This window comes from Ktedonobacter racemifer DSM 44963 (assembly GCF_000178855.1).
Lineage (GTDB): Bacteria > Chloroflexota > Ktedonobacteria > Ktedonobacterales > Ktedonobacteraceae > Ktedonobacter > Ktedonobacter racemifer.
In genome coordinates this window covers 2,678,247-2,766,182 of sequence record NZ_ADVG01000003.1, presented here as the reverse complement: position 1 = coordinate 2,766,182, position 87,936 = coordinate 2,678,247, and the positions used below count along the sequence as shown (strand labels likewise).

The window sequence follows — 87,936 nt, the reverse complement described above, 5'->3', positions numbered from 1 at the left end:
AGGGCGCTACCGCCTGGTTCCTCATCCAGAGGAGAGAGCGGAAGCCCTCGCTCTCCTCCAGGTCGCCATCTCCACCTCTCTCGTTCATCCCCAGACCATTCTCCACACCCTCTCACCTGCCAATGCCTGACGATCTCCCTCACCGGTATCGGAAGAAACGCAACCATTCCCCAAAAATGCACCAAAACAGGGGTGTAACACCCCCTTTTCGTGCTCAAAAAACGCAATTTTGTGCAATCGTAATTTGGCACGACGTTGGAGGAAAAACACGGGAGCAGCACACGTGGAGGGCAGGCGCTGCGTAGAACAAACATGGGAAAAACATGGGAAAAAGAAAACCACCATCCATCGTCCTGGCGCCTCCCAGGCCAACACACGCTCCTTCATGCTGGCAGCGGCAGGGACAAGCCTCGAGAACGATCCTCATTGATGCCAGTGCAGAGAGCATTGCTGGGCGCGCCGGTAGCAACGGCGAACGTGTGGGATCGTTTGGAGCACAAGACCGGCGCGCCCGTGTCTGGCCCTGGGCCAGGCTCGGCCGCGGCCACACACGATCCAAGAGGGAAGACACCTGGAGCCACCATCAGGACCTGGGCAAGAGAACAAACCAGACCTCGCTTCTTCCAGATAGACCTGGCTCATGAAAAAGGAGCTGGTGGAAGAAGCACAAAATTGCGATTGCAAGAATATGCGCATTTTCACGCTCACTCTGGGGGTGCCACTGCTCTCTTTTCCCTGTCACCCCTTCATTCTTCTCACCTCTCACTCCCCTCCTCCCCATCTCCACCCACCCCTCTCTTCTGCACTCCCACACTCTCACCAGGCACCCGGCATAGACCACATCCAAAGCGCCCGCCATCTCCACCTTGCCATTTCTGAGGAGCGGTACACGGATCGGCTGCCCACCACAGGCAAGTATCATAGGGCTGCAGATCGCCCCCGCATACCGTTCCTCTCTCGGCCCTTGGCTCAAACTCCCCAACGCACTCAGCTGCTGCTACGGCTGCTCTTCCATACGCTCTTCCTTTTCCCACAACAGACGCGCTCTCGCTTTCCCGCCTGCTCCCCAACCCACAAAAAAAGAGCAAGTCACAAGGACTCACTCTTCTTGCGGCAAGACAGTGCGTTACAGCTTCCATCTCATTTGGGGAACCTCAGCACATGAACTTTGCTACACTACTCTCAACACATATATACATCCTTCTTCCTGGCCTCGCCGGAGAAGAAGCTACAGATACCCAATCATTTCGGGAGGATAAATGACATCATGGGAATGTACCCGTTCATCGCCGTACTTCTCGCACTTCCCGGTGCAATCGTCGCCATGCTCACGCTCATAGAGCGCTATACCAAGTGGAGGGCAAGCCATGCCAAAAAAGAACGTTGATCCACAAGCAGGAATCACAAAAACTAGGCTCCTCGCCATCCTGGAGCAGTCCGGACGCCCTAACTTCACCAAACGTAGGCTCACACAACTTATCAGCGAAAAAATGCTTTCCTCGCCCAGGCGCACCTCTCAGCCTGGCTCAAAAAGCCCTGTCTACGTCTGGGGACCAGAGATTATCGAGCACGCAATGTTCCTGTATGATGTGATTGAGCGCGGAAATGGACGCCACCGGCGTTTTCTCGCGCTTTGGCTTGGTGGCTATGAGGTTCCCTTTGAATCGCAGGATTCCCGCGCTGAACAATGGTGAACAGATCGGCACGCCGGTAGATCGTCGCCACCGATACTCCTGCTTCTTTCGCTACAACCGGAACGGTGATTTCCTGTGGTTTCATCCCACGTCGAAGCATGGCCTGGACTGTGACGCGCACTTGTTGGTAATGCTGCTCGGCCACCTGTTTGCGCGATTGGACCAGTCCATCAGGGTGCTGGTTCTGTGGGCGGTAACTGTTTTTGGAACGCATGGCCCCCTCCTGGTGCAAACATCTCAACGAGCTGGTCAATGGTCCCCAGGTGCTCCCACCAGGGCCGGAGTTTTTCCGCCAGATCGTCAAGAAAACGACGCTGCTCAAGAATATCCGTTTCCATTAAGCGCTGGCCCAGAGCGCTTTTGAAGGAGTCGGCGACGTGATGCAGATGAAACTGAACGAGGTCCTCAATCTTGTGCCGGTCGAGAAATGGAGGGACTTCCGCGTGCCATTTCCTTTTCGTGATCTGCTCAAAAGCGATTTCGGAGATGGCCAGGCCGAGGGCCTCGTACCAGTATTGAGCGACAGTGTGCTCATACGTATCCTCTGGAATCACAATTTCGTCCTCGACAGAAAGAGGAGAGGCAATCCCTCGTTGGGCCAGAGCGCCCGCCCAAAAACCACCCCAGATCCCGTAGGTCCGGCGTTTGAGTGCTCGTTGCAGCGTGATCCCCAGGTAATGCTCTAATGAAACCGTGTAAGCGATCCCACCTTCAACAATCTTCCCACCGGTCGATCCCAGGATTTGACGCACATCTCGCAGACGCTTCTCTGCAAAGATCTGCCGAACTTCATTGGTGGTATCTTCAAGGAGCAGATGAAGATAGCGCAGATGCATCGGCAAGGTCTGATGTCCATGGAGCCTCATGTTCTGCGCCACAGAGACCCCTGCCCGATGAGCTCGGCTCACGCTGTTGTGACGGAAAATATGTGTTGTAATTGGCACGAAGTCTGCGAGGGGGCTATCGCACTTTGGGCAAAAGAGTTCCCCAGGCTGCGCGACTCCATCACAGACAAAATCGGCTTCCAGTGTGTGGCGACAGCGTGTGCCAAGATACCCAGAAAGCGTTGAACGGCAACGGGGGCAGGCAGTAATCCCCTCTTGCGCCGCAAAGTAGAGGCATCGTTGTCCTTTCTGTCGCCGATGAGAACAGGCTGGCTGATACGTTTCGGGTTGAAACAAGCCGCTGGGGTCACGTTTTGCTGCAATCAATATCGCCTCCTGGAGCGTCTGAGCCACACGAGTCGTCGAGAGGCGCCCTCGGTGCTTGATGTTCTGTAGGCTGGGAACGCGATCAAACAGGTACTGCCAATCCCTGGCTCGCTCCGGGTCATCTTCTAGGTACCGGAAATTCGTTTGCCCCAGCGTACGCGAGGTGCCATCTGGGGCCAGGCGGAGTTTGATGACCTCATCCATGTATTCGAGAAGCCGCCCCATTCCCAATTCGATGATCGGGAAGGGTCGTTCCTGCTTGGCTTTGCCCCGTGGAATCAACAGGTAGGCATGACCATCTTGATCTTCCAGAACGCAAAAAAGATGAAGGTCCAGAGTCTCCGTCGCCCGCGTTCCACAGTAGTAGTGAATCGTTAATGCGAGACGAGCAAATGGATCATACGCCAGGTGGCGAACCCCATCTTGAAACACACGATCCAGGATGGCTTCATGTGGGATACCATCCCGAATGTTGTGTATCGACGAGGTGTGAAAGGAGTTCTCTTCGGACTGTTTATTCATGAGGGAAAAGCGTTCTTTTCCTTGTCTTTATTTGATTGAACGGTCAGGCTCGAAACTTCCATTTCGGCTAAATAAATGGTCACATGCACGGAAGGCACTTTCTACCTCATCAATAGGGTTGTTCCTACGTACAAGTTGACACTACCCTCTTGCAGACATAAAACTGGCCTATTCAGATCGAAAAACATGCAATTGAGAGAAAGTAAGCAACCTTGGGGTAAAATAGTAGTGCATTTTATCTTCCATAAAAAAGGAATTGAATTTACCTATGAATTCGCCCTTGTCGCAAATGCAAACAGCACGGCCCACAACGGCATCACATTCGTTGCAGAATGTCTGGCTCTGGATTGTTACCTATGTCATCGCCAATATCAGCATGGGGACAGCAAGCATGGCGATTATAACGTTTCTTCTGCCGCTGCACATCACAAAAATTGCTCCGCAACAGCAAACGTTTTTATTTTCTCTCGTCGTCACCTGCGGCGCGCTGGCAAATGTCCTCGCGAACCCTCTTACTGGCATGCTGATTGATCGCTCTTCATGGGGCACACGAAACTATCGTCTCTGGATGCTCATTGGCTCCGTATTTCTCTCGGTTGGCCTCTTGCTCGCAAGTCAGGCTCATACCATTGGCTTACTTACCACCGGAATTGTTGTATCTCAATTTGGTGTCGGGGTTATCATGGCTGCGCTTAGTGCCTTCCTACCTGGGGTCCCTATTCGCAGGCGTGCCATCACGTCTGGATTGGCTGGCATGGCCCCTATGGTGGGAAATGTATTCGGGCAAGCATTGGGGGCGCACACAAATCTATCCTCCGCCTATCTATTGCTCCTGGAAGCCTCGATCATGTTTCTTATCGTCTTTCTGTTCTCTTGTCAGGAAAAGGCATTCCATCAAGACCATGCACAACTCGCTCCCGATCATGTTCAGCAACAACGTACGAGCAAACGCTTGCGCCTCACCCGTGACTTCGTACTAACGTGGATATCCCGGCTCTTCTTGTTCCTGTCATTCACAACAACCTTAAATTACTTAGCATTTTTCTTACTCGATATCAAGTATCCGCAAACAAGTGGCCAACCACTGAGCACAGGTTTACAGATATTCTTTCTCTTGTTTACCGCGAGCTTGCTCATTGGCTCGTTTGCGGCTGGATGGCTTTCAGATCACCTACAAAAACGCAAAATTTTTGTCATTGCCGGTTCGCTCTCCGTCATGGTCACTCTGCTTCTCTTTATGCTTACAAGGAACTGGTCAGGTATCCCTCTGCTTGCAATTCTGTTTGGTTTGAGCATGGCAATATTCTTGAGTAGCGATCTGGCACTCGTGACGCAAATTCTTCCAGCGCAAGAGGATGCTGCACGGGATCTGGGGTGGATGAATACATGCATCTTTTTACCCATGGTCCTGGGTCCCCTGGTAGCGGGGCTCATTTTAGAACAAACGCACAACAGTTATGTTGTTTTGTTTGCAGTCCTCGCATGTTTCGCTGCCCTTGCCGCTGCCACCATGTTCTTCGTGAAGGCACATGAATGACCCGCTTTGTGAAGGGAATGAATGATACTTTCCTTTATGTATGGAATCCGTTGGTACCAACGGATTCCATACCCAAGCAACCATCCGCGCGACTGTGACATGGCCAACAGTCACAGTTCGCACTAAGTTCAACAAATGACGCAAAATACACGTCACGATGCTTCAGCACTGGCGTATTGATAAAGAGCAGCTCTTAGGACAACCTTCATTGATGGCCGATCTTCGCAATCTGGTCCTCCCGCTTCAGCAAGAACCACCATCCCAACAGGATGAGGCGATGCGAGATGCCTTCCGCCAGGCGGCCCACCCCAGGCAACAGTCTTAGCCCTACTGCTCACCATCACAGGCCGTCCTCTCTCTACGCCTGGCTCACACCGCCCACCACACTCCGCTGCTGCTGCTCTCCCACCTGCTCCTTTCCTTTTCCCACGAAACACGCCTGGAACATGCTCGTCGGCGCCGCGACCTACGAAAAAAAGAGCGGGTCGCCAGGACTCGCTCTTTCACGCTCTACCATGGATGAAACTCTTTGCTCGCGGGGGGAATAGCAGGAGTATAAAACAACGCTTCTGCCCTGGTCTAGCTCACTAGGACCAATCACGCTCCTCCTGCTCCTCTCTCCCAAAACAACGGCACAATATTCTCGGCAGGAAGCTCCGCTGCGCCACCCATCGTGTGGTTTGCCAGCCAGTTTGTCCCAGCCGGACAAGATATCGGTCAATGATAAGTCAGACGGTTTATCGGTCAAAGCCGTGTTGTAGTTCATCTGCCAGAAAAGCCTGTGTATGCGGCTGAGCAAAGAGGTACTTTTCCAGCAGAAGCACTTCGCTATGAATAAAACAGATGATATGAGTCGTAATCAAGAGATGATACGTACAGTTCCCGAGATAATTTGCCAGCGCTCATCCTGAAACAGCCATACACGCAGATAGCGGCAGAATGCCTCAAGAGGTTTTCCCTGTAATCGCACCTTTACATGAGCTTTTACTGCAACAATTGCACTTTCTCCATATAATTGCATAACTGGTTCTTCGACAAACTCCACGGCAGTCTGAACAACAGCACCAGATGCATGACTTTCGATATCATCGCGTTTTCCCTGTACATTTCCCTCGACATCAATAAACACCAGATCATCATGTATTAAGCGTGCCAGGGCTTGTACATCATTGTTCACCATTGCCTGTTGAAACTGCTTCTCAGCATGCACAATTTCCTCAAGGGAGTGGTTCACTTCTCTCTCCTTTCATTCGGGCTAACAACAATTGTCTGTATGTCCACTTCCTCAAGCATAGATACTCAAAGTAAAGAAATAAAGAAAGAAGAAACCCATGCTCATAGCATACTTTTCAACCAGAAGATGTCCCGTTTGACGCATATCTGAGAACACGAGTCCGAAAAAAAGAGCGAGTCCTTGCGACCCGCTCTTTCACGCTCTACCATGGATAAAAATCGTTGCTCATGGGGGGAATAGCAGGAGTAGATATCACACCAACGCGCTTGTACAGCACTCCAGGACTAATCAAGCTTTCTTGCATAGGATGCTAAAGATATAATAAGCATATCTTTAGGGTAATAAGCAGGCGTCAAGCACAGCGGTGGCCCTACGAACGTCAGCAGAAGAAAGTCACTACGATGTGATTCTGCCGGAGTTCTGAGCCTCGCGCACATCATAAGAGCTAACCTCGAATTATATACAACACATCGAGTTTGCCGACATGTGGAGGCCGCTGGCGATTTCAGTGAGGGTAAACTCACGAGTGCTATCCACCCGACTGGCATCATAGAGGAAAAGCATAATTTTTAGATCGCGCAGGCGTCTTTGAATAAACCAGTTTCTCAGGCCGTAGAATTTATCCTGAAAAGTGGGTGGGGAGGTGATGGGCAGCGCATCGTCCTTGAGTTCATCCGGGGTTAACCCGAAGTGCTCATCATGCGTGATTTCGTCCTCTGTGATTCCATCATCCAGGATGGTTACATCCAGATCAGCCAGCTCCAGGTCGTCCTCCAGGTTGTCTCGTTCTGGATCTAGCTCTTTTTTCAGAAATGGCAGCATGCGCAGGAGAAAGCGAGTGATGGCTTTGATTGCGACCCTCCTCTCACGGTCGGAGTACCGAGTGAAGCGATGGAATCATGGGCGCCAATAGATAGTAGGGATGTAACTGCTCAGCCTGGTAGGTGGCTTGGCTGCCTGTCGGGCAGCAGTTGGGACCACCCCGCTTGGGACAAATGTGATGGGAGTGGCATGAACGGCCGCAGGGGAAACGGTGGCTGCCGCTGTGTGGTTGCCACTGACCCAGAAGTTCAAGCCGCCAAGCAGGATAGCCCCACAGAGGGCAAGCGTCACAAGCTTTTTCATGGGTATCCTCTCTTTCACTCAAGGAAACAGGTTATGCATGATGCACTGATCAAAGTATAGTGAGTGTCTATGAAAGGGAAGGGGATTTTTGTGGTGCAGATTGAGCAATGATCATTGCTCAACTGTGCAAGGAGCGGAGGGGAGAAATCGAGAGCGTCCCGATGGCAACGTATAGCAAAGACAGGTGGTGGTGAGACCTGATGGATGGTTTGTGGATATCAAGTGTGTGTCAGCACAGAATGCTGGGACGGTTAATTTTTCTTGAGTCCCTAACTCTCGCTCCATGTTATCCCTGTTGGAATCTCTTCACCTATTGTATGAACTACTATTTTCTGCGATAATTTGAGCGTAGATACAGTAGATAAAAGTAACTCACATATTGTTTTCAATTGCCACTACCATGTGGTGTGGTGCCCCAAATATCGACACAAAGTGCTTGTGTCTCCTCTCGATGAGCGATTAAAGGTGCTTATTCAAGAGGGCGCCGAGAAGTGAGGGCAAGAATCCCCTACCCTTTTAGGCATGGGGAGATGTCAATAGAGGAGGGACCCATGACGCGTCATCAAGGAAGCCAGGAGCCGGATAGCTCCTTTGCGCGAACCAACAGCTTGTCACGAAGGCAGTTCCTGGCTGGGGCAGCAGCCCTTGGTGCGGTCGGCTGGACTCCAGTCTTCGGCGTCACATCCGCCGCCGCCTCCCAGACCCCGCCCAACTTCCCGGCTTCAATCGCACTGTATAAACAAGCGTTCCAAAACTGGTCCGGCGAGATCATGGTCGACGACGTCTGGACCTGCGTTCCCCAGACGTCCGACGATGTAGTGACTGTTGCCAACTGGGCTCTGGCCAACGGCTATCGCATTCGACCACGGGGCATGGGCCACACCTGGACACCGCTGACCGTCCCGGCCGGATCGAGCTCCGCCAATGTCGTCCTTGTTGACACCACTCAGCACCTCACGACCGTGACCATTAACGGCCCGGGGTCGCCTGCCACGGTCGTGGCCCAGGCCGGAGTCACAATGGACGTGCTGCTCGCCACACTGGAGCAAGCCGGGTACGGCCTGACAGCCACACCGGCTCCAGGGGACCTGACGATCGGCGGTGTGTTGGCGATCGACGGGCACGGTACTGCCATTCCCGCACAAGGCGAGACACCGGTTCCAGGGCACACGTATGGGTCCGTCAGCAACCTCATTGTGTCGCTTACAGCCGTAGTGTGGGACCCGAGCAGCGGACAGTACATTCTGCGAACCTTCGCTCGCTCGGATCCCGCCACCAGGGCGCTGCTGGTCCACATCGGCCGGACTTTCGTCACTGAGGTGACGTTGCAGGTGGGCATCAATACTCGCCTCCGGTGCCAGAGCCGGGTTGACATCTCTGCGGCGACGCTCTTCGCGGCACCGGGTTCCGGTGGATCACAGACCTTCGCCAGCTTTGTTGAGAGCGCCGGCCGGGTCGAGACCATCTGGTTCCCCTTCACGAGCAATCCCTGGCTGAAGGTATGGACGGTCTCGCCCACCAAGCCGCTCTCGGCGAGGGAGGTCGATAGCCCGTACAACTATGTATTCTCTGACACTATCCCCAAGGTCGCCTCCAATCTCATCTCAGAGATCGAGGCTGGTAATGGAGCCGTGACGCCCACCTTCGGGCAGACCCAGTATTCCATCGTGAGTGCAGGTCTTGTCAGTACCGACACGATGGACATCTGGGGGTGGTCAAAGAACCTGCTGCTATACATACGGCCCACGACGCTGCGCGTGACGGCGAATGGCTATGCGGTCTTGACGAACCGCGGCAACATCCAGCGTGTTGTCAGTGAATTCGCTGCCTACTATCAGTCGCGACTCGCTGCCTACCAGGCACAGGGCAGCTATCCTGTAAATGGGGCGATGGAGATCCGCGTGACCGGGTTGGACGTTCCAGGTGATGTCGAGGTCCCATCGGCTGGCTCGCCACAACTCTCGGCGCTGCGCCCACGCCCTGATCACCCGGAGTGGAATGTGGCGGTGTGGCTCGATGTCCTCACAATCCCAGGCACTCCACAGGCTGACCAGTTCTACTGCGACCTCGAGACGTGGATCTTCGGGAACTACACCGGTTCGTATGCCGCAGTCCGACCCGAGTGGTCAAAAGGCTGGGCGTACACTAACAGCGCCACCTGGGCCGACCCCACGGTGTTGACCAGCACAATTCCCAACGCCTACCGGGTGGGACAGATGGTGGGTGACGATTGGGATGCGGCGATCGGGGCGCTGGATGCCTACGACCCCCACCACATCTTCGCTAATGCCTTTCTGGATACCCTGCTGCCCTGAGCGGAGTAGCGGCCGCCCTCCTCAAAACGCTACACTGCGGCCGCTCTCACACCGTGCAACTCAAGAGATACTGTGACGACTCCCCACGCCTGATTCTCATGGGATTTCAACGATGAAGTGAAAGCTGAACAATATTATCAAACGGCGCAACTCGCATACAATATACGACTCCAGTTACTTCTCTGATAGCGCGACTGGGGAGTGTATTGTCGAGCGCCCAACAGTGAATGGGAGCTATAGCGCGCTGGCCAATTTTGGGACGCAACAACTCAGCGGTTGTACTGTCGGAGACCAGACCAACACAATGCAAGGCATTCAGAACTGGCCACATCATTATGGTATTATGGTGGGCGACAAGAGCAGCAACACGTTAGCGACTGTCGGACCGATTTCAAATACCACTAATTTCCCCGTTTACTGGCATGCAGCGTCTTGAACAGTTTCTAAATCATTGGTCATCATAGGGTGGAAATGGATCGCTCTGCGGCTGACACCCACTTTCGAGCCTGGTGGCGAAGAAAATCGCTGGTATTGCCGATCTTGTTTCCTCCCAAAAATTGAGCCACATATGGGCTTTCAGTGTCTTTTGCGGGTTATCTCGCTCTCCCCCTGGCGGGTCCGTGAGGTGCGCGGCCAGGTGCAGGGGAAAGGGCAGCGGGTGCATGTCTTCCGTGAGTGGGTGGAGGTGGGAGCGCTGGATGTGGAGCTGGACTTGTTGGGGGTGAGAGATCCGGGGTATGCTGCGGCAGATGACGGTGAGGAAGAGGATGGGCTGAGGTGGGTTATTCCGACGGGGCCAGGAGAATATCGGCTCTCGGAGCGAACAGAGCGCATTGGTGAAATGCGGGAGGTCTCTGCTGGCGAGGATGAGGGTAAAAAGAAAGGGCCACGTGGGTGTGGTCCTGTACAAACGATAGATCTAGTATACCTGATGTTGGGGGAAAAGTCAAGCGTCCGGTGATTGCGGGGTGTGACTCAAGTTTTTGCAAAAGGGATAGACAGGAACAAGGAAAGCAGGTAAGATCGTGGCATCACCAAGAGGAAGCAGGAAGATGGAGCCATGCAGTGCGAAGAATGGCTGAGCAAGAGCGAAAAGATCCTTACAGATGTCAAAGAATGGCGCAAAGCCCACCCCAAAGCAACGTTTGTGGAAATCGAAGATGAGGTGCATCGACGCATGATGCAGTTAGAAGCACAACTGCTCCAGGACGCAGCCCAGGAGAGCAGCAGCCGAGCATGGGGAAAGGACATGGGGGAAGAAGCCCCAAGATGCTCCAGGTGTCAGGCACCACTGCAAGCACGAGGCCAACATGCACGGACCGTACAAGGCAATGGGGGAGAGAGCGTGACCCTGCTGCGTACCTATGGAACGTGCCCCCACTGTGGGGAGAGCTTTTTTCCCCCTCGATGAGGAATTGGCCTTACTTCCTGGTACCTTGGCCCCTCGTCAACAAAGCCATCTCTTCCAGTTAGGCAGTTGGATGCCGTTTCGGCACGCGAGTCGCATGCTCCGAGAGCTTCTCGCAGTACATGTCAGTCCCGAAACGGCTCGACGGCTCTGCGAAGACGTTGGTCACCAGGTTGAGGAACAACAAACCGCCGAAGCACACCAGCCGTGGAAAGAAGAAGACGATGGGCGAGAGAACGACTCTTGCCTGGTGATCAGTGCAGATGGAGCAATGGTCCCTTTGACCGGGGGCGAATGGGCAGAAGTTCGCACCTTGGCCATTGGGGAGGTTCCCACTGGCCCCACCTCTCCTGAGAAAGTCCACGTCGGTGAGCTCTCATATTTCTCTCGCCTGACGGATGCAGCCCACTTTACCGAGTTGGCAGAAGTCGAAACGCGCCGCCGGCACGTGATCCAGGCCAAAGCGGTGGGTGCGGTGATGGATGGAGCGGAGTGGCTGCAAACCCTGGTCGATATTCATCGAGGGGACGCAGTGCGGATCCTGGATTTTCCCCATGCGGCTGAGCACCTGAGCCAATTGGTAGAAGGGCTTGGGGCGGGCGGGCGAACCTTTCCGGAGCACATGCTTGAACGGTGTCTGCATGTGCTCAAACATCGCGGCCCCTCGCCCTTGTTGCGCATGGCCGAGCGCTTGCCTAAGGACGAAGCGCAACAGGGCACCGTTCGTGAGCATCTGGAATATTTGCGCAAGCGGCAGGCCTTGATGCAGTATCCAACCTTTCAGCAGGCTGGCTGGCCCATTGGCTCAGGGATGGTGGAGAGCGCGAACAAGGTGGTGGTCGAAGCACGCCTCAAGGGCACAGGGATGCGCTGGAAGCGAGCCAATGTGAATCCCATGCTCGCTTTACGCAATGGCGTGTGCAATCAGCGCTGGTTGGAAACGTGGCAGACGGCAAGTCAGCAGCGTCGACGTCGGCTTTCTCAACACCGTCAACGCACGACGCAACGACAAGAGGTGGCTTCAGTGCTTCCCAACCCAACTCGGCTCACGCCAGCGCCCGTGCCCCCATATGTTCCTCTCCTTCCTCCCGAGCCTCCTGCCATGATTGCTGGAACCTCGCGTCCTTCATCCCATCATCCCTGGAAGCGTTCTCCGGCTTGCCGTCCAAAGCCTTTTGCAAAAACTTGAGTCACACCCGAAATTGGAGGAGTTTGCGGTAGAGGAGAGAGAGGCGGATAGGGTAGGCTTCTTCTAAGAAGATCGTGGTCGTGTCGATGCTGTGATCAGATTGTTTTGTAGAAGGAGCCTTGATATATCGAAGCGAAAGCGTATTGACCGGTATGTCCTGGGGTTGTTGCAGGCAGTGGCGGCCCAGGTGGTGGTAATAATCGTGCGGCACTGGCTCGGGTGAGAGGTTTCTGGCGCTGTTTCAGAGAGTGAGCTTTTGTGGGTGAAGCCCTTGGGACCCGGAGAGCTTCGGCTTTCCGAGTTCCAAGAGGATGAGAACTAACATCCACAAGATGTATGGAGACTGCATCAGTTTGGCCATTTTTAATCCGTTAATCGGGGAAATTTCCTGATGCATTGCCAATAGTATAAGGAGTAGAGATGTTCGGATATACGATCATCATGTCCATGCCATGATTGGCATGATACAGATTATGACAATGCAACATCCATAACCCAGGATTATCCGCGTAAAAAGCCACATCATAGCTCTCATGTGGTCGCACACTAATGGTATCGAGGTGTACAGGACTGCCGGTCAGCCCCCGACCATTCTTTGTTAGTATCGTAAAGGTATGTCCATGTAGATGCATTGGATGAATACCGCTATCTGCATCATTCTCAAAATGGAGTCGAATGAGTTGCCCCAGCTTGACCACAATTTCAGGACTATCAGGGAAGGATTTGCCATTCAACGTAAAGACCGGCCCAGGCCGAGCATTGGAAAAGCCAAGCGTGAAGCCAAGCGAGATCGAATACGTCGCATCAAAGTGGCTCTGGAGGGTAATGGGGTCTGTTCGCGGCTGCCCGTAGGTCGCAAAGTTAAACTCGTTCTGGTTGAGAGAGGGAAGAGCACTGGAAACAAATTGCCCCTGCCCAACAAGCACCGCAGGTGTCTTTGCATACTCTCGGTCACCATCTTTGGCAATGAGCAGCGCGACTGGACCACTCTCAGGCATACGGAAGCGCAGGTCATAGCGCTGCCCTCCATCAATTGAGAGGGGAACCGCTGTCAACGGCGTTGGCTCGTTGAGATCGTGCCCATCGAGCGCAGCAACCAGGAAAGGCGTTCCAACCAGCGTCAAGTGATAGGGATAATTATCGGCATTGACAAGGCGCAGGCGAACCCACTGACCAGGCTGCGCCGAGACATGCACCGTTCCCATGGCCCCATTGAGCGTCGGAATGCTATTCCAGGTATGGAGAGCAAGTGCTGTGTCTACATTATCATGTGCTATCGGCATGGCTGGGTCAACAATGACCATACCATAAAGGCCATGGCCTGTTTGCTCGAAGCTTTCCTGATGCGAGTGATACCAGTACGTCCCGGCATCTTTCGCCAGAAACCGATAGGTATAGGTCTGTCCTGGTTTGACTGCGTCTTGGGTGACGCCTGCGACCCCATCTGCACTGTTGGGAACGGTAATGCCATGCCAATGGATGGTGACACCAAAGGAGAGGCGGTTGACAAGATGTACAATCACCAGGTCTCCCCGTCGCACATGGAGTGTGGGTCCGGGCGAGGTGCCATTGAAGGTCCAGGCGTCGCTGGCATTGCCCAAACCAAAGGAAAGGTGAGCAGGTTGAGCCGTCAGAGTGAATGTATCGATATGAGCGGCCGTCTGTGGTGCTTGTAGCGTGTCTATGGGTGTACCGGAACCAGAGTTCCCAGCCTGACACATGCTTCCCATATCGCTCATATTCATCTCTTTCATATTACAGGCGGTCCCCATATTGATCCTATCGGGGTAGCGAGAAGACCACATGCCCCATCCAATACTGCCACCAGCTACGAGCAGAAAACAAAGTACACCCAGAAGAATGCGCTTCACTATTTTCTTTCGCGTCTGCTTTTTCGCTACTGGCTCCCCTTCCTGGGGCGCTATGACGCTTTCCTGTTGTTCTGTTTCTCGCTGTTTCTTCATACTATCTTATTTCTCAACTCTCGGGTTTCTTCTACTGTTCCATCAGATCGGTAATCTTCGTATCAAGCCAGGCTAACGTAGCATCACACGAGTGAATGTGGTAGTCGGCCAACTGCAGGATGAAAGATCGCTCCTGGTCATGAATTCCAGGGTTGGACACCACCATACTGCTTCCACGCGCGTAATGTTCGCGCAAAACGTGGAGGTACTCGCGATACTGCTGTAACACAGCAAGTTGTAGGGAAGAGTCCACCAGGCTGAACTTGGAGAGCTTGACCGCAAACAGGTCTGGATAGTCCGGACTATATTCGCCCGGGTCACGCATGAGGGCAAAGAAACGGTCCCGACCAGCATCAGTGAGATGATAGAGGTTGCGTGTCTGCCTATGCCCCTCGTGAGAAGCTGCAGTATCGTCTTGTTCACTCTCGGACGCAATCAGACCTTGTTGTTCAAGTCGACGAATAAGGGGATAGAGTGTCCCCCAGCTAAGTCGATGAAATGGACCCAAAATGCGCTGTATAATCGCGTGGAGTTTATAGCCATGTTGAGGTCCATTCATGAGTTCGCCCACCACAAACAATTCATAAGCGGGGTGAGGACTACGCCCACCACTGACTCGTCCAACATCCCTTTTCTCTGGTAGATTCTGCTTCTCTGCCAATGCTCTGCCTGCTTTTCTATATCGATTCGATACTACTGCCATCAGTATAACGAATCGATATAGAAAAAGCAAGTGAGGAACAAAGGCAATTCTTTCTCGATACTGACCCGGGAATAGATGATGCCCTGGCTCTCTTGCTCTTCCTTAGGTTGGCAGGCATGAAATGGACAGATATGAAGCGCAGAGAGCCCCAATGGTGCTGCAGTTCGTTATATGCAAGATGCAAAAAAGGAATGCCAGCGCCATTCACTACTGCTACCTGCAAGGTGGAGGTGAGCGCCTGGTGGGCAGGTCTCCAGAGGAAGAGCCCACACGCAGAACGATGGGGAGCAAGGATGGCTCCCCGCTCTGTTTCCATCCAGATGGGCAATTCTGGGAGGTTGGGAATCAGGGCCTGCTCCCCTGTTTGAGGTTGCAAGTAACTGATCATGGCGAGCGCACTCGTGGTTAATTGGTATTTGTCGGCATATTGATATGCTTGCTCGTACAACGCATGGGAGAGCTGGACTGCATGGCGTAAGGAGGTGACCTCCGCGTCGAGGACAAAGCGCGCATGGGCTATATATCCCTGGCGAGCAAGTTGCCACCTTCGTGATGAACAGCAGCAGCTGCAGCCATTCCCCTGGTGTGGCGAGGTTAGCAGCCATGCACGTGAGATCCTCGCCATATTCCATAGCGGTGCTCGATGGCCCACGCCGAGCTTGCGATAGATGCTGCCGTTGCCCATGACGGCGAGCGAGATTCGGGCAGCGGTGGAGGCATTCAAGCGAAAATGTGGGGAGTACCATGTGTATTGCCGAGATGATGTCACCATCGAGACGGAGGAGCTGTGCGAGATCCAGTGGTGGGCACCTGTTGGGTATCCTGGGGACGAATTGGATCTCTTGGGGTTGGGAGCAGTATACGCGAGAGGAGGAGGCGCAGACCTGGGTGTGTCCCACGTCGGCCTCCAGGGTGTTCTTATCGACGCACGCGCTCTGAGGGGAGAGACACGTGTTGCTGTTCAGGCAACCTGGGTCCATGAGCGGCGAGCGGCGGCGATGGTGACACAGAGCAGGCCGACGACGAGGGGGAACAGGGCTGGCAGGAGATCCCCACCCAGGATGGTAAGGGTGGTGGCCCCGATCATGATGATCAGCAAGCCGCAGGCGGCAAGGGGTGTCAGCGCACGCTTGATGCGCAGAAGTCCAGGCAGGATCAAGCCAAGAGCGCCAGCACATTCGGCGATGCCGGTAAAATAGACGAACCAGTTGGGCAGTGGGATGGTCATTTGCGCCTTCATGACCTCGATGGGGGTGAGCAGTTTCATGCTGCCAGCAAAGACAAAGAGCAAGGCGAGTAAGATTTGTAGGGTCCAGAGGGCTGAGGATCGGATGACATGGCGAGGGGTGAGAGGGTTGCTGTTGGTCTGGGAGATGATGGCATTCATACGGTTCTCCTTCTTCTGTGGTGAAGTCCTATTACTTGCAAATAACAAGTGGTTCTACAGAGTTATTCTCAGAGGCAGAGACAAAAGCGGAAATCGTTCGTCGTGAGTTGGGCGAAAGCGGTTGCCATCGTGTGCGCGAAGCGAGTATGCATCCAGGGAAGAAGCGCAGGTGGAGTGGGTTGAAGGGGGGTGATGAAGGAGGGGTGACAGGTGAGTGTGGGACGCGAAGATATTCTTGAAAACGGGGAAAGACCATGCTATGAGCAGAGGCGAGGAAACGGGAAAGTATTTTCCTCTGCTCTTACACTCTTCTGCAATCACTCCCTGCAAGCATAGAGGGACATTGTGTTGTGAGCAGAGAGAAACGGACCGAGAGTGTTCATGAAGGAAAACGGGGAGGAAATATGGAGGTGGGTGTCAGGAGAAAAAAGCCCCAGTAATTACTAGATTTATCCCAACGAACATGGTAGATGGGAAGCCTGTTCATGCCCAATGGGATTGGATGCGAAAATCTTATCCGGTTTTGCTGTGTGAAGGAGAGGAAATGCGAAAGAGTACAAGAGAGAAGGGAACCTTTTTTGACTGACAAGCCATGGAGGGGATGAATGTTCCTCTCTATAATATATATCATATCGTATATATTTTCAAGGATGAAGACGGGCCTCGAGTGGGAGGAGCGTCTGCTGTGTATGGAAGATTGAGTCACAACTTGTGTAAGGCGCAACTTGCGTTTTTATACAAAAAAGCAAGTAAGCATGTTATACTACCTTTAATCCATGAAAGCATACGTACGTGCTTTGTTACCCTGATGCTTGTCTCTCTCCTGTTTTCACATGGAGATGAGCGCGAACAATGATGTCGCGTGCTATGGTCATACGATGTCGCAAGGAGGTCAATGTATGACGTGGACTCAATCCTACACGCCTATCCTGGGTAATCTCTTCCTCTCCGCGCTTATCGCGGCCCTGCCTGTTATTGTACTGCTTGGTCTGCTGGGTTTCTTTCATGTGCGAGCGCATTGGGCAGCCCTGGCTGGCCTGGCTACGGCCTTGCTTACCGCGCTCTTCGTCTTTGGTATGCCCGCGCAAAAAGCCTTTGCCGCCACGCTTAATGGCGCGGCCTATGGTCTCTTCCCCATTGGTTGGATTATCATTGGCGCTATCTTTGTCTACGATATCACGGTGCGCACAGGCAATTTTGAGATCGTCAAGCAGACAGTGGCGAACCTGGCGGATGATCGCCGTCTGCAACTGCTCTTGATCGCCTTTAGCTTCGGAGCCTTTGTCGAGGGCGCGGCTGGCTTTGGTACGCCGGTCGCGGTGACGGCTGCGATGCTCATTGGTCTGGGCTTTCGTCCTCTACCTGCGGCGGGCCTGGCTTTGATTGGGAATACTGCGCCTGTGGCCTTTGGCGCCCTGGGCGCACCCATCACGGGCTTGTCGACGGTAACAGGTATCCCGGTAGATGTGCTGAGCGAGATGATCGGGCGCCAGCTTCCCTTCTTCTCGCTTATTGTCCCCTTCTGGCTCATCTTCGCCATGTCGGGCTGGAAAAGTATGCTCGAGGTCTGGCCCGCCTGCCTGGTTACAGGCCTGAGCTTCGCTGTAACGCAATTTGTGGTCAGCAACTACTTCACCTTTACCCTGGTAGATATCATTGGCGCCCTGGTCTCGATCCTCTGCCTGGTTGTCTTCCTGCGTATCTGGAAGCCTAAGACAACCTGGCGTTTCCCCGAGGAGCGCGCAGCGCTCGCGACCTCTGCGGATGTGGCAGAGGAGACCTCGACGACTGGGGGTGGTGTGATCGCTGGAGAGCGGCCTATTCCAGCCTCAGCGAGTGTTGTCTCGCTGGACGAGAGCGATGTTGAGTCTGCGCGTGCCACGACTAGTTCCTCTGGTGCTAGCGCGATTAGCCTTGCTTCCGACGCGGGGGAAATTCCCTTCCAACGCGCCTTTATGGCCTGGCTACCCTGGATCATTCTCGCTGTGATTCTCTTCATATGGGGCCTGACAGGCGTCAAGGCCTGGTTTAATGCACTCTCCGATCCCAAGATTCCCGTACCTTTCCTGCACAACCTCGTTTTGCGCGCTCCACCCGTTGTCGCTAAACCGACGAAGGAGGCCGCAATCTTCGATTTCAACTGGCTCTCAGCCACGGGCACAGCCCTGCTGATTACAGGCGTCATCTCGGGTTTTATCCTGGGCCTCAGTCCCCTGGAGCTCCTGAAAACTTTCTGGGGCACACTGATGCGCCTGCGCTTCTCGCTCCTGACTATCGCGGCGATGCTGGCGCTGGGCTACACAACGCGCTACGCGGGCCTTGATGCAACCATGGGCCTGGCCTTTGCCAGCACGGGCCTGCTCTTCCCCTTCTTCTCGCCCGTTCTGGGTTGGCTTGGCGTGGCGCTGACAGGCAGTGATACCTCGTCCAACGTGCTCTTTGGTAGCTTACAGACCATCACGGCCAGGAAACTGGGCATTTCGCCTGTGCTGGCCGCGGCCTCCAACTCCAGTGGTGGTGTGATGGGTAAGATGCTCGACGCGCAGAGCATCGTCGTCGCGGGCGTCGCCACAGGCCAGAAGGGCGGCGAGGGCGATATCCTGCGCTATGTCTTCGTGCATAGCGTGATTCTTGTCTCTCTCGTGGGTATCCTCGTCCTGCTCCAGGCGTACGTCTTCCCAGGTATGATCCCCTAGCGCATATCCACAAAGCAATTGTTGTTAAACAGAGGAATGCGTAACAAGATGGGATCAGCGGATCTAAACCCAATGCTAAGGTTTAGATCCGCTGATCCTCTGTGTGAGAAAGTTAATTTTTGCGAGAGGCAAGCTACCAGGCGGGTGCCCAGATACCAAATTCGTTGTTATCGGGGTCGCTGAACTGGGCCCATTTGCCCCAGGGTTCGGTGGTGAGCTCCTGGGTGATCGTAACCCCGCGAGCTATGAGGATTGCGCAGGTCTCTTCTATATTGTCGGTATGCAGGACGAAACCAGTCATGCCGGTTTGGTTGCCGCCACTCTGCCCGCGCAGGCCGAGCATGATATGGGTCTGTGTGCCGGGAATAGCAACTTCAAGCCAGCGCTCGGTTTCACTCATAGGCTGATCATCTACCTTTTCAAAGCCGAGCTTGTTCACTAAAAATCGAGGGCTTTGTCCTGATCGCTGACGCCTATCGTGATGGTACCGATTTTCGTAAACATGTTTCTTCTACAGTTGCTAAAATCTGTAATTCTCCAAAGCAAGAGACATCTATCCATACAATCGCAGGAAAACAGCCCTGGGCTGTGACGATTGGAGATAGGCTGTCGCAGGCCAGCCAGGATCATAACAGATGTTTCCCCGCACGCAGCGGGCAGGCCGTGAGCCTGTCAGTGGCAACAGCAACACCGCACCTGTCCCCGTATAGGAAACAGGCTTGACCCTTGGGTCAGAGATGGAGCAAGACCTCGCCTTGCTCATGTGTTTCATTTGGGCCAGATACGCCACACCCAGTCTCGCAATATTGACTGACACGCAATAATCCCGATCACCATTATACGCACAGGCATCACAAGCCATCCACCACCCCCATTTCACGGCTTTACCACGATCACTGAGGGAGCGGTACGTTTTCGCTGCGCCCCCCCGCAGTGTGGGCAGGTATGACTGGTTCATCCTGGTCGCTCGGTGTGAAACCGCAAGCCGAGAAGGTGGCACTTGTATCGCAGGAGCTTCCAGATTTCCCCGCGTACGGTCGAGTTGTTGCGATAGTTGCGCCATCGTCCCCGGACGCCTTTGCCGCGCCCGGTGGATTTGAGGGTTTTCAACGATTCCATCAAGAGCAACGAGCACCCATGGATCTGACACAACAGCAACAAGGCGTTGCTTGCCAGGTGGGCCACCGCAGGCAATACGGGTATTATTTGATGGTGAAGGGATTTCTGCCTTTCTCGCATCAGTCAGGCGAACCGACAATACTGAAAAAAGAGAGGAGAGTGCATCGTTCCCATGTTTAGAGCGATGCACTCGCTTCTATGGAGCAACAGAGAAGCATCGACTTCCCTCTCAGCTATTAAGCTGAGGTCGCCCCTATGGCAAAGGCGAAAAGGATAATCAGGAGGACCAGAGCGGCTATAGCGCCAAAGCGGTAGTCTCTTTTCTGCAGAAAAGCGATCAACATCGTAATGACCCGCAGGACAGGCAGCAGGATAATGACGGCAATACCCACAGTGACTAACTGCAAGCCACCGTTGCTATGTGGAATAGGCACAACAGGGCTTTGACCGAACAAAGGCAACACAAGCGACGCAGCTATTATAGCTGAAGCTATCCCTGTCCCAGAACTCAGTATCCATGCCAGCGTAAGGTCAAGTCGAGCTGGTTTTCTCTTCTTGTTATTCATCATTATGCTCCTTGCCCCAAATGGATGCCGAAGGCGCTGAGAATCATTTGCACCGCAAGAGCTACAAGAACCACGACAAAGAGCAAACGGATTTTCTCATTTGAAATGGCCAGGAGGATGCGCGCGCCAAGAATTGCGCCGACGACCGAACCCAACGCAATGGGGCCAGCAATCGGACCAACAATATCCCCACGCACAAAATAAGCTCCCGCACTGGCAGCTGCCGTCACGCCGATCATGAAATTCGAGGTTGCCGTTGAAACTTTGATTGGCAAGCGCAGTGCAGTATCCATAGCAGGAATCTTGAGGACACCACTGCCAATACCCAAGAGCGCCGAGAGAAGACCCGCCCCATACATCAATATCAGACCCATTGGCAGGCGTTGCACCCGGTAGGGGATATCTCGTCCAAGCGCGCGATCGGGATAACTGGAATCAAGCCTTCGCACCCATTGTTTTGAGGCGGTCTCTAGAGGTGTAATCTCGGGCTCTCGGCGTCGGGTCAGCATTTGTTTGGCAGAGACCAACAAGACGACGCCAAAAATGAAAAAGAGGAACGGGGCCGGGAGAAGCCCTGAGAGAAAAACCCCAGTCAATGCACCAAGCGTTGTAGCCGTTTCCAGAACGATAGCAAGGCGAACATTGGTCAGGCTGCCTTTGAGAAAAGGTGCAGCACTGCCACACGAACAGGCAATGACAGAAACAAGACTTGCCCCAATGGCCAGGCGTATATCGATATGGGCAAACATCGTCAGAATTGGCACGATAAAAATGCCACCTGCCATGCCCAACATGCCGCCTAGCGCACTGGCACCCACTGAAACGGCAAACAGCCATAGGACGCTTCCTGTTGTCATCTCAAACATCGCTCACCTGCGGCTTCTTTGCTGTTCGACGCGCCAATTGGGTTACGAAACGGATTTGATCGCCTCTATAGTGCAATTTTTCGTAGTCAACTGGCCGATTTCCCTCGGTGTAGGACGTACGCTCAATGAGAAAAATGGGACTGCCAACTTCAACCCCAAGCGTGGCAGCCACAACTGTATCGGCTGCTATCGCTTCCAGTTGATATTTCGCTTCTACTAATGGGGTGTTATATTTTTGCTCAAGCAAGGAAAAAATGGGTTCTGTCGTAAGGTTCTCGGCCATGATCTTCTCGCCCAATTCTTGCGGAAGGTAGGTCTCGTCAAACGAAATGGGAATAGCGTCAGCCAAACGGATGCGATGAATCTGCACAACAGGTGTTCCTTCCGGTAAGACAAGTTGACGCGCCACAACATCGTTTGCCGCGACAATTTGCCGACTAAGAACCCTCGCTGTCGCCTGCCGGCCTAGCACCTGCATGTCCTCGACAAAGCCAGTCAGTTCGGTCAGTTCTTGAGTGATCTTGGGATGTGCGACAAAGGTGCCTTTACCGCGCCGAATCTCGACAAGACCTTGCTGAATTAAACTCTGAATGGTTTTTCGAATAGTTGTCCGGCTAACTTCAAACTCTTCAATCAAATCATCTTCTGTAGGTAACTGGCTCCCAAGAGGCAATACGCCACTGGCAATACGCGAGATGAGGATGTCCTCGACTTGAGCATACAATGGTATGCGGCTGTTTTTGTTCGTAAACATAATGATATAGTAACATAATGACGTCGTTCTGTCTATCAATTGATGACGGTTCTTGAGTATGGTGAAATAGGCGGCAAGCGCGTTATCCTCACGGATACGTTTCCTACCGCCCTTTCCCGAACCGGTATTGTCAACTTAGCCAAAATTGAAGAGCTTACATGCGAAAAACGGCCCCAAAGTGGGGAGAGCTCCCTATCTCTGACCTGATATTCAGGAGAATCTTGGCGAAAATAGCGCCGGAGTGGTAAAAGCTCATCAACAAAAATTTTAAGTTGATAATACCCCCACGACAAAGCACGCGTAGTCAAGGCCGCGCTGGCCCGCTTGCCCGTAGCGCGACGGCTGTAGAGGGGCATACCTCCGTGGGCTGTGTGATGCTGTGGTTACGTTCTTTGCTCCGCCTCCGGCTCCTCATGTGATGCGGCTGCCAGGATCACACGGAGCTATCGCTCGTCGTCGCGCTCTGGGCGGTTCGGCTTATATGGCGGGTACAATGAGAGCACGGTAGGCGCCGGTCCTGGCCTCCGCTCATGCACCCATTTGTCAAGCTCACCCTCCAGTCGCAAACCCGATCATGACCGCCTCGGCTTTCTCCCACGACATGCCCTGCGCGGCCTGTAGCCAGACGCCCGATGCCTGCCTCCACGCTTCAGCCGCCTTGCTAAATTGGGCAATATCATTGCGTTGCAGGGCTTCGTCCATCTGGTGTGCCGCCTTTTTGATGATGTCCTCTAACTTCCTGACGAATTCATCCCAGTCCATATCGCCTTGGTTCATCCCCCTATGCCTCACTTTCGTTACGCTCTGCGAGAAGTCCCCTACCAGTGTACGTCTCATCTCCAATCACAGGCGGTCCCTTTCCCCTCCGCCTTAAAAAGCAGATACTCCCAACAGGGGAGCGCTGCGGCTGTGCGTGACGCGATGGGCTTTAGCCCGCCGCAAGCCATGCCATTTGAATGGCAGTGGTGAGGCGTCTGTGGCTTGAGTCCTTGCCCTAGACAAACAAGTGTTCTTCTGTTAGAAGAAGCAAATGCAGCAACGCGCGGCACGGCTATGGTACGGCTTTAGGAAGTGTTGTTTGTCGTAATTCTTTTCGCCGTTTGACCCATAACCGTTCGTGTATCTCGATAGTCGAGAAGCAGGAAAGGCGCATTTCCGGTGCAATCTGACGCAATTCTATTCCAAACAGCAGTGCAACCATTTTTCGCAGGCGAGGCCCACGCAAAAGACCTTTTTTGCCAGAATCACGAAAAGTTTTGTGGCAGAAATGACGCCGCTCCAGAAGCTCTCTCAGAGAGCCTTGCGAAAAGAATTGCGTCAGAAGCCGATGCATTTCTCCGTTACCGGGTCTGCCTCCGGTTGAGAAAAATGGCACGATTTTGCCTGGAAAAGTTTTGTGTCAGGGCCATTTCGCTGCTATGCGGCTTTATCTGGCTCCACTGGCTCCTCTCTGACAAGCGAGCGAAAAATTTATTCGGGCTCTTGGACATATTCGGTGTGCCTTCTGACTTGGCTTTGTGGTAGAATAGCATCAGTTCCAATCATTTGAGTTATCTGGAGGCATTCCCATCGATCTCTCCCCTGTTTTTGCATTTCCTTCAACGGTGCGTCTTGAGACCATCGAGATCCAGAATCAGACCATCATTATCCAACTTCACGCCACCTCGTCAAGTGCTCTTTGCCCACGATGTGGGACGCCGGGCTCTCGGGTCCATAGCCGCTATGTGCGCACCATTGCCGATGTTGCCTTTGGCGGGCGATGCCTTGTGCTCAAGTTACGGGTGCGCAAGTGGATCTGCCGCGAGACATCCTGTCCCCAACACATCTTTGCTGAGCGCTTTCCAGAGTTGGTCCAGCGCTATGCACGAATGACGGATCGGCTCGTCAAGGCTCTTCAGGCACTAGGAGTGACCACCAATGGAGCCGATGCAGCGCGGATCGCCTCGTCCCTTGGCATGCCCACCACAGCCAAAACCATCATTCGTCGCGTCTTGCAGCTTCTCTTACCCAGCGAAGGCAAGGTAGTAAAGGTGGGAATAGACGAGTGGGCGTGGAAGAAAGGCCAACGCTATGGAACCATTCTCGTTGACCTGGAAAAGCGACGGATTGTGCAGTTGTTAGCAGAGCGTTCGGAAGAAACAAGTGCAGCCTGGTTGCGTACACACCCTGAAATTGACCTGGTCTCACGAGATCGTGGCAAAATCTTTCGCGAAGCTGCTACGAACGGCGCTCCACAGGCCAACCAGGTCGTCGATCGTTTTCACTTACAGAAGAACTTTGCTGAAGCGCTGGAGAAGTTCTTTCGCAAGCAAGAACGTGCGCTCAAAAAGGCAACACAAGGGAGCACAGGCAAAACGCGTCCAGCTGCGAGGACGGCAGTCCCTGAAAAAGTCGCACAAGAGCGGCAGGCGCGTCATCGCCAACGAGTCAAACTTCATAAGCGGATCTGGAAACTGTATCGGCAAGGCTACCACAAAGGGCAGATTGCCCAGCTCGTCGGCGTCAGTTCGAGCAAAGTCTACCGTGTCCTCGAACAGGAGACACCTCCGCCTCCGCGACGACGATCTCGTTCTTCTTCCATCGTTGATCCCTACCTTTCCTACCTCACTTTGCGATGGAACCAGGGGTGCCACAACGTGGCCAAGCTGTACGAGGAAATTGTCACTCAAGGATATACTGGGACGCAGCGCACGCTTCAGATGCGGCTTCGTCCTTTTCGCCAGAACGTCGCCCGCCCTGTCTCCAAGCAGACGGTCATCTGGGATAAGCCTCCTTCGTCCAGAGGTGTTGCGCTCATGATGGTGAGGTCAACACAAAACCGTACGAGAGAGCAAGCAGCCTATCTGGATCAGCTCGTCCAGAGCGACGAGACCATTGCAGTCGTATTCAAGCTTGCGCAGGACTTTGGCTGTCTCCTACGAAAACACGAGGGACGGATACATCTGGAGCAATGGAAAGCTGCCGTCCAAGCGAGTGGGATTGCGGAACTGATCACGTTTGTCAATGGACTTGACGATGATGCGGAGGCGGTTGCCAATGGATGCAGTCTGACCTGGAGCAACGGAGTGGTAGAAGGTTTTGTCAATAAAGTAAAATGGATCAAGCGTAGTTCCTATGGACAAGCTGGATTTGCGCTCCTGCAACGCCGTGTTCTGCTCCATCCAGCAGCAGGTGATACCTTGCCCAAAGAGCAGAGCAGACGGGCTTTCCAAAATTCGGCATCCGCTCACGAGCCTGGTGCAGGTGGTTCCAGGTCCACTTTCGTGACCTTTGCAGAAGGAAGAAGCGCTTGATGAAGGGAGGCATGAGCTCAAGAGAAACACTCATGCGCTCGTAGTGAGAGAAAAAGGAGACAGGTATGCCGAAGAGGAGCTCATCGTTGCAGGTCCCGAAAGAGATGCAAGCACGCTTCCAGGAAATTACCCACCTCACTGATACGTTCAGTCAGCAGTCCTTACATGAGGAGTACGCCCAACTCTGCCGTGAGTTGACAGCGACCCTGTGCCGGAAGCGTCCTTCACCATTGGCACGAGGCAAGGCCCCCACGTGGGCCTGTGGGATCATTCATGCGTTGGGCATGGTCAACTTTCTCTTTGATGCCTCCCAGACTCCCCACATTGCAGCAAGCCAGATCTGGGAGTATTTCGATCTCAGTTCGAGCACGATGCAGGCGAAATCCAAACAGATTCGTGATCTGCTGGGCATGTATCCCATGGACCCGGATTGGTCGATCCCCTCGATGATTGACAAGAACCCTTTGATCTGGATGCTTGAGGTAAATGGGCTCATCATCGATGTGCGCCAGGCACCCAGGGAGATCCAGGAGGCCGCATTCCGTCAAGGGTTGATTCCCTACATCCCCGATCCTGATCAGTAGCTCGCCAAAGTCAGGTAGGCACACCGAATATGTCCAAGAGCCATTTATTCGTCAGGAAAGCGAAGTGATATTCGACAGACAACAGGAAGTGTTGCGAGCACGAAGAACATGCAGAAGAAAAGCCTCCCCCTGCTGGTCACAGCAGTTCTTGAAAGAGAAAGGTGTTCACCCTCTCCAAGCTGTCGAAAGCTTCGCAGGGCTACACAACGGCAACGCAAGGCATGAGCGCGTGAACGGGCAGGGCACCGCCCTTCAAGATATCTGGTGTATAGACCAGCACTTGAGCGTATTCCTCACCCACTACGGTGTTGAACGAGTCGTAGCCACGCTCCATCTACTCACAATACCAACGACGTAGGAGTGCAAGAAGAAGCCGCACGGTTGCGCAACCGTCGGCGGAGTGTCACGCGAGCTCGGGTATCACGTTGTGCGCCTGGCCGGGAATTCGTGATGCGGCTGCCCTCGTCACGCTTTCGGCTCGGATCGCCGGGGCCTGCCGCTGCCGGGTGCGTGATAAGGAGCTGGGTGTCACAGACCGGGCGCCAGGTCGCGGGTGTGATAGCTGCCGGTGCGTCACACGCTAGAGGAGAGGCGCGTCTAAATGAGGGATGACTAAGATCCTGACAATTTTGTGCAGGAAGCCCGCACTACGCTCAAACTGCGAACTGAAATACAGTTCACTTCAGCGTTTGATCCATTGGCAGAGCGCCAGCGAACTGAGCTAACAAGCTCGAATGAACCGATAACAGCGAGAAACTGTGAACTGAAAAGATCCGGCCAGCTAACAGCTTTTAGAACAGAAGTGCGCTAATGCACAAAATTGCAAGGATCTTAGTCATGGCTCTCGTATGATAAAAGTACAACAAAAAGTCTCTGGTTGCTTTCGCAGCTTTGCCGGAACACAAGCCTTTTGTCGTATTCGAGGCTATCTTTCGACCTTGCGCAAGCAAAAGCTTCACCTGCTCTCTGTCCTGGAAGCGACTTTACAGGGCCATCTTGTTCTTCCTGCTTTCTAGCCCTCCTGAACAGTGACTTTTATGGTATTGTCAACTTAACCAGAAAAATGAAGAATATTGCTGAGGTATAGCGAAGAAGGATGCTGATGGGTCATGGAAGATGTGGGGGATACCTATGGTTATGCGACTCGCTTTGCTCCAGTCAGTTCATTCCAAGTCTGAAATCGGTCCTGTAAAAGAGCGCGGTATTTTCCGGCCCTCAGACGGTGTCGTCGCGGTTGAAAATGTCCAGCGATGGGGCCAAAGGCAGAGAGGAAGCGTTGAGCCTGTTTCGTTGATTTGAACCGCCGCATCTTCTTTTCACGCAGGCGCGTCGGTTGGTGAGAATTTTCCGCCCGGTTGTTGAGCCCTTTGTGCTGCCGGTGCTCTACGCCAGGCAGAATCTCGCGTTTGGCCGCGCCATAGCTCCTCAGCTTATCGGTAATGATTACACGAGGAACGTATTGCAACCCTTTGAGCAGTTTGCGGAAAAAGCGTTTCGCCGCGTGTGTGTTCCGCCGGCTCTGCACCAGGATATCCAGCACGTTGCCGTCCTGATCGACGGCTCGCCACAGATACGACCTTTTCCCATTGATGGTGAGAAAGACCTCATCCAGGTGCCACTTGTCCCCACACCAAGGGCGACGGCGGCGGAGTTCGTTCGCGTACGTCTGCCCAAACTTCAAGCACCACTGGCGCACGGTTTCGTAGGTCACGACGATTCCGCGCTGGGAATACCAGCCGAAGCCATGAATTCTTTGGCAAACGCCTTGCTGCCTTCGAGCGCGGCCCCGGCTGAATCGGGACCGAAGACCTTCAGGCCGCGCTGGCGAAAAATATCGACAATCCCTTCGATCAAGGGAATCTCCGGTCCAACCACCGTTAGATCGATGCCGTTTTTTTCAGCGAACGTGGCTAGATCGTCAAACTGAGACATCGCCAGCGGCACACACTCGGCGCACTCGGCCATGCCCGGATTGCCGGGAGCCGCGTAGAGCTTCGTGACCTGGGGACTCTGGGCCATTTTCCAGACCAGCGCGTGTTCGCGTGCCCCCGAACCAATAACCATTACTCGCATAAAGTGAAGAAAAACTGCCTTTCCAAAATTGCACCTTACGACGTTGTAGGCCCTCACTATTATATTTCATAAAGAGACAGCTTTTTTAGTTGAGGGCCATCCATTCCTCGCTACGCTAGAGTTGCGCATTCCTGAACTTGTACCAGAGCTGGTGGGCGATGCGCTTCCCATCGTAGCTCAGGCCATAGCGCGCAACATATTGGCAGACATTCTCAATATCGCGTGTCAGCAGGGTAAAAGCATGGGAATTAAAACGCGGATCGACGGTTCTGTCAGAATTCAGAGAAAGGCTTGTCTTGGACACCGCTTGCAGGTATGCGAAGAGCACAATTTCTCTGATCTGGAGCGCCTCATGAACTGTCCACATTGTGCCTCGACCAGCACCAGCGAACAAGCCCAGAAGACCACACTTGGCTATCGAACGTTTCGCTGCTCAGCTTGCAAACGCCGCTTCAACGAGCGTACAGGAACATCTTTCAATTTCCTGGAATATCCCACTGATGTGGTTCTGCTGGTTGTTCTATGGAGGCTTCGCTACAAGTTGAGCCTGCGGGATCTGGCTGAAATGTTTCTGGCACGGGGCATTGTATTCACCCATGAAACCGTTCGGGACTGGGAAGCACAGTTTGCACCTTTGGTGGCAGAGCAACTACGGAGAAAACGACGAGGACAGGCCGGAAGATCCTGGTATGTGGATGAGACATATCTGAAAGTTCACGGAAAGTGGTGCTCCCTCTATCGCGCCATCGATGCGGATGGCAACCTGGTTGATTCACGACTGAGCGAGAAACGGGATATGGAAGCAGCCCAGCGGTTTTTCAAGCAAGCGCTCTCTGTCGTTGGCCACGCTCCAGAACAGGTAACAACCGACGGTCATGCTTCCTATCCACGAGCAATTCGTGAGATTCTTGGGAGCGATGTACAACATCGAACAAATACATATCTCAACAATCGATTGGAGCAAGATCATCGAGGAGTGAAACAACGATACTACCCGATGCGTGGCTTTGGGAATTTCGCATCAGCGGCGCGTTTTTGCCATGCTTTTGATGAATTGCGCAACTCTTTTCGCCCACGCCACACCATGGGCGAAACACGGTCTCTTATGGAGCAACGACAGTTGTTCTGTGAAAAACTTGCTACCTTGCAACTTCTGATGCGGATGGCTTCCTAACTCAACGGATTATGAGTTGAGGAACTTCCACTCTTGGCTTTCATGCCCTCAGTTCTGACAGAACCGGTTGCATACACTTCCTCCTAATCCATGGTCAGGCTCGATCCTTTTTCTTGCGCTAACCACTCCCAGCAGTTCTGTCGAAACACTGGTGCGCGACTCACAGGTGTCTATCGCTTCCAGAAAGGATTGCAGGATAGTTCGTGTGGCGGCATTGGGCGTGTAAACCATGATCCTGATATCAGGGTTGGTGAGTACTTGCAAGGTGACATGCTCAAACTCCAGCGATCCGAGTGTTGGATGCCTGATGACTTTGTGACCATCCAGCGTGCTGCGCACGTCGTGGTGAGGCCACCACTGGCAAAATTCCGGGCTCACCTGCTTCAACTCCTCGATCAACTCCTCGAACCAGGGATCGCCGGGATAGCGAGCACTGGCCGTGCGAAACTCCGCGAGCGTTGCCCGTGCAAGCATTTCCCAGTTGGGGCGCTCCCGCATCATCGAGCTGGTGAAGAGTCGCCAAACCATGTTCCGTGCATAGGGAGACGAGGTATCCGAAAGGGTATCCGAAACGGCGAAGAGCGCATCGGCAGCTTGGTTCCAGGCCAGATAGTCATAGCGTCGCCCCAGCACATACACCGGACTCGGGTTGAGGTCATCCAGCATTTGTTGGAGCGCCGGGCCGATACTCTCCTCTGCGGGAGAAGTGGGTGCAGGAAGCGCTTGCCCGGCAAGCAGAAACAGGTGCCGACGTTCATTGGGGGTCAGCCTGAGCGCCTGCACCAGACTTTCCAGCACCTGTGCCGAGGGATGCACATCCCGTCCTTGCTCCAGCCAGACGTACCAGGAGGTGCCAATGTTGGCCAGCTGCGCGACCTCTTCCCGGCGCAGTCCTGGCGTTCGCCGTCGCAGTCCTGGCGGCAGTCCCACCTCACTGGGAGACAGGCTCGCCCGTCGCTTGCGTAAAAAATCGGCGAGGGCCTCTCGCCGTTCGTTAGTTTGCATCTCTCGTTGCTCCTTATCCTGGTGGTCAGAGACCTATGATCACCACACACTGGTCCTGGGATCACGAAGAGAGCATACTCAAGGAGAGCACCGACGTCAAGAGGCGCAGGCACTATGGCGTGAGGATGCTCCCATCGGGAGGAAGAACGTTCCTCCTTTGTTCGCAGAATTGAGAGAGGTATGTATGTCTTTACAATTTGGGGTGTCCCTGCCACAAGGCTGGAACAGGGAACTGGTAGGCATCAAGGACCCCATGGAAGCCTACGAGGTGCTGACGCGCGTGGCCCAGACTGCCGACGAAGTCGGTTTCGCGTCCGCTTGGCTGGTTGATCATTTTCATACGGCCCCACGGCCCTCGCAAGAAGTCACCTTTGAGTGCTGGACGACCACCGCTGCCCTGGCGCGCGATACCAAGCGTATCCACATTGGTCAAACGGTCACCTGTGCTGGCTATCGCAATCCCGCCTTGCTCGCCAAAATGGCCAGCACGGTCGATGTGCTCTCACACGGGCGACTCTCCTTTGGCATCGGGGCAGGTTGGCACGAGCACGAATATCACGGTTATGGCTACGACTTTCCCGAGACTGCTGAGCGCCTGGGTCGACTCGGCGAGGCGGTACAGGTGATCCTGGCCATGTGGACGCAGGAAGAGGCAGCCTTCGAGGGGAAATACTACCAGGTGCGCGGCGCGATCAACCAACCCAAGGGAGTCCAGCAACCGCATATCCCCATCCTGATAGGAGGCGGTGGCGAAAAGGTCACACTCAAACTGGTCGCGCAGTACGGCGATGCCTGTAACGTGTTTGGCGATGTGGAAACGATCAAGCACAAGTTCGCCGTGCTCAAAGCGCACTGTGAGGCCGTCGGGCGCGATTACGAGAGTATCCGTCGAACGGCAGGGGCTCTCTGCTGTCTCGGTGAGACCGAGGAGCAGGCCCGCGCCAAGTTCCCCGCCGCGCTCCTGGGCCGCCCTGTAGCTGCAGGCGCATTGATTGGCACTCCGGAAACGATCCGCCAACGACTGGCTGAGTTGGAGGAGATTGGCGTTCAGGAAATGATTCTCGGGTTTCCTGATATCTTGCACCTGGAGACCTTGCGCTTCTTTGCACACGAGTTCATTGTATAAGCTTAAATACACGTTTTGTGATCTCTTGCGTACATGTGTGAGAATGTAATGTACGCAAGAGATCACAAAACGTGTCCGCGTTTCCGAGGCAGTGAGCGTGATGGAAATCAGGCACTCTCTATGGACATGAGCCGCATCGATCTTTCGATGATATGCGTCAATCGGTTGAACAAACCCAGGCCCGTGATGCTCAGCGCGAGGCCATTCGCTGGGGCATCACGCTCAAGGGTGAAGGCCAGGTAATCGGGGCGTGCAGTTTCCATCACTTCGACCCTGACTTTCATCGTGCCGAAACCGGCTATGAACTCAACCGCGCTTTTTGGGGACGGGGCGTCATGACTGAAGCAATGTCTGCCATTCTGACCTATGGATTTGCAGAACTGGGACTCCACCGTGTTGAGACCATCATCGATAGCGTCAATGAGCGATCGAAAAGCCTGTTACTGAAGCTCGGCTTTACCTATGAGGGAAACTTGCGCCAACGCTACTCCTTCCAAGGCCGTTTCGAAGATGAACACTACTTTGGGTTGCTCAAGGATGAATGACACGGATCAGTGTAAATCTTTCTAGCAGTATCTCTCTAAAAGTTCAGATTACTTGACCGGTTCTCTAGGGAGAAGCAATGGTGGGCAAGGGCGTTGCCTTTGTCTCAGCGAAATTTAACCTCTATTTAACACTCACATAACAATTGAGCGTTATTCTTTTAATTGTTATATTTCTATTTACAAACCTATCCCTTAAGCAAGGAATTTTGTTCCATATGCTCGTCAAAGATAGTCAAACTGGTTCACTGGCCAACGAACCCTCTCATACCACACCACACGCGCATGATGTGCTGTCACAACTCGATAATAGTGGCCTCTCACGCTTTCACTGGAAGGCTATGATCACTTCAGGTATGGGTTTCTTTACCGATGCCTATGACCTGTTTATTATTGGGGCCGCGCTGACCATTCTGATCCCTCTCTAGCACCTGAACGCTTTAGAGACCTCACTCGTAGGTAGCACCTCACTCATCGCCGCAGCCCTGGGCTCGTACGTCTTTGGGCGCCTGGCTGATCGTATTGGACGCCACGCCATCTATGGTCTGACCCTGATCGTGCTGGCGGCAGGGGCGATCATTTCAGCCCTCTCCCCTAACATCTACTTTCTGCTCGTCTTCCGCTTCATCATGGGCCTGGGCATCGGCGGCGATTATCCGCTGAGCGCTACGCTGATGAGCGAATACGCTAACCGCAAGGACCGGGGCAAGCTGATCACGATGGTCTTCTCCATGCAGGGCCTGGGCCTGATTCTTGGTCCCCTGGTCGCGCTGGTACTACTTGTCTCAGGGCTGCATCCAGACCTGACCTGGCGCATTATGCTCGCGCTTGGCGCGGTTCCCGCCCTGGCGACCTTCTACCTGCGCCGCCAGATTGAGGAAACTCCCCGCTATGCCCTGATAATGCATGGCAACGCCGAGGCCGCGCAGCAGACCATCAGCAACGTGACCGGCAATGGTACCGCAAAAAAGAACGTCAAAGTTCAGAAGCAACAGGCTCAGCAGCCAAAGAAATCCTGGCTCTACCTGCTCTTTACCCCACGCTTCCTGAAATGGATCATTGGCACCGCAGGCACCTGGTTCCTGCTCGATATCGCCTACTACGGCACGACCATCTCTAGTCCCCTGGTCCTGAAGTCGCTCAACTCGCATGCCAATGCCGTTACGAACATGATGTATACCCTGGTCATCTTTGTGGTCGCGGCCATGCCTGGCTATATTGTAGCGGCCCTGACCATCGACCGCCTGGGACGCAAGAAGATCCAGTGCATTGGCTTTGCGATGATGACGCTCTCCTATGGCCTGCTTGCGCTGTTGCCGGGGCTGACACAGAGCACACTGCCCTTCCTTTCGCTCTATTCGCTGGGCTACTTTTTTACAGAATTTGGACCCAACGTTACCACGTTTGTCTATCCCGCCGAGATCTTCCCGACCATGATTCGCAGCTCGGCGCACGGTATCGCCGCCGCCCTGGGCAAGGTGGGGGCCTTCATCGGCGCCTTCGCCTTCCCCTACCTGCTCACCAGTGTCAAACTGCCGGGCGCCATGGGGGTCGTGGCGGTCGTCTCCCTGCTGGGTCTGCTCCTGACCATCTTCACCCTACCCGAGCCAAATCAGCGCTCGCTGGAGGAGATCGCGGGCGACCACGAGCTGCTGGCCGAGATGAAGAAAGAACAGGTCCCGGCCTAAATCTCGCGATGCAGTACTTCCTAAGCACCGGCTAGCCACTGGAACAAAAATAGAAGAAGCACTCACGACACATGACATGTGTCGTGAGTGCTTCTTCTGCCGTAGGGTATGTGAGGATGATGAGCTTACTTTGTTGCGCTCTCCCAATGTTTGTGCTCAGGCTTCTGACTTCTCGTGGGCTATTGCAGACCTTATCACCAAGAGTGATACTGCTGGCGAACCCCTCTCGACCGCATCAGAGTGGCATTGTAAAGGGCGCGTCTGGATCCCAAGCATGCTGAAAGCTCCTCAATCTTCGGTGAAATGCGGAATATATGAGCAATTCCTCCTTTTGTCAGTCTTCTGTTTGGCTCAAGGGTGTTCGCAGACCCGGCCCCCTTCACGTTACGCCTGTTCCCTGGCTACCTCATCGCTCTCTCCAAGGTTCGCCAGCGGTATCAAGAGTGAGCCAGAGCCCACGGGTTGCGCAACGAGTTTCAACTCACCAGTAATCTGGCTTGAAAGCATCTTTCCTGACGCTCCTGCTTCCATAAGGCAGAGGTATTTCTGATTCCTTGCCAGTAAAAAGCGCGAGCGTTGAATGGGCCTTCGAAGCTCCTTTAGCCGAAAGTACATCTCGTTGCGCAACCCGTGGGCAGAGCCACTCTTCGCGCTTATTACCACCGCAGGCTGGAACGATTTGGCACAAACAGCTGGGCTCTTTTCCTGATCTTTAGTGCAAGAGGTACTCTTTATGCAAAGGGATCGCAACATCTACGATCAGTCGATTTTCGTTCACCACGAGACGAATATAGCGACCAGCCAGCGCCTTACTGACAAAGTAGGGGCGTCCTTCATAGGAAATATGCCCGCTGCGAGCGACCTTACGTGAATAGATACTGGCACTTTGAGGCAAAGGAAAATGCTCAATCGCAAACAGGTCTTCCCTTTGCTCCTCTCCTCCATTGTTCATAAGTGGCTCTCCTCGAGTAATTCATCGATCAGTTCACGTCAAATGGTCAGACGTTTTTCTTCTTCTTTCATCTTCGCGCATCCACTACCTTTCATGTGACCACATACCCAAAGTATTTTACACCCTCGAACCAACATCCAAGCAATATGATCGATCCCTATAGTCCTACGTCCAAACTATGCTGTGCTTCCATAAGTGCGATTGAATGAGAGACGCTTTCTGAATTCTCTAAGGTATCCTGGAAGAAACACTTTCCTATAAAAATTGGACTATTTGAGGCATATTTGCCAGGCGCAGTGAAAATATGCTCGGCGTTGGCAGAGTCCCAACATTCTTTGACTGATTTGAGGTGATCGTGATAATAATCTGGCGACTCCTCTTTCCATTCCTACGGATCGTAGCCACACAACGTTCATCAAACTCTCGAACTGTTGGAGACAGTTTCTCTAAGTCCTCTAGCGTAGGGTTTTTGGGCGTTTCTCCCGGAAGCTGAATCTGTAAGCTCCTCGTAGAAAGAACCTGATTCATATCATACACAAAAATAACTTCTTCCATTGGAAATGACTTCAGGGTATCATCAATGGCAAAACGTAGGGTGAAACGTGGTCCTAATGCCTCTTCAAGCCGTGCCTTAAGCGCTCCCATAGGAACTGGAGGCTCCCAGAAAAAAGCAAGCACCTCTTTGATGTTCTTCATGGATTCCCTTCCTCCCACGGGACGCGCAACGAGATTGCATAACTGAGCAAGAGAGACTGGCGGAAACATGAAAAGTCTCAGAGACTTTTACCGGAAGTAGAACATCATGAGATCTTCATCCAAATACTGCTCACCAAATTTGATCACTCGTGGTGCTGTTCCATAGACCTCAAAGCCGAAGGACTGATACAACCGGCGGGCGGCGAGATTCGTGGTTAAAACACTGAGGTGGAGTTGTTCCAATCCATCCAATTGCTTCGCCTGAGCGATGAGTTCCTGCATCAATGCTCTGCCTATCCCGCGCCCACGTTTTTCCGGCAGGACGTACACACTGGCGACCGACCCTTGATGCCGGAGTTTGAGACCTTCTTCTCGACTAAACCGGACCATCCCAACTAATCCCTCTTTAAAAGCTCCGAGGTAAAACATCCTGTTCCCTTGACGAAGGCGTTGCAGGATGGGCTCTTTGCCCTGAGCAAGCGTTTCTTCATAGGTTAAACTAAATACCTCTGGATGATCCTTCACCGATTGTAAGCGAAGGGTCCAGACGGCTTCCAGATCGTTTTCCGTCAGTTTTCGTACCAACATAGGGTGTTCCTGTTTCGTGCTTCCATACGATGTGTATCTATCCTCAGCGTACAAGGACAGGCGGCATCAAGGAAATCTTTCCTGATGTGCTTTTAATATACCATATCTCATATCTTGCGAATGGTCTATGCCTGTGGCTGGGTACCTTTGTTCTGCTGGGGAAGATTTTGCACGTAGGAATCGCCCTCGACAATAAAGAGCAAGCGTTCACATACATTGGAGCAGTGGTCCCCAACGCGCTCCAACTTATGAGCTATCCAGAGGAGATAGGTGGTACGCTGCAGGATCAAGGAGTCGTTGCGCAGGGCTGGAATCGCGTGCGCGCCTGCCATCATGGTCATCAAGTCATGGCGCACCGTGTGGTAACGCACATCGACGACATCATCTTCTTCCCAGATGTAGCGTGCAGCCTTCACATCACGATCCTTGAAGGCGTTCATGGTGCCCTGCAAGACGCGGCGTGCCTCTTCCCCCAGGGCAAGCATGTCTTTCATGATCGAAGCTTCCGTAATGGTGTGCCCACTGTCCGCATCCTTCATGCCCGCTATCTCCATTTTGACATGGGGCATCGCATCTCCGCGCAACGGCGCCATACGCAGGATGTTCTGAGCAATGCCCGCTGCTCCATCGCCAGCGCGCTCCAGGTCACCCACGATTGAGAGTACCGAGGCCAGGTAGCGCAGGTCGCACCCACCCAATGGTTGCTGTAGGGTTAAGAGACGGATGGCACGTTCCTCAACTGCGGTTCTCAGGCTATCGATACGCGCATCATTTTCGATGACCATCCCAGCTTTTGCCAGGTCACCAGCCGCCAAGGCCTCCAATGCTCTCTCCAGGGCCTCATCCACCATTGTTCCAAGGCAGAGAATGTGCACATCCAGTTCTTGCAATTCTTTCTCGAGAATCGAACGTGACATGTTTGCCGCTTCCTCCTTTCTTCCAATTGCCTGATTGCCTCCGAGAGGATCATCATAGCAAGTCTCGTCGCACACTGATGTGTTTCTTTGGGGTCTTTCACCTCACCCTCCATAGGGTAGCATATTTAGAAGAGGAAACATAGAGGATACAAGCACTTCTCCTCCTTGGGCGTAAAGAAATGAAGGACAGTGAACAGTTTGACAGGGTTTCAGCCAAAGGGCGAGGAGGACGCATGTTGAATAACCCACGGGATGCGCAATGAGATTGGGGAATGGATTAAGACTTCCCGTGCTACACGGCGGGGAGCAAGTTCCTAGGGGTACATATGAATGAGCCGAAAGGTGCCTAACGGGGAGTTGAAGCAAGCACTAAGTCACGAGTTAATTCTGCTTGTCCCAAATGTTCAGCCGCGTGTCTTGCGACCACAATAAGAATATCAAGCCCGGTGATGGAGCCACGACGGGGATGGAGATGCTCCTGTTCTAAGTCGCCCGAGGAAAGGCTCAGGAGGGTCTTCTGCAACCGTTCACGTAAGGCTTGCCACTGGGCGATCAATGCATCTGCTGACTGGCCTTTCATCACAAATTCCTGCTCGCGATTGCGCGAACTCGGTTGGTCAAACAGCGTCAAGAGGAGATTTTCTTCTGCATTCCCTAGCGTGTGAACGACTAAGGTGTAAAGGCTGTTGGCATGTGGAGCAGGGGGTTGCCAGTTGAGCTGGTTTTCGTCAAGTCCATCAAGGCATTGCACCAGACGATCGAGCGAACTCAAAATATAACGACAGAAGAGGATCGCCTCGCGAGATGGGTTCTTTGGCATGATCGTGCTTCTTTCTCTCTCGTTCTCCGCCCATTATAGCACAAATCCTTCTCCCTCGTCGAAATGGGCACGATGTCCACCTATCCCACATTTCGCAGTTTACAGAGAGAAAAAATAGCATTGTGGGTGGAGTGGTTCACATGAGAATGGTAGCCCTCTCATGATTGTAGAGATGTGGAGTCAGCGAATAGGTAGAACCTATTGGCGCTCAAGAAATAGACGAGATCCTGGCACTCATGTGCGTAAACTGGAGCGAGATCAGCCGATTCGCCGAGAGCCATTGCTCGAAAACGTTCAAACGGGACAAATTTGACCTCAGATACTTCTGAACGATCAAATTGTATACTCTCAGGTTGAATATCTGCACGAGTGACATAGACATCATGAAACTGCCGATCAATATACGTTTCATTCAAGATGGCCTCCTGAAAAAACGAAAACAGAAAATCAAACTGCAACTGAGAACTCTTGATGCCTAGCTCCTCTTCTACCTCTCGCCTGACGCAATCGGAGCTACACTCCCCTGCCCTCACATGCCCGGTGACAGAGATACCAAAAAATCCTGGAAAGTGATCAACGGTAAGAGCACGCCTCTGAAGCAAAACTTCTTTATTGGAGTTCAAGAGGTAAAGATGCACAGCTCGATGGTACTTCCCTAGGCGATGGATCTCCGCTCGCGGGAGAATTTCGCCAGTTCTGAGACCTGAAGCAGAGAGAACATCAATCAAATCAGACATCGTGCATGTTCCTTCATCTATAAATATGCGCATGAGATTCCACATAGCGCAGTTTACGGAGAAAACAGATAGCATTGGGAATAGGCAGGGCCAAGCAGAGCAAGCACCTGCCGATGGAGAGCTTGTAGCCCCAAAATCTGGGTTTGGAAGCGTGAACCCATGCGGATGTATAAGAGATCAATGCCCTCAAAACACTGAAACATCCAGCGCATGGTTGGGCGATTGGTTGGCTTATTGAGCTGGTTAGGAAAGGTTTGTTCGGCCTGCACCAGTTGGTGGCGCAGGAGTTGTTCAGCTAAGCGATAGACCAACAGACAAAGCACCATGATGAAGCTCAAAGCCATAATGCGCTCCGGTTTCTTGACGAAGATAGAGGAAGCCAGAAACAGTGGGTCTTTGAGAAAGCGGAAGCCCCGTTCCACACCTCCTTGCTCCTTGTAGGTATGAAAGATCTGCTCATGGGAGAGGTCTTGTTCCTCGATCACGTTGGTTGCGACAAGAAAGCGAGCCTGCTGTTTGATCTGTGCTTCCACTTCTCCCTGATCTACCAGCAAAGTAGGGGTCAGATACCAGACGGTAGTTTCAGGCGAAGCGTCCTTTTTTGGGCGTCCTTTGTGCTGATACCGTCCCTCTTCTCGCAACGTAAAAGTTGCCACCAAGTAGGACGGTTTGCCTTTCAGTGTCTGTTGCCATACATGTTGGGCATCCTTCTCACAGGCAAAATTCTGCGTGGACAGGTGCCAGAGTCGTTTTTCCCACTGCTCCTGGGAGTTCCTTACCTTCTTTTCCATCTGGACTCTTGCTGCCTGTTCTCCGGCATCCGTGTGGATAATGACCCATCGCTCTTTCCCTTGTGGCAGATCCATGATGCGTGCGCTATACTTCCCTGATCCATCTGCGAACAGGTGCCACACTCCCGGTTCTTCTTGCACAGCCTCTTTGGCCTCCGTGAAGGTTCCTGGCACGCGACTGATCCATCTGATGTTGGCCTCATTGTAGCGTTTCATGTTGGCTTCACTGTACCCTCCACTCTCTGCCCCCTGACAGATAACGTTGCGCAACCTTTCCTTAGCGTGGTTTCCCGTATTGTAAATGTGATTACTTGATGGCGGCAAAATGGTTCTTTCTCACTTTCCGTGAAAAGGGATGAGTGATAGAATAAGATCCAGCAAAAGTTTTGTTCCACTTGTTCCCCACGAAGAAAGATACTCACATTCCATGATCTCTCCGTTCGTCTTTCCTTCTTCCAATGACCTCTTGCTAGAAGTGGTCTCCTGGGAGAAGGATACTTTGCTTTTGCACGTACGATCTTCTCAGGCAGAAGGTACTTGCCCTGGGTGTCATCAGATCTCTAGACGTGTTCACAGCCGATATATGCGTACGCTTGCTGACTTACCTTGCCAGGCGCAGGTGGTTCGTCTGCATCTGCAGGTTCGCCGCTTTTTCTGTGATGAGGCCACCTGCCCGCGCAAGACGTTTGCAGAGCAATTTCCCACGTTTGCGCTCCCATATGCTCGTCGCACCTCGCGACAGGCCAATGTGTTACGCGAGGTAGCATTTGCCCTGGGAGGAAAGCCAGGAGCTCATCTGGCGGAAAAGCTTCGGATGCCTGCAAGTTTGCAGACCCTGTTGCGTCTCATTCGCCGCTCTGCAGTTCCTGATCCAGTGCCGCCACGGGTTGTTGGGATGGACGAGTGGGCATGGCGCAAAGGACGTCGGTATGGCACAATTCTTTGCGATCTGGAACGGCATATTCCTATTGATCTCCTCCCTGACCGGGAGGCCGACTCGGTCATCACCTGGCTGAAGGCGCATCCCAGTGTGGAGATTGTCAGTCGAGATCGCAGTACTGAGTATGCCGATGCAGCCCGACAGGGAGCTCCTCAAGCCATTCAGGTGGCAGACCGTTTTCACGCGGGTCAAGAATTTGGGAGATGCACTTGAACCCATTCTTGACCGAAACAAAGGGTGTCTTCGCTTCACGGAAGAGCCTAGGCCAGATGCCCAAAGGGAGGGGCAAGCATCCCCCCCACAGCCTCCAGTTCTCAGTGAGATCCGTCCTGCACCCAGCAAAAAGGCTGAGGGGATCCGTTTAGCACAGCGCCAAGAGCGTCAGGAACGCTATGAGCAGGCTATCGCCCTGCGTAAACAAGGCTTCAAAATTGCAGAAATTGCCTCTCGCATTGGTGTCCATCGCAGAACCATTGAACGCTTTCTTGCCGCACCGTGCTTTCCAGAGAAAAAGCGCCGCCGTGCCGAGCGAACCAAACTGGAGGCGTATCACTCCTACCTCTGGGAGCGATGGCAGGCAGGGGTACACAATGCCTCTCATCTGTTTCGGGAACTCACAACTCTTGGCTACAAGGGAAGCTATGCTTCAGTCAATAAGTATCTCGTGTGTCTGCGCACCGGGGCCCGTTTGCCTGCTACTCCGATACCTCCTGCTGTTCGAACGCTGACCGTCAAGCAAGTGCGTTTCCTGTTTTTACGCTCTCCTACCGACTTACAACGAGAAGAACAGCAAGATCTGCAGAAAATCTTAGACCGCAGTGCTGACCTGGCTTTGATCTACCAACTCGTCCAGCAGTTTCGGGAGATGCTCCACCACCGTCGTGCTGATCAACTTGACGACTGGTCACAACAAGCTCTTCAAAGCTCGTGTCCCGAACTACATAGTTTTGTCGCTGGGCTTCGCAAGGACTGGAAGGCTGTCGTAGCAGCCTTCACTTTGGAATGGAACAACGGAATGGTTGAAGGACATGTGAATCGCCTGAAATTGATCAAACGACAAATGTACGGACGGGCTGAATTTGACCTACTCCGCCAGCGAGTCCTTCATTGTGCTTGACCTTTTCACGGAAAGTGAGAAAGAACCTTGCCGCCATCAAGTAATCACATTTACATAGACTCCGTTCATATACACTCTTGATTTGCTGATTTTTAATTTTTTGCAACACTACCTATGCACATGAGTGATCTCTCGGACAATCGGCGCGCCAGCGCATTCTGTGATGCTTCAAAGATCTACACGACGCTTGGCGACATGGACCAGGCGGAGCAGTATGCCATGCAGGCCGTTGACAAGGCAGTGGAGACACGACAGCTCCAGGTGCTACCACGTTTATCGAAGTTGGCCTCGGCCATCCAGGCAACGAAGCCTGGTAATGCGCAAGGGCGTGCGATTCAGGAATATGTGCATGATGCACAACAGCGATTCAGCAATTAAGGAGGATGACGATGATCACGCACGTTGTACTACTGAAACTCAAGCCAAGAACGACAGAAGAGCAGGCCAGTGCAGCCTTGAAGCGCATCGAAGATCTTCGCAATGTGATCCCAGAGATCTCCGATGTGACGCTGGGCGCGAATCTTAACACTAGTCAGGCCTATTGTGGCTACACCCATGGCTTCGTGATGCACTTTGAGAACGAGTCAGCGCTCAAGGTGTACGCAGAGAACCCAACGCACCAGGAAGCCGGTGCGGGATTGGTAGCGATCAGCGAGAGCATTATCGACTTCGATCTTCAATCATAGACATTGAACAAAAGTAGGTAGTGTTGCAAAAAATTTTGAGCTGAAAAAATAGAGTGAGTAATTACAGCACAAGAAACATTGTCGCAGAGAAAAAGGTGAATGTTCTGCATCTTTTCCTCATGGCCTATGCTCATATAGACCCTCGATTTGCTGAGCTTTAATTTTTTGCAACACTACCGGCGCTTCTTTGTATCTATGCCACAACCAGGTCTACATGTACGGCTTTCCCGCTCCGTACATACAGGAAGAACACTCATCTCTATAGACGAACATATGTCCCAAAATGAACGCAGAGAGACCGCTGCGCCTAATGCCAGGCGCAGCGGTCTCTCTGCATACAAACACAATACACTTAACCTATAAGACGTATGAGGCCACCAAAAAGTAAAACAGGACGGCCGCTGCGCGTGGTGCCCTCGCAGCGACTGTCCTGCAACCAAAGTCAAATACATCTATATAAACGCATAAGAGCGTAAAAAGTAATTAGATCCTTACGGGCGTTGGTGGCACCCGCTGGTGCACGAGCTGTTCGCCAAGATAGGGGAGTACGCCGTCAATGCATTGGCCCTTTGGGATGCACAATGCGCCCGATAACGTAGCCCCCACCATGGTCAGGTGCAAGTGGGCGATTCTTAGTACAGCCGATCACAAATTCATTCCGAGATTGACGACAGCAAAAAAGTGAGGTAGATTGGGCTTGGGAGGAGGAAACCATGAGAGGTCCCAAACCAAGCCATCCGATTGCATTGAGCAATGAAGAGCAAGAAAACCTGCGCCGGCTGGTTCGAGCTCACACCACCGGGCAAAGCCTGGCAACCCGCGCCCGAATTGTCTTGTTGGCCCATGAGCGTCCAGAGTGGAGTAACCAGCAGATCGCCCAGGCCGCCCAGACCAGCGATCGATTGGTGCGCAAGTGGCGGCAACGGTGGAACACCACTCACTCACTCGACGATGCGCCCCGTCCAGGAGCGCCGAGGCGTTTTCCCCCCGGAAACGCGCGCGCAAGCGACCGCCGTGGCATGTAGCTTGCCGCAGCAGCATCAGGTTCCGCTGGCTCGCTGGAGTCGAAGCGCATTGGCGCGCCTAGTGGCGACTTCGCCTCAGTTGCCCGCCGTTTCGGCCAGCACCATCGCTCGCTGGCTCTCTGCCGAACGTATCCGTCCCTGGCGCTATCATGCCTGGCAACACATCCAGAACCCAGAGACGTTCCTGGAACGCGCTCGTCCGGTGTTGCAATGGTATGCGCAAGCACCCAGCTTGCTGCGAGAAGGAACCTGGCTGGTGTGCGTGGATGAGAAAACCTCCATTCAAGCCCGCCAAGGAGAGCAGCCTCCTCGTCCTGCTTGTGCCGACAAGCCCGTGCTGCACGAAGCTCGCTACCATCGTCGTGGAGCACGACACTTGTTCGCTGGCCTCTCGGTGGCCGATGGACACGTCTATGGAAAATGCCTGACTCGCAAGCGCTTTGTAGACTTTCGGTCCTTCCTGGAGGAAGCGATCATTCTCGAAGCGCAGCGGAGAAAGGTTCAACGCGTGATCTTGATTTTGGACAATGGGCCCACTCACGCGCCCAAGCAATTGGCTCGCTGGTTGGAAGAGCAAGAGAGAGCCTTGAACGGTCAGCTCAGCATTCAGGTTGCTTGGTTGCCTGTCAATGCCTCCTGGCTCGATCAGATTGAGATTTGGTTTAGCATTTTGCAACGCACACTCTTGCAACCCAAGCATTTTCTCAGCACTGGCGCCTTGGAGCAGGCCACCTCGGACTTTATTGCCTACTATAACCAGACGGCCAGGCCGATCAAATAGTCTTATACCATTGAGAAACTCGAACACAAACTCGGAACACACTCATAATAGTCTGTACTTAGCGTTCATATTTCTGGATGGCGTCTGTGCTGGTTGGGGTGAAAAAATTGATCAGGTTGCCGTCGGGGTCGCGAAACAGCAAGGAGCGATTCCCCCATGGCATGGTCGTCGGCTCTTTCACAAATTCGCTGATGATGGTCTTCAGCTTTTCATATTCTTGGTCCACATCATTCACCCGAAACTCGATGATCACGGTATGGTTATCGGCTGGGTGAGCGGCATTTGCCCCGAACAGCTCCATCGTTCGCGTGCTCGCGATCGCCAGAATACTCGAAGGCGAAACCAGTTCGGCAAAATCGTCCGTGGACCATTTTGCTGACAGACCCGTCACCTGTTCATAGAAGTGAACCAGGCGTTTCACGTCGTCGGTAATGACTCGGATCGAGACGAAGTTCATAAGAGAGTTCCTTTCGTGATTGCATTTTTGAGTGGGTTGTGCTACGCTACTGTAGCGCTACGCTACTGTAGCGTAGCATATGAGCAAAGAGAATGTCAAGACGTGGTGAAGAGAGACGTCGTTCGTTCAGAGGAGGAAAGGAAACCAATGAACAGTAGCACTCATTCCCCCATCGATGATCGTGTTCAGCGCTCAAAGGAGCGTGTCCTGAGGACGACTTCTGAGCTTTTGACCGAAAGCGGGTTGGGTGGCGTCAGCATCGAAGAAGTTTCTCGCCGCTCCGGGGTTGCGAAGACCACCATCTATCGTCACTGGGCAACACGAGCAGATCTGGTGATAGATGCCTGTTCCCAGATAAGCACCAAACAGGACGTGCCCGATACTGGCAGTTTCGAAGGTGATATAACGGTTTTCCTCACGAGCATGGCCACACTTTTGCGTACAGCAAGATGGTCTTCGATCGTGCCATCGATCATCGATGCTGCCGAGCGCGACCCTGACATGGCCCAGATTCACAGCATCATTCAAAGGGGACATGCTGCGCCATTACAAGAGATTATCACCCGCGCCGCGCGCAATGGCGAAATACCGATAAGCACCGATCCGTCAACCATGATCGCAGCCCTTCTCGGCCCTCTCTTCTATCGTCGTTGGTTCTCTCGCGAGCCTCTTGACGATACATTCGTGAAAGCCGTTGTCCAAAATGTAATCAGTCAGCTATGAAAGACCAGGTTGGCGACCAAAACCTACCTCTACTACACTGTAAGAGACGCTAGAAACGACAGCGCAGGTCATAGACGCGCTGACATACCATGCAGGAGAATGTTGAATAGCCGAGTGTCGTTTTCTTCGTCTGTTCCTTGGTAGTAGGTGAAGCGCAGTGTGGGCAGTTCATGGATCACTCCTCATCAGATGGGTGTTTCCTATAAGCATACCCTACCAGCGATCTCAATGCCAGGCCCTCTTCTTTTCTGAGTTCTGACGCTTCCATTGCCTTGGCCTTTCTCCATAAAAGTTGCATGACCCTCTTATTCATGGTATCCTACCTCCAAAGAACCGGGTAGATAGGGAAATCTCCTGCAAGGTTATTCCCGCCTAGAGAGGATAGAATGAGCGATCAACCTGTTATCGACCCTACACTACCAAATATGGAACGGGTTGTTTTCACAACCTCGCGCAAACGATGGGTGATACCTGGGCTCTTCGTGGGCGGCATGCTTGCCTTACTAGCCATATCTATCTTCCTTGGCTTACTGGGCAAACCCATCGGTATCTTATTTCTCCTGGGCCAACCTTTCACTCTCCCAAACCTCATCTTAATTCTCTTCGCTCTTGTGTGCTGGGTGGGGGTAGCGGTATTGATTCTATGCATCGTTGTATCCTTCGTAATAAAGATGAAGAAGTTCATGAAGCCTCTGCGACTTCAGATCGACGCTTCAGGGCTGACGGCGTCACTAGGGCGAGAACATCAATACCAGATCCAGTGGCCGCAGATAGAAGAGATACGTATCATTCGCCCACCTTCGCCATTTGCCCCGGACGAACTATGGCTGGCGGTATGGACACGACCTGGGGTAGCAGACCCCAAAAAAGAAATGTTTCCATCCGAATGGAGACCCGAATGGAGAATGGATATCGGCGGCGTGAAGGTCTGTGAAGTCAACCACTTCTCCAGACCAGCCGTCGAGATTGGCAATGCTGTGGCACGGTTCGCGGGGAAACTTTGGTGTGAGTCTCAGGAGCCACGGTAGAGGGTGGGACCTACTCGATTCGATCCTGCCAACTCATTCAAAGGCCTCCTGTAGATGTGGTTGTCCTGGCAGTGCGGTCAAGACAACCACATCTCATTGGGCGGAGTCAAGATGCGCTGAAGATAATCGGTGCTCCGAGCTGCTTTGAGCCGTTTGGCTTTGACGCCAATGCGCGTGGATGCCTCTTGCCTCAACAGATTGAGGGCAATATGACGCAGTACAACCAGATTCTCGGTCGCATGTCCGAGACGAACACGCAACTCATCTTCGCGAAAAGCGACATCGAGGACCCAATGCACGCTGTTCTCAATTCCCCAGTGGCCTCTTACTGCGTGAGCAAAGGTCTTGGCATCTGAGAAGCTGAGCAGATAGTACCTCGTTTCCTGGGTCATCTGCTTCCCCAAGCGGCGTTCTGCCTGCACCATCCCGATGCTTTGGAACCCTTTCCACCGCCCTTTGGGATCAAGGTAGGCGAGATATTCTGGGTCAGAAATAGTCCAATATCGTCGGATCTCCAGACGGCCATGTCCCTTGTTCACCGTATGGTAGAACTGATGCTGCACGTGGGCAAATTCCTCTGCCTGGGTCAGAGCAAACGTCTCTTTGACGTCTTCATACAGCGTGCCTTGATTTTTCTTGAATGCCAGCACATAGTTACCTTCTTGCTCGATGATCTGCCTGGCAATTTTGGTCTGCGTTCCCATCGCATTAATGGTCACCACTCAACCCGACAACGCGAGTTGCTGTAGCAACACCGGAATGACCGTCATTTCATTCGATTTCTCTGAAGTAGCCAACTGGGCCAAGACCAGGCGTTGCTCTGTTGCCCAGGCACTCAGCATATGCAGCGCCTTTTTTCCGGCAGCTTGATCATGAGAGCGGCGCAGCATCTTTCCATCGATGGCGATCACTCCGCTGAGTGTTTCGCTCAGGCCTTGCACCCACTGGAAAAAACACGCTTCAAATTGCTTGGGATCGATTCTGGCAAACACTCGCCCAAAGGTATCATGAGAAGGAATCCCGTGAGGTAAGTCCAACAGCTCTTTGAGCCATGCTTCCTTCGCTTTGCCAAATTCTTCGATTTCTACCCATCCTTCAGCTCCACAGATAACTCCACAGATGGCGATGATGAGGTTCTGTCAGAACTGAGAACACAAGAGTGAAGAAAGTGCGCAGGCCCTGCTCTTCCGCATGTTTTTCTCACTACACCACCAGAGCGAACGTATTCAACATGCCCAATCGCTGGCGGAAAGCCTCGCGTTGTTGAGCCAAGGAAACCTTTTGCTTCACAGTGGTCCGAACGCGGAAGAACTGACGAATCTCATCAAATGCACGACAAAAGTGAGCTACTGACGCAACGTTTCCAAAGCCACGCATGGGGTAATAGCGCTGCTTGATAGAGCGGTGATCTTGCTCTAACCGGTTATTGAGATATTTGTTCGTTCGATGCTGGACGTGATTCCCTATTGTCTCGCGTATAGCTCGCGGATAAGAACGATGCCCATCGGTCGTGACTTGATCGGGAGCATGGCCGACCACAGCAACTGCCTGCGTGAAAAATCGCTGGGCTGCCTCCATATTCCTCTTCTCGCTCAACATGGAATCCACCAGATTGCCATCGTGGTCGATAGCTCGATAGAGGTAGCACCATTTCCCATGCACTTTGAGGTACGTTTCATCAACATACCAGGATTTTCCTGCTTGGCCGAAGCGCTTTGTCCGCAATTGGTCCACGATCAAGGGAGCAAAACGCTCTTCCCAGTCTCGAACCGTCTCATGCGTGAAGACAACCCCCCGTTCTAAAAACATCTCAGCCACATCCCGCAGGCTCAATTTATAGCGCAGTCGCCACAAAACTGCGAGTAGGACGATGTCAGTGGGGACTTCAAGATAGTTGAAGAGGGTACCAGTTCGTTCATTAAACGTTGATCGGCACTGAGGGCAGAAAAAGGTTGCATATCCAAGTTTGGTTTTCTTGGCGCGCTTTTTGGTGGTAGCGGCCGCACAATGGGGACAGTTCATTCATCACTATTCCTCGTTCCATATTCTTGATAGGATCAGCATATCAGAAATCTGGCCTTTCTGCCAAGATGGAGTTTGAGTTCTGACAGAACCCCTGGGTGAGCAAGCAACGCCCGGATCTCTTCGTACTGGGCAATCCGTGCGCCAGCGTCAAGGATCTGCCCTTGCCCGCGCTCATCCCCCATACGCTCTCGGAGGCCCAGGTCATCTCGCTCAAGTAGGTCCTCGAACGCCTGCCGGCGCTCATGCGTCGCAAAGGGCGGCGGCATGGCCAGCGCCAGCGCAAGCAGCAAGCCGAACCCCTGCTGCATAAGCACAGTCGTCCCTACCGCGATCGGGCCATCATCGAGGTCTTTCTGGCCTGTGGGGTCCGGCGCGAGGAGTCTCTCTCCCTGACACATTTTAAAAACGTAGCGAAAAGCGCCATCCAGAAGCATGTTTGCGGAAAGGGAGGCAGTGAACCAGGTCAGCTGGGTTGCTTGTTCGACGCAGAATATCCAACAGCCAGAGGCGTCCGAGACGAAAGATGCCTTTGTCACGCCGATCAGTACGATCAAAACGATCTCGTTTGCCATGATGCATGCACGAGGCAGCCAAATGACTGACCCACCACATCGCCAGAAAAAGCGCCAGCAGCAAACGATTGAGGCGAGCTTCTTCCTTGACCAAACTGGCTTCCAATGTCCAGCCGCGACGTTTGCTGTCCTGAAAGGTTGACTCAACACGCATGCGTAATGCATACTCGTTCACACGCCGTTTGCCGGCTTTCAGGTCGGAAATCAGGATCCAGCCTTCCTCGCAATCGGGCATCCAACAGGCACTCACGTAGGTTTCGATCGTGTCCTCTTTCCAGACTTTTGCCCATCCATACCATTGCTGTCCCCTTTTGTGCACAAATGCATCAAAACGGGACCAGGAACTCCAAGCGTCGCCCATCTTGCGCTGACAGGTATGTTCTTTCGAGACACGTAACAGATAGTGCCACTTGCGATCGCGACAGAGCTTGACCAATGGGAAACCTGCCAAGCCTCGATCCGCGAGCAAGGTGCAATCCGTCCCGGTCAGATGCAGGATGGTGCGATCCAGCAGCCGTGCCACAATGCTCCATTGTTTCTCTTCCCATTTCTCTTGAGCTGGCATCACTGCCCATGCGACGGGCAAGACCCGTGAATGCACGAGCAGCCCCAGATAGACGATGGTTGCATCGTCGCGAAATGGCGTGCAATCCAGCACGAACCGCAGCGACTTCCCGCGCCAGAATACCAATACCTGCGATAAAAAATCGTCCCAGACGTTCGTGACCACGACCCGATCATTGGCGAGAAAACGGGCAAGCCTCCGTTCGATGCTGGTCATCTTCGCTGGATCGATACCATGCAAACTGATACCTTCGGCCACTCGTTGCAGCACAGCATTTCCTGTGAACACGATGCCGATGACAAACAAGGCAAGCGTTTTCTTTTGATGCCCATGGATCTTTGGAAACAACTCCTTGACTTGAGCGCTCCATCGTTCCCATAATACAGCGGATGCATCCATTGAGGCCGTTCCTCCGAGAATGATTTTTGCTTTCTTCTCTTTGGACGGTCTCTTTTTCTGCTCGCTTCCTCTCTAGCTAAAATGTGTCAGGGAGAGAGGCGCGAGGAGTTGGTCAATCTGAACCTGGACCAGGTGGTGATCGGGGCGGCCGATCCGACGAGGGGAGATCGCGCCCCGGTCACGCCAGCCGCGCTGCGCAAAGCGCGCAAGGTCCAGCTCATCAATGTCCGGGGCAAGAACCAGACCCTGCGCAACCTCTTTCTCTCCGCGGATGCGCGCGCGGCCCTGGCGGACTACCCGGAGATGGAGCGCAGCGCTGATGCCGAAGGCCTGGACCAGCCGCGGGCGCTCTTCTTGCGCGCGGGCAGCATCCAGTATGCCAAGAAGGACGACCATGTGGGGAGCGCCGTTGATGAAGGCGATGCCAACGGGCGCCTCACGGTACGCTCAATCAACAAACTCGTCACGAAGATCGGCGAACTGCACGACGCCGAGCAAGAGGGAGAGAGCAACATCGGAGGGCTGCATCCCCATATGTTACGCCACACCTTCGGCTTCCGCCTGGCCGAAGAAACGGGCAAGGATAAGTTTGAGTTGCAGCGTCGGCTGGGCCACCAGTCGGAGGCCTACATTCGAGTCTATACGATCCCCACCGAGGAGATCGCCTCGGGGTATGTCGAAAAATTCTAAAGCGTTCCTTATATGAAAGCGTTCCTTATCAGGGTTTCACGCCACAATCCATCCTGCGCATCTAGACAAAGAAATTACGAAATGGTACCTTTGAGGCAAAATCAAACGATAGAGAGATTGGCTTTCTGACTCATTGAGGAAAGCTTTTTCTCTTAAAAGAGAGAGCGACAAAGAAGCTAAGATGGAATCTTACTCATTAGAAAAACGAATCTGGACTCAAGACGATTTTGAGCACATGGGTTGGCATGATAGTACCATACATGCGATGGCCTTTGTTTTGAATGAATGGGATATCGGTTTTGATATTGACTATCTTCTTCAATGGATTAATCCCACTCCTCCCGAAACCCATTTTTCGTTTTGGGTTGCTCCCGCTACGCTCATTTTTCATAATGTGTCTGACGTCAAATGTGATTATGACTGGTCGCATGCGACACAACTTACCTTGCAAGGCATCAAGCGTTCAGATAAACGGCAAACACCGAATGGAATGTCAGAATGGCTCTGGACCCTCGATGGGAATGAGGGAACCATTCAATTTTTTGCAACTGGGTACACTCAATACTTTCGCAGATCACCTTTGCTTCAAGAATCACAGACATTGTCCCTTGAGAAAAGGGGAGGTATCTCCTTTGAACACACTTCCGAGAATGCGTAATCAGGGTTTGACGCTAAGCGATTGCCTGCGCCTCAAGAATGAGAACCGTGAGCAGGTGTATTGTTCTGATTCTCATTTGAGATGCGCAGATTCTCTCATGGGCAGACTCCTTGCTTATATAAAAGCGTTCCTTATATATAGGAAGGAATATACCAACGTTTAGCCTTGCCAGGAAAGGATGTCATTGACATGGAAGGTCAGCAGCAATTAGATGTACAACGGATTGAGGCCCTGTTGCAAGAGTTAGGAGACGAATTAGCCCGGCGCGGTTTTACCGAGCCGGTACGCGTGTTGCTCGTGGGAGGCGTCTATATGGTCACGCAGGTTGGAAACAGACGCGCCACCCAGGATGTTGATGTTGTACTTATGGACATGGCTGATACGACCGATACGGCAGCGGCAACGAGAGAAACAAAGCTGCTTCAAATGGCAGTGCGAGCCGTTGCACGCAAAATGAAGATCAAGCAGCACTGGTTCAATGATGATGCCGCGCTCTTTGTGCGTGGTTTCGCGCCCGATCCACAGGCGCGGCACTGGAAGACGTTTAACATGCTCTCCACCTACTTGCCCTCAAAAGCCTGTGTTCTCGCCTTGAAAATTATGTCCTATCGACGTAAGGATCTGGCAGACGTTGAGGCACTTTGCGCCCAACTTGGCATAAAAACGCGTGAGGAGGCCCAGGCTATTCTTGACCAATTTGTTCCCCAAGAGTGGCAGAAGGAGTACCCGCCCGACGCCAGCCTTGATGAAATTTTCGAGCAGTAGGCAATACCTGCCTCATTCGCAATGATTCCTTGAGGAGCCGGACCAGAACCGGCCCTCTTTTTTCTGCTGTGTGGTCATGGTATACTTGTAAGTGGTAGACACATATCGTAACAACATAACGAAAGTATCCAGGTTATGAGAGTTTGGGGAGAGGCCGCACTGCAAACTATGCAGGAGGCATACAAGCGAATAAGTGAGGAGCACGAAGACCCGTGGGTTGCGCTGGGAGATTTCAGCAATGATTTTTTCGACCAGCCAGAGCGCCGCGCCGACCTCGTGTGTGATCCGGTACAGGAGCCTGCCAGCTCGACGGGAGAGCAACACCGTTGGGCCGTCTTTTGCGCGGCATCGGTCGAATATCTCTGTCAAAAATATGACATAGCTTGCCCTGACTGGACGAGCAACCCCGCATATGCACTGTTACCCGAACCCTGGTTTGATACTACCTCAACAAAGCCCCAGGTATTAGAGCGTCTGCGCGAGACAACCCCCGATGCATTCCGACGCCGCAACATCTACTGTGGCGACCGCATATACATCAATAAGCGTGAAGCAGCCGCCGAATTCAGGCGGAAACTTGAGCTTCGACTGAAACGCACAGCATAACACCCACTGGTATTGTCAACTTGCTGAAAAGCTGGCATACTGAATTTCATGAATACATCAATACCTGCTCCACCTGCTTCCCTTTACAAAGGTTTTCGCTTTCCACCTGAAATTATCAGTCATGGCGTCTGGCTCTATTTTGCTTTTCGCTCAGTTTTCGTGATGTGGAAGAGCTTCTGGCGCAACGTGGGATTGTCGTCACCAATGAAACCGTGCGACAATGGTGCCTCAAATTTGGTCAAACGTATGCCAACGAGTTGCGTCGTCGTCGCCCCCGTTGTGGCGACAAGTGGTATATGGATGAGATGCTTCTCACCATTCGTGGCAAGAAGCACTCCCTCTGCCGAGCAGTGGATCAGGACGGCAATGTGCTCGATATTCTTGTCCAAAGCCGACGCAACAAAAAAGCGGCGAAACGCTTCTTTCGTAAACTGCTGAAAGGACTCCAATACGTCCCTTGTGTCATTATCACTGATAAGCTCAGAAGTTACGGGGCGGCGAAACGCGAGATCCTGCCTGGTGTGGAGCATCGTCAGCACAAACGCTTGAACAATCGAGCAGAAAACTCACACCAACCCACCCGACTGCGCGAAAGGAAGATGAGGCGCTTCAAATCAACCAGACAGGCCCAACGCTTTCTCTCCGCTGATCGCGCCCCATTGCTGGGCATTTTCAACCGCGACGGCACCGTTTGCGTGCCGGAGAATACCGTACCATTTTCCAGGACCGCTTCCAGCAATGGAATGAGGTGGCTGGAGTCAAGCAGATTGCATAACGATCTATCTTCCCCAGTATTTCACTGCCTTGCCGTCTTTTTCTCCTTTATAGCTCAATAATACACTGCATTCCTACAAGCAAGTTGACAATACCCTCAGATTGTCTGTTATGAGAAAAATGTCACCAGTGGGATTGTCCGTTTCGATCATTTTCAGCAACTCAATGTAATTGGTGGAGTTGCGCGAGGCAGCACAGCGGGTCAGTTCTTTGCCATCGCGGACCCGTAACGCTCCATAAATCCACACCTTGTCATTCCCACGACTGTACTCTAACGGCGCTTTGATGCGATGGCCATCCACTGACCAGCCAGGTGCTGGTGCGAAGGTGCGCGGGATCACCGGTCTCAGTTCGTCGGTGCAGATGGTCGTCGATCCCGATGGCGGCTCCGTGTAGTGGGTGACGACCGCGGTTCTTTTGGGATAAAGTCCGGATCATCACTCTCTCCCCAACTGTGGGTGTGTCGCCATCGCTTGCCTTCTCGCAGGTAGATGCGCCGGATCCGGCTGCGTTCCACCTGGATGCCTGCGGCATGGGCAGCTTCGGTGAGCGCATCCGACGCCGTCGCTAGTCTTGAATTCCTTTCGGTGTTTGAGGATTGCTACTTTCTGACCTTGGGTTTAAAAGACCTGAAAACGTCAGTAACACTATCCAGATCTCGGTAATCAAAGGTTGACTTTCCATGCTGTCCAAGTTTGTCATCTATGATTGATAAGCTAATACCTTTACCTTCGTTATAGGTGTATTGAATCAAATCAGTGAAGCCAGCTACCTCGATTTCAAAGAGATCAGCCATATCTTGTAAAATACTTATGTCAAATTTGGACTGTTTTTGGGCAGCATGACACGCGTAGCAAACTATCTTTGCGTTCTCTGTAAAGCATTGCAGACAATCTTGGATGTCTACTTGAACTCCTTTTTCGGTAGCACCGAATGTAGTAATGGTCTGAGGATCTTCCTCAGTCTCTTTTTTCTTAAGCAACTTCTCGATATCGTGAAGTGAATTTTTACTAAAGAACTTTAAGTCAAGAATTTGATCAGGAATGCCAATATTGAACCATACATCCGCTAGCCCTAAATCCGTTTTCGCAGGTTCTATTGTGCCAGCAAGTGCAACCCCATCTACACTTCCATGTGAAATAAGATCAACTCGTGAAACACTTCGCTTAGGTCTTCGTTTGTTCTTATTCTTAGGTGATTGTCCAAAAGCAAGGCTATCCAGAAACGCACGAAGATTCCTCACAGTCACCAGTTCTGACCCTTTAGCTGTTGCACTCTGCCCTGCAACTTTTTCGAAATCATCAGTATCAGGAGCCCAGTGCCCGTCAGTGCGAGAAAGCATAGCAGCATGCTTTTTTTTAACATCTCTCCCATAAGGATTTGGAAAATCAGCTATTATGCTGAGGGTTACTAATTCTGACACGTTAATGCTCCTTCATTTCCCACCTCCATCTGCCTGAAAGCAAGGGATGGTTTTGGACCAACATTCAATCGACGTTCTGTCTTATTTACCAGATCTGGAACGCTCTCTCTGCTTTCTGCGTTTATGCTGGCTGAGGTGTTGTTGGCAGCGCAGTATTGATGGAGACATCCAGGGCACTTGTCGGTGTATACTCATACCACCTTCCAACCACTGACCCCTCTGCCCAGCTTGTGATGTCGGAGTCCAGCTCGGTTCCCCCAGGCTGACCGTTGGCACCGTAGGACACGAGATCGTAATCGTTGTGAAGACCCGGCGAGCAGTAGTCGTACGAGTTGCCCCATGGGTCGGTCAGCGGCACCGTCGGATTGCCGGGTAGTAACTGCAAGGCCTGAAGACTTTCCGCTGTTGTTGGGTACCGGCCCTGCGCTGCCTTGTACTGCTTAAGCAACTGCATGAGTGCCTGCATGTCAGCCCATGCCTGGCGTTGTTCGGGATACAGCAGCTCGCGCACGTTGTGGTCCGGGTTGGCGGGCGGGATGTTCTCATAGTTGGTCATCGCGAAATTCCTGGTCTCCTCCGCTACGGTCACGTACGGGGTAGGCTGCGGCGGAGGCTTTGTGGCATCGTAGGTCTCAAGGAGATAGGCGAATGCAAGCTCGAACCCAGGACGAACGGTGAGGACCACGCGGGCGCAGCCAGAGCGGAGGAACTCTCGATGGACAGGATCCGGATGCACCAGGAATCGTTTGAAAGGCCAGTTCTGCGCGTGATCCCAGAAGTACGGATACACGAAGAACAGCACATTCTCCCATTCGATTGCGTTGTGCAGGAACTTGACGAGCTCATCCCTGCCTTGCACTACCTCGGCCCACTCGGCAAGGGTCATCTCATGAACATCCTTGTAGGCTTTCTCCTTAGGGTCCTTTGCATCGGGATAGCCGACGAACAGGTTTTTGATCTCCTCCGGCATCAACTCGAACGTTGGTCCGATCAGCCAGCGCAGAACGAAGCGCATGATCTCCTCGCGCTCCATCTTGCGTAGTGTCAGCGCGTCGAACTGACCGATTTTCGCGGCAAGTGCCTCTCGCTGCTCTTTGAGTATCTGTCGGTTTTGCTCGTAGGCTTGCAAATACGCTTGGCTCATAGTCTCCCAGGCCTTAAACTGCCATGCCTGCAAGACGGTGTCTTTCACCTTCAGCGAAAGTGTTACAGAGATAGAGGCACGATTGATTCCCTGGTAGCGGTAGACAACAGCGAAATTGCCGGAGAGACCGTGTAAGAATGGCAGGTCAACGGGGCTCTGCCCAAGAGTATTATGACCAATTCCAAGGATCACAAAATTGTGTTGATCCTTCGTCCACAGATTAGCATCCATCGTCAACTGTGCCTGATCTACATAATAATTTTCGTCCACCTCAAAATCGATGAAATCATAGTTGTAGTCAGCTGCATCTGCCTCGCTCTTATCGATCTCTTTGTGACTGGATATCGTTCTCGTCAGTTCCGGCGGTGGATCCACGCTGGCATTATACTGGGTTGCGTAAGTAATCCAGGTGTCAGGCCCGACATTGGTAATTGCTACAGGGAAGTTCGGTGGTGCATTGATTATGGCATCTAGGTTGCTCAGGTCTTGTAATTGACTGATGAGGTCGAGGCCAGGGTTGGGGACGACAATATCATATGTCATGCGGAGCCCATAGCGGATCAAGTCCACGCGCCACTTACGCAGGAGCTGGAAGTAGTCCACTCGCATGGGTTCAGTGTCGCTGGGGTTCGTAATCACCCGGACAGCCAAGTCCTCAGCCCCCGCTACAGATGAAACGCGGAAGCTCATCTTGTGTTCCTTTCTAGTGCGTGAGGAGGCCTGTTTGGTGATCGCCACTGTGTGTGCAACACTATCCTTTCGCGACTGTGAATCGTCTGCCTGCTGCTTGTAGTCGACGGCGGCGCTTGCCGTCACGGAGTAGGCCGCTCCGTTGTATGTTGCGCTCATGGCACCATTGACGTCCAGTGCCGAAGAGTGCTTGGACTCCGTATCGGTGGCCTGAGTGAGATCTGTCTTCTCGGTGACCCCGGTCTCGCTGAAGCCCTCTAGAGAGTCCTGGATCAAGTTCTCGAACGTCTGGGTAGTGACTGTCCACTCTCGGTGCGTGATGTTGACGGTCTCCTTGGGCGTGAGCGGGACAGAGTGCACAAGTTCTCCATGCTCTACTCCGACAGGGGTCATCTCGAGACGTTCGAGATGCAGCCAGCCAACCGGCTCGATCGGACCTCGGTAGGTTACCGACTCGACCAGGGCTGTGGTCTGGGTAGCCAGGGTGTTCGACTGGCGCGTGCGTAGAGCAGCTAGTGCGTTTCCGAAGCCAGCGAGATCATCGAGCCGGACGGCCGCTAGGGCGGGACCATAGCGCTGTACGGAGGCAAACGAGGGATCGTTGCTAATGCGCCCAACGAGGTCGAGAAGGTCCTCGCCAACATTTCCGGCAGTTCGAAGCGCGTTCAACTCGTCAGCTTGCACGCTCAAGCTGCGGACGAGTGCCAGCTTCTCCAGTGCTCGACCAACCTGGGGCCGCTCATCAAGGGAAATCATTGAGGGGACATAGGTCGCCTTATAGGAAATCCGCTGGGAATTTATCAGATCAGGCATACTACCATCCTCCTTCATGCAATCTCATGCACTCAATTGCTGCTTTGCAGTTTCAATAGGATAACTTTTCTCGTGTCATTAAAGAGTGATTCAAGAAGTAGAACGCTCTTATCTCCTTTTTTAGCTGATCAGTTTTCTCATTTCCGCGATACCATTTATTTGGTCGACGCTTTTTGACACGTGGAGTAAAGCGGTAAGAACTCGAGAAAGCTAGGACTTGCGGATAACTTCTGTTATCCGCGGTCAACTCATCCGTCTTCTGCTGATAATACGCATTTTTGCCCCTGGAAACGAGCCGTTCCGGGTGCTGATAATACGAAAGGCAAAGAGGATGTCTTCTTTCACTTCTCTCTCAGGGGCCCTGGCTGTAAATTTTGAGGTAGGACTGCATTAAATGGTGAAAGTAGGAGGGACTTGAAAAAATCGGGCTCCATTGACAAGATAGGTTTATGCAAACGACCATATCACCCTCAATGGAGCCGTCGAAAGCATTTTGCCCCAATTCGGCGTGTTGTGCAAGAGGGCAAATCGGGGCAGACAATATCGTCATTCATGATCGCAAGCGTCAACGTTACCGCTGTACGCGCTGCCGCAAAACCTTCAGTGCGAGAAAGGGGACTATGTTGGAGGGCCTGCGCAAGCCAACCGAGCTCATTGTCATCGTGGTCACGCTGCTTTCATATGGCTGTCCGCTTCAGGCCATTGTGCATGCCTTTGGTCTGGATGAACGCACGGTAGCCAGTTGGCGGGATCGAGCCGGAGTTCATTGCCAACGTGTTCATCAAGACGTGGTAGAAACCGCACAGCTCGATTTAGAGCATGTGCAAGCCGATGAGATTCGTGTCAAAGGCTGCAAGATGGTGGCCTGGATGGGCTTGGCGATCATGGTCAAGACACGCCTCTGGCTGGCTGGGACTGTCTCACTCACCCGTGATCGGGCGTTGGCTGATCGGATCTTGCAACAGGTACGACGCTGTGCAGAGCCTCTGAAAGCGCTGCTGGTCTTGACCGATGGCTGGGCGGCGTATCCAGGCAGCATCAAGCGAGCTTTTCGCGAAAAGGTCAAAGACACACCAGGACGAGGGCGAGCTCGCTTGTGTCTCTGGCCAGACCTGCATATTGGGACGGTGATCAAGCGGACGCAGAAGAAACGAGTTGTTGAGGTCACGCGCACCATGTCGCATGGCTCACAAGAGGAGGCTGAGCGGCTTTTGCAGCAATCCCAAGGGGGAAGTGTTCTCAACACTGCCTTCATTGAGCGCTTGAATGCCACCATGCGTCAGCGACTTGCCACCTTGACACGCAAATGTCGCCAAGGCGCTCGCCGCCTGCGTCCATTGGAAACGGGAATGTACCTGCTGGGCACGACTTACAACCTGTGTTGGCCACATCATGAGCTCTGCAAGCTGACCCATGAGGGCAGAGTCTGTACGCCTGCCATGGCAGCAGGGCTCACCGACCACATCTGGAGTGTAAGCGAACTCTTGCACTACAAGGTTGCTCCCACACCCTGGGTTGAGCCCAAGCGACGAGGGCGGCAAAAGAAAGACGCTCAGACGCCTGTTCCAGTAAGGAAGCAACCTTCCAATCGAGCCCTCGTCAGGCTACGCAAGGGGGTCTTGTGTTCAGCCACCGGTTAGTGGTGTTCTACCAATTTTGAAATTATGCTGGCGGAATTTAGGTAGTTATGCTGTATGCATAACAAGCAATAAAAGAGATAAGCTGTATCTCTTTGGGCCATCGATGGGCAATTTCAGCTCTGTGGGCTGCTCCGTGCTGGCTGCCTGCTTAACAGCATAATTACCTAAATTCCACCAGCATAATTTCAAAATTTACATGATGAGACCAATCAGTGACTAAAATGCATAGGAGAATACCTCATCATGAACATCTCTACAGTTCAAAAAATGTAACCCATCTGATTTGTGTAATAGGCTCATGCAATCAAGGCGACGAATCGTCGTTCCTCCCCCATCAAAAGATCGAACATCGATCTCAATTGAGAGGGAACACGAGCCGAGGTTATTTGCGGTATAAAAGGTCCGTGTAGACCCTCCAGACGGATCCATTGAGGACGTATACATTGTCGCTGCTCGGCATTGCTGGTGGGCTTGAAAAAAACAGGTTGCTGCGTTAATGGCGGCTGGGTTGCCTTTGGGATACGATCTGAAGACTTCTACCTGCCTTGAACCTCCGCAATTGAGCTCGTTAGAATGTGTCACGGCAAAATAGACAGGCTGTACCATGAATCCGAGAAGAGTCAGTGTGATGATCAGGCTTATCATCAGCACTATCCATCGATACCGCCGCAACCACAAACGGAGCCCACTATTCTCTTTTCCTGGTGGATTCCTCTTTTTCACATACGCATGCATATTTTCCTCCTGATGTGATAGTTACCTCAAAAAGATGATCCATCCTACCAACGAGGATCATCATCAGAAAGTTCCCCAGGCCGATCGAGAGAGCCCAATGGTCAGGGGAATCGTTGTCATTTCCCTTGCCCGCATAGGTGACAACTCATATCTCATCGTACATCCCATGGGCTTTTCCCCACGTTGCAAAAAACCTTGCCGCACCCCTCTAAGGGAGCTTTGATGCGATGGCCATCGGCTGACCAGCCTGGCGCCGGCGCAAAGGTGCGTGGGGTCACCGGCCCGAGTTCGTCGGTGCAGATGGTCGTCGATCCTTTGGGCGGCTCGGTGGAGTGGATGACGACCGCCGTTCTTTTGGGACGCGCGTCTGGATCATCGCTCTCTCCCCAACTGTGGGTGCGGCGCCAGGGTTCTGTCAGAATTCAGAGAAAGGCTTGTCTTGGACACCGCTTGCAGGTATGCTAAGAGCACAATTTCTCTGATCTGGAGCGCCTCATGAACTGTCCACATTGTGCCTCGACCAGCACCAGCGAACAAGCCCAGAAGACCACACTTGGCTATCGAACGTTTCGTTGCTCAGCTTGCAAACGCCGCTTCAATGAGCGTAGAGAAAACGACGAGGGCAAGCGGGAAAATCCTGGTATGTGGATGAGACGTACATCAAAGTTCATGGAAAGTGGTGCTATCTCTATCGCGCCATTGACGCCGATGGCAATCTGGTTGATTCTCGCCTGAGCGAGAGACGCGATATGGAAGCCGCCCAGCGGTTTTTCCAGCAGGCACTCGCCGTCGTTGGTCATGCCCCAGAGCGTGTGACAACAGACGGACATGCTTCCTACCCACGAGCAGTACGTGAGGTCTTTGGTGGTGATGTACAGCATCGGACAAAGAAATATCTGAACAACCTATTGGAGCAAGATCATCGGGGAGTGAAACAACGGTATTATCCGATGCGTGGCTTTGGGAATTTCGAAGCAGCGGCTCGTTTTTGCCGTGCTTTTGATGAATTGCGCAACTATTTTCGTCCGCGTCCCACTCTGGGAGAACCACTGTCTCTTACGGAGCGACGACGGTTTTCTGTGAAAAACTTGCTGCTCTGCAACTCCTGATGCGAATGGCTTCATAGCCTGATGGATTATGGTGAAGGAACTCACACCTCTCCTGTAGGCTTTTGTGATCTCAGTTCTGACAGAACCCCATTGACCGAAAAGGAGGTCGTATCCACATGCAGGTGCTGGGCTTTCACCCCAAAACGGTGACGAGCTTGATGCGCAATGCCAGCGAAGACGGTGGTCACGTCCTGCTCGTAGAGCCAATCGAGGGTCCTGCCCAAGCAGTCGTCATTAAGCATATCAGCGCTGATCCCTGCTCTCAAGAGATGAGCGACCGGTTTGTTCTCAAAGAATTGAGGGACCAGGTAGAGCTGCCGGTTGGTTGGAAAAGCCCAACCCATTGAGAATCATGGCGACCGTCGCTGTCCCATAACTGATCACACGCTGTTGGGTGGGGGCCAACGCATCCAACCAGGATGCTAGTCTTATTTCTTGGCACACTCCTGCGACAATGCCCAGATGATCCAGACGTTCGTTGTGGTAATCTTCAGCCTGTTGTTGCATCATGCTTCTGTTCCTTGCGCGTGCTGTGATTACTTTATCCAATTTCCGTTTTTCTGTCAATTACCCTTCGGAATGTGGGATATAAACGATAACCGGGATTAATTTCCCGCAGAGGCTTCGCTGCCCACCGCAATCAACTTGACCTACTTTTGGGAGACGTATAATACCAAATCCGTTTGAAGGATGATCAAAAAAGTCCTGAGTCTCGTGGAGGTCCGGGGCTTTTCTCTTTAATCTGCTCATAGACGGCCAGGGCCTCCTCTCGTCTCCCGAGCTTGAGGAGCGCGCTACTTTTGAACGTGTAGGCACTGGCATCCGTTGGGTCAAGGTTGATGATCTGCTCATAGACGGCCAAAGCCTCCTCCAGTCTCCCGAGATTGTCGAGTACACGACCTTTTTCCAGACGAGTAAGGATATGAATTGGTTCAAGATTGATAGCCTTCTCAAAGACCACTAGAGCCTCCTCCAGTCTCCCGAGATTGTCGAGTACACGACCTTTACCTAGGAGAGCATAGAAATGTGTTGGTTCAAGGTTGACAGCCTTCTCAAAGGCAGCCAGGGCTTCCTCCAGTCGTCCGAGCTTGCGAAGCATATCGCCTCTGAGCCAGTGAGTATGAACATCTGTCGGATCAAGGTTGGTGGCTCGCTCGTAGACGGCCAGAGCCTCCTCTCTTCTCCCGAGATTGTCGAGTACATCACCTTTACTCCAGTAGGTAGAGACATCTGTCGGATCAAGGTCGATGGCTTGCTCATAGACGGCCAAAGCCTCCTCCAGTCTCCCTAACTGGAGGAGCACATCGCCTTTACCGCAGAGGGATCCTATCGGATCAAGGTTGGCGGCTTGCTCATAGACGGCCAACGCCTCCTCCAGTCTCCCTAACTGGAGGAGCACATCGCCTTTACCTCGCAGAGCACGAGCCTCTGTTGGATCAAGGTTGGCGGCTTGCTCATAGACGGCCAACGCCTCCTCCAGTTTTCCGAGCTCGCGGAGCGAGAATGCCCGGAGAACGAGCGTTTCTACAGTCGGGGCGGGTGGTTGGGGCACTTCACGTGGATATGGATACTCTGTCAGGCGGCTATAGATCGCTTGCAATTCTATCGCTACCTCCCACATTGTGGCAGGACGATCTTCTGGCTGTAACTCAAAGCAGCGCATGAGCAGTTTCACCAGTTCTGCGGGCATCGGCGGAATCGCTGTGTTTTGGGGTTTGTGGCTTGCCAGCACCTCAGGTGCCAGGATACCACTGAGCCATGTCACCCCTCCCACAAACATTTCGAGCACGGAGACACCCCAACTCCAGATATCGGTCTTGCGGCTCAAGGGACGTCCTGCTGCCTGTTCGGGTGAGCAATATGCCGGGGTCATCCCACGAGAACTCACCAGGATACTCTGGTACCCGTTACTCTCCAGTTCCTCCTGCTCGCCTGCCATGACCCTCGCTTTGGCCAGTCCAAAATCAGTCACTTTGGCGATCCCCTGTTCAGTCAGCATCACATTGGCAGGTTTGATATCCTGATGTATGAGTCCCTGCTCATGGGCAGCGTGTAGTCCCCAGGCAAACTGCATGGCAATGTCGAGCGAACGCTTCAGGACGTGCTGGTATCCTCCTTCATAGAGGCGACGACTGCCAATCCAGTCGGCGAGGCTGCCTCCTGACACATATTCAGCAAAGATACATGGGATACCTCTCAATTCATGGACGTAATAGCAACTGACGATGTGGGGATGGTTTCCTAAAAGAACCCAGGTTTCCGCTTCACGGAGGAAGTTCTCCTTACTATCTGGCCTGGTGAAAATTTCTGGCTTAGGACTCTTAACCGCCAAGTTCGTATTCCAGTCATGACGATAGACCTTATAAACAGTACCCATTCCGCCTTCACCGAGCACCCCTTTCACTTCGTACCGTCTCATAATCATATCGTCGACCTTCCATTTGGAGGATGTATCTTCGATGAAAGGATGACTAGTGGACTTCGGAGAGCACTTCCCAGGAGGCGAGGCGGCCTCTGGTGAAGTCCGTGTTTCTGGCTGAGTGTTGGTATGTTCCTCGGGCTTATGCTTGTGCCCAAAGAGGCTGTTTTGTTCGTTCTTCATAGTGCTCCTCTGCTGGTGGTATTGCAGACGAATGGCCTCGCGAGACCCTCATTCACGCCCCCCCTTTTTCCTTTTTATTATACTTTCTCTATGAGTCTATAGTCATGGTCACACGATGGAAATGGGATGGAACCAACTTGGAGGGCAAACGTACGAGTGCCTTGCGTTTTTTGCTGACATGTTGGGCAAGGAGCATGAAGCGAGCAACGTACAGGTTGTCTCCTTGATGGTTCTGTCAGAACTCGGAAGATAATTTGGCATGGAGACCACTTACGGGGTATGCTTGTGAAAAGCCAATATATGATGAGGAGTGATCTATGAATTGCCCACACTGTCTATCCCCTTCCACAAAAGAGCAGCGTCAAAAAACCATCCTTGGATATCGGATATTCCGCTGTTTGGCTTGCAAACATCTTTTTAATGAACGCACCAGCACTCCCTTCAATTATCTCGAATATCCTACAGATATCGTTCTCCTCGTCGTTCTGTGGCGGTTACGCTACAAACTGAGCCTTCGTGATATGGCCGAAATGTTTTTGGAGCGTGGATGGAGGTATTGTCAACTTAAATATTTTTGTTGATGAGCTTTCCCCACATCGATGCTATTTTCGCCAAGATGTTCCAGAAAACACCGTCAGAACATGGGTGCAATCCCCACTTTGAGGCCTGTTTCTCGTACATAAGCTCTACAATTTTGTTTAAGTTGACAATACCATAGAGCCGAAGTGGGTCCACGGCAAGCGCGCCATTGTCGAGCCTGCTCGGCTTTTGACGGAAGTCGAACTCAAACAGCGAGTATGTGATTACTTTGGCTGTGAACTGCTCGACTCTCTCACGCAACAGATCTCCTAAACTCGCCGTTTCATGCAGATGGGCTTGTGTGACCTTCAGCGGTTCTCACCCAAAGAAGAGATCCACGAACAGGTGGATGTGTTTGTGCAAGCACACGGCTGAGGCTCAACACATCCACGCAAGTTGTGGCTAGTCTGGAGTCGCCTCCTTCGTGACTTTGCAAGCTTCGATCACACAATGGACAGGGATCTCGGCGATCCAGGGTCCCTGTGGGCTGGCAGCCAGGAACTCCTCGGTGGGTTCTGGTTCTTCAAACGCGCTCACCGCCAGCCCACAAGCGTGTAACGTGCGAATATACCAGGACAGCGGGCGATGATACGCGCGGGTGTGAACATCCTGACCCGATACCCGCAGCCAGGGCACCTCGGCAACCGTCATCTCGCGATAGTGGCTCATTTTGCGCCAGATGGTGGTGGTGGGAGAGATCTGCTCGATGTCCCACCCAGAGGTGCCTACTTTATCAAAACAGGGATGAGGCAAACTAAACACCCACCGGCCTGCTTGCTTGAGCACCCGCGCGACCTCCCGCATGGCGAGATCTGCCTGCTCGATATCCATCAGCGCCATATTACAAATGACCAGATCAAACACCCCATCTTCGAGCATGGAGAGATGGGCTGCATCTGCCACGTGATAGGTAATGCCGAGGGGATCTCGCGCCTCTCTGCTCCGGGCTCGTTCAATAAGCGGAGCACTCGCATCCACTCCGATGACCATGGCGCCTTGACGGGCGAAGCGGCGGCTCAGGTAGCCGTTCCCACATGCCAGATCCAACACGCACTTTCCGCTGACCTCGCCCGCGAGGCGAAGCAACGGGGGGTCAATCAACGCCCGATGCCAGAGATCCCCCTCTTCACCAAGATGGTTATCCCACCATTCAGCCATTTGGTCCCAACCAGAGATACTCATTGTTGTCTACTCCTTTGTTGAGGATCACTCAAACGCTCTCCATTGAAAAGACAGAAAGATGCTACGGACGTGGGGGGTTTCCTCGCGCTCGCAGGTAATCATCGAATTCCGCCAGAGTCCGGACGCCATGCTGTAAGACCGCATCATAGATATCGGTACTAGAGACTTCTCTCCGATAGGCCGGCAGCTGATACCAGGCATCCTTAATTCTCAGGATCGTCAGGCGAGCTTCGGGCGTGAGTTGTTGCACGATGGTCTCATGAACCGGTTCAGGGTGGATTCCTTCTCCCAGCCAGAAAGAAATATCCAATTTCCATTCTGGACGTTCCTCTGGCTCATAGAACACCATAAAGAAATACCGTTCATCTAATCCACTCAGTGTGAAGTGATTGCTCTGATGGAAATACTGTGCCTGCTTGACGCGTGGATGGGTTAACAGTGGATGGAGAAGGGTAAAGGCTTGTGCAATCCGCAACCCTGGGCTCGACACTTGCAGATCAATATCGCGCCAGACCATCAGTCCTGTGGCAAAACTGCCCGTTTGTCTGACCATTCCTACCGTGCCCAAGACTTCAAGCAGGTTCAGGTCCTCCAGGACCTGCTGTGCCTCATCTTGGAGCTGGCGTTGGCGGGAGAGGAGGTGTTCGTCTTGCTCGGCCCGCCGCGTCTCGGGATCTCCTGGGGAGGGAAAAACGCTTCAATCATGTGCAGTGATTCCTTTCTTGAATTCGTTCAGCCTTTCAGACAGAGCACCCGTTCTCGGGTATTGCTAACTTAAACAAAATTGTAGAGCTTATGTACGAGAAACGGTAGTGTTGCAAAAAAATTTGAGCTGAGAAAATGGAGCGGGTAATGACGGCACAAGAAGCATTGCCACAGAGAAAAGGTGCATGTTCTGCATCTTTTCCTGACGAGAGATGTTCGAGTGTGCTTCAAATTGCTGAGCTTTAAATTTTTTGCAACACTACCGTTCCTGCTCGGTCATGATGATTCCTCTTGTGCTCTTTCCTCCCAACTGTAGCAGGTCAGCTTACTTCTTGCAACACAACCCGATTTTCTTCCTCAAGCGTGGTTTGATGCCCTTTGCCTGGAAATGCTTCTTTCCCACGTTCTGCTAATTCCTTGCGCCACCCATGAATCGCGCTGTCGGAGATACCCAGCTCGCGCGCTATTTGTGCAATCGGCTTGCCTGATGTTTGCGCCAGCCGCACGGCTTCCCCTTTGAATTCTTTTGTGTAGACCTTTTGGCTCTTTCTCATTGATAAGCCCCTTTCTGATCTGCTTCGAGTATATCTCCGCTTTAGGGACTCTTTCAAATCGGGGCAATCTCAGAAGGTAGAGTTCTCGATCCAATAGAGTGTGCCCACGTAAACTCGCATAGGCAAATATGTGGAATTGACCCTCGTTGTCTTGAAAAACGGCAGAGGAATCGAGGGTCAATTCCACATATTTGCTGATAAGTGGCAATTTTTTAAATTCCACTTATCATCTAGAAAGACGCCTATCTGGCAGTTCTCGATCCGTCCCGCCGTGCCACTGTACTGCCGTTGCACTCCTACCGATTTGTCACCCCTTTTGAGAAAGCCTGTCTCATCAATCACCAGCACTGCATTGGGATCTGCAAGTGTCTCCCAAATGTATGTGCGCAATGCATCTCGCACCCCATCACAATCCCACTTGGCTCGGTCTAAGAGGGGCTGGATCGCATAGGGGGTAACTTCTCCTACCTCCTCGGCCACTTGCCATCCATTTTTTCTTTCTGCGGAACTCATCAATCCCTGCACATAGGTCAGTGCCCGCTGATGGGTCTCTCGTCGTGCAAAATAATGCCTGATCTGCGAACTGAGTTCTTTGAAAGCTCTTGTCCACGCTTCTTCAGGAGAGGAAGATACATTCACGGAAGAAAAAGGAAGAGGCATACAAGATTCTCCTTGCGTTCTCATTTTCTGGCTCATATGAGAACTCCCTAAAACAATACAGGTGACAAAAAAGGACGAAAGCATCACCATACAAGAAGCGAGCCGGTCCCGATAAAACCGGCTCGCTTCCGCTTCCAACGAATCGGTGCTCACTGGTGACTGATGATCACTTTTCCGAAAGGCTGAGCTTCTTCGTAGTAACGGTAGGCTGCTTTTGCGTCCTCAAAAGGAAACACGCGGTCAATGACTGGCCTAAGCCGACCCTGGGCGATGGTGCGGTTCATGGCGCTCAATTGGGCGCGACTCCCGCCGAAGATGGGCCACAGCGTGACAAGACCGAAGAAAAAGGTTCCGATATCAATGGTTGATACGTCACTGGGAAGCCATCCAACCAGGACAACCTGTCCCGACACTGCGGTCGCCTTGATCGACTGCTCAAGCGTGCCAGGGTTGGTGGACTCAACGACGAGATCGACACCTCGTCCACTCGTCAGTTCACGCACCGTTTCATGCCAGTTGGGCGTCGTGTGGTAATGAACTACCTTGTCTGCTCCGAGAACGTGAAGCCGTTGGGCTTTTTCCTCGCTCGACGTGGTTGCAAGAACGCGCGCACCGAGGTGCTTGGCAAACTGAAGCGCGAGGAGGGAAACACTCCCCGACCCCAAGATCAGCATGGTTTCGCCAGCTTGGAGCGGTCGGGCACCTGTCAGCGCATTCCAGGCAGTGACGCCAGCAGTGGGTAGGGCCGCAGCTGATATTGTCAACTTGTTCATAGAAGCGATGTGTATTGCTGAGTTAGAAGGCGGAAAAAAGCTGGAGAGCAAGAAATGACAGGGGCGAATGGTGATTATGCCGCTTGCTTTCCCCTGGTTATCTCGTTCCATACCCGAAAGCGGTTCTGTAGAAGAGCACGGTATTCCCCGGCACGCAAGCGGTGACGTCGCGGTTGAAAATGCCCTGAAATGGGACCAAAGGCAGAGAGAAAACGTTGAGTCTGTTTGGCTGATTTGAAGCGCCTCATTTTCTTCTCGCGCAGGCGCGTCGGTTGGTGCGAATTTTCGGCTCGATTGTTGAGTCCTTTGTGCTGCCGATGCTCCACTCCAGGTAGGATCTCGCGTTTCGCCGCTGCATAGCTCTTCAACTTATCGGTGATGATCACGCGTGGAACGTATTGGAGCCCTTTGAGAAGTTTGCGGAAAAACCTTTTTGCTGCTTGCTTGTTGCGGCGGCTCTGGACCAGGATATCGAGCACATTGCCATCTTGATCGACCGCTCGCCACAGGTAATGCTTCTTGCCTCTGATTGTAAGGAAAACTTCGTCCATATGCCACTTGTCCCCACAGCGAGGGCGACGACGGCGCAGTTCATTGGCGTAGATCTGCCCAAACTTCAAACACCATTGCCGCACGGTTTCATACGTCACCACGATCCCTCGCTACGCCAAAAGTTCCTCAACATCACGATAACTGAGCGAGAAACGAAAATACAACCATACCGCATGGCTGATGATTTCAGGCGGGAAACGGAAACCCTTGTAATCGGGGACGAGGTTCTTTGTTTTCATGAAGGTATTTTAATATATTGTTCAGCTCTATTGCCAAGTTGACAATACCTTCCTAATGCACGAAAGGCTCTGTTTTATTCCTTCTTTTCCCGTTTTATTCCCGACTTTGCAACAGCCCTGGGTGATCATGTGATCAGATTTCAACCACTCAAGCCTGAGTTGGTAATATAATATTTAACACGGCAAAATCTGTTACTTTAGGCGTTTATGAGATAAAAACAGAGGTAGGTATTTTCCATGAATATAGTAGGTTTGATCCTTGCTTTAGCAGCGGGTGTTTCTTTCCTGGCGGGGGTGATTCAGGCGCTCGCGGCCTTGACCACCCTGGATTTACAACAGCGAAAAAAGCTACGGCCCTCCATAATCGTATGTATTCTTTTCACAATCGCTTTTATAGCCGCGTCATATTACTCACAGTCTCTCACCTCAAATACAGGATCGGCGTCCTCTTCATCTCCTACTGTTACATCTACCCAGCCAACCTCAGCTACCACACCTGGCACCAGTGTTACAAAGCAGGCATCGCCAGCGGCCCCGTTGTCATACACATACTCAGCATCGTTGCCTGGCTCTCTCTGTGATACCAATGGTGGCAAATGGACACCACAAGCTCTGGATGGAGTGACCTGTCCCACACAAGCAGGCACAGAGTTAATAATCAACACGGGTGGAACACATGGGTATCTCTACCTCCAACTTCCAAACAATAAACCGTTCGTCTCAAACAACAAAATAAGCGTTACAGGTACACTTGGAGGTGTCAATTCCGGCTATCAGACGAAATGTGTAGGCCTCGCCGAGAAAAGCGCAGACAGTGGATATGCAGTGGAGTACTGCAATACTGGCCAATGGTTCATCTATTCGCTGGCAGGAGGTGGGAGCATAATTCAGCCGCCACTCGCCAAAAACGTCACGAATGCCCTGACCTCTGCTACTATCGCCATGACTATTGACGCAACGACGCTCACATTTTCAGTAAATAATGCTCTCATAGACACGCTCAGCATCTCTCCTCTACAACCTACTGATGCCGCGATAGTCTATAACTGTGTTGGATATGGTGCTAACCAGACTATCGGTGGTAACTACCTGCTGGTGGATAACTTCAGCTACATGACGCCTCCTCGCTAGTAAGCGACAAGGCTTCTATTGAGCATCTAGCTCTGAAGCATAGAAGAGGGTAGGCTAAGTCCTAGCGAAAACGGTAACTGTTCAGAAGGGTCATGAAAAAGCGGGGAGAACGGGATTGCCCGCCAGCGTCTGCTCCAGTGCAGAAAGTAGCTTCATTCCTTGCTTGCGCAACGTGGAAAGATAACTGCGAATGCGACAAAACATGGCGATCCCCTCTTCGGTGCGAAAGCTCCCGGAGACCTTTTGCTGGGATGTGTCAGAACTGAGAATCAAGTAGACGATATGGCATGTTGAATCCATTCAACCGATGCTTTTAGGCTACCAGATCCATGGCTTTCAAGGCATCCAATCGTTGGCAGAAGAGACGACGCTGGTCAGCAAGAGCAACGTGTTGGTTCATGGTGGCACGATACCGGAAGAACTGACGTACCTCGTCAAACGCCCAGCAGAAGCGTGATGCCGACGCGAAGCTTCCAAAACCACGCATCGGGTAGTACCGCTGTTTGATACCACGGTGGTCTTGCTCCAATCGATTGTTGAGATACGGATTACAGCGGTGAATGACGCTCATGCCAAGCGTTTCACGAATGGCACGCGGATAGGAATTATGGCCATCGGTTGTTACGCGTTGTGGAACGTCACCAATGACCTCGACGGCTTGCTGGAAAAAGCGCTTAGCCGCCTCCATGTCTCGCTTCTCGCTCAGCATTGAGTCAACCAAGTTGCCATCCCGATCGATGGCGCGATACAGATAACACCACGTCCCATGTACTTTGACATACGTTTCATCCACATACCAGGATCGTCCTGCTTGTCCGCGTCGTTTGGCTCGCAGTTGCTTTGCAATCAGCGGAGCGAACCGCGCTTCCCAATCTCGAACGGCTTCATGGGTGAACACAAAACCTCGTTCAAGAAATATCTCAGCCAAATCCCGCAAGCTCAGCTTGTAGCGCAGTCGCCACAGCACAACGAGCAGGATAAGATCAGTGGGATATTCCAAAAAGTTGAAAGGGGTACCAGTACGCTCATTGAAGATACGATGGCACCCTCGGCAACGGAACGTCCGATAGCCCAGCGTGGTTTTCTTGTTCTGTTCCTTGGTGGTCACTGACAAGCAGTACGGGCAATCCATGGGGCACGCCTCCTGAAACTCTGTGTGAGATGATCAGTCTATCACATCTTGGAGGAACGCTGCTTGGGGTCTTATTCTCAGTTCTGACACATCCGTGCAGGCGCATCAGACGATAGATCCCGTCGTTTCGGCGAATATGGCAGGTGTGCTCAGGAATGTAATCAGCGGAAAAAGGTTGGGCAAGGAAGGCTTCCAGGGAAGGTCGATCGACCGCATACACCGCATCAAGCCATCCGTGGCCGGAAGCGTCGCGCTCCCGCTGGCCGGTAAAGGAAAGCCAACTGGGACTGATGTCGTCCATCTTGCCGGCTGAGGAGAGAATCCAAAAGAGATCCGCCGACCCGTGCATCACCGCCAGAAAGCGATCAGTGCATATGGTTGGTTGTTGCGGTGATGGCGCCCTGTTCTCAGGATCAGGATCGGGAGCATGAGAGCGAGACAAGACTATTCCTCCTCTCTAGACAAGACCTTCTCAAGATACCCCTCTCACTGAATGCATGTGCTTCTGAAACTCGTGCAAGAGAGTCTCTCTGGTGACCTTGAAGATTGCTGTCAAACCCCATCTTTTTAACTGGTACTCATCTCTCTTACGTTTAGTATACCTAAGTTTCGCCCAAATTGACGACAGTCCAGCGAGCCAGTGCAGAGCTTGCAAAAAGCAGAGCGATACTCCATAGCTAATGAAGGAACAAAGGAGCTTTCATTAGAAAAAGGAGTATCACCATGAACGAGTCTATCACAACAACAACGAACCATTTCACTGGATGCGCCATCCTGGCCGCCATAGGAGCCAAATTGCAGCAATTGGATGTCTTGAGCCCGATCCGCAAGAGAGTGCAGATCAGGCAGAAAACCATCAAGCATACGCCTCTCGACAAGCTGATGGATGCGTTTATCAGTCTGTTGGCTGGAGCCCATGGACTGGTAGAAATCAACAGTCGGCTGCGAGCCGATCCGGGCTTGCAACGAGCCTTCGGTCGAACCTCTTGTGCTGAGCAGTCGGTGGTGCAAGAGACGCTTTCTGCCTGTGCTGAGGAAAATGTCCTTCAGTTGCATCAGGCGCTCGATGAGATCTACCGCGCTCAGAGCCAAGGCTTTCATCATGACTATCAGGCCGCTTTTCAACTCTTGGACGTGGACCTGACGGGCATGCCTTGTGGACCAAAAGCGGCGTTTGCCACGCGCGGCTATTTTGCAGGACTCTATCATCGCCGAGGGCGGCAATTGGGTCGTGTGCTGGCGACCCAGTATGAAGAAGTCGTGGTCGATCAGCTTTTTGCAGGCAATGTCCAACTGATCAAGGCTCTGCAACCGCTGGTAGAGACTGCTGAGACGACCTTGCAATTGGACGATGCCAAACGCAGACGGACCATTATCCGTGTCGATGCAGGTGCGGGAACCGAGGACGACCTCAATTGGCTGCTCTCCCGAGGCTACGAGGTCATGGCGAAAGAATACTCGGGACGACGTATCACGCGACTGTCTCAAACGGTCAAGGAATGGGTCCAGGACCCCACCTGGTCGGAACGTTCCTTTGGCTGGGTGAGCGAGGAAGCCGCTGGCTACGTCCGTCCCATGCGACGTATTGCGGTACGCTGTCGCAGAAGAGATGGCACATTTGCTTATGGCATTCTGATGTGTTCGCTCTCGATTGAGCAGGTTCTTCCCCTTCTGGGATGGGAGGCATCGCAAGCAGCTGATCCCACGGCGGTGCTCTTGGCCTATGTGACCTTTTATGATCAGCGTGGTGGAGGCATCGAAACCTCCTTCAAGGGTGATAAACAGGGATTGGGACTGACGAAACGCAATAAGAAGCGCTTTGAGGCGCAGTACATGCTGGCGCTGCTCGGCTCACTGGCTCACAACGTGGTGGTCTGGGCACGTCGCTGGCTGAACAGCCCAAAAATCCATCGTTATGGCATCTTGCGTATGGTGCGTGATGTCTTTCATGTCAGCGGTTTGCTCCGTTTCAATGCGTTGCATCAGGTGGTTGAGATCGAGCTCAATCAGGACGCTCCCCTGGCTCACTCACTCCTCTATCCCTTGCAGGAGCTGCTTGCTCCCTTCCAGATTGTTGTTATTTTGGGCGAAACTTAGGTAGTATAAGAGCCGAGAAGAGATTCTTCAAAGTCAAGAGCATAGGTGGAAAAGTGGGTAGTGTTGCAAAAAATTTTGAGCTGAGAAAACGGAGCAAGTAATTACGGCATAAAAATCATTGCCGCAGAGAAAAGGTGAGTGTTCTACATCTTTTTCTCGTGGACTCTGCTTATATACACTCTTGATTTGCTGAGCTTTAATTTTTTGCAACACTACCCCTCCTCCTTCACTTCTCAGCCTGAGCAATCACCATCAACCCTTTTCACCAGGATTGTGCCAAAAACCGAATAATTGCTGGGATGTACAGCAATGTATCATTGCCAACTCGTGTCATCATATAGATAAGAGAGGTTTTCGAACGTGGAAAAATGCGGGATGGAAAGGAAAGAAGAATATGGCAATGAGCGAAAGCGACGTGGTCAAGAGCGTCAGAGAGGCTCCGATCAATTATCCGCTGCTCAAACTGATCCATCATGAATTCGGCAATGGGCTGGCCGTGCTTTCCGGATATCGGCGCCTGTTACAGCGCGCGATCTCAGCACGGGTTCAAGAAGCTTTCCCCCCAACACGGGAGGTCTGGCAAGATCGAAATGAGTGCTGCTTAGGCTATTTGCGGACGATGCAAGATCGGGAAATGCGCTTGAATGATCTACTGGTTCAACTGCGCGAGCTCTCGCCTAGAGCAACAGATGAGCCGCTCTGTCAGAACTTTGTCTGGATCGATCTCGTGTCCTTACTCGGACCGGTCATCGAGCAACGCGCTCCACTCTGTCCCGATGGTGTCTTGCAAGTGAGCATGCCTGCTCAGTCGCTTTTTATCATGTGTGATCCTTTCTGGCTGCAGGTGCTTTTTGAACATGTCCTCCTCAACTATCTATTCGTAAGGCAAGCTGATATTCTGCCTGCCGAGATCCATCTTGAACCCTTTCTAAATCCCATGGGTCGGGAAGCGAAAATAACGCTTCGCATCAGAAGCGATCTGCCAAGTCTTGCCCTCGGAAGAGAAGGGGAGTTTGAAGCGCAGATACGGGGAGTTGAAGAGGGCGAGGCGGAAGCTTGTCTTGCGCTGTGTCATGAGATTTTGCACGAACATGGGGGACGGATCTGGAGTGAGCAAGAAGGGAGTCTGTCTCTTGCCTTGCCACTAGCGGAAGAGAGAGAGGATATGTTGTAAATCCCAACATTCTGGGACGCACTTGCATTGCAGATGGTGTGGAGAGTGTAAATTCCAACAGTATTCGGAACTGTCCCAATTTTGGTGAAAACTCATCAGTATCAACGATTTTTTGTACCTTGCTGTATCTTTGGGGGGAAATGGAGATATTTCCCAACACAAGAAGAGTGATAACAAGGAGGTGACGTGCTCCAGAAAGCTTCTAGGAAAAGAGGCTTTCTGGATGAGGTTTCAGAACTGCGAGGATGAGATGTGGTTGGCCCAAGCAAGAAAGACAGAAGAGCCGATGACTTGGAGCGCAGGAAGAAACTGACTGGTCTTTTTGAGAAGCGCTTCACCATCAACCCCTGCCCCCTGCCACTCTTCTTTGAATGTTGTTACCACAGGGCTTGTGAATTATTGCTGAGAGCAGGAGACTCCAAGATCTGCTACGATAGACATTCCAAACCGATCTATCGAGAAGAAGGAGCCTCCGATGTCTTATTCTACTGCATTGTCACTGACCTTGCCTTCACTGACGAGTGATGCTCGCCACCAGTTATTGGAAAAGCAACCATTGCTGAGTTTGTACGAAGTGTTTGCCACCATCCCAGATCCCCGTTCCAAGCATGGATTGCGCTATGAATTGGCGTACGTGCTGACCTGCCTGGTAGCGGGCTTCCTCTGCAATTGTGACTCGACCCTGGCAGTTGCAGAGTGGTGTCGTGATCAACGTCTTCTGCTCATCCGACTCTTCGGACCACGTCGCTTCCTGTGCCCCAGTGATTCACTCTACCGCAAACTCCTCCCGCGCCTGGATGCCGAACAGATCGAGTGCGCCCTGGCGGACTGGATACGTCGGACTCTGCAAGCCACCCTCGATGATCCCATTGCCTTAGATGGCAAGACGGTTCGTGGGGGAAGATCGGACAAACATTCTGCTCCCCATCTGCTCTCCTTTCGCACACATCACAGCCAGGAAACACTGCTGCAAGTTGCCGTTTCCGAGAAGACGAATGAAATCCCAGTCGCACAGGCCCTCTTGCCCTGCTTGCCTGTCGATGGACGCGTCTTCACCGCAGACGCTTTGCACACGCAGAAGGATTTCATGAGGTGCGTGGATGCCTTGGGTGGCAAAACCGTTCTCACCGTCAAAAACAATCAGCCGACCCTCTACGCAGATCTCACCGCCTATTTCGCCGATCCACATGCTTCTTTTGCGCAAGACTCCACGCTTGATCAGCATCGAGGACGGATTGAAAAGCGTTCTATCCGTGTGAGCACCGAAATGAATTCCTACCTGGCTGACTGGCCACTCATCGAGCAAGTGGCCGAACTGACACGAACCGTCACGGTTCGCAAAACGGGAAAAACCAGCCACGAAGTGGTCTATCTCATCACGCCTTTGACTGCTCTTGAGGCCAGCCCCCAGCGCTTACTTGCATTAGTACGGGGACACTGGAGTATCGAGAACTCCTCCCATTATGTCCGCGATATGACCTTTGGTGAGGATCGTTCTCGCTTGCGCTCTGGGCAGGCATCTCAGATCCTGGCAACGTTCCGCAATTTGGCGATCACCCTTATTCATCGTCAAGGGTCTTCTCAGATTGCTGCGACCAGACGCCACTTTGCTTCTCATCCTCATCTTGCTTTTCGCTTCTTGCTTCCCAGGAGCGTCGCTCAGCAATAATTCACAAGCCCTGCACACAATAATGAGAGCAGTTGACTACCTAACGCTTCATAGATGAGGATGTACCCTCGGGCAATTCGTCTGCGCTCTACCTGAAACTCATTGCTCTGCTGGATACGCCTCCTGATGCGCCGATCTTTCTAGATCAGAGAGCCATGATCCAGTATGTTAATACAAGAGCCGCCACCATGCTTGGGACAAGCATGCACGAACTGCCTGGCAAGCTGTTTGGCAGTGTGCGCCCCGCTCGAAGGATTCCCTACAAAGATGCGCAGGGGACGATTCTGCACTGGATTTCACATGTACAGACATCGATGTTTAAAGCGGGCCGAACAGACTGAAGAGGCCCTGCGCCAGAGCCAGGAACGGGCGCGCACACTGATAAACTCAACGAGTATCGGGATCACCATTGGCGAAGACGATGTGATTGTGGAGGCCAATATGCCTTTTTACGCATGACCAGCTATCCCCGGGAAGATCTCTGTCAACGAAAGATCAATTGGATGCAGATGACCCCTCCAGAATACAAAGCCTATACCGAGCAGGCACATGAGGGACTCGCACGGCCCTACTCGATGACCCCTTGTACTCGATAATTCTGCCCACAAAGAGAAGGTAGGTCGACAACCACCATACAACAATACAGCTCGATGTCAGAGGCGAAAAACCTCTTCACCGAGACACGGGCCATATGAAAGGGATGGAGACAGTATGATGTTCAACCCACAAAGCAGCGAGTCAAGCATGCTCACATCGCGTGAAACGCTCCTCAGCACGCTTGAGACGCTTCCTGATGCGTTGTTTATCGTCGATGACGCCACAACGATTGTGTATGCCAATGCGAGCGCGCAGACCATGCTAGGCGCATCACGAGAGCAATTCCTGGGGAACCCCTTCTGGCGTGGTGTTCCACAACTCGTGAGCCCCTCACTCTATCAGGCAGTGCTCAAGACCAGGCAGACCCAAGAGCCGACCGAAGTGGAGTATTGGTCTCCCATAACCCAGACCAGGCTGCACGTGCAGCTCACTCCGACCATGGGGGGGCTCACCTTGCAGTTCCACGAAGTGAGAGCACTAGCCCGACGCCAGGAGATGGTTCCCCTCAGCGAACATCTCTACGCTGATATCCTGGAGACTATCTCTGACCGGCTTGTGATCTTGACCCCTGATGGGATGGTCCTGGCCATCAGTCAGCGCCCCTTAGAGGACGCACACCTCCGGCGAGAGGAAGTGGTCGGTAAACCGTTCACCGAAACTCCCTGGTGGTCGTATGCTCCACCTGTCCAGCAGCAATTACGCGCAGCGATTGAACAAGCCAGTCGGAGAGAAATCGTGCACTTTGAGACCAGGATACGCCCACAAGAGGGGTGGTATCTGGATCTTGCGGTGACGATGACCCCGCATCTGAATGCTGACAGACAGGTCGAGTACCTCATCTATACCGGGCTGGATATCACCGCGCGCAAACGAGCCGAAGAAGGACTCCGTGTCCTGATCGGTACCATTCCCCAATTCGTCTGGATGATGCGCCCCGATGGCTCGTGTGAATACACTAACCAACGCTGGTGTGACTATACCAATATGACTTCTGAACAAGCTCAAGGGGATGGTTGGCTCCAGGCCATCCACCCCGATGACCAACAACGTGTCCTGGAGAGGTGGCAGTGTGCCGTCCAGACCGGCAGGCCCTATGAAGCGGAACAGCGCCTGCGCCATGGCACGACCGGGGAGTATCGCTGGTTCCTTGTTAGAGGAGTGCCACACAGGGATGATCAGGGGACGATCCTGAAATGGTTTGGCACCAACACCGACATTGACGAGCAGAAACAGGCTGAACAGAGAATCAAAGCCAGTGAGGAGAACTGGCGAGTGCTGGCTGAAACGGTGCCACAGTTGGTGTGGACAGCACGGCCAGATGGAGCTTTAGAGTACTGGAATCAACGGTGGTATGCCTATACTGGTTCCTCCCCTGAACAAGCATTGGGCTCTGGATGGAGCCAGTTCTTGCACCCTGACGATTATGAGCACACCCTGACGATCTGGCATCATGCGCTCGCAGTGGGAGAACCCTATGAGATTGAATATCGTCTCAAGGAGGGCCAAACGGGCGCGTATCGCTGGTTCTTAGCTCGCGGCATGCCGATGCGCGATGCAGGCGGTCACATCCTCAAGTGGTTTGGCACCTGCACCGACATTCACGACAAAAAGCAAGTCGAGGACGAAATCCGTGTCCTGGTTGATGCCATCCCCCAATTCGTCTGGATGGCACGCCCCGATGGCTCTGCTGAATACGCGAACCAACGCTGGCGTGACTATACCAACATGACCGCCGAACAAGCTCAAGGGGATGGCTGGCTCCATACCATCCACCCCGATGACCAACAACGCATTCTGGAGGTGTGGCAGAGCGCCGTCCAGGCAGGCAGGCCCTATGAAGCGGAACTGCGCCTGCGCAATGGAACCACCGGAGACTATCGGTGGTTCCTTGCCAGAGGAGTGCCGTTCAAAGATGCGCAGGGCACGATCCTGAAATGGTTTGGCACCAACACTGACATCGATGAGCAGAAACAGGCTGAACAGAGAATCAAAGCCAGTGAGGAGAACTGGCGAGTGCTGGCTGAAACGGTGCCACAGTTGGTGTGGACAGCACGGCCAGATGGAGCTTTAGAGTACTGGAATCAACGGTGGTATGCCTATAGTGGTTCCTCCCTCGCACAAGCATTGGGTCATAGATGGAGCCAGTTTTTACACCCTGACGATTCTCAGCGCACCCTGAAGATCTGGCATCATGCGCTCGCAACGGGTGAACCCTATGAGATCGAATATCGCCTCAAGGATGGCCAAACGGGCGCGTATCGGTGGTTCTTAACTCGTGGGGTGCCGGTGCGCGATGAAGCAGGCCAGATCGTCAAGTGGTTCGGCACCGGCACCGACATCGACGATCAGAAGCGCATCGAGGAAACCTTATGCCAGAGTCAGGAGCGCGCGAGCGTCCTGATGAACTCCAGCATTATCGGGATCATTGTCGCCGAAGGAGAGCAGATTGTGGACGCCAACGACTCCTTTCTGCACATGACTGGCTACACTCGTGAGGACCTACGCGAAGGGCGCATCAACTGGATGCAGATGACTCCTCCAGAAAATCTGGCTCAGTCCCTGCAGGCCCATCAGGAACTGGCCACCCGGCAGTCGATGACGCCCTACGAAAAAGAGTACATCTGTAAAGATGGCAGTCGTCTTCCCGTGCTCGTGGGGGGGGGTTGTCTTACAGCATCACTCACGCCAGGATATCGTCTTTGTGCTGGATAACTCCGCGCGCAAGGAACTGGAACAACGCAAGGATGCCTTTATTAGCATGGCCAGCCATGAACTGAGGAACCCCCTCACCGCTTTGAAACTGCACACTACCTTGCTGCACCGGCAACTGACGAAGCAAGGCCTCCAGGCTTCGGCGCTTTCCAGCATGCAAACCCAGATCAACAAACTCACCCGGCTGGTGGAAGACTTGCTGGATGTCTCCAAAATCCAGGCGGGCAAGCTCGAGTATCGGCAGGAATCGGTGGATCTCGATGCTTTGCTGCGGGAGATCGTCGACACCATGCAGCAAACGCATCCCAGCCATACCATCCTGGTGCGGGGTACCGTGCAAGCCATCCTGCTTGGGGATCGAGACCGGCTGGGACAGGTCTTCACCAACCTGCTCAGCAATGCCATCAAGTATTCTCCCAGCGCAGAGACCGTCGAGATGGATCTCTCCGCCTCCGAAGAGACGGTCACGATCCGTGTGCAGGATCATGGCCTGGGCATCCCACGCGAGCAGCGCGACAAGATTTTTGACCGCTTCTATCGGGTCACCAATCTCAAGCAGAAGGCGATCCCCGGTCTGGGCATGGGGTTATACATTGTCGCGGAGATTGTGAAACACCAGGGGGGAACGATCACCGTCGAAAGCGAACCAGGAAAAGGATCGACCTTTCGGGTGACGCTTCCCCGCCAAAGAACATGAGGAACGCACATGGAGACTTCCCAATACCAGGTATACAACGAGGGTGGCGTTGTCAAGAGTATTCTCATTGTCGAAGATGATCCCGTGCTTGGGAACCTGCTGCTGGAAACGTTCCAGGAGGAGACGACCTATCAAGGCTATCTTACTTCAAGTGGCGAGAGAGCGCTGATGATGCTTTCAACCATCACGCCTGCGTTGTTTCTGCTCGATTACCATCTCCCCGGGATGAATGGGCTGGAACTCGCCGACCACCTGCGGCGCCGAGAAGGGGGGAAGCCGAGGTTCAGAGAGGAGCCGCTCAGGTTTTTCCCTTTCTGAGTAGATCCTGAGCAGAATCATTTTGACGCAATGCGTGTGTAACAGAAAAACACGCAGTCTTTTCAGATCGCTACAGGTTCAAACGCCCTGTCACCTTGCGTACGTCCGCAAGACCAGATAGGATGATAGGGAAGCTTTACGAGAGAGTGACGAAATCATCCCAACAGCTCCGGTATTGAGGGGAAAGGAGTAGACTGTTATGACCACCAATCTTCGGCTCGATGACCAGTTCCCCGATTTTGAACTGCCGAATCACCAGAACGAGCCCATGCGACTCTCCCACTTCACCAAGCCCAGTTTCCTCGACACCCACCTGGGGTTCCAGGACGGGTATCCGCTGATCCTGGTCTTCTTTCGCGGGTTCTTCTGCCCGCGTGACCAGCAGCAGATGCGGCAACTCGTGGAGTTCCAACGCGAACTGGCGGTGAATTATGGCAAGCTCGTGGCGGTAAGCGCGGATCCACCGCTCGTGCAGGCCGCGTTCCGAGCGGGCCTGGGGGCGCAGTGGACGTTCTTGTCGGATGAACAGCGGGTCGTCATCAAACAGATCAACATTCTCGACGAGACGGAAGGCGAGTATGCCTATCGTGCGCAGCCGTACACGTTTGTGCTGCGGCCAGACTTGCGCATCCACACCATCTATAATGGCTGGTACTTCGTGGGCCGCCCCACGACTGAAGAGCTGCGACGGGATCTGCGCGCGATCATGGAAACCCGTTCCGATTATCGCTACGAGGCGTATGACACGCCAGAGGTGCGGCGGATTCGCATTCCCCAGCAGGAGTGGCTCAAGGGAAGTCCTGCATTGGGGGAGAACGGCTTGCCGATAGCCCAAGGAGTCGTCCGCTGGTTTGACCCCAACGCGGGGATCGGTATCATCGTGAGAGAAGAAGCAGGCGAGGAGATCTTCTTCCACTTCACGGCGCTTCCTGGACAGGGCTACCGCACGATCAGAGCCGGCGTTCCAGTGCAATTCGAAATTGTCGAGGGGAGGGCCGGCCTGGCCGCACGGAATATTCAGCAAATCAATCTATGAGGAGGTGCTTCTTTCATCTAGCGCGCTCGTTCCTTTTTTCACGCCCATTCGACTTCACATTCCCCTCTCTCGCGGTCCTTCTCCGCTCGTGAGATAGCCCAGGCTGCATTCACGAGGCCGATGTGACTGAAGGCCTGCGGAAAATTACCCAGCAATTCGCCGCTGGCCAGATCTACCTCCTCAGCGAGCAAGCCAACGTCATTGGCAGAGGCAATCGCCCGCTCGAAGTACGCCTCCAAAATCTGGATGTGTCAGAACTGAGAACACAGAAGATCACATGGCGTGCTCAATCCTCCAGCCTTCTTCTGTTAGGCTACCAGCAACATGACTTTTAAGGCATCTAAGCGTTGGCAGAACAAACAACGTTGGTCGGCAAGAGAAATGTATTGCTTCGTGGTAGTACGAAACCGGAAGAACTGGCGTACCTCGTCGAACGCCCGGCAAAAGCGTGATGCTGACGTGAAGCTTCCAAACCCGTGCATCGGATAGTAACGTTGTTTGATCCCACGATGATCTTGTTCCAATCGATTGTTCAGGTAGGCATTCGTCCGGTGCACGACAGTATCGCCCAGGGTCTCGCGGATTGCGCGGGGGTAGGAATCATGCCCATCGGTTGTCACCCGCTCAGGTGCGTGACCAACCATGGTCACCGCTTGGTTGAAGAATCGCTTTGCTGCCTCCATATTGCGTTTCTCACTGAGACGTGAATCGACCAGATTGCCATCTCGATCAATCGCTCGATACAGGTAACACCAGGTGCCATGGACGTTCACGTACGTTTCATCGACGTACCACGATGTTCCTGCTTGTCCGCGTCGTTTGGCCCGTAGGTGTTCGGCGACAAGTGGAGCAAAACGGGCTTCCCAGTCTCTGATCGCTTCATGCGTGAACACAAAGCCACGCTCTAAGAACATCTCAGCGAGATCACGCAGACGCAACTTGTACCGGAGCCGCCACACAACGACGAGCAGGACGATATCGGTAGGATATTCGAGGGAATTGAAGGGAGTCCCAATCCGCTCGTTGAAGATGCGTTGACAAGCGAAACAACGAAAAGTTCGATAGCCAAGTATGGTGCTTTTCTGCCGTTCTTTCGTGGTTGGGGATGTGCAGTGTGGGCAGTTCATGGTTCCTTCCTCATAACGATGTGCTCAATGATCGTCAGTCTACCACAAGCGCTTTTTTCACACCGTCCTTGTTCTCAGTTCTGACGCTTCCCCCTGGAGGGCACATACCGCCTGGGACCTGCATCAGGACAGAGCGAACTCTGTGCCAGGTCAGCGCTAGAGCTAGTGAGGCGGGGCCAAGCAGGAGCGAGTCATGCTGTGACGACTCCCCACACATAAAGGCAAGGATCTTACGCTCGGACTGATAAATGTCCCCACGACCTTGAGAGGAAAGAGACTCTTTGGGCCTCTACTCATCAATAAATATCGATCTCGTAGTGCGGGACCAGCATGGTTGATGGCCTGGCATTTTCTGTTACGCGTTGTTTGTGTGGTGTGTCGACCGGCAGTTGGCACAGCTACCGCATACGCTCTCCCTCTGGCACCTGGGAGAGAATAGATCGTTTGTCAGGAAAGACCTGGCTTCCGCAGAAGATATTTCTCTGTTTAAATGCTAAAGGGGATGCAACTTCCAGCCACTTTTTGATTTCTTCGTCGACATAGAGCACGTGATACCAGGGGACGTCCAGATGGACCAGCTCGTCCAGCTCGTGTACCCATTCTGGACAAGGCAAAACGTACTCCTGGCACAGATACTCTACCGAGGCAGAGAGAAAACTGGCCCAGCGGCATTCCTCTCGGGTTGGGGAAAATGGCAAAGAAGGCGCCTTAGCGATAAGAGTCGGTCGCCGATCGGCAGCATAGAGGAACCACTCGTTGGAAAATTTCCCGATGGCCACCCACGGATCCTGGCCTTTTCGAATACGATCGAAGGTATGTGCTATTGTCTGTAATGGGTCATCTGATCGCATTGGCATGAAAGATCACCAGCCTCTAATTGTCCCGGCAGAATCTTCGAGCGCAACCGCTCATAAAGCTGTTTGTACAGTGGGATGGATGCGTTCTGGTCGAGGGTGATTTCCGGCCTTTTGCCAGGTAGTGCTCTTTTCGGCATACTGTATCTGCGTTCCTGAAAGTCTTAACATGGATTGAAATCTTTCTTCAATGGCCCCTTTCGTCTACCTGAAAATGGCTCTTTTGATAAGCCCATCATTGGAGTATGCTTCTCGTGTCAGTAAAAGAAAGTTTCTTAAAGAAGCAGATAAAGGAGATGTCCAGAGGGAAGCGAGAATGAATGGTCGAGTTGCAAAAAAATTGGGCTGAGAAAATGGTGCAGGTAATGTGGCTCTACCCAATGTGCTGAGCTTTAAATTTTTTGCAACACGACCGGCAAAACTGCGCAATCTGACTGTTCCTACGCTGATTATATGGGGAGCGAGCGATAATCTGTTTCCCGTGACGTGGTCACGCTGGTTGGCAAACACTATCCCCGGCACAAAGCTCCGGGTGGATGTGCCCCATGCTCGGCTCTATATGCCCGCAGAACATGCCGCCGAGTTTAACGCGGAGCGACGAATACTCTGGCAAAGGTAGGTCATTTGCGTTTCTGGATGATTGCTTCTGGGCACTTCAAAGAAGCATGAGCACCTGAGCATCGTTCTCTCTGTGATATTGGCTGGTGGTTTTCAGACAGGATCACTCTGATGAGACGTCTGAAAACCATGAGCAGGCATGTGTTTCGCGCCGATTTTCTCGCGTTTGCTTCAAAATCCGCGCAGATGTGACCTTATATACTCATTGAATCATGGCCTTTGTCATCAATTGGTACTTGGAGCAATTTTTTATGCAAGAATATCGTTCTCATAACCGTCGGAATACGTCATCTCTACAAGCATCCCGCCGATCCTGGTTTGAGGCTTTCACGTTATCCTGGCGTGCTGCCTTGCGTATGAATATGCCGCAAGCAATGGTTTTGAAGGCGCTCCGTGGAGCTGCAGGGATCGTGCTTCCATTGGCTATGGGATTGGCTACAGGTCATATGGTGGAGGGTGCAACGGTTGCTGGCGGAACCGTGCTCTGGACGGTCATGAATATGACGAACCCTAATCATGCACGGCTCCGCGTCTTATTTTTGAGCTGTGTGAGTATGGGGGTTGGAGCTTTTATCGGTTCCGTCATCGGCACGCTCCCGATCTTGCCGATCGTGGTCGTGGGTGCCGTGGCGTTTGTAGCAGGCCTCTTAGTGGTAGTCAGTCTATCTGTCGCCATGATTGGCATGCAATCGTTGGTCGCCATCCTGTTCCTTCAGTCCTTTGCGCGTGATCCTCTGCACGCGTTCTTCCAGGCGGCACTTGTCTTCGCAGGAGCTTTACTTGCATTTCTGCTCGAAATGCTCCTCTCACCCTGGCGTCGTACTGGTGCTGAGCGAAAGATGTTGTCCCTGTTCTTTAAGCGCCTGGCAGAGATGGCCGGAGCGACCGATGACAATCTGGAGATGCATAACAAGATGGTACGTGCAGCGTTGGTCCAGTCCCAGGCGATCCTGCTCGATCGTGATGACCACCGCCCACGAGGAAGAGCACTTTTCGCACTCTATGGCGAGGCCGAACGGATGCGCCTGTTGCTCATTGTCTTGCATCGACTGAGACAGGAGTTACGAGAAACACCCTCCGAGTCAAAGGAAGGCATCGCCGCCCTGGAACAACTTTTGCAGGAGCTTTCAAGGAAGTTACAGAGCGTCTCCCAGCACCTTATCCTCGGACCCGGCGCTTTGCGGAGGGAAGAAGAAGCAGGGCAATTACGGTCAAACGAGAACATCGAAATGATTTTCTCCCAGGCGCAACAATGGCAGGCCACTTCGTCTGAGCCGCAAGCACTCTTTCAAAACATCCTTGCCTATGTTCAGCGTGTGATCCGTCTCTTGAATAGAATTGAGTGTTTAACACAGACATGGCGCTACCCTGATCCTGTAGTTCTTGCGGAATATACCCTCCACCACCATTCAGCATGGGCCGAATTCTACAATGTGCAAGCCATCCTCAGAGCAAATTTCACGTTTCGTTCAACCGCGTTTCGCCATGCGATTCGCCTGGGGGTGACGCTGGCGCTCACAATCGCTCTCTATCATCTTCCAGGATGGCCTATCGGGCGGGGTTACTGGATATCGTTCACGGCCTTTGCTATTCTCAAGCCAGACTTTAATACAACGCTCACGCGGAGTGTGTCTCGTCTGGTGGGAACCTTGGGTGGGGTGATCCTCGCAACGGTGTTGCTCGTGACATTGAAACCGACACCAGAGATGCTTGTCCTCATTGTCGCTATTGCAGCCTATATCACCCTTGCTTCATTTTTTGTCAATTATGCACTCTATTCCGCCTCGATAACGATTGCGGCAGTGTGCTTACTTGCCCTGGTGACTCCGCATCCGCTGACAAATGTCTTCGACCGTGCTATCGATACGCTGATAGGCGGAGCGTTGGCGTTCGGCATGTTTTTGATCTGGCCGACTTGGGAGCATATGCAGCTCTCTCCCAATATGGTGGCGCGTGTGGAGACACTGCGAAAGCACTTTCTTGCTGTCATGGAGGCGTATATTCAGCCTGATACTTCTCATATCGAGCGCGTTGCTTCTCGCCATCGAGAAGCGAGGCTTGCTTATTCGAACGTAGAAGCCTCGCTAGAGCGCATCACACATGAGCCCTCAGCGCTTCATTTCAATACAGTTCGGGCGCAGGGGCTGCTGGAAGCGTTCAACTCGATCTCATTGAATATTCTGGCCCTTGAAGGCTATCAATTGAATGACGTTGTTCTGCCCTCTGCCATGCAAGATCAACTGAGGTTTTTTGTGAAAGAGGTAGACACAACATTACAACGCCTCTCCCAGACGCTTGCGACTGCCCAACCAGAAACCATCTCGTGCGCTGGCTTAGATGCGGCACTGCATGCTCTGACCGAGAGTGAAACGTCGGCGCGATCGTCGCAGGAACCTTCGGCAGCCGAGCAATCTTTCCTGGTGAAGGAAGCAGAACAAATTGTTCGCACTATCGATATCATCAGCCAACTCTTGCCTACTGACGACCTGGAACGTGAGGCGGTGACAGCCTGATTTTGGCTGCGACAGCAAAGAGCGACGGCAGCGACGTCTATGCCGTACTGCGTCGCTCTTTCCCGATGTGTCGTTTCGCTCTGAACGAAAGACCCTCTATGTCAAGAGCCAAAACGAGAAAGGAAAAAGTAAGGTGAGCAGAAATGAAACTGCCTCCCGTGTGGGCTTACAAGTCTCCCACCTCGGTCAAGGCCAAGACGAGCGCGCCCACCCCCGACTCTTTCCCATCCTGCGCGGCCTTGACTCGGGGTGGTCTGCTGCGAGTAACCCACACCGGAAGTCGGGAACGCGGTGGTGGGCTGCGGCAGACGTTGGAGCGAAGGGCAGGAATGAAGGAATGGCTCACGCTCGGCAGAAAGAGCGTGGCGGGAACCGTTTGGGCGACTCCGTTGGAGCACACGGTCTCCGCACTGACAAAAGATGTTGCAGTGCTGAGTCTGCCCAACCAGCCATGACGCCAAGGGACAGCCTGGGTTTAGGCGACACGTTGACGAGGCGCGTGAGCCAGCTTCGCCGCTTCAAACGTTGCGGCCTGATAGACGTCCTTACTCACCCACATGCGATAGATGATGCGTACCCAGACATTTGCCAGGCAGCGGACGGCCATACTGTGGGTCTTGCCTTCCATCCGCTTGCGCTGATAATACTCTCGTGCCCAGCCATCTTGTCGCGTCGTCTGCCAGGCGAACTGATAGAGCACATTGCGCAGCGGCTTGAGGCAGGCAAAGCGTTTATGGGCTTTGGAAAAATTGCCGCTTTGCAACGGCATAGGAGCCGTACCCGCCAGTTCCTGCACGCTTTGGGCATCTCGGTAACGCGCTCGGTCATCCCCCCATTCGGCAAGCAGCCGCGGAGCCAGACGCTGAGCGGCCCGAGGCAGAGATTGCCACAGGTCATGGTCGGGATGCTTCAAAAAAAGGGAAGCAATCTCCTTATCGTAGCTTTTGATGTCCTCAAGCAGTGGCAGCAACTGTCTGACCAGCGAGAGCATCAGGCGCGATTTGGCACGCACGATAACCTCATTGGCCGTCAACTCTTGGTGATGCAGTTGCTCCACTATCTCAGTGGCTGCCCGCCTCGCATTGGGATACTTGCACCTTTTGAGCAGTGCCTCAATCTCTTCAAGGGAAGCGGCCGCCGCTGCGGCTGGAGTCGGATACGCCTGCAAAAACAGCAGTGTCGAGGGCTGATGCAGTTTTCCAAACAGCTTCAAGCCGACTGGGTAATACTCTTTGAGGCAGGCGGTGAGTTGGTTGACCAGTCGCGTTTGGCTTTGAATCAGGGCATCCTGATCGCGTGTGAGCGTCTTCAATTCAGCAATGATCGGGCTATCAGGAGAGAGGCGACGCAGATCGGCCAGGTCAAAACGTCCGGTTTTCGCCAGCAGATAGGCATCAATGCGGTCGGTCTTCGCGCCTGCTGTTTTACGCAGTTGATTCGCGGTCTTCGGGTTGACCGGATACACCGGAATGCCTGCTTCCAACAGGAAGGTAATGAGCAGGCCATGATTCGTTTCGACGATACAGGCCAGATCCTCCGGCCTAGAGGCTATGCTCAGCAAAAAGTCTTTCAAGTGGTGCAAACCTTGATGGCTGTGGGCAAAACGCTGCGTTCCCACCCGATGTCCGGCTTCATCGAGCACAACCACATCATGATGGGTATCGCTCCAATCCAATCCAACATACCACATCTTCGAAGTTCCTTTCGCCAAAACGTCCTGGGAGCGGTCGGGTCCTTATATAACGGGTGCTCGAAGCAACTACCCTCCAATCAT

Annotated in this window: 85 protein-coding genes and 13 pseudogenes; 49 read left to right on the top strand and 49 right to left on the bottom strand. The window is 52.9% G+C overall.

Features of this window, described 5'->3' with window-relative positions:
• Nucleotides 1-323 precede the first annotated feature (323 nt).
• Entirely contained in the window at nt 324-644 is a 321-nt protein-coding gene (locus tag KRAC_RS72465; RefSeq protein WP_157507658.1) for a hypothetical protein, read from the top strand.
• A 916-nt stretch (nt 645-1,560) separates the two neighbouring features.
• On the opposite strand, the gene KRAC_RS72460 is transcribed toward KRAC_RS72465, so the two are convergent.
• Both KRAC_RS72460 and KRAC_RS41410 read right to left on the bottom strand, forming a co-directional pair.
• On the bottom strand, nt 1,561-1,908 hold the full coding sequence (locus KRAC_RS72460; RefSeq protein ID WP_007917666.1) for a hypothetical protein: 348 nt from the start codon (nt 1,906-1,908) through the stop codon (nt 1,561-1,563).
• The gene (locus KRAC_RS41410; protein ID WP_007917664.1) at nt 1,865-3,427 is read right to left on the bottom strand and encodes a site-specific integrase; all 1,563 of its coding nucleotides are present in this window, start codon (nt 3,425-3,427) and stop codon (nt 1,865-1,867) included. The genes KRAC_RS72460 and KRAC_RS41410 overlap by 44 nt, the downstream gene beginning before the upstream one ends.
• A 268-nt stretch (nt 3,428-3,695) precedes the next feature.
• Between KRAC_RS41410 and KRAC_RS41405 the strand changes: the two genes are divergently transcribed.
• The gene (locus KRAC_RS41405) at nt 3,696-4,964 is read left to right on the top strand and encodes an MFS transporter (protein ID WP_007917663.1); all 1,269 of its coding nucleotides are present in this window, start codon (nt 3,696-3,698) and stop codon (nt 4,962-4,964) included.
• A 157-nt stretch (nt 4,965-5,121) separates the two neighbouring features.
• A complete protein-coding gene (locus tag KRAC_RS72455) occupies nt 5,122-5,289 on the top strand; it encodes a hypothetical protein (protein WP_157506233.1) in 168 nt (55 codons plus the stop codon).
• Nucleotides 5,290-5,823: 534 nt separating this feature from the next.
• Here the strand turns inward: KRAC_RS72455 and KRAC_RS41400 are convergent.
• The 3 genes from KRAC_RS41400 to KRAC_RS41390 all read right to left on the bottom strand — a co-directional run bounded on the left by KRAC_RS41400 (nt 5,824) and on the right by KRAC_RS41390 (nt 7,323).
• Nucleotides 5,824-6,198: a nuclear transport factor 2 family protein gene (locus KRAC_RS41400; RefSeq protein ID WP_007917660.1), complete on the bottom strand. Its 375-nt coding sequence runs from the start codon at nt 6,196-6,198 to the stop codon at nt 5,824-5,826.
• A gap of 456 nt (nt 6,199-6,654) precedes the next feature.
• Nucleotides 6,655-7,020 (bottom strand): hypothetical protein, encoded by a 366-nt coding sequence (locus KRAC_RS41395; RefSeq protein WP_007917658.1) that lies wholly within the window; start codon nt 7,018-7,020, stop codon nt 6,655-6,657.
• A gap of 75 nt (nt 7,021-7,095) precedes the next feature.
• The gene (locus tag KRAC_RS41390; RefSeq protein WP_007917656.1) at nt 7,096-7,323 is read right to left on the bottom strand and encodes a hypothetical protein; all 228 of its coding nucleotides are present in this window, start codon (nt 7,321-7,323) and stop codon (nt 7,096-7,098) included.
• Between the two features lie 342 nt (nt 7,324-7,665).
• Between KRAC_RS41390 and KRAC_RS74025 the strand changes: the two genes are divergently transcribed.
• From KRAC_RS74025 to KRAC_RS41370, 5 genes are all read left to right on the top strand, one after another.
• A complete protein-coding gene (locus KRAC_RS74025; RefSeq protein WP_169461007.1) occupies nt 7,666-7,818 on the top strand; it encodes a transposase in 153 nt (50 codons plus the stop codon).
• A gap of 56 nt (nt 7,819-7,874) precedes the next feature.
• Nucleotides 7,875-9,638 carry a cholesterol oxidase substrate-binding domain-containing protein gene (locus tag KRAC_RS41385; RefSeq protein ID WP_007917655.1) on the top strand — a complete coding sequence of 588 codons (1,764 nt, stop codon included), beginning with the start codon at nt 7,875-7,877 and terminating at the stop codon, nt 9,636-9,638.
• Between the two features lie 568 nt (nt 9,639-10,206).
• Nucleotides 10,207-10,599 carry a hypothetical protein gene (locus tag KRAC_RS77005; protein WP_007917653.1) on the top strand — a complete coding sequence of 131 codons (393 nt, stop codon included), beginning with the start codon at nt 10,207-10,209 and terminating at the stop codon, nt 10,597-10,599.
• A gap of 99 nt (nt 10,600-10,698) precedes the next feature.
• Nucleotides 10,699-11,049, top strand: coding sequence for a hypothetical protein (locus KRAC_RS41375; protein ID WP_007917652.1), 351 nt, complete (start codon nt 10,699-10,701; stop codon nt 11,047-11,049).
• Nucleotides 11,021-12,235: a hypothetical protein gene (locus tag KRAC_RS41370; RefSeq protein ID WP_040445862.1), complete on the top strand. Its 1,215-nt coding sequence runs from the start codon at nt 11,021-11,023 to the stop codon at nt 12,233-12,235. The genes KRAC_RS41375 and KRAC_RS41370 overlap by 29 nt, the downstream gene beginning before the upstream one ends.
• A 371-nt stretch (nt 12,236-12,606) precedes the next feature.
• Here the strand turns inward: KRAC_RS41370 and KRAC_RS41360 are convergent, their stop codons facing one another.
• Complete coding sequence (locus KRAC_RS41360; RefSeq protein ID WP_007917648.1) at nt 12,607-14,199, bottom strand: multicopper oxidase family protein; 1,593 nt, start codon at nt 14,197-14,199, stop codon at nt 12,607-12,609.
• Between the two features lie 31 nt (nt 14,200-14,230).
• On the bottom strand, nt 14,231-14,860 hold the full coding sequence (locus KRAC_RS63535) for a PadR family transcriptional regulator (protein ID WP_007917646.1): 630 nt from the start codon (nt 14,858-14,860) through the stop codon (nt 14,231-14,233).
• Nucleotides 14,861-15,080: 220 nt separating this feature from the next.
• Between KRAC_RS63535 and KRAC_RS41350 the strand changes: the two genes are divergently transcribed.
• Nucleotides 15,081-15,311: a hypothetical protein gene (locus tag KRAC_RS41350; protein ID WP_169461006.1), complete on the top strand. Its 231-nt coding sequence runs from the start codon at nt 15,081-15,083 to the stop codon at nt 15,309-15,311.
• Between the two features lie 552 nt (nt 15,312-15,863).
• On the opposite strand, the gene KRAC_RS41345 is transcribed toward KRAC_RS41350, so the two are convergent.
• A complete protein-coding gene (locus KRAC_RS41345; RefSeq protein WP_007917640.1) occupies nt 15,864-16,289 on the bottom strand; it encodes a DoxX family protein in 426 nt (141 codons plus the stop codon).
• Nucleotides 16,290-17,188: 899 nt separating this feature from the next.
• Here KRAC_RS41345 and KRAC_RS41340 point away from each other — a divergent pair.
• Nucleotides 17,189-18,985, top strand: coding sequence for an L-lactate permease (locus tag KRAC_RS41340; protein ID WP_007917637.1), 1,797 nt, complete (start codon nt 17,189-17,191; stop codon nt 18,983-18,985).
• Between the two features lie 133 nt (nt 18,986-19,118).
• Here KRAC_RS41340 and KRAC_RS41335 read toward each other — a convergent pair whose 3' ends face one another.
• Nucleotides 19,119-19,424 (bottom strand): VOC family protein, encoded by a 306-nt coding sequence (locus KRAC_RS41335; protein WP_083815045.1) that lies wholly within the window; start codon nt 19,422-19,424, stop codon nt 19,119-19,121.
• A 506-nt stretch (nt 19,425-19,930) separates the two neighbouring features.
• Between KRAC_RS41335 and KRAC_RS74020 the strand changes: the two genes are divergently transcribed.
• Nucleotides 19,931-20,284: a hypothetical protein gene (locus tag KRAC_RS74020; protein WP_169461005.1), complete on the top strand. Its 354-nt coding sequence runs from the start codon at nt 19,931-19,933 to the stop codon at nt 20,282-20,284.
• Nucleotides 20,285-20,340: 56 nt separating this feature from the next.
• On the opposite strand, the gene KRAC_RS74895 is transcribed toward KRAC_RS74020, so the two are convergent.
• From KRAC_RS74895 to KRAC_RS41310, 4 genes are all read right to left on the bottom strand, one after another.
• Nucleotides 20,341-20,538 (bottom strand): DUF1634 domain-containing protein, encoded by a 198-nt coding sequence (locus tag KRAC_RS74895; RefSeq protein ID WP_211221400.1) that lies wholly within the window; start codon nt 20,536-20,538, stop codon nt 20,341-20,343.
• Nucleotides 20,539-20,672: 134 nt separating this feature from the next.
• On the bottom strand, nt 20,673-21,527 hold the full coding sequence (locus KRAC_RS41320; protein ID WP_040446864.1) for a sulfite exporter TauE/SafE family protein: 855 nt from the start codon (nt 21,525-21,527) through the stop codon (nt 20,673-20,675).
• A gap of 1 nt (nt 21,528) precedes the next feature.
• Nucleotides 21,529-22,290 carry a GntR family transcriptional regulator gene (locus KRAC_RS41315; RefSeq protein ID WP_007917632.1) on the bottom strand — a complete coding sequence of 254 codons (762 nt, stop codon included), beginning with the start codon at nt 22,288-22,290 and terminating at the stop codon, nt 21,529-21,531.
• A gap of 549 nt (nt 22,291-22,839) precedes the next feature.
• Nucleotides 22,840-23,067, bottom strand: coding sequence for a hypothetical protein (locus KRAC_RS41310; protein WP_007917631.1), 228 nt, complete (start codon nt 23,065-23,067; stop codon nt 22,840-22,842).
• A gap of 827 nt (nt 23,068-23,894) precedes the next feature.
• On the opposite strand from KRAC_RS41310, the gene KRAC_RS41300 reads away from it, so the two are divergent.
• A complete protein-coding gene (locus KRAC_RS41300) occupies nt 23,895-25,583 on the top strand; it encodes an ISL3 family transposase (RefSeq protein WP_007917629.1) in 1,689 nt (562 codons plus the stop codon).
• 65 nt (nt 25,584-25,648) lie between these two features.
• A complete protein-coding gene (locus KRAC_RS41295) occupies nt 25,649-26,167 on the top strand; it encodes a DUF6398 domain-containing protein (protein ID WP_007917628.1) in 519 nt (172 codons plus the stop codon).
• A 1,135-nt stretch (nt 26,168-27,302) separates the two neighbouring features.
• On the opposite strand, the pseudogene KRAC_RS41280 reads toward KRAC_RS41295, so the two are convergent.
• From KRAC_RS41280 to KRAC_RS41270, 3 genes and pseudogenes are all read right to left on the bottom strand, one after another.
• Nucleotides 27,303-27,896 (bottom strand): annotated as a pseudogene (locus tag KRAC_RS41280) (IS6 family transposase); the annotation flags it as partial.
• Complete coding sequence (locus KRAC_RS41275; protein ID WP_420795838.1) at nt 27,875-28,240, bottom strand: phosphoribosylamine--glycine ligase; 366 nt, start codon at nt 28,238-28,240, stop codon at nt 27,875-27,877. The gene KRAC_RS41275 and the pseudogene KRAC_RS41280, both read right to left, overlap by 22 nt.
• Nucleotides 28,241-28,355: 115 nt before the next feature.
• On the bottom strand, nt 28,356-28,607 hold the full coding sequence (locus tag KRAC_RS41270; protein WP_157507653.1) for a hypothetical protein: 252 nt from the start codon (nt 28,605-28,607) through the stop codon (nt 28,356-28,358).
• Here KRAC_RS41270 and KRAC_RS41265 point away from each other — a divergent pair.
• Nucleotides 28,593-29,414, top strand: a complete 822-nt coding sequence (locus KRAC_RS41265; protein WP_007917621.1) for an IS6 family transposase — start codon at nt 28,593-28,595, stop codon at nt 29,412-29,414. The two genes, KRAC_RS41270 and KRAC_RS41265, sit on opposite strands and share 15 nt — an antisense overlap.
• Nucleotides 29,415-29,462: 48 nt before the next feature.
• On the opposite strand, the gene KRAC_RS41260 is transcribed toward KRAC_RS41265, so the two are convergent.
• The gene (locus tag KRAC_RS41260; RefSeq protein ID WP_007917619.1) at nt 29,463-30,419 is read right to left on the bottom strand and encodes a helix-turn-helix transcriptional regulator; all 957 of its coding nucleotides are present in this window, start codon (nt 30,417-30,419) and stop codon (nt 29,463-29,465) included.
• A 184-nt stretch (nt 30,420-30,603) separates the two neighbouring features.
• On the opposite strand from KRAC_RS41260, the gene KRAC_RS41255 reads away from it, so the two are divergent.
• The 4 genes and pseudogenes from KRAC_RS41255 to KRAC_RS41245 all read left to right on the top strand — a co-directional run bounded on the left by KRAC_RS41255 (nt 30,604) and on the right by KRAC_RS41245 (nt 33,775).
• A complete protein-coding gene (locus KRAC_RS41255; protein WP_007917617.1) occupies nt 30,604-31,545 on the top strand; it encodes an LLM class F420-dependent oxidoreductase in 942 nt (313 codons plus the stop codon).
• 146 nt (nt 31,546-31,691) lie between these two features.
• Nucleotides 31,692-32,090: pseudogene (locus tag KRAC_RS41250) on the top strand (GNAT family N-acetyltransferase); the annotation flags it as partial.
• A 215-nt stretch (nt 32,091-32,305) separates the two neighbouring features.
• Entirely contained in the window at nt 32,306-32,515 is a 210-nt protein-coding gene (locus KRAC_RS74890; protein WP_211221399.1) for a hypothetical protein, read from the top strand.
• 3 nt (nt 32,516-32,518) lie between these two features.
• Nucleotides 32,519-33,775: an MFS transporter gene (locus tag KRAC_RS41245; RefSeq protein ID WP_211221417.1), complete on the top strand. Its 1,257-nt coding sequence runs from the start codon at nt 32,519-32,521 to the stop codon at nt 33,773-33,775.
• Between the two features lie 384 nt (nt 33,776-34,159).
• Here KRAC_RS41245 and KRAC_RS78680 read toward each other — a convergent pair whose 3' ends face one another.
• The 8 genes from KRAC_RS78680 to KRAC_RS41205 form a co-directional block, all read right to left on the bottom strand.
• Nucleotides 34,160-34,282: a hypothetical protein gene (locus KRAC_RS78680; RefSeq protein ID WP_007917613.1), complete on the bottom strand. Its 123-nt coding sequence runs from the start codon at nt 34,280-34,282 to the stop codon at nt 34,160-34,162.
• Nucleotides 34,283-34,487: 205 nt separating this feature from the next.
• On the bottom strand, nt 34,488-34,727 hold the full coding sequence (locus KRAC_RS41235) for a hypothetical protein (protein ID WP_007917612.1): 240 nt from the start codon (nt 34,725-34,727) through the stop codon (nt 34,488-34,490).
• A gap of 255 nt (nt 34,728-34,982) precedes the next feature.
• Nucleotides 34,983-35,423: a hypothetical protein gene (locus KRAC_RS41230; RefSeq protein WP_007917610.1), complete on the bottom strand. Its 441-nt coding sequence runs from the start codon at nt 35,421-35,423 to the stop codon at nt 34,983-34,985.
• 87 nt (nt 35,424-35,510) lie between these two features.
• Nucleotides 35,511-36,011 (bottom strand): GNAT family N-acetyltransferase, encoded by a 501-nt coding sequence (locus tag KRAC_RS41225; RefSeq protein WP_007917608.1) that lies wholly within the window; start codon nt 36,009-36,011, stop codon nt 35,511-35,513.
• Nucleotides 36,012-36,136: 125 nt separating this feature from the next.
• Nucleotides 36,137-36,928: a phosphate signaling complex PhoU family protein gene (locus tag KRAC_RS41220; protein ID WP_007917607.1), complete on the bottom strand. Its 792-nt coding sequence runs from the start codon at nt 36,926-36,928 to the stop codon at nt 36,137-36,139.
• Between the two features lie 346 nt (nt 36,929-37,274).
• Complete coding sequence (locus KRAC_RS41215) at nt 37,275-37,748, bottom strand: DinB family protein (RefSeq protein ID WP_007917601.1); 474 nt, start codon at nt 37,746-37,748, stop codon at nt 37,275-37,277.
• Between the two features lie 158 nt (nt 37,749-37,906).
• Nucleotides 37,907-38,485, bottom strand: a complete 579-nt coding sequence (locus KRAC_RS63530; protein ID WP_007917599.1) for an NUDIX hydrolase — start codon at nt 38,483-38,485, stop codon at nt 37,907-37,909.
• Nucleotides 38,486-38,538: 53 nt separating this feature from the next.
• A complete protein-coding gene (locus tag KRAC_RS41205) occupies nt 38,539-39,546 on the bottom strand; it encodes an IS1634 family transposase (RefSeq protein ID WP_040445845.1) in 1,008 nt (335 codons plus the stop codon).
• Nucleotides 39,547-39,631: 85 nt separating this feature from the next.
• Between KRAC_RS41205 and KRAC_RS69645 the strand changes: the two genes are divergently transcribed.
• The 7 genes and pseudogenes from KRAC_RS69645 to KRAC_RS41175 all read left to right on the top strand — a co-directional run bounded on the left by KRAC_RS69645 (nt 39,632) and on the right by KRAC_RS41175 (nt 43,825).
• Entirely contained in the window at nt 39,632-40,429 is a 798-nt protein-coding gene (locus tag KRAC_RS69645; RefSeq protein WP_083814878.1) for an ISL3 family transposase, read from the top strand.
• Nucleotides 40,341-40,691 (top strand): annotated as a pseudogene (locus tag KRAC_RS80105) (helix-turn-helix domain-containing protein); the annotation flags it as partial. The gene KRAC_RS69645 and the pseudogene KRAC_RS80105, both read left to right, overlap by 89 nt.
• 189 nt (nt 40,692-40,880) lie before the next feature.
• Entirely contained in the window at nt 40,881-41,333 is a 453-nt protein-coding gene (locus KRAC_RS80100; RefSeq protein WP_040445295.1) for a transposase, read from the top strand.
• Between the two features lie 114 nt (nt 41,334-41,447).
• Complete coding sequence (locus tag KRAC_RS41190) at nt 41,448-41,711, top strand: hypothetical protein (protein WP_007917597.1); 264 nt, start codon at nt 41,448-41,450, stop codon at nt 41,709-41,711.
• An 11-nt stretch (nt 41,712-41,722) separates the two neighbouring features.
• Nucleotides 41,723-42,019, top strand: coding sequence for a Dabb family protein (locus KRAC_RS41185; RefSeq protein ID WP_007917596.1), 297 nt, complete (start codon nt 41,723-41,725; stop codon nt 42,017-42,019).
• Nucleotides 42,020-42,732: 713 nt separating this feature from the next.
• Nucleotides 42,733-43,044, top strand: a complete 312-nt coding sequence (locus KRAC_RS41180; RefSeq protein ID WP_040445843.1) for a helix-turn-helix domain-containing protein — start codon at nt 42,733-42,735, stop codon at nt 43,042-43,044.
• Nucleotides 42,971-43,825, top strand: a complete 855-nt coding sequence (locus tag KRAC_RS41175; protein ID WP_157507649.1) for an IS630 family transposase — start codon at nt 42,971-42,973, stop codon at nt 43,823-43,825. Before KRAC_RS41180 ends, KRAC_RS41175 begins: the two co-directional genes overlap by 74 nt.
• Before the next feature lie 58 nt (nt 43,826-43,883).
• Here the strand turns inward: KRAC_RS41175 and KRAC_RS41170 are convergent, their stop codons facing one another.
• Nucleotides 43,884-44,282: a VOC family protein gene (locus KRAC_RS41170; RefSeq protein ID WP_007917593.1), complete on the bottom strand. Its 399-nt coding sequence runs from the start codon at nt 44,280-44,282 to the stop codon at nt 43,884-43,886.
• 147 nt (nt 44,283-44,429) lie between these two features.
• On the opposite strand from KRAC_RS41170, the gene KRAC_RS41165 reads away from it, so the two are divergent.
• Complete coding sequence (locus tag KRAC_RS41165) at nt 44,430-45,005, top strand: TetR/AcrR family transcriptional regulator (RefSeq protein ID WP_007917592.1); 576 nt, start codon at nt 44,430-44,432, stop codon at nt 45,003-45,005.
• A 61-nt stretch (nt 45,006-45,066) separates the two neighbouring features.
• On the opposite strand, the pseudogene KRAC_RS77000 reads toward KRAC_RS41165, so the two are convergent.
• Nucleotides 45,067-45,177: pseudogene (locus tag KRAC_RS77000) on the bottom strand (IS6 family transposase); the annotation flags it as partial.
• Nucleotides 45,178-45,391: 214 nt separating this feature from the next.
• Between KRAC_RS77000 and KRAC_RS41160 the strand changes: the two are divergent.
• Entirely contained in the window at nt 45,392-46,033 is a 642-nt protein-coding gene (locus tag KRAC_RS41160) for a cell division FtsX domain-containing protein (protein ID WP_007917588.1), read from the top strand.
• A gap of 77 nt (nt 46,034-46,110) precedes the next feature.
• On the opposite strand, the pseudogene KRAC_RS76995 reads toward KRAC_RS41160, so the two are convergent.
• The 4 genes and pseudogenes from KRAC_RS76995 to KRAC_RS41140 form a co-directional block, all read right to left on the bottom strand.
• Nucleotides 46,111-47,154: pseudogene (locus KRAC_RS76995) on the bottom strand (ISAs1 family transposase).
• An 82-nt stretch (nt 47,155-47,236) separates the two neighbouring features.
• Complete coding sequence (locus KRAC_RS41150) at nt 47,237-48,055, bottom strand: IS6 family transposase (protein WP_007917587.1); 819 nt, start codon at nt 48,053-48,055, stop codon at nt 47,237-47,239.
• Nucleotides 48,056-48,090: 35 nt separating this feature from the next.
• Entirely contained in the window at nt 48,091-48,456 is a 366-nt protein-coding gene (locus KRAC_RS41145; RefSeq protein WP_040445840.1) for a hypothetical protein, read from the bottom strand.
• Between the two features lies 1 nt (nt 48,457).
• Nucleotides 48,458-49,594 (bottom strand): transposase, encoded by a 1,137-nt coding sequence (locus tag KRAC_RS41140; RefSeq protein ID WP_007909372.1) that lies wholly within the window; start codon nt 49,592-49,594, stop codon nt 48,458-48,460.
• An 81-nt stretch (nt 49,595-49,675) separates the two neighbouring features.
• On the opposite strand from KRAC_RS41140, the gene KRAC_RS41135 reads away from it, so the two are divergent.
• The 5 genes and pseudogenes from KRAC_RS41135 (at nt 49,676) to KRAC_RS67405 (ending at nt 53,088) form a co-directional block, all read left to right on the top strand.
• Nucleotides 49,676-50,284 (top strand): site-specific integrase, encoded by a 609-nt coding sequence (locus KRAC_RS41135; protein ID WP_007917584.1) that lies wholly within the window; start codon nt 49,676-49,678, stop codon nt 50,282-50,284.
• 181 nt (nt 50,285-50,465) lie between these two features.
• Nucleotides 50,466-50,942 (top strand): hypothetical protein, encoded by a 477-nt coding sequence (locus tag KRAC_RS41130; protein ID WP_007917582.1) that lies wholly within the window; start codon nt 50,466-50,468, stop codon nt 50,940-50,942.
• A 189-nt stretch (nt 50,943-51,131) separates the two neighbouring features.
• Nucleotides 51,132-51,707 (top strand): hypothetical protein, encoded by a 576-nt coding sequence (locus KRAC_RS41125; RefSeq protein ID WP_007917580.1) that lies wholly within the window; start codon nt 51,132-51,134, stop codon nt 51,705-51,707.
• A 168-nt stretch (nt 51,708-51,875) separates the two neighbouring features.
• Nucleotides 51,876-52,313, top strand: a complete 438-nt coding sequence (locus KRAC_RS41120) for a hypothetical protein (protein WP_007917579.1) — start codon at nt 51,876-51,878, stop codon at nt 52,311-52,313.
• A 48-nt stretch (nt 52,314-52,361) separates the two neighbouring features.
• Nucleotides 52,362-53,088: pseudogene (locus KRAC_RS67405) on the top strand (IS6 family transposase).
• A gap of 251 nt (nt 53,089-53,339) precedes the next feature.
• Here KRAC_RS67405 and KRAC_RS76990 read toward each other — a convergent pair.
• From KRAC_RS76990 to KRAC_RS74885, 3 genes are all read right to left on the bottom strand, one after another.
• Nucleotides 53,340-53,525: a hypothetical protein gene (locus KRAC_RS76990; protein ID WP_244422488.1), complete on the bottom strand. Its 186-nt coding sequence runs from the start codon at nt 53,523-53,525 to the stop codon at nt 53,340-53,342.
• A gap of 163 nt (nt 53,526-53,688) precedes the next feature.
• Nucleotides 53,689-54,510 carry a hypothetical protein gene (locus tag KRAC_RS41110; RefSeq protein ID WP_007917577.1) on the bottom strand — a complete coding sequence of 274 codons (822 nt, stop codon included), beginning with the start codon at nt 54,508-54,510 and terminating at the stop codon, nt 53,689-53,691.
• A gap of 121 nt (nt 54,511-54,631) precedes the next feature.
• A complete protein-coding gene (locus KRAC_RS74885; protein WP_007917576.1) occupies nt 54,632-57,157 on the bottom strand; it encodes a type II secretion system protein GspG in 2,526 nt (841 codons plus the stop codon).
• A gap of 449 nt (nt 57,158-57,606) precedes the next feature.
• On the opposite strand from KRAC_RS74885, the gene KRAC_RS41100 reads away from it, so the two are divergent.
• From KRAC_RS41100 to KRAC_RS41095, 3 genes and pseudogenes are all read left to right on the top strand, one after another.
• Complete coding sequence (locus KRAC_RS41100; protein ID WP_157507645.1) at nt 57,607-58,797, top strand: hypothetical protein; 1,191 nt, start codon at nt 57,607-57,609, stop codon at nt 58,795-58,797.
• Nucleotides 58,798-59,754: 957 nt separating this feature from the next.
• Nucleotides 59,755-59,997, top strand: coding sequence for a hypothetical protein (locus KRAC_RS72435; protein ID WP_007917571.1), 243 nt, complete (start codon nt 59,755-59,757; stop codon nt 59,995-59,997).
• A 30-nt stretch (nt 59,998-60,027) separates the two neighbouring features.
• Nucleotides 60,028-60,658, top strand: a pseudogene (locus KRAC_RS41095) (IS6 family transposase).
• A gap of 69 nt (nt 60,659-60,727) precedes the next feature.
• On the opposite strand, the pseudogene KRAC_RS80095 reads toward KRAC_RS41095, so the two are convergent.
• Nucleotides 60,728-61,148, bottom strand: a pseudogene (locus tag KRAC_RS80095) (DUF4277 domain-containing protein); the annotation flags it as partial.
• A gap of 187 nt (nt 61,149-61,335) precedes the next feature.
• Nucleotides 61,336-63,243: a tetratricopeptide repeat protein gene (locus tag KRAC_RS41085; RefSeq protein WP_007917569.1), complete on the bottom strand. Its 1,908-nt coding sequence runs from the start codon at nt 63,241-63,243 to the stop codon at nt 61,336-61,338.
• A gap of 317 nt (nt 63,244-63,560) precedes the next feature.
• Here KRAC_RS41085 and KRAC_RS76985 point away from each other — a divergent pair.
• Nucleotides 63,561-63,794, top strand: a pseudogene (locus KRAC_RS76985) (IS6 family transposase); the annotation flags it as partial.
• A 13-nt stretch (nt 63,795-63,807) separates the two neighbouring features.
• Here KRAC_RS76985 and KRAC_RS41080 read toward each other — a convergent pair.
• The 7 genes and pseudogenes from KRAC_RS41080 to KRAC_RS41050 all read right to left on the bottom strand — a co-directional run bounded on the left by KRAC_RS41080 (nt 63,808) and on the right by KRAC_RS41050 (nt 68,487).
• Nucleotides 63,808-64,083 (bottom strand): hypothetical protein, encoded by a 276-nt coding sequence (locus tag KRAC_RS41080; RefSeq protein ID WP_007917567.1) that lies wholly within the window; start codon nt 64,081-64,083, stop codon nt 63,808-63,810.
• 141 nt (nt 64,084-64,224) lie between these two features.
• Nucleotides 64,225-65,004 carry a class I SAM-dependent methyltransferase gene (locus tag KRAC_RS41075; RefSeq protein ID WP_007917566.1) on the bottom strand — a complete coding sequence of 260 codons (780 nt, stop codon included), beginning with the start codon at nt 65,002-65,004 and terminating at the stop codon, nt 64,225-64,227.
• 61 nt (nt 65,005-65,065) lie between these two features.
• Nucleotides 65,066-65,557, bottom strand: a complete 492-nt coding sequence (locus KRAC_RS41070; protein WP_040445832.1) for a hypothetical protein — start codon at nt 65,555-65,557, stop codon at nt 65,066-65,068.
• 478 nt (nt 65,558-66,035) lie between these two features.
• Nucleotides 66,036-66,263 (bottom strand): annotated as a pseudogene (locus tag KRAC_RS41065) (transposase); the annotation flags it as partial.
• Between the two features lie 231 nt (nt 66,264-66,494).
• Nucleotides 66,495-66,923, bottom strand: a pseudogene (locus KRAC_RS63510) (IS701 family transposase); the annotation flags it as partial.
• Nucleotides 66,924-67,072: 149 nt separating this feature from the next.
• On the bottom strand, nt 67,073-67,696 hold the full coding sequence (locus KRAC_RS41055) for a zinc-dependent alcohol dehydrogenase family protein (protein WP_244422458.1): 624 nt from the start codon (nt 67,694-67,696) through the stop codon (nt 67,073-67,075).
• 74 nt (nt 67,697-67,770) lie between these two features.
• A pseudogene (locus KRAC_RS41050) lies at nt 67,771-68,487 on the bottom strand (IS6 family transposase).
• A gap of 237 nt (nt 68,488-68,724) precedes the next feature.
• On the opposite strand from KRAC_RS41050, the gene KRAC_RS72430 reads away from it, so the two are divergent.
• Nucleotides 68,725-69,618, top strand: coding sequence for a hypothetical protein (locus tag KRAC_RS72430; protein ID WP_007917562.1), 894 nt, complete (start codon nt 68,725-68,727; stop codon nt 69,616-69,618).
• A gap of 90 nt (nt 69,619-69,708) precedes the next feature.
• Here the strand turns inward: KRAC_RS72430 and KRAC_RS41035 are convergent, their stop codons facing one another.
• Together KRAC_RS41035 and KRAC_RS41030 are read right to left on the bottom strand one after the other, a co-directional pair.
• Nucleotides 69,709-69,918: a hypothetical protein gene (locus KRAC_RS41035; protein ID WP_052568993.1), complete on the bottom strand. Its 210-nt coding sequence runs from the start codon at nt 69,916-69,918 to the stop codon at nt 69,709-69,711.
• A gap of 13 nt (nt 69,919-69,931) precedes the next feature.
• Nucleotides 69,932-70,750 (bottom strand): IS6 family transposase, encoded by an 819-nt coding sequence (locus tag KRAC_RS41030; protein ID WP_007917560.1) that lies wholly within the window; start codon nt 70,748-70,750, stop codon nt 69,932-69,934.
• 723 nt (nt 70,751-71,473) lie between these two features.
• Here KRAC_RS41030 and KRAC_RS41025 point away from each other — a divergent pair.
• The 9 genes from KRAC_RS41025 to KRAC_RS40995 all read left to right on the top strand — a co-directional run bounded on the left by KRAC_RS41025 (nt 71,474) and on the right by KRAC_RS40995 (nt 81,050).
• Nucleotides 71,474-72,847: a transposase gene (locus tag KRAC_RS41025; RefSeq protein WP_007909494.1), complete on the top strand. Its 1,374-nt coding sequence runs from the start codon at nt 71,474-71,476 to the stop codon at nt 72,845-72,847.
• Nucleotides 72,848-73,247: 400 nt separating this feature from the next.
• Nucleotides 73,248-74,021, top strand: coding sequence for a hypothetical protein (locus KRAC_RS41020; protein WP_211221398.1), 774 nt, complete (start codon nt 73,248-73,250; stop codon nt 74,019-74,021).
• A 475-nt stretch (nt 74,022-74,496) separates the two neighbouring features.
• A complete protein-coding gene (locus KRAC_RS41015) occupies nt 74,497-75,690 on the top strand; it encodes an ISAs1 family transposase (protein WP_007917554.1) in 1,194 nt (397 codons plus the stop codon).
• 50 nt (nt 75,691-75,740) lie between these two features.
• Nucleotides 75,741-76,031, top strand: coding sequence for a PAS domain-containing protein (locus KRAC_RS80090; RefSeq protein WP_157507772.1), 291 nt, complete (start codon nt 75,741-75,743; stop codon nt 76,029-76,031).
• On the top strand, nt 75,991-76,149 hold the full coding sequence (locus KRAC_RS72420; protein WP_157507643.1) for a hypothetical protein: 159 nt from the start codon (nt 75,991-75,993) through the stop codon (nt 76,147-76,149). The genes KRAC_RS80090 and KRAC_RS72420 overlap by 41 nt, the downstream gene beginning before the upstream one ends.
• Nucleotides 76,150-76,401: 252 nt before the next feature.
• Nucleotides 76,402-78,999, top strand: a complete 2,598-nt coding sequence (locus tag KRAC_RS41010; RefSeq protein WP_007917552.1) for a PAS domain S-box protein — start codon at nt 76,402-76,404, stop codon at nt 78,997-78,999.
• Nucleotides 78,989-79,696, top strand: a complete 708-nt coding sequence (locus KRAC_RS80085; RefSeq protein ID WP_052568991.1) for a sensor histidine kinase — start codon at nt 78,989-78,991, stop codon at nt 79,694-79,696. The genes KRAC_RS41010 and KRAC_RS80085 overlap by 11 nt, the downstream gene beginning before the upstream one ends.
• A gap of 9 nt (nt 79,697-79,705) precedes the next feature.
• The gene (locus tag KRAC_RS63505) at nt 79,706-80,014 is read left to right on the top strand and encodes a response regulator (RefSeq protein ID WP_007917550.1); all 309 of its coding nucleotides are present in this window, start codon (nt 79,706-79,708) and stop codon (nt 80,012-80,014) included.
• Nucleotides 80,015-80,213: 199 nt separating this feature from the next.
• A complete protein-coding gene (locus KRAC_RS40995) occupies nt 80,214-81,050 on the top strand; it encodes a cold shock domain-containing protein (RefSeq protein ID WP_007917548.1) in 837 nt (278 codons plus the stop codon).
• Between the two features lie 38 nt (nt 81,051-81,088).
• Here KRAC_RS40995 and KRAC_RS80080 read toward each other — a convergent pair.
• From KRAC_RS80080 to KRAC_RS40980, 3 genes and pseudogenes are all read right to left on the bottom strand, one after another.
• Nucleotides 81,089-81,277 (bottom strand): annotated as a pseudogene (locus tag KRAC_RS80080) (glycoside hydrolase family 15 protein); the annotation flags it as partial.
• 81 nt (nt 81,278-81,358) lie between these two features.
• Nucleotides 81,359-82,177 carry an IS6 family transposase gene (locus KRAC_RS40985; RefSeq protein ID WP_007917543.1) on the bottom strand — a complete coding sequence of 273 codons (819 nt, stop codon included), beginning with the start codon at nt 82,175-82,177 and terminating at the stop codon, nt 81,359-81,361.
• Between the two features lie 398 nt (nt 82,178-82,575).
• Nucleotides 82,576-83,034, bottom strand: coding sequence for a hypothetical protein (locus KRAC_RS40980; RefSeq protein WP_007917542.1), 459 nt, complete (start codon nt 83,032-83,034; stop codon nt 82,576-82,578).
• Between the two features lie 364 nt (nt 83,035-83,398).
• On the opposite strand from KRAC_RS40980, the gene KRAC_RS72415 reads away from it, so the two are divergent.
• The 3 genes from KRAC_RS72415 to KRAC_RS40970 all read left to right on the top strand — a co-directional run bounded on the left by KRAC_RS72415 (nt 83,399) and on the right by KRAC_RS40970 (nt 86,617).
• On the top strand, nt 83,399-83,650 hold the full coding sequence (locus KRAC_RS72415) for an alpha/beta fold hydrolase (RefSeq protein WP_157507641.1): 252 nt from the start codon (nt 83,399-83,401) through the stop codon (nt 83,648-83,650).
• A 250-nt stretch (nt 83,651-83,900) separates the two neighbouring features.
• Entirely contained in the window at nt 83,901-86,162 is a 2,262-nt protein-coding gene (locus KRAC_RS40975; protein WP_007917541.1) for an FUSC family protein, read from the top strand.
• A gap of 143 nt (nt 86,163-86,305) precedes the next feature.
• Nucleotides 86,306-86,617, top strand: a complete 312-nt coding sequence (locus KRAC_RS40970) for a hypothetical protein (protein WP_007904242.1) — start codon at nt 86,306-86,308, stop codon at nt 86,615-86,617.
• A gap of 20 nt (nt 86,618-86,637) precedes the next feature.
• Here the strand turns inward: KRAC_RS40970 and KRAC_RS40965 are convergent, their stop codons facing one another.
• Entirely contained in the window at nt 86,638-87,852 is a 1,215-nt protein-coding gene (locus KRAC_RS40965; RefSeq protein WP_007917540.1) for an IS110 family RNA-guided transposase, read from the bottom strand.
• Nucleotides 87,853-87,936 lie beyond the last annotated feature (84 nt).

Coding starts and splice junctions, on each gene's coding strand:
- KRAC_RS41015 (WP_007917554.1), top strand. CDS start 74,497: ATGTCTTATTCTACTGCATTGTCACTGACCTTGCCTTCACTGACGAGT.
- KRAC_RS72465 (WP_157507658.1), top strand. CDS start 324: ATGGGAAAAAGAAAACCACCATCCATCGTCCTGGCGCCTCCCAGGCCA.
- KRAC_RS41235 (WP_007917612.1), bottom strand. CDS start 34,727: ATGAACAATGGAGGAGAGGAGCAAAGGGAAGACCTGTTTGCGATTGAG.
- KRAC_RS41185 (WP_007917596.1), top strand. CDS start 41,723: ATGATCACGCACGTTGTACTACTGAAACTCAAGCCAAGAACGACAGAA.
- KRAC_RS74885 (WP_007917576.1), bottom strand. CDS start 57,157: ATGCCTGATCTGATAAATTCCCAGCGGATTTCCTATAAGGCGACCTAT.
- KRAC_RS40985 (WP_007917543.1), bottom strand. CDS start 82,177: ATGAACTGCCCACACTGCACATCCCCAACCACGAAAGAACGGCAGAAA.
- KRAC_RS41010 (WP_007917552.1), top strand. CDS start 76,402: ATGATGTTCAACCCACAAAGCAGCGAGTCAAGCATGCTCACATCGCGT.
- KRAC_RS41340 (WP_007917637.1), top strand. CDS start 17,189: ATGACGTGGACTCAATCCTACACGCCTATCCTGGGTAATCTCTTCCTC.
- KRAC_RS41135 (WP_007917584.1), top strand. CDS start 49,676: ATGTGTCAGGGAGAGAGGCGCGAGGAGTTGGTCAATCTGAACCTGGAC.
- KRAC_RS41150 (WP_007917587.1), bottom strand. CDS start 48,055: ATGAACTGTCCCCATTGTGCGGCCGCTACCACCAAAAAGCGCGCCAAG.
- KRAC_RS41310 (WP_007917631.1), bottom strand. CDS start 23,067: ATGAACCAAGGCGATATGGACTGGGATGAATTCGTCAGGAAGTTAGAG.
- KRAC_RS69645 (WP_083814878.1), top strand. CDS start 39,632: ATGAGTGATAGAATAAGATCCAGCAAAAGTTTTGTTCCACTTGTTCCC.
- KRAC_RS41120 (WP_007917579.1), top strand. CDS start 51,876: ATGCAGGAGGCATACAAGCGAATAAGTGAGGAGCACGAAGACCCGTGG.
- KRAC_RS41215 (WP_007917601.1), bottom strand. CDS start 37,748: ATGCCAAAGAACCCATCTCGCGAGGCGATCCTCTTCTGTCGTTATATT.
- KRAC_RS41070 (WP_040445832.1), bottom strand. CDS start 65,557: ATGGTCAGACAAACGGGCAGTTTTGCCACAGGACTGATGGTCTGGCGC.
- KRAC_RS41030 (WP_007917560.1), bottom strand. CDS start 70,750: ATGGATTGCCCGTACTGCTTGTCAGTGACCACCAAGGAACAGAACAAG.
- KRAC_RS41315 (WP_007917632.1), bottom strand. CDS start 22,290: ATGTTTACGAACAAAAACAGCCGCATACCATTGTATGCTCAAGTCGAG.
- KRAC_RS41190 (WP_007917597.1), top strand. CDS start 41,448: ATGCACATGAGTGATCTCTCGGACAATCGGCGCGCCAGCGCATTCTGT.
- KRAC_RS72455 (WP_157506233.1), top strand. CDS start 5,122: ATGCTTCAGCACTGGCGTATTGATAAAGAGCAGCTCTTAGGACAACCT.
- KRAC_RS41085 (WP_007917569.1), bottom strand. CDS start 63,243: ATGAAGAACGAACAAAACAGCCTCTTTGGGCACAAGCATAAGCCCGAG.
- KRAC_RS41225 (WP_007917608.1), bottom strand. CDS start 36,011: ATGTTGGTACGAAAACTGACGGAAAACGATCTGGAAGCCGTCTGGACC.
- KRAC_RS41140 (WP_007909372.1), bottom strand. CDS start 49,594: ATGGATGCATCCGCTGTATTATGGGAACGATGGAGCGCTCAAGTCAAG.
- KRAC_RS41055 (WP_244422458.1), bottom strand. CDS start 67,696: ATGAACAAGTTGACAATATCAGCTGCGGCCCTACCCACTGCTGGCGTC.
- KRAC_RS41385 (WP_007917655.1), top strand. CDS start 7,875: ATGACGCGTCATCAAGGAAGCCAGGAGCCGGATAGCTCCTTTGCGCGA.
- KRAC_RS72420 (WP_157507643.1), top strand. CDS start 75,991: ATGTACAGACATCGATGTTTAAAGCGGGCCGAACAGACTGAAGAGGCC.
- KRAC_RS41395 (WP_007917658.1), bottom strand. CDS start 7,020: ATGCTGCCATTTCTGAAAAAAGAGCTAGATCCAGAACGAGACAACCTG.
- KRAC_RS41345 (WP_007917640.1), bottom strand. CDS start 16,289: ATGAATGCCATCATCTCCCAGACCAACAGCAACCCTCTCACCCCTCGC.
- KRAC_RS41230 (WP_007917610.1), bottom strand. CDS start 35,423: ATGAAGAACATCAAAGAGGTGCTTGCTTTTTTCTGGGAGCCTCCAGTT.
- KRAC_RS41295 (WP_007917628.1), top strand. CDS start 25,649: ATGCCGAAGAGGAGCTCATCGTTGCAGGTCCCGAAAGAGATGCAAGCA.
- KRAC_RS77005 (WP_007917653.1), top strand. CDS start 10,207: ATGGGCTTTCAGTGTCTTTTGCGGGTTATCTCGCTCTCCCCCTGGCGG.
- KRAC_RS40980 (WP_007917542.1), bottom strand. CDS start 83,034: ATGCCAATGCGATCAGATGACCCATTACAGACAATAGCACATACCTTC.
- KRAC_RS41160 (WP_007917588.1), top strand. CDS start 45,392: ATGAGCGATCAACCTGTTATCGACCCTACACTACCAAATATGGAACGG.
- KRAC_RS41130 (WP_007917582.1), top strand. CDS start 50,466: ATGGAATCTTACTCATTAGAAAAACGAATCTGGACTCAAGACGATTTT.
- KRAC_RS41350 (WP_169461006.1), top strand. CDS start 15,081: ATGCAAAAAAGGAATGCCAGCGCCATTCACTACTGCTACCTGCAAGGT.
- KRAC_RS41180 (WP_040445843.1), top strand. CDS start 42,733: ATGAGAGGTCCCAAACCAAGCCATCCGATTGCATTGAGCAATGAAGAG.
- KRAC_RS63530 (WP_007917599.1), bottom strand. CDS start 38,485: ATGTCTGATTTGATTGATGTTCTCTCTGCTTCAGGTCTCAGAACTGGC.
- KRAC_RS41020 (WP_211221398.1), top strand. CDS start 73,248: ATGAGCGAAAGCGACGTGGTCAAGAGCGTCAGAGAGGCTCCGATCAAT.
- KRAC_RS41360 (WP_007917648.1), bottom strand. CDS start 14,199: ATGAAGAAACAGCGAGAAACAGAACAACAGGAAAGCGTCATAGCGCCC.
- KRAC_RS74890 (WP_211221399.1), top strand. CDS start 32,306: ATGCTCGTCAAAGATAGTCAAACTGGTTCACTGGCCAACGAACCCTCT.
- KRAC_RS41265 (WP_007917621.1), top strand. CDS start 28,593: ATGAACTGTCCACATTGTGCCTCGACCAGCACCAGCGAACAAGCCCAG.
- KRAC_RS41170 (WP_007917593.1), bottom strand. CDS start 44,282: ATGAACTTCGTCTCGATCCGAGTCATTACCGACGACGTGAAACGCCTG.
- KRAC_RS41165 (WP_007917592.1), top strand. CDS start 44,430: ATGAACAGTAGCACTCATTCCCCCATCGATGATCGTGTTCAGCGCTCA.
- KRAC_RS78680 (WP_007917613.1), bottom strand. CDS start 34,282: ATGCTTTCAAGCCAGATTACTGGTGAGTTGAAACTCGTTGCGCAACCC.
- KRAC_RS41390 (WP_007917656.1), bottom strand. CDS start 7,323: ATGAAAAAGCTTGTGACGCTTGCCCTCTGTGGGGCTATCCTGCTTGGC.
- KRAC_RS41320 (WP_040446864.1), bottom strand. CDS start 21,527: ATGACAACAGGAAGCGTCCTATGGCTGTTTGCCGTTTCAGTGGGTGCC.
- KRAC_RS41375 (WP_007917652.1), top strand. CDS start 10,699: ATGCAGTGCGAAGAATGGCTGAGCAAGAGCGAAAAGATCCTTACAGAT.
- KRAC_RS41260 (WP_007917619.1), bottom strand. CDS start 30,419: ATGCAAACTAACGAACGGCGAGAGGCCCTCGCCGATTTTTTACGCAAG.
- KRAC_RS41270 (WP_157507653.1), bottom strand. CDS start 28,607: ATGTGGACAGTTCATGAGGCGCTCCAGATCAGAGAAATTGTGCTCTTC.
- KRAC_RS41220 (WP_007917607.1), bottom strand. CDS start 36,928: ATGTCACGTTCGATTCTCGAGAAAGAATTGCAAGAACTGGATGTGCAC.
- KRAC_RS40970 (WP_007904242.1), top strand. CDS start 86,306: ATGAAACTGCCTCCCGTGTGGGCTTACAAGTCTCCCACCTCGGTCAAG.
- KRAC_RS63505 (WP_007917550.1), top strand. CDS start 79,706: ATGGAGACTTCCCAATACCAGGTATACAACGAGGGTGGCGTTGTCAAG.
- KRAC_RS41405 (WP_007917663.1), top strand. CDS start 3,696: ATGAATTCGCCCTTGTCGCAAATGCAAACAGCACGGCCCACAACGGCA.
- KRAC_RS41100 (WP_157507645.1), top strand. CDS start 57,607: ATGCAAACGACCATATCACCCTCAATGGAGCCGTCGAAAGCATTTTGC.
- KRAC_RS41025 (WP_007909494.1), top strand. CDS start 71,474: ATGAACGAGTCTATCACAACAACAACGAACCATTTCACTGGATGCGCC.
- KRAC_RS41275 (WP_420795838.1), bottom strand. CDS start 28,240: ATGCGAGTAATGGTTATTGGTTCGGGGGCACGCGAACACGCGCTGGTC.
- KRAC_RS40995 (WP_007917548.1), top strand. CDS start 80,214: ATGACCACCAATCTTCGGCTCGATGACCAGTTCCCCGATTTTGAACTG.
- KRAC_RS41175 (WP_157507649.1), top strand. CDS start 42,971: ATGCGCCCCGTCCAGGAGCGCCGAGGCGTTTTCCCCCCGGAAACGCGC.
- KRAC_RS41035 (WP_052568993.1), bottom strand. CDS start 69,918: ATGGATTCAACATGCCATATCGTCTACTTGATTCTCAGTTCTGACACA.
- KRAC_RS72460 (WP_007917666.1), bottom strand. CDS start 1,908: ATGCGTTCCAAAAACAGTTACCGCCCACAGAACCAGCACCCTGATGGA.
- KRAC_RS40975 (WP_007917541.1), top strand. CDS start 83,901: ATGCAAGAATATCGTTCTCATAACCGTCGGAATACGTCATCTCTACAA.
- KRAC_RS74020 (WP_169461005.1), top strand. CDS start 19,931: ATGACTGGTTCATCCTGGTCGCTCGGTGTGAAACCGCAAGCCGAGAAG.
- KRAC_RS40965 (WP_007917540.1), bottom strand. CDS start 87,852: ATGTGGTATGTTGGATTGGATTGGAGCGATACCCATCATGATGTGGTT.
- KRAC_RS41255 (WP_007917617.1), top strand. CDS start 30,604: ATGTCTTTACAATTTGGGGTGTCCCTGCCACAAGGCTGGAACAGGGAA.
- KRAC_RS41410 (WP_007917664.1), bottom strand. CDS start 3,427: ATGAATAAACAGTCCGAAGAGAACTCCTTTCACACCTCGTCGATACAC.
- KRAC_RS72430 (WP_007917562.1), top strand. CDS start 68,725: ATGAATATAGTAGGTTTGATCCTTGCTTTAGCAGCGGGTGTTTCTTTC.
- KRAC_RS41125 (WP_007917580.1), top strand. CDS start 51,132: ATGGAAGGTCAGCAGCAATTAGATGTACAACGGATTGAGGCCCTGTTG.
- KRAC_RS72435 (WP_007917571.1), top strand. CDS start 59,755: ATGCGATGGCCATCGGCTGACCAGCCTGGCGCCGGCGCAAAGGTGCGT.
- KRAC_RS76990 (WP_244422488.1), bottom strand. CDS start 53,525: ATGATCCGGACTTTATCCCAAAAGAACCGCGGTCGTCACCCACTACAC.
- KRAC_RS41145 (WP_040445840.1), bottom strand. CDS start 48,456: ATGTGTCAGGGAGAGAGACTCCTCGCGCCGGACCCCACAGGCCAGAAA.
- KRAC_RS41075 (WP_007917566.1), bottom strand. CDS start 65,004: ATGAGTATCTCTGGTTGGGACCAAATGGCTGAATGGTGGGATAACCAT.